The organism is Kitasatospora sp. NPDC091276, assembly GCF_040684355.1.
Taxonomy (GTDB): domain Bacteria; phylum Actinomycetota; class Actinomycetes; order Streptomycetales; family Streptomycetaceae; genus Kitasatospora.
On sequence record NZ_JBFBFU010000003.1, the window covers coordinates 246,915 to 358,244 of the forward strand.

The following is a 111,330-nucleotide window of genomic DNA, read 5'->3' on the forward strand; positions in this document are numbered from 1 at the left end:
CTTCTGGGGGCGGTAGACGCAGAGCGCGCAGATGATGAAGACGTCCAGCGCGATCACCACGAGCGACCAGAGCGGGAAGTACGGCAGGACCAGGAAGCTGTCGAGGGCACTCAGCGAGGTGAAGAGGATGCCGGCGTAGCGGGCCCAGGCGGCGCCCTTGAGCAGGAACGCGCCGGTCACCGCGACCAGCACGCCGACGACGATGTGGACCCAGCCCCAGCCGGTGAGGTCGAACCGGAAGACGTAGCGGGGGGTGTGGACGAAGAGGTCGTCGTTGGAGACCGCCATGATGCCCCGGAGGGCCTCCATGATGCCGTTGATCAGCATCAGCACACCGGCGAACATCACCAGGCCGGGCGCCCAGTCGCGGAACTCGTTGCCCGGCGTCGGCTGCGGCGTGCCGGGGGTGGTGCGCCAGGTCCGCCCGGGCTGCTCGGGGTCGGTGCGCCGGGGCTGCCCGGGCTGCTCGGGGCCGGTGCGCGGGGGCTGCTCCGGCTGCTCGGGGTCGGGCGACGGGCTGCTCATGGACTCCTCCAGGGGCCGAACAGGCCTACGGGCGGACCGTACGGACTTCGACCGTCCGTCGGGCCGGGGCGCCGGGCAACCGGGCCGGGGCCGTTCGGGCGACGCGTCGTGCGGGCCCCGCGGTACGCCCGGAGCCGGCCCGGCGAGCGTGACGGGGGTTCGGGGGCCGGGGTCCGGGAGCGGGGGCCGAGGGCGGTGGGGACGGGAAGCCCGGCGCGAACCGGTTCGCGCCGGGCCCGCGCTCGTTAGGATGAGCGGGTGCCCCGCCGGCTCCGGGGCGCGGCATCCGGAGGGAGTGGGCCGTCATGGCAGACGAGAGGCACGCTCCGGCGGCCGCGGAAGCGCCCGTCCGAAGGCGCGGCCAGGGCGAGTTGGAGGCACAGGTACTCGCGGTGCTCCAACGGGCGCCCGGCCCGGCCACCGCGGGGTGGGTCCAGGAACGCCTGGAGGGCGACCTGGCGTACACCACCGTGATGACCATCCTGTCCCGGCTGCACGCCAAGAGCGCCGTCTCGCGGTCCCGTTCGGGCCGCTCCTACCTGTGGCAGGCCTCCTCCGACGCGGCCGGGCTGGCGGCCCTGCGGATGCGCCGGATGCTCGACGGAGAAGCGGACCGGGACGCCGTCCTGGCCAGCTTCGTGAGCGCGCTGCTCCCGCACGACGAGGACCTGCTGCGGGCGCTGCTGGACGCCGCGTCCGTCGATCCGGCAGCGGCCGACCGTGAGAGCTGACCCGTGGGCTTCTTCGTCTTCCTCCCGCTCATCCTGCCGCTGACCGCGGTGCCGATCGCGCGTCTCACCGAGCAGCACCTGCACCCGCGCGGTGCGGCCCGGCTGATGACCGTGATCAGCGCGGTGATGGCGGTGTGCAGTGTGCTCTGCCTCGGCCTGATCGGCGTGGTGGGCACCGCGCAGATCCCCGGCAACCCGCTGCCGGACAGCTGGTCCGATCCGGAGGTGCGGGCCGCGCTGCCGTACCACGAGACGTTCGGGACGGCCGCGATGTGGCTGCTGGTCCTGGTGGCCGCGGCCTGTGCCCGGACGGTCGGCCGGCACCTGCGGGTGCGCTCCCGGGCCCGGCGGGCGCTGACCGGGCTGCCGGCGGGGCCGGAGTCGGCCGGCGATCTCGCGGTGCTGCCGGACCGCAGCCCGTACGCGTACGCGCTGCCCGGTTCGCCGGGGCGGGTGGTGGTCTCCACCGGGATGCTGGCCGGGCTGCCCGAGGACGAGCGGGAGGCGCTGCTCGCGCACGAGCGGGCACACCTGCGCCACCGCCACCACCGGTACCTGCTGACCACCCAACTGGCCGCCTGCGTCAACCCGTTCCTGCGGCCGCTGCAGTACGCGGTGGCGTTCAGCGCGGAGCGCTGGGCGGACGAGGAGTCGGCGCAGGAGGTGGGGGACCGCCGGATCACCGCGCGGGCGGTGGCCCGGGCGGCCCTGGTGTCGCACGCGGCGCCGGCGCCCGGCTTCGCGGCCTTCGCCGCCCCGGCGCCCGCGCCCGGCCCGGTGCCGCGCCGGGTCGCCGCACTGCTCGGCCCGGTGCCGACGTCCCGCAACTGGCCCCCGGCGAAGACCCGGGCGGGCCTGGCCGCGATGGTCGCCGCGGCCGGTACGGCGGCGTCGGCGCTGTGCGCGCTCAACGCCGCCGTGGCCCTGCTGGTGGTGCTGAAGGCCGTCACCCCGCTGTAGACCGGGTGGATCAGGCAGTGGCGAGCGCGTCCAGGGCGGCCTCGGCGTCGGCCAGGGACTTCGCGGCGATCGGCTGCAGCCCGGCGAGGGCGGGGACGTCGTCGGCGCGGGTGAGTTCGGCCGGGACGATGTGCAGGTGCTCGGCCGGGACGCCGAGCCTGGCGAAGTAGGCCCGCAGGTACGGGGTCTGGAAGTCGAAGGCCTCACGCGGGGTGCCGGGGCCGTAGCCGCCGCCGCGGGCGGCCGCGACGACGACCCGGGTGCGGCGCAGCAGGCTCTCGCCGGTGGCCGGGTCGGTGTAGACGCCGGGGAAGCTGATCCGGTCGATCCAGGCCTTGAACACGGCCGGGACGGTGAGGTTGTACATCGGCACGCCGAGCAGCACGGTGTCGGCGGCGAGCAGCCGGTCGACCAGCGGGTGGGTGAGGGACCACTCGTGTTCCTCGTCCGGGCCTTCGGCGAGGGCGGCGATGTCGGAGGCCGGGATGGTCCCCTTGCGTTCGACGCGGCGGCCGAGCATGGCGTACCCGGCGCCGATCGCGGCGACCGGCTCGGCGGCGAGGTCCCGGTAGACGTACCGGCCGGCGGAGCCGTGCCGGGCGCGCCAGGCGGCGGCGAACCGGGCGGTCAGCGCGCGGCTGACCGAGTCGCCGAGGCTGATGCTGGAGTCCAGGTGCAGCAGGGTGGTGGTGGTCACAGCGTTCTCCCGTCACTTCGGTGGTGGGTGGATCGTCATCGGTGTGACGGGCGGGGCCGAGGAAAGGTGACCGATGGACGGGGACGAGGTGCTGGCGGCGCGGTTCGAGGCCGAGCGGGGGAGGCTGCGGGCGGTCGCCCAGCGGATGCTCGGGTCGACGGGCGAGGCGGAGGAGGCCGTCCAGGAGGCGTGGCTGCGGCTGGACCGGGCCGGCCCGGACGAGGTGGACAACCTGCCGGGCTGGCTGACCACGGTGGTGTCGCGGATCTGCCTGGACGTGCTGCGGGCCCGCGCGGTGCGCCGCGAGGAGCCGACCGGTGCCGGGCTGCCGTCCGGTCTGCCGGACCCGGCGGCCGGGGCGGGGGCCGAGGGCGCGGACCCGGAGCGGGAGGCGCTGCTGGTCGACTCGGTGGGTCGGGCGCTGCTGGTGGTGCTGGACCGGCTGGGGCCGGCCGAGCGGGTCGCCTTCGTGCTGCACGACGGTTTCGCGGTGCCGTTCGAGCAGATCGCGCCGATCGTCGGCCGGACCCCGGTGGCCGCCAAGAAGCTGGCCAGCCGGGCCCGGCAGCGGGTGCGCGGGGCGGCCGCGCTGCCGCCGGAGCGGCTGGCCGGGCACCGGCGGGTGGTGGAGGCGTTCCTGTCCGCCGCCCGGGGCGGGGACCTGGCCGCGCTGCTGGCGGTCCTGGCTCCGGACGTGGTGCGCCGGGCCGATCCGGCCGCGCTGCCGGCCGGGCGTTCCCCGGTGGCCCGGGGCGCGGAGACGGTGGCCCGGGAGACGACGGTGTTCGGCCGGCGGGCCCGGTTCGGCGCGGTGGCACTGGTGGACGGGGTGCCGGGGATCGTGATCGCCCCGGGCGGGCGGTTGCGGCTGGTGCTGCGGGTGGCGGTGGCGGACGGCCTGGTGGCCGGCTACGAGGTGGTCGCCGACCCGGCGCGGCTGGCCGCCCTGGAGCTGGCCGTGCTGCCGGAGTGACCGGGTCGTACCACTGGATCCCGGACGCGTTTCGGTGGATGCCGTCGGGCCCGGCGGCATCCACCGGGCGCGGCCTACTCGGCGAGCCGGACGATCATCTTGCCGGTGTTGGTGCCGCGCAGCATGCCGAGGAAGGCGTCCACCACGTGCTCGAAGCCGTCCACGATCGTCTCGTCCGGGACCACCGCGCCGGAGCGCAGGTGCGGGACGAGGAACTCGTACAGCTCGGGGTGGGCGTCGCGGTGGTCGCGGACCAGGAAGCCCTCCAGCCGCAGGCTCCTGCCGACCACGTCGAAGAGGTTGCGCGGGGCGGCGGGCGGGTTCCCGAGGTGGTTGTACTGGGCGACGGCGCCGCACCAGGCGATCCGGCCGTGGTCGCGCATGGCGCTGATGGCGCCCTCCAGGTGGTCGCCGCCGACGTTGTCCAGGTAGACGTGCAGCCCTTCGGGGGCGGCCTCGCGGAGCCGGTCGGCGATCGGCCCGTCGTGGTAGTCGAAGGCGGCGTCGAAGCCGAGGTGCCCGGTGAGGTGGGCGGCCTTGGCGGCGGAGCCGGTGCTGCCGATGATCCGACCGGCGCCGAGCAGTCGGGCGAACTGGCCGGCGGCGGTGCCGACCCCGCCGGCCGCCGCCGAGATGAAGACCGTCTCGCCGGGTTGCAGCCGGGCGATCCGGGTGAGGCCGACCCAGGCAGACAGGCCGGTGCCGCCGAGCACCGACAGGTGGGCGCTGAGCGGGACGCCGTCCAGGTCGGGCAGCGGGCTCGCGCTCCCGGCGGTGACCACCGAGTGGGTGCGCCAGGCCTGGCGGTGGAAGACCAGCGCGCCGACCGGCAGGGTGCCGGCGCGGGACTCGACCACCCGGCCGAGGGTGCGGCCCTCCAGCGGGGCGTGCAGCTCCCAGCCACCCTCCTCCATCTCCTCGCGCATGTACGGGTCGACGGACTGGTGGGTGTTCTCGACCAGGGCCTCGCCGGCGGCGAGCGCCGGGACGCGTTCCTCGACGAAGGCGAAGTTCCCGGCGGTCGGGGCGCCGTCGGGACGGGACACCAGGTGGACGGCGTGCGCGGTGGGGCGGGGCATCGGGTTGCTCCGAACGGGAGGCGACGGGCGGACGCGCCCACCGTAGGAAGCGGGTGAGCGGCCGGGGAGGGGTCCGCGTCGATGGAACGGCGGCTTCCATGAGCGGGATCGATGGATGCCGGTAGATTCGGACGCATGACCGATCTCGCCCCGCACGAGCTGCGGATCCTGGTCGCGGTCGAGGAGGAGGGCAGCTTCACGGCCGCCGCCGCGCGCCTGGACACCACCCAGTCCGCCGTATCGCACGCCGTGCGCGCCTGCGAGCGGAAGCTCGGCGCGGTGCTCTTCGACCGTGGGCGCCACGGCGCACGCCTCACCGACGCCGGCGCGCGTGCGGTGGCGTACGCCCGCCGGATCCTGCGGCTGCTGGCCGCGATGGGCGCCGAGGTGCGGGGCGCGGGTACGGCGGGGCCGCTGACCGGCACGCTGCGGATCGCCGCCTTCCGCAGCGCAGCCGCCCACCTGCTGCCGCCCGTGCTGGCCGGGCTGGCCGCCCGCCACCCGGGGCTGACGGCGCAGGTCCGGATCGTCCGGGAACTCGGCCGCGGCACCGCCGGAGAGGTCGCCGACGGCCGGGCCGACCTCGGGCTGGCAACCCTGGACGCCGACGGCCCGCCGCCCGTCCCGGGCCTGGTCGCGGTGCGCCTGTACGAGGAGTCGTACGCGCTCGCGCACCAGCGGGGCCATCCGGCGCCGCGCGGGCTGCCGCTGGTCGACTGGGACGAGAACTGCGATTCGCACACCCGGGACTGGTGGCGGAGGCAGGACTGGATCCCGCCCGCGACCATCGACGTCGAGGACGACACGGTGGCCGTCTCGCTCGTCTCGCAGGGCCTCGGCATGGCGATCATGCCCCGGACCGCGCTGCTCGGTGCCCCGGCCGGCCTCGCCGTCGCCGACCTCGGGCCGCACCCGCCCAGCCGGTTCGTCGGGTACGTCACCACGCCCGAGCTGGCCGGGACGGCCGCCGTCCGGGCGCTGATCCGCGAGCTGCGCCGGCTCCCGCTGCCGGCGGGGCTGACGGCGGCCTGACGAGTCGTCTGGCGGGCCGCCCCTGGCGGGCCGCCTGTCCGGCTCCGGCGGCCGTCAGCCGTCCAGCGCGTCCCGGAGCCGGCGGAACTCGGCGGCCAGCCCGTCCAGCGTGTAGTGCGCGTTGAGCCCGCTCGGGTTGGGCAGCACCCACACCTCGGTGTCGCCGATGCCCTCCGGCTGGCGGCCGATCGCGGCCCGCCGCTGCCCGAAGGCCGTCCGGTAGGCACCGATGCCGAGCACGGCCAGGACGCGCGGGCGCAGCCGCAGCACGCGTTCGGTGAGCGCGGCGCCGCCCTCGCGCAGTTCCTCGGCGGTCAGCTCGTCGGCCTTGGCGGTGGTGCGCGGGGCGACGTTGGTGATGCCCAGGCCGAGCGCGGGCAGTTCGCCCTGCTCGTCCGGGCGGAACTGGCGCGGGGTGAAGCCGGAGCGGTGCAGGGCGGGCCAGAAGCGGTTTCCGGGGCGGGCGAAGTGGTGCCCGGTGGCGCCGGACCACAGGCCCGGGTTGATGCCGCAGAACAGCACCCGCAGTCCGGGCCCGGTGACGTCCGGGATGGTGGTGTCCTTGGCCGCCTGGAGCTGTTCGGCGGTGGGCTTCACGGGAGGGAGGGGCTGGTTCGGCACCCGGCCAAGTCTGCCCGTTCCCTGATGAGCCGGGTACGCCGGTTCCGTAGCCAGCGGAGGCCGAACACCACCAGCGCCGCGTACGCCCAGCCCGCGAAGATGTCCACGATGAAGTGCTCGGCGCCGTACACGAGGGTGAACGCCATCGCGAGCGGATAGGCGACCAGCAGCGCCCGCAGCCAGGGGCGGGCCGTCGGCCAGAAGAAGAACAGCAGCATCGCCGGGTAGGCGGAGTGCAGCGAGGGCATCGCGGCGACGTCGTTGGCGAACTGGCTGCCGTTCTCGACCAGCGAGTTGGCCTGCGGCAGCCCGCTCGTGGAGATCACGTCCCATACGACCCGGGTGAGCCCCGGCAGGTGGCCCTCCTGGGCGACCAGCCACGGCGGGTCGGCCGGGTAGAGCAGGTACGTGGCGAAGCCGGCGAAGGTGAGCAGCAGGTAGCAGGCGAGCAGTTGCCGGAACCGCTCGTGCCGGCGCCGCCAGAGCACCGCGAGCAGGACGAAGACCAGGAAGAAGTGCGAGAGGTAGACGACGGTCGCCGCGTAGTCGTACCAGTGCGGCGAGCCGGGCGTCCACAGCGCGTGCTGGAGCCGGACGGTCCAGGTCTCGCCGAAGCCGAGCACCTCGTCGGCGCGCAGTTGCGGCAGCCAGTGCGGGGCCCACGGGGTGTGCGCGCCGTAGCCGCGCAGCAGCGAGTACGTCCAGACCGCGGCCATCACCGGCACCCAGTCGCGCAGCACCAGCAGGAAGCCGCGTCGGCCGTGCCCGCTGTGCACGGCCGCCGTCAGCAGGGCGCCGATCAGCCACAGGAACACCACGTCGTTGGCGAAGGCCATGCCCTGGGTGCGCAGGTACCAGACGAGCGCGGTCAGGTAGACCGGCCAGGCCAGCAGCCGGAGTCTCGACAGACCGGTACGGCGGGGGCGGGCGGTCACGGGTCGCAGTCGCCCGGCCCGCGCCGGGGTGGGCGGGGCCGGGCTGAGCAGCTTCGTCATGCTCACCGAAACTACCAACGCAAACTTGGAGGACTCTGGGTGAACCATGACCGCCTCGTAAGAAAGTCGCACAGTCGGACCGCCGTTCTGACGGCGGAGCAGCGGGGTGACGGACCCGTCATGAGACGGAGCCCAGCTCGTGCGGGGTGTTGTTGAGCCGGCGGCCGCCGGTGGGGGTGACGGTGACGATGTCCTCGATCCGCACCCCGAAGCGGCCGGGCAGGTAGACGCCGGGCTCGATGGAGAAGCACATGCCGGACACCAGCGGCCGCTCCTCGCCCTCGACCAGGTACGGCGGTTCGTGCGTGGTGATGCCGATGCCGTGCCCGGTGCGGTGGATGAAGTACTCGCCGAAGCCGGCCTCGGTGATCACCCGGCGGGCGGTCCGGTCGATCTCCTGGCAGCTGACCCCGGGTCGGACCGCCTCGAACGCGGTCTGCTGGGCGAGCCGGACCACGTCGTGCACCTTCTGGACCTCCGCCGGCACCTCGGTGCCGACGTGCACGGTGCGGGTGGTGTCGGAGCCGTAGCCGTCCTTGAGCCCGCCGAAGTCCAGCACCACGGTGTCGCCGGGCCGGATCACCCGGTCGCCGGCCTCGTGGTGCGGGTCGGCGCCGTTCGGGCCGGAGCCGACCACGGTGAAGTCGACCTGACTGTGCCCGTACTTGATGAGCAGTGCGCCGAGGTCGGCGGCGACGTCGGTCTCCCGGCGGCCGGCGAACTCGACCTCCAGGATGCCCCGGTAGGCGGCGTCCGCGGCGCCGCCGGCCGCGGCCAGCCGCTCCAGTTCCTCGGTGCCCTTGACCGCGCGCAGCATCGGCAGGGTCTCGGTGAGCGAGGTGAAGCCGGTGCCGGGCAGCGCGGCCTGGAGGCCGAGCAGGTGCATCGCCCAGGCGTTGTCGGAGATGCCGTACCGCCCGGCCGGGTCGAGCAGCGGGCGGACGGTGGCGTACGGGTCCTCGCCGTCGGTCCAGTCGAGCAGCCGCAGGGCCGGGGCGCCGGCCGCCCTCTCGGCGTCCGGGCGCTCCAACCTGGGGACGATCAGCGCGGGTTCGCGTCCGGCGGTGATCACCAGGGCGGTGAGCCGCTCGGTGATCGCGGTGGGCTGGTAGCCGCACAGGTAGACCAGGTCGGGGCCGGGGGCGACGACCAGGCCGGACAGTCCGGCGGCGGTCGCTTCGGCGGCGGCCCGGGCCGTCCGGGCGGTGTAGTCCTCGGTGGTGAAGGGGCGAGGCACGGTCGGGTCCTCCTCGAAGGCGGGGCGGGCTACTTGCGGACGGTGTCCTGCAAGTTGAGGTCGTCGATCTTGTCCTGGATCTCGGCGAGCCTGCCCGGGCAGTACACCGAGAGCACGATCGCCTCGGCCCGCACCGCGTCGCGGTCGGACAGCACCGGTCGTTGGCCCGGCCCGTCGGCGCCGTTGGACATGCCGGACGTCCACTGCGCCTGGGTCAGCGCGTTCGACGGGTTCGCGCAGACGGCGCCGCCGTCCTCGCCCAGGGTGTGCACGATCTGGTCCCGCGCGGGCACCGGATAGCCGGCCGAACCCAGCGCCCGGGCGAGCTGCCCGGCCTTGCGGTCGGCCTGGTCGGTGGCGTGCAGCCGGGTGAACGAGAGCAGGCCGGTGATCAGCATCGCGACCAGCAGCCCGATCGCCCCGAGGTAGATCCAGCGGTGCCGGGAGGCCATCAGGCTGGTGGTCATGCCGCACCGCCCGCGGCGCCGCGCAGCTCGGCCGACTCCTGCGCGGCCAGCTCCGCCGCCGCCTCCGGGGAGCGCCAGCCGGGCTTGCGCAGCCTGAGGAACAGGTACGGGACCAGCAGGCCGAGGACCAGCAGGCCGCCGCCGACGATCCCGATGTACGTCCAGACGCTGCCGCTGCCGAACTGGGACGACGGTACGAAGCCGATCGCCATCGCGCACGCCGAGGCGAGCAGCCCGACCACGCAGATCGGCACCAGCGCCGGGGCCCGGTATCCGCGCGGGTGGTCCGGCCGGGTGCGGCGCAGCCGGATCGCGGCGGTGAACATCAGCAGGTAGACGATCAGGTACACCTGCGTGGTGATCACCGAGAAGATCCAGTACGCGCTGGAGACGTTCGGGATCAGCGCGTACAGCAGGGCGATCGCCGTGGTGACCACGCCCTGGGCGACCAGCAGGTTCTGCTGGACGCCCTCCCGGTTCAGCCTCTGCAGGAACGGCGGCAGGTAGCCCTCCTGCCGGGAGATCATCAACAGGCCCTTGGACGGCCCGGCCAGCCAGGTCAGCATGCCGCCGAGCGAGGCCGCGACCAGCGCCACCGCGATCACCGGGGTGAGCCAGCCGATGTCGAAGTACTGGAAGAAGGCGTCGAAGGCCTGCATCACGCCGGCCGTCAGGCTCAGCTCGCTGGACGGCACCACCCAACTGATCGCCAGCGCTGGCAGGATGAAGATCAGCAGCACCATCGCCGACGCGGTGAACATCGAGCGCGGGAACTCCCGCGCCGGATTGCGCAGCGAGGAGACGTGCACCGCGTTCATCTCCATGCCTGAGTAGCTGAGGAAGTTGTTGACGATCAGCACCAGGCTGGCCAGGCCGGTCCACTGCGGCAGCAGGTGCGCGGAGTCCATCGGAGCGGCGGAGCCGTTGCCCTGGCCGAGGAAGACGAAGCCGAGCACCACCAGCAGCGTGCCGGGGATCAGCGTGCCGATCACCAGGCCCATCGAGGACAGGCCGGCCACGGCCTTCGTCCCGCGCGAGGAGACCCAGACGCCGGTCCAGTACAGCACCATGATCACCACGGCGGTGTACGGGCCGTTGCTGGCCAGCCTCGGGTTCACCACGTACGCGATCGTCGATGCCACGTACGCCAGCAGCGACGGGTAGTAGAAGATCGTCATCGCGAACTGGCACCAGACGGCGAGGAAGCCCAGCGGCTTCGACAGGCCCTCCGAGACCCAGCGGTAGACGCCGCCCTCCCAGCCGGACGCCAGCTCGGCGGAGACCAGCGCGGTCGGCAGCAGGAACACCAGCGCCGGGACGAGGTAGAGGAAGACGCAGGCCAGGCCGTAGACGGCCATGGTCGGGGCGGAGCGCAGGCTGGCCACCGAACTCGTGGTCATCAGGGCGAGCGTCAGCCAGGACATCCGGGGTGCGGTGACCACCCGGGTGGCCACCGCGCCGGTCCGCTCACGGGTGATCGGGCCGCCGGGGCTCCTCCGGTCACCGGGGCCTCCCCGGCCGCCGGGGTCGCCCTGGTCACCGGGGCTGTTCGGGTCACCGGACCTGCTGGGACCGTCGGGGGCGGCGGGGGCGGCGGCCTCGCCGGGGCCGCCCCGGCCGGGCGAGGGCGCGTCCGTGGAACCCATCTGTCCTCCTCCGGTACGGCCCCGGCCGGCTGCGCGGCGTCCGGGCGCGCGGCGCCGCGGGCGCGGACGCCGCCCGGGAAGGGCCCCGGGGCGGGCCGTACCCGGCCAGTTCACCCGGTTGCCGAGGCCGCCGCATGCGGCGTGCACCCGCGCGGGTGAGCGACTGTCAGGGGCGGGCCGCCGGATCCTGCGGCGCCGGCCAGGCGGCGCGGCGCAGCGTACGGCTCGCGGTCGCGGGCAGCAGGGCGGCCGCGAGCAGGACGCTGATCGCGGCCAGCGCGACGGCGGGGGAGAGGTGGTCCAGCAGCAGGCCGCTGCCGAGCGTTCCGGCCGGCATGCCCGCGGTCAGCAGCGTCATGGTCGCCGCGATCACCCGGCCGCGGAGCTCGTCCGGCACCTGCCGGAACACCAGCAGGTCCAGCATCACCCGCAGGGCCGGAACGCCGATCCCCACCACGAACAGCGCGGCGAACACGGTGGCCACCCCGCCCGGCAGCAGCGGCGCCAGCGTCACCGGCACGGCGGTCCAGGCCACCACCAGCAGCAGGACGCCCGGCCCGGCCAACCGGTGCAGCCGGGACACCAGGACCGCTCCGGCCAGCGCCCCCACCGCCTCGCCGGCCAGCGCCAGGCCGATCCCGGCGCTGCCCGTGCCCCCGTCCCGCAGCAGCACCATCACCGGCAGCATCAGGGCCGTCCCGGCGAGGTTGACCACCAGCAGGACGGCCAGGGCGGAGCGCAGCAGGGGGGAGGCGGCGAGCAGGCGGAACCCGGCCAGGGCGCCGCCGGACTCGGGGGCCGGTTCCGTGCCGCCCGGTTCGCGGTTCGGCTGTGCGGCGGTTTCGCGGTTCGGCTGTGTGGCGGTTTCGCCGCTCGGCTGTGCGTCGGCGGGGCGGCCGGGGAAGCGCACCACGAGCGCGGCCACCAGCGCGAGCAGGGAGGCGAGCGCGGTGCCGAGGAACGGCACCGCGCTGCCGAGCCCGTACAGGAAGCCGGCCAGCGGCGGACCGGCCAGCGAGGCCCCGGTCATCCGGGCCTCGTCCTGGGCGAGTGCCTGCGGCAGCTGCTCCGGCGCCACCACCGAGCGCAGAGCCAGCAGCCGGATCGGGCCGCTGTACGCGATGGTCGCCCCGACGGCGGCGGCGACGAGCAGCAGGTGGGTCAGGGTCAGCCGGTCGAAGGCCATGGCCACCGGGACGGTCGCCGTGACGAGCAGCCGGGCGGCGTCGGAGGCGATCAGCACCCGGCGGCGGTCGAGGCGGTCGGCGACCACGCCGCCGTGGACGCCCAGCAGCAGGGTCGTGACCATCTGTACGGCCCCGAAGGCCCCGGCGGCGGTGGAGGAACCGGTGAGCGCGAGGACCAGCAGCGGGAAGGCGGTGTCGCCGACCCGCATGCCGAGCGTCGCGGCGGCCTGGCCGGCCCAGAGCGCCTGGAAGCGGAAGTTCCGTCGCAGCGGGACGGGCGGCGTGGCCGTCGCGGCCTTCGCCGCCGCCTCTCCTGCCCCCGCTGCCGTCTCTCCTGCCCCCGCCGCCGTCCTCGACTCGTCAGCCGCCGTTCTGTTCCCCGCCATGGTCCACCCCACCGTTCGCGCTTCCGACATCATTCACGTTGTGGTGAATGATGTCGGAAGCATGATTGGTTGCGCAAGGGTGAGCGCTCACCAGAGCGTGATTGCGTGCGGCGCGGCCGATCTGCCAAGGTGGTGCCCGTGGCCGAGCACGATCTGGAACCCGCCGACGGCGGCGAGCAACCCACCACCTGGGTCAAGGAACGCCAGGTGGCCGACGTCGCCGTGCTCAAGGCGCTGGCCGACCCGCTGCGGCTGGCCATCCTCGGCGCCCTGAAGTCCGGCGAGGAGCGCCCGCTCACCGCCAAGGAGATCGCCGCCGCGCTCGGCGAACCGCAGACCAAGCTCTACCGCCACATCAAGCAGTTGGAGAAGGCAGGGCTGGTCATCGTGGCCGGCACCCGGCTGGTCTCCGGGATCGTCGAGAGCCGCTACGCCGCCGCCCAGGAGTCGATCCGGCTCGCCCCGGAGATGTTCACCGCGGACTCCCCGGGCCGCTCCGAGGCGTACGACGCCATCCTGGCCGCCATGGACCGGGTCCGCGGCGACTTCCGGGCCCAGGTCCTCGGCGGGCGGCTGGACTTCAGCTCGCCCCGGGACGGATCGGTCGGGCCGCCCGGACTGTTCGTGCACTCGACGCTGCGGCTCAGCCCGGACCGGCTGATCCGGCTGCGGACCCAACTCGCCGCAGTCATCGACGAGCTGAACGAGGAAGCGCCCAGCACGGCCGAGGACGCGGTGGACGTGACGGTCTTCACCCTGCTCTACGGACTCCAGCCGGGCACGGAATCATAAACTCCGCGCCGACTGTCGGTGTGGTGGGACACGATGACCGGCATGTCCTATGAACTCCAGGCCCTGATAGGAACATTCGAGCTGTTGGCGGTGGCCGCGGCGGAAACCTCGACGGCCCGGGTGGTGCCACTGGCACAGGGTCTGGCCCTGATACCGGTCACCCCCGCGGTGCTCTCCGCCCTCCAGACCGACGACGGCTCGACGAAGCCCGCCGAGGGGGCCGGCTTCGGCTGGCACCCGGGCGGCTTCGAACTCCGGCTGGCCGCCTGGTCCAAGGCCGGCCCGATCGCCTGCGTGGAGGCCGAGTACTTCGGCGGCAGCGGCACTCAGCGTGCCGCCGTCTGGGAGGACGGCCGGATCGTCCTCGGACCGCTCACCAAGGGAGAGTTCGAACCCTTCCCGCCCGAGGGCTCCCCGATCTCCCGCGCCCTGCGGCGGATCGGCGCCCGCACCGAGGCCGGCCGGGTGGACGAGTTCGAGTCCGTCGGCCTGTCCGCCCACCGCGGCACCAGCGGCTGGGCGGCCGCCGACTGACCCGCCGCCGACTGAGGGGTCGTCGGATGAGATGCCGTCGGATGACTCGCCGTCGGGCGGCCCATCGCCGGATGGCTCATCGTCGGCCGGCCGTCGCTCGTCGTTCGGCGTAGCTGCGGTGGCTGCGTCAGGAGTGCTGCCCCACCGTGTGAAGCAGGCGATCCCGCCTGACTCGCACTTGAGAGGGAGCAGCACCCATGCGTGCCACCCGGATGGTCGCCGCGCTGATCGCGGCCCTCGCGCTGACCGTGGTCACCACGGCGTTCGCCACCGCCGCCGACCGCCAAACCGAGACCCCGCGCACCACCCTCGCCTCCGCCCCGAACCCCGCCGCCATCCCGGCGCCCGCCGACGTGGTGGTTGCCGCCCCGCTCCTGCCCCCGGACCTGGCCCTGCCGACCGTTCCGGTGCCCGCCGCCCCGGCCCTGCCCGCCGTCCCGGCCCTGCCCGCGACCCCGGACCCGAGCGCGGCCCTCGGGACTCTCGGCGACGTCATCAACCAGATCGCCGGCCTGCTCTCGGAGGCCACGTCCACCACCCCCGACCCCGCGGCCGTCCAACAGCTCGTCGCCACCCTGCAGACCACCCTGCAGACCCTGATCGCCCAGCTCCCGGCCGCCCCGGCGGCGACCGCCCCGACCCTGCCCAAGACCTCCGGCCCGGCCACCCTGCTGGACCAGCTCGCCACCCTGCGCGCCCAGGCCCAAGCCCTCGCCACGGCCACCCACCCCCGCCCCGCCGCCGGCTGACCCCACCCACGCGAAAGGCCCCGCCCCCGGAGCTCAAGCTCCCGGGAGCGGGGCCCTGCCGCACAACCCTCCAGGGGTCAGCGGTAGTTCACGTACTGGATCGCGAAGTCCAGGTCCTTGCCCTTGAGCAGTGCCTGTACGGTCTGCAGGTCGTCGCGGCTCTTCGAGCTGACCCGCAGCTCGTCGCCCTGGACCTGCGCCTTGACGCCCTTCGGGCCCTCGTCGCGGATGATCTTCGCGACCTTCTTGGCATCCTCCGTGGAGATGCCCTCCTTGATGTCCGCGAAGATCTTGTACTCCTTGCCGGACAGCTGCGGCTCGCCGGCGTCCAGGGCCTTGAGCGACAGTCCGCGCTTGATGAACTTGCCCTGTAGGACGTCCAGGATGGCCTTCACGCGCTCCTCGCCGTTGGCCTTCATCTCGATCTTCTCGCCGGAGCGGCTGATCTCGCCGCCGACGCCCTTGAAGTCGAAACGGGTGGCGATCTCGCGGGAGGTCTGGTTGATCGCGTTGTCGACCTCCTGCCACTCGACCTTCGAGACGATGTCGAAACTGGAGTCGGCCATGGGTGTTGGTCTCCTTGGTGTTCTGGCTTCACTGGCACGGCCTGCCCCACCGGGCGTCCGCCTCCCCAGCCTATCCAGCGGTACCCCGCCCCCGCCCCCGACAGCCACGCCGTGGCCCTTGATCGTCACGTGACCTATCGAGTGGCGGAGCACCCCCTGGCATCAGGTATTGTTTACGACGTCGAACGGGGCGGACGCCCCGGGGGACAAGATCCTGGCTGGTTGCCCGAGCGGCCAAAGGGAGCAGACTGTAAATCTGCCGCGTAAGCTACGCAGGTTCGAACCCTGCACCAGCCACAGGATAGAAAAGCGGTCCCTGACCTGCGGAAACGTAGGTGAGGGGCCGCTTTTTCGTTTACTTGAAGTGAGGGGCGCTCGGCGCCCGGTTCGAGTGGCTTGTCTCACTTTGCGCCACCCGAATCTCAGCGCTGACCAGCGCATACGGACCAGCTACGGACCAGGATCCGGGGCCGGCGGCGCCGAGCGGTTCCGGTTGAGTCGCTTCGAGATCAGCTCGTTGGCGTACTCGACGGTGCCGTGCAGGCACTTCGCGTAGACCCGGAGCATGACGGCGACGCTGTGCCCCGCCCGCCGGGCGACCTCGGTCGGGTCGACTCCGGAGTTCAGCCCGAGCGAGATCCCGGCGTGCCGCAGGTCGTACGGCCGCTTGCCGAGCTTGGTCGCGCAGTCGGACGGCGACAGCACCTCGGCGCGGGCCCGCTGCCAGACGACCCCGTACCCGCTCTCCTGCACCATCCCGCCCCGGGACGTCCGGAACAGCCGCCCGTCGGGCGCGGCGCCGAAGGCTGCGACGTGCTCCCGCAGGATCGCCACCAGCTCGGGCGGGATCGGGACGCGGCGGGTCGCCTTCTCGGCCCGGTGCTTGAGCCCGCGCTTGTCGTGCGAGGTCCCGTCGTCCGTCCAGGACGATCCGACCCGCGGCCGGGTCTCGTCCAGGACCAGGTAGCCCCAGCCCTCGACCGGGAGGTGGCAACGCGCGAGCGTGAGGAACACGGCCTCGGCCGGCCGCAGCCAGCCGAAGTAGAGGCAGGCGAAGAATGCCCGGAGGTGGGCCCCGCGCTTCCCCTGGCGTCCGACCGCCTCGATGAGCGCGGCGGCCTGGTCCTCGTTGACCACCAGGCCCGGGTCGACCTCCTCCTCGGCCTCCGGCGGCTGCCACTGGACGGTCGGCAGCGGGTTGGCGGTCAGGTAGCCCTCCTCCACGGCGTAGCCGAAGAGGTGGCCCAGGATGCGGCGCTTCCGCAGGATGACCGAGGGGGCCGCCTTCTTGCCGTCCAGCTTCACCGCGAGGGCGTTCAGCAGGCGGCGCACCATCGGCGGCTCCTCGAAGGCGGAAACCGCCACGGACTGCTTCTGCACCCACGCCAGGGCCTTGGCCCAGTCGGCCGGCGGCTCCTCCCCCCACGCGTTCACGTTGAAGGCCCAGCTGTAGAGCGCCCGCCGGACGATCCGCTTGTCCGGCATGCCGGCCTTCGACTTCACCAGCTCGAATGTCACCGTGGCGAGGGCGTCGGCCCAGGTCGTGCGGGTCTTCGCCGGAGCCCCCTCCCAGCGGGCCTCGACGTATTTCCGGCCGAGCTCGTACCAGCTGATCTGCTTCTCCTTGCGGAGCTCGGAGAGGGGGAGACCGCGGTCGACGTCGAACGGCTGCCCATCGCGGAGAGCGGAGATCAGCTCGGACTTTCGGCCGTCGGCCGCGGTCTTGGTCAGGAAGGACTCGGAGAACTCCCGCCCGGCGACGGTCCATCGGACCATCCAGGGTGTCCGCCGGTCCGGGCGGTGCCGGTGATCCCAGAACTTGACCTTGTAGGAGGTGGGCATCAGGCGGCCACCTCGCAGGCGGCGAGCCACGCGTTCAGGTCGGCCCGGTCGACCCGGACCTGGCCGTTGGGGAGCTTGATGAGGCGTGGGGCCTTGCCCCGGGCGCGCATGCGGTAGAAGGCGGCGCGGGACATGCCGAGTTCGGCGAGCACGGCGGGGAGCTTGAGCAGTTCGCGCTTGGGCATGGCGAAATCTCCTGCTGGGGTGTGGGTGAAGGTCGCGAAGCCGTGCGGGCCCTCTCGTCGACGGACGCGGAGGGCGGAGAGCGTCAGGGGAGTCAGGGGAACTCACTGACCTGCGGAGATGCCGCCTGCCGAGGCGTCAGGGGTTGTCAGGGCTGTCAGGGGATCTCGGTTATCCCTGACAGCCCTGACGTTCCCTGACGGGGCGTCCGGCGGCGTTGTGGCTGGTCAGGGCTTTGCCCTGACATCCCTGACGGTCACGTGATCGTTTCCGTGTCCGTAGGGCTGCTCGCGGCCGGGTGAACGCGGTACGTGACGGCCTGCGGGCGGCCGCGCTGGCCGGCCGCTGGGGGCTGGTCGGCGCGGAGCCAGCCGTGCTGTTCGAGCAGCTGCAGGGCGGGCTCGACGTCGGCGACCTTCTTGAACCGGCGGCTGCTGGCGACGGCGTCGTGGGCCTTGATGTGGGTCCGGTGGGTGCCGTCCTTCTTCGGCCGCTGGAGCCACTGGAGGAGGGCGTGGGCGTCCTCGGTGGCGGGGTCGGCGGCGATGAGGTCGAAGACGGCGAGGGTGTGCGCGGTGTAGTACTCGGCGATCTCGGCGGCGCGATCGACGGTGGCGGCCTCGACGGGCGCCCGCCAGTCGCCGGCGACGTGGTCGGCGAGGTGGAGGAGCACCGCGATGCGGGCGATGTGGCCGACGAGCTTGCCGGCCCAGTCCTTGATGTGGGCGAGCGGCTCGTCCGGGCGGAGCTGGACCTCGAACTTCTCCTGGAGCTTCTCGACGGCGAGGTCGGCCGCCTCGGTCAGCTTCACGGTGACCGGCTCGTCCAGCGCGGTGAGGGTGCGGAGCAGGGCCGAGAGGCGGACGCCGTAGGTGGTGGCGACCGGCTCCGGGATGGGGGTGGTGCGGATCTTGCGGTAGCCGAGGTTGGAGGGCGGGAGGGAGTACAGGAAGCGGGCGAGCAGACCGCGGTCCCGGGCGCCGGGAGCGGCGCCGAGCTCCTGGAGCACGGCGGGCTGCGGGGTGACGCCGATGGTGAGCGCGGGCTTGTCGACGGTGGGCTGCTCGCGGGTGATCCGGTCGGCCTGGAGCCGCTCGCCCTTGTGGGCCTGGAGGAAGACTCCGAGGTTGGGCTTGCTGCTGTAGCGGCCGACGATGCTGTCGAACAGGTCGCCCTCGGGTGAGAGCGCGGCCAGGCAGCGGTGGACGCCGAGTTGGTGGGTGACGGTCTCGGGGGTGATGTCCCCCGACAGGGTCAGCCGCGGGCTCGGCGGGACGACGATCTCGTCGGCGAGCATCCGGGCGGCCGAGATCTCGGCCACCAGGTGCGCGCGGTCGAGGTCGGGGTTCTTGCGGGCCTTGGCCATGAGCGCCTCGACCTCGGCCAGCGCGGCGTCCTTGGCGGTCTCGGCCTCGATGATCCGGGCCCGGGCCTCGGCCCGCAGCTCGTCCTCGACTCGGTAGACGGGGCCGGTCAGGAACGCGAACACGTCGGACTTCCGGCTGGCCGGGGGCATCGCGCAGACCAGGTAGAGGTTCGACTGCTCGCGCCAGCCGGGCCGGATCTCCACGTTCACCCGCCCGCCAGCGGCGGTGGCCAGCGCGGCCAGGGACATGGTGGCGGCCATGTCGGCCGGGGTCTGGGTGAACTCCGCCACCGCCTCCACGTACGCGCCGACCCACCCGGGCAGGGCGCGGACGGGGAAGGTCGGCAGAGCGCCGTGGGAGCCGAGTGGGACGGGGTCGAGCCAGGTCTCGCCGGAGGCGAGGTCCGCGAGCACGGACAGGGCGGCGGTGCGGACGGCGTCCAGGGCTTCCTGGTCCTCGCCCGCCATGGCCATGTGGGCGAGGCGGCTGGTCGCGGTGCCGATGCGGCGACGCTCGGCGGCGATGCGCACGATCTCGGCGTAGTAGTCGCCGTTCGCGGCGGTGGGCGTGGCCTCGACGCAGGTGTGCAGGTAGCCAGGCCCGCCGATGCGGCCCAGGTCGCCCTGGGAACGGAGGACGCCGGCCAGTAGCACCGGGTCCACCGGCCGCTCGCCGTCGGCCATGCGGGTGATGGCGCGCCAGATCGTCTCGTGCGCGGGGTGGTAGAACGCGCTCGGGTCCCCGAGCTGGGCGGCCAGAGCGGGGATCTGGACGGGGTCGAGCAGGGCGGCGCCGATGACGGCCTGCTCGGCGGCCTTCACCTCGGCGGGCTCGGGCCGGAACGGGATCACGTTCGGGGCGTACTCGTTCACCGCTCGTCCTCCGTGGGGAGCTGGTGGTGGTCGAGCCAGGCAAACGCGGAGGTGGTCTGGGCGCGGTTGTAGACCTCGATGGCGGCCTCGGGGACGCTGCCGGGGTAGACCCGGGGGCCGATGAGGCTGGCGTACAGCCGGGTGCCGTGGTGCACACAGGCCTTGGCGGCGCCGCCGTGGCGGGCGACGACGGTCACAGCGTCACGCGGGCCCTCACACGGGCTGGCGTCGCCGAGGTGGGCGGCCTCGCAACGGGGCTGCGGCGAGGTGGTGTTTCCGGGCATGCTGGAGTCCTCTGGTCTCTGAGAGGGGATCGGATCGCCCCGCACCAGCCGCGTCTCTGCCAAGAATCCGACGGTTGGTGCGGGGCTTCGTGCTGAAGGTGGGCGAAACGGAAGCGGCGGCCGGGCACTGCCAGGCCGCCGCTTCGACGTGGTTGGAGAGATGTTCGGTTAGGGCCCTTGGTGGGCCGGGGTGGTCGCACCGGCGCTGGCGAGCAGGGAATCCAGCGGTTGGGGAGTGGGCAGGGCGGGCCGGGGCGGTGAGTGCGGGGAGGTGGGTGGGGCCAGATGGAGGGACCAGGCGACGAGTACGGCGAGAACGACAGCAACGAGGATCAGCGCCTGGGACGGGCCGAACCGAAGTGGTGGGCTGGCCGGAGCGGGCGTTGGCTGGAGGTCCCGAAGGCGCTCGCGGTCGGGCCGCCGGCCGTGGTGCACGGTGGCGATGTGCGCGCGGCGCTCGGCCGACGCCTCGGCCTCACTGGAATGCTCGCTGACGGTGCGGCAGACCCCGCACCAGTACTCGTACGGCATCTGCCGAGCATGGCAGAGCTCTCATCGGCCACGGGCCGAAATGGGTCTTCCTCGGGACAGCGGGGGGAGAGCCCGGGGGGCTCAGCTCAGGGCGAGGGGGTCGGTGTGCATCCGGCGGTCGGCGCAGTCCTCGGCCCGGCACTGGTGGGTCCAGCAGGTGCTGCGGTCGTCGGGGTGCATCCCCGCATCTTCCAGGCGGTCGTCTTCTTCGATGGCGGCGGCGAGCTCGGCGTCCATGATCGTCTTCCTCTTCTGAAGATGTCGGTCGGAGGGCGGTAGGGCGGTAGGTAGGCGGGCGGTAGGGAGGCTGGTAGGCGCAGGCTGACCTGCGGTTCCTACCGGCCTACCGGCGCCCTGAGAGGGGTGCCGGTCGGGGCGGGGGAGAGGGGTCAGCCGGTCTTCTGGAGGACTGCCGGGACGGTGCCCGGATCGCTCTCGGGGAGGCCCTCCAGAAGCACCGCCTGGCGGTTGCGCTGGCGCCCGTCGAAGGTGAGCTTCTTGCCCTTCACGAGGTGGGCGCCGAGGGCCTCCAAGTGGGCCCACAGGTCGGCCTGTTCCCAGCCCCCGAACCACCCTCGGTGCTGACCCTCCGTGAGGAGGTCCGGGAGGTGTGCGGCGGTGCCCTGGTCGGACTGCGCGGCCACGTGCCGGATGAGGGCGTACAGGTCGGCGTCGGCCGGGGGGTCCTGGGGCTCGTCCTCCTGGTCGTCGGCGTAGTCCGGCTCGGCCTCGGCGGAGGCCTCCGCCGAGGCGCCGGAGCGGGACTTGGCCGTCCTCGCGGCCTTCCCCTCGGCGGCTTCCTCCCGAGCCTTCGTGTCAGCCTCGGCGAGTTCGACGGCGGCCTTGGTGTTGCCGACCACGACGGCCACGACCACCCACAGGACAAGCACGACGGTGATGGTGGTCGGCGCGTACCGGGCGACGGGCCGGGCCAGGACGGGGGAGAAGAACACCGCCAGGCCGAGCGCTCCCCCAACCTGCTGCTTGGTCACCTTGAGCCGGGCGGCGTGCGGCCGGACGGCGCGGATGATCAGCCGGTTGCCGAGGCCGAGGGCGGTGAGGGAGATGCCGCCGAGGTAGGGGTGCCTCGGCTTCTCCCGCCTGAGGGCAGTGAGCGCGGCGGCGCGCTCGCGGGGGTCCTCGATCCGGCGGGCTTCGGCACGGCGCTCGTTCCACGCGGTCACGGCCTCGGAGTGCTCGGCGAGGGCGTCATCGAGGTCGCTGTGCATCAGGCACCCACCAGGCCCTTGATGACGGAGCCGATCACGGTGAGCGGGAGGGCCCAGATCCCGCCGGCGGCGGCGTAGACGGACGGCACAGTCGCGCCGAGCACCGAGTCCTTGATGGGGGCGGGCTTGGTGCCGAACAGGAACAGGGTCAGGATCGCGGCCACCGCGCCAGCGCCGACGTTGCCGAACGCGGCGCTCTGGGAGGTGAAGGCGTGGGTGAGGGCCTCGCCGACCTGGCCTGGCGCGCTGAACGCCTGTCCGGCCCCGGCGGCGAAGATGCCGAAGCAGATCATCAGCCAGGCGGTGTGCTCGTCCTTGTGCTTCTTCGCCAGCTTCCCCTGCTTCTCGGCCTTGCGGCTGCCGAGGATGATCCACACGGCGATGGCCAGGCAGAGACCGCCGGAGCCGAATGAGCCGAGCAACTGGGTGTCCATGGTGTCGATCTCCTGCGGTCAGTGGTGGGAAGAGGAGAGGAGGGTGATCAACGGGGCCAGGCCGAGGGCGCCGACCAGGGCGGAGGCGAGCGGCACCCGCAGGAGGATCAAGATGGTGAGGCCGGGGAAGCCGCGGACCTCGGAGACCCGGACGTGGCCCCAGCCGCGCATGCGCAGGTCGATGAGCCAGGCACCGGCCGCCGCGAGTGCGGCGACCGACAGGGGCACGTGGGCGGCCAACTGGACGGCGCCCATCTGGTAGCCGAGCACGGCGGAGGTGGTGGTGAGGATGCACCAGCGGCGGAACCGGCGGGCACGCTCGGACTGGGGCTGACGCCACAGCACGGAGGCCCGGCGTTCACGGACGAGCTGCTCGGCGCGGTGGCGGTCCTCGCGCTCGTCGGTGGTTTCCCCCTGCTGCCGGTAGGCCTCCTCGCGGTCCCTGCGGGCGCGTTCGGCCTGTTCCTCGGGCGTCTGGCTGATCAGCAGGCGCAGACTCTCGGCCACGGTCCGCAGGTCGTACCGCTCCGGGTCAGCCTCGGCCTCGGCGTCGGGCTGGTCCTGGTCGCCGTCCTCGACGGCCTGGTCCTCGACGTGGTCGGCGGGTTCGGCCGGATCGGTCTTGCGGAGGTCGACAGGCGTGGGCTCGGCTGCGGGGCGCCGGGAGTTCCACGGCCCGCTCTTGCGCCACCACTCGACAGCCGGCTCAGGCTCAGGCGCGGCGTCGGGCATACCGACGGTGGGCGGGGCGGTCGGGGGCGGGGGCGGGGGGATCGTCATCGGTTTTCCTCCCGGCGGAGGAGCCACACGGCGATGCCGGCACCGACCGCGAGGATCGGGTAGAGCAGGCTCAGGAGCCAGTCCATGGTCAGTTCTCCAGGTAGGGGCCCGGCCGGGGCGGCCGGGCCCGGGGGAGTGTCAGGAGGAGCGCCACCAGGCGCGGACCGGGTTGGCCTCCAGTGCCGTGGTGCGGCGGGTCTTGGAGTCCATGGCGGTGTGGCCCGCGCGGTCGGCGGCGCGCACGGCCTTCGCCCGGCGCTGCTGGCCGGACTGCGGGGGCTGGCCGACGGGCTGGGCGGGCTGCTTCTTGCCGAAGCCGAGCATCAGGCGCCCTCCCCGATCCGTCCGACCAGCACGAACGGCTCGCCGTCCAGCTCGCAGATCGCGTGGAACTCGGCGGCGTATCGGCCGTCGACGGAGGCGTCGGTGACCGTCAGGCGGTGGCACCAGTCCTCGCGGGGCAGGCCGGCGACCTCATCGATCGTCAGCGGCTCGGCGAGGCGGTAGGCGATGCCGCCGTGGTCGAGGCGGGCGATGCCCAAGCCGGGCACGGTGCGGGTGGTGTTCACCGGGCACCGCCCGTCCTGCCGACCTGGACGGTCAGCACGCGCTCGGCGCCGGCGGCGGCTCGGGCCTTGTCCTCGGGGGTGATCGGGGGGATGGGCGGCGCGATCATGGTCAGGGCCATGACAGGCATCTCCTTGCTGAGAAGCAGCGGAGCGGAACCAGGAGGGGGAGGATCAGATCTCGTCGCAGCGGATGCCGTAGCAGTCGGAGCAGATCGGGATGATCCACTCCTCGTTGCAGACGTCCTGCGCGAACGGGTCCGCGCAGGTCTCAACGTCCGGCTTGTCCTCGCCGCAGAAGTAGCACTCCATCGAAGACCTCCAGCTCAGAGGGATTCTTGAGGTCAGGGGATGAGGCGTCACGACGCCCGTTCCTCGGGTGCGGTGGCGTCTCCGTTGGTGCCGGGCACGGCGTGCAGCGCGGGGCGTTCGCCGATGCGCAGCTCCTTGTAAAGGGCAGCGACCCATCCGGCGGACCAGCCGGTCAGCTCGACTGCCCGGCGCTGCGGGATGCGGGCCACGACGCAGTCCTGGACCTTCAGGCGCGCCTGGTCTTCGGGCAGGCGCTCGTCCACGGCAGGCGCGGAGAGGAGTTGCTGCCGGAGTCGATCGGCGTCCTGCTCGGCGGCCTGCTCACGCTCGCGCTCACGACGCTCACGGTCACTCACCTCGCGCTCACGGCGCTCACGGTCGGACCGCTCGGCGTCCTGCTGACGCTGGCGTTCGGAGCGCTCGGCTGCCTCGCGGCGGGCCTGCTCGGCCCGCCGGTCGTGGGCCATGCGCTGCTCGTGCTCACGCTGCTTGTCGGCCATGTGGTCCTCGTGCTCACGGCGCTCACGCTCGGCCTGCCGCGCCCGGTCGTATTCGGCCAACCGGTCCTCGCGTTCCTGCTTCCGGCGCTCCTCGGCGACGCGTTCGCGCTCGACCCGCTCATCGCGCTCACGGGCTTCACGGGCGGCCAGTGCGGCGGCGATTGCCCGCCGGTAGGCCAGCGACGTCTCCGCCGTGACGATCAGCAGCAGCGGCGCCACCGAGTGGACCGCCGCCCCGACCTTGTCGTGGTTCAGCGCGCTCTGACCCACGTTGAGCAGCACCGTCATGGCTCCGGTCATCCAGCGCAGCACGACCGGCCACCGGCCGCCGTCGCCGTCCAGGCGGGTGAGCGTGCTGTCCATGCGGACCACGATCACCACCGCCGCGTCCACGACCAGCGGCAGGATCGGGGCCGTCCACTGCCACCCCTTGGGGGTGTGCCCGGACATCAACGGGGTCACCGTGAGCATGCTGTAGAGGACCGCGCCCAACGTGATCGTCCACGTCCCCACGGCCAACACCCGCTCTGCCGAGCGAATCTGATCCAGGCTCGTCGACACCTTCATCGCGACCACCGCCCGGCGCCCCATGAGCGCGTCGTGAGCGAGCGGTGAGCGGCCGTGAGCACCGTGAGCGTGCGGTCGGCCATCACGCGGCCGCCTGCCTGCTACCAGCAGTGCGGCGGCCGATCGCGGAGCGCCGCAGCGGAACCGGCGCCATGCTCAACAGCCGCTTGGCGTAGGCGGCCAGCACCCAGTCCTCCCGGCGCAGGTCCGCCAGGATGTCAGCCGCGGCGTCCATCCGGGCCTCGCACTCGACCTCGCTCTCACCGGGCACCCCGATGAACAGCCGGCTGAACTCGGAGTCCATGACGAGACCGAGCGCCAGCTCGGCGAACTCCTCCTGCGTCAGGGCCGTCTGGCCTGAAACAATCGACCTCACGGGTCTACCTCGCTTCTCGTAGGGGAGGGGCCCAGGGCCGCCGCGCGCCCGGCCAAGGAATGCGCGGCGGCCCGATTCCACGGGCCCAAGGGAGACAGCGGCCGGCGCGGGATGCGCGACGCGCTGCACGTGGACGGGGAGGGAGTCGCACCCTCGCCCCCGCAGGGGCCCACTTCGGGCCGTCCGCCTGGTCTGCCACCGCCTTCGAACCCCAGGCACCTCCCTTCGTGGGGGCTCTTCGGCGGGACCTATGGAGTTGTGAAGGAACGAGCGCTGCCTTCGGGGGGCTGTCACCCCACCCCTCCGGGCGCGTTTGTCCAGCTCAGAGCAGCCCAAAGAAGGCCCCTCTGTGTCGCCCCTGTCTCACTTGGTGCGACACACACAACATAGGCAACCTGCCTAGGCAGGTCAAGAGAGTTGGGTTTCTCGCCCCTCTTGAGCACCTGCCCTAGCATGGGGAGATGGCCCTAGACCCGGACGACTCCCGTCCCCCGTATCAGCAGGTCAGCAGCTCTCTGCGGGCCTCGATCCTCACGAAGAAGCCCGGCTTCGAGACCGGCGACAAGCTGCCCTCCGGCCCCGAGCTGGCCAAGCACTTCGGCGTGGCGCGCGGCACGGTGGACAAGGCACTCGACCTGCTCCGCACCGAGGGACTGATCGTGACCCGGCAGGGGAGCGGCTCATTCGTGCGGGAGCGGACCTCTCGGCCGGTCGGGCTGCGGCCGCACCTGGAGGCGGCCTTCGAGCAGCAGCAGGTGACCCTCGACTTCGCCGGGTTCTCCAGCGAGACGCTGCACAACGCGCTGCAGGAGCCGCTCGACAAGGTCCGCTCCGGCCGGCTGGCACCGGAGTCCATCACGGTCCGCCTGCTGCTGCCGGACACCACGGCGCCGATGGCCGTGCCGGTCCTGGTCGACGGGCTCCAGGACGAAGCCGCCCTCCGGCAGCGCGCCCGCAACATCGCCCTGACGAACGCCGGCGGGATCGCGCACTCGGTGGAGATGCTGGCCGAGCTGGGCCTTGTCCAGAAGGCGAGCGTCCAGGTCAAGGTTCATCGGGCGTCCAGCCTGTTCAAGCTGTACATCCTGAACCGGTCGGAGGCGTTCTTCGGCTTCTACCCGCTCCGCGAGCGCACCGTGTCGATCGACGACACCGCCCACACCTTCTACGACGTCACCGGCAAGGACACCACCCTGTTCCACCACGCCGCCGGCCCGGACGACGCCTCGCTCGGATCGCAGTACGTCCAGCAGGCCCAGATGTGGTTCGACAGCGTGTGGAGCACGATCGCCTATGAGCGGCAGTCATGATCGCCACCCCCCAGCAACTCGCCGATGTGCTGCGGCCGGTGAGGCACGTGCTCCTCGACTTCGACGGGCCGGTGTGCTCGGTCTTCGCCGGCCTTCCAGCCCCGGAGGTGGCGCGCCGACTCCGTGAAGGCCTGCTCGCTACCGGCGAGCAGGCCCCGGCCGGGGCGGAGGAGGAGACCGACCCGCTCGCCTTGCTCCGACTGATCTCGGACGCCCGGCCTGACCGCGCGGTGAGCACAGACGCCGCGTTGGCCGCACTGGAAACTGAAGCCGTTCGGGTAGCCCGTCCGACCCCGGGCGGAGAATCGGTCCTGCTTGCTGCTGCCCGCTCCGGTCGTCTGGTGTCCGTGGTCAGCAACAACGCGGGCGCGGCCATCACGGCCTACCTCGCCGAGCACGGCCTCAGCGACTACGTGGCTGGGGTCTTCGGGCGTGCCCCGGGTGACCCCTCCTCGATGAAGCCGAACCCGCGCCTTCTGCTCGAAGCGATGGAAGCCGCATGCACCGGGCCGGAGCACTGCATCTTCATCGGCGATGCGACCCGCGACGTCGAGGCGGGAAAGGCGGCCGGAGTTCCCACGATCGGCTACGCCAACAAGCCGGGGAAGGACGTCAAGCTGGTCGCCGCAGGCGCTGTGGTGGTAGTGGGCGCTATGCGCCTGATTGCAGACGCGCTGGCTTGACCCGGAACAGCATTGTTGCCGGGCTGAGCCCTTCACAGTGGTCTCACAGGTCAAAACGGCTGCGGAGGAGCACTGTTACTGCGTAGGCTGAGGGGCGGGCAGGCTCCCCTACTTGCAGAAGAAAGTGGACCCATGAACGTTGAGGTTAATCGGATTCGGTCTGCTCTCAATGGCGGCCGCTATCAGAAGATGCTTTCAGCGATCTCGATCCGAAATCTGCGCGGATTCTCGAAGGATGAGGCTACGCGCATCGAGTTCAACTTTCCAGTGACGGCTATCGTTGGGGAGAATGGCACAGGGAAGACCACCCTTATTAAGGCTGCTGCATGCGCATACGAGCAAGCCGGTAAGGGGAAGTCGGCGTATCAGCCCGGAAAGTTCTTCATGAACACCGCCTGGGATACTGTTACCGATGTAGAGATTATTTGCCAGCTGCGCGAGCAGAGCAATCCTGTCACAATTCGTAAGCCCACAGACCGGTGGCGAATTAGTTCCGGTCGACCTGCTCGCCACATTTTCCTGATGGACGTCTCTAGGGTAATGCCGCTGGATGCGCTAATGGGCTATGCGCAGGTTACTAAACGATCCAGTCGTGAAGCCTCGTCTGAAATGTTGACGGAGCGGGCAAAATCCGACCTCGGGTACATTCTGAATCGCGACTTTTCTGCTGCGCGATTCGCCAGCACGACAAATTCGGAACGAGAGGTTGGAATTCTCGCACAGCAGTTCGGCGACTACTCGGCGTTCCACCAAGGAGCCGGTGAGGCGGCCTCGCTGCAGCTGTTCAGGACTCTGGAGAAGATCCCGAACGACTCCCTTCTGCTGATCGATGAACTGGACGCTTCCCTTCACCCTAAGGCTCAGCGGCGCCTGGTGCAGAGGCTGCTGCAGCTATCCCGGGAAAAGGGAATCCAGATTATTCTCACGACTCACAGCGCGCACGTCCTCGAAGAGGTGCCCCCAGAGGCAAGGATTCTGCTCCAGCGGAGCGGGGGGCGCGTGAATGCTATTCACGGCGCTACGCCCGAGTTTTGCATGAGTGCGATTGATGATCGCATGCACCCGGATATCACAATTTTTTGTGAGGATGTGCGTGCTTCGAAGGTCGTTGAGTGTCTCATTGCCGGATCTTCTGAGTCGTTTAACGTAGAGACCTATCCGGTGGGGTCCTACTCGGTGGTCAAGCAGCTGGCTGACCTGAGTCAAAAGGGCTTGCTGCCGTACCCTGCGACGGGTGTCGTTGACGGGTCCAAAAAATTCGAGAGTTGTGTCTCGTTGCCGGGGGGAGAAGAGCCAGAGCTGGCGATCTTCGGAGATCTCAAGGCGGCGAACTGGCCAGATGTTGAGGCAAGGTTCGGCATCCGTTTCTCGGAGATATCATCCATTCTTGAAGAGGCGATGAGGGCTTCTGATATTCACGAATGGCCCAGGATTGTCGGTGACAAAATTCGCCGCTCTAGGGATGTCGTATGGGATACCTTGGTGACTCTCTGGGTGCAGAAATGTGTGAATCGGGAAGTAGTGGATGGGTTTGCGGCCGAGATCCAGGAGAAGGCCCATGTGACCAAGGGGCGGTAACAGGGAGGCCGCTCAGATAGGCGGTGATCAGGCCCGCGGCCGGACTTTCCGCTGGCCCTCCCCGGTTCGCCAGACCTGTTTGTGTTCCCCATCATCCAGCCCACGACTTCGGGTGCAGCACTGCACGGAGGTCGGGGGTAGGTGCGGAGGCTCGCTCGCTTCAGGCTGTGGCGGCCGCATTCCCGGTGATCCGGGAGCTGCTGAGGCTGAGGGCGCGGTGAGGGCTTGGCCGTTCGACGGGCAGCGTGTCGAGGTGTGACGTGAGACGCGAAGGGCCGGGGCGGGCAGCGAAATCGCTGCCCGCCCCGGCCCTTCGGTGCGCTCGCAAGGCGGTCCGATCGAGGGCTGCTCAGAGCAAGATCCGGACCAGGGGCGGACCAGGTGGGGCCCGTGGGCAAGAGTTGCCTGGTCGCAACGTCCCTGGTCAGCGGCCTGTAAATCTGCCGCGTAAGCTACGCAGGTTCGAACCCTGCACCAGCCACAGGACAGAGAACGGCCCCCGATCTGCGGAGACGCGGATCGGGGGCCGTTGTCGTTTTCCCGCCGCGTGATCGTCGCGTGGGCGCCGCGGCGCTGCCGCGCCGGCGGCGGGGACACTTATTGCGCATTGCTTGCAATTACGGTCAGCAGGCAGCAGAGTGGGTGCGGGGGTGGGTGGGGCCGTTCAGCGTGATTGTGGTGGTGTCCCGGGTGTGCGTAGGGCGCGCCGGGGGTTCTTCGCAAGAGCTGGTCGTCTTCCCAACCGGCGCCCGCCGGGACAGCGGCCCACCCATCCCCGCCACCCCCCCCAGCCATGAGCTCTCCCGCGGTGCGTCAAGGGCCCGTCAATGGTTCCTGGGGCGGCGTCAGGAACGCGTAGGGGTCGGGGGAAGGGCGGGGGTGCGGCCCGCAGGATCGGAGGAACGACCGATCGCGGAGGTTCCGTCCGATGCCCAGCGCCATCACCACCCCGGCCGTCACGGCCGAACCCGAACCGCCGGACACCGGCGCGGGCGACGAGCGGCACCGGCTGAGTGCGCTGGGCGGTCTGGCGGCGCTGTCGTTGGACGCCATGGCCTCGGTCGCGTACGGGCCGGAGTCGATCGTGCTGGTGCTGGCCGCGGCCGGGGCGTACGGGCTGGGCTTCACGCTGCCGGTGACGGTGGCGATCGCGGTGCTGCTGGGCGTGCTGGTGGCGTCGTACCGGCAGGTGATCGCGGCGTTCCCGGACGGCGGCGGCTCGTACGCGGTGGCGAAGGAGCACCTGGGCCGGCGGACGGCGCTGACCGCGGCCGCCTCGCTGGTGATCGACTACATCCTGAACGTGGCGGTCTCGGTGACCGCGGGGGTGGCGGCGCTGACCTCGGCGGTGCCGAGCCTGTACGACGACCGGATCTGGCTGTGCCTGGGCGTGCTGGCCCTGGTGACGGCGGTGAACCTGCGCGGGATCGCCGAGTCGGCGCGCTGGTTCATGGCGCCGACGGCCGTCTTCGTGGTGTCGATCCTGGCGATCATCGTGGTCGGCCTGTTCCGGGACGGCCCGGCGAGCACCGCGGCCGCCGCGGGCCACGCCTCGACGCTGGCCGAGAACGCCACGACCGTCGGCGCGCTGCTGCTGCTCAAGGCGTTCGCGGCCGGGTGCTCGGCGCTGACCGGGGTGGAGGCGGTGGCGAACGCCGTCCCGTCGTTCCGGACCCCGCGGGTGAAGCGGGCGCAGCACACCGAGGTGGTGCTCGGCGCCCTGCTCGGCGTGATGCTGATCGGGCTGGCCGTGCTGATCGGCCGTTTCCACCTCCAGCCGGTGGAGGGCGTCACGGTGCTGGCCCAGCTCGCCGACGCCTCGCTCGGCCACGGCGCCGCCTTCTACGTCGTCCAGTTCGCCACCGTGGTGCTGCTCGGGCTGGCCGCGAACACCTCCTTCGGCGGGCTGCCGGTGCTGCTGCACCTGCTCGCCCGGGACAACCACCTGCCGCACGTGTTCGCGCTGCGGGCCGACCGCCAGGTGCACCGGCACGGGGTGCTGTTCCTCGCCCTGGTGTCGGCGGCGCTGCTGGTCGGCTCGGGCGGGGACGTGAACAGCCTGGTGCCGTTGTTCTCGATCGGCGTGTTCGTCGGGTTCACGATCTGTCAGGTCGGCATGGTCCGGCACTGGTCCGTGCACCGGCCGGCCGGCTGGGTGCGGAAGGCCGTGCTGAACGGGTTCGGCGCGCTGCTCACCGGGGTCGCGACGGTGGTGGTGACCGGCACCAAGTTCACCGAGGGCGCCTGGGGCATCGTGGTGGCGCTGCCGCTGCTGGTGGTGCTGTTCGAGGCGGTGCACCGCAGCTACGGGCTGATCGGGGAGCGGCTGGAGCTGGGCCGGGTGCCGGGCGCGGTGACCCGCCAGCGCAGCCTGGTGGTCGTGCCGGTGACGGCCATCACCCGGCTCACCCGGGACGGCCTGTCGGCGGCGCTGTCGCTCGGGGACGAGGTGCTGGCGGTGACGGTGGTGCACGAGCAGGCCGAGGCGGAGGCGCTGCGGCGGGACTGGGAGCTGTGGCAGCCGGGCGTGCCGCTGGTGGAGATCCCGGAGGACCGCCGCCGGCTGGGCCAGCCGATCGCCGCGTTCGTGAACCGGCTCGGCGAGGAGCACGCCTACGACCGGCTGACGGTGCTGATCCCGGAGGTGGAGCCGGCCCGCTGGTGGCAGCGGGCGCTGCAGAACCGGCGCGGCGCCGTGATCGACCGCGCGCTGCGCCGGCACACCGACGCGGTGGTCTGCCGGCTGCGGATGCGGATGTGACCGGGGCCGCCACCGCTGAGGTGCTGGGCGTCCACAGCCTGGACGCCCGATAACAACCCGGCATCTTGACGCGGTCTTAACGGGGCGGCCCTGACGCCCTCGATACGCCCGGCACGTGCCCGCCCGCAGTGGCCCTGACCTGCGGGAAGTCCATGAGGGCGGGACGTGCCGGGCCGGCGCCGCAACGGATTCCGTCGTGTCCGACCGAACTTACGCTCGCCAGCGTGTTCAACGTGCCCCAGGCGCTCAAGCGCCTCGTCATCGGCCGGGCCATGCGCAGCGAGGAGCTCGGCGAGACGCTGCTGCCCAAGCGGCTGGCGCTGCCGATCTTCGCCTCCGACCCGCTCTCCTCGGTCGCCTACGCGACCCAGGAGATCCTGCTGGTGCTCACCGTCGGTGGCGCCGCCTTCCTCTACCTGACCCCGTGGGTCGCGGCCGGCGTGGTCGCGCTGATGGCGGTCGTGGTGATGTCCTACCGCCAGGTGGTGCACGCCTACCCGAGCGGCGGCGGCTCGTACGAGGTGGTGTCCCGCAACCTCGGCGCCAACTCAGGTCTGGTGGTGGCCGCCTCGCTGCTGGTCGACTACGTGATGACGGTCGCGGTGTCGGTGGCCTCCGGGGTGGACAACATCATCTCGGCGCTGCCTTCGCTGGCCGGTCACCGGGTCTGGCTGGCGCTGGGCTTCGTGCTGCTGCTGATGGCGGTGAACCTGCGCGGCGTCCGGGAGTCCGGCAAGGCCTTCGCCGCGCCGACGTACCTGTTCATCGGCGGCATCCTGCTGATGGTGGTCACCGGGCTGGTCCGGGTCGCGCTCGGCGACGCGCCGGTGGCGTCCAGCGCCTCGTACGGGATCCTCCCGGAGGACGGCAAGGACACGGTGGCCGGCCTCGGCCTGCTGATGCTGGGCCTGCGGGCGTTCGCCTCCGGCTGTACGGCGCTGACCGGGGTGGAGGCGATCTCCAACGGAGTCCCGGCCTTCCGGGCGCCGAAGGCGAGGAACGCCGCGCGCACCATGGCCGTGATGGGCACCACGGCCGTGGTGATGTTCGCCGGCATCACCGCCCTCGCGCTGATCGCCAAGGTGCACATCACCGAGGGCGGCGCCTGCCGGCTGACCGGCTTCCCCGGCGACTGCGCGAGCACGCCCCAGCAGACCGTGATCGCCCAGCTCGCGGCGGCGATCTTCGGCGGCGACGACAGCGTGCTGTTCTACGCGATCCAGGCGGTCACCGCGCTGGTGCTGATCCTGGCCGCCAACACCGCCTTCAACGGCTTCCCGCTGCTGGCCTCGATCCTGGCCGAGCACCGCTACCTGCCCCGGCAGATGCACACCCGCGGGGACCGGCTGGCCTTCTCCAACGGCATCATCGCGCTCGCGGTGGTGGCCGGCGGGCTGCTCTGGCTGTACGACGCGAACGTCACCAGCCTGATCCACCTGTACATCCTGGGCGTCTTCACCTCCTTCACGCTGTCCCAGATCGGCATGGTCCGGCACTGGAACCGGGCGCTGGCCACCGAGACCGACCCGGCGGTGCGCCGCTCGGCGCTGCGCTCCCGGGTGATCAACGCCTTCGGCGCGGTCGTCACCGCGCTGGTGCTGGTGATCGTGCTGCTCACCAAGTTCACCCAGGGCGCCTGGCTGGCCGTGGTCGCCGCGCTGGTGCTGTGGCTGATGATGCGCGGCATCCGCCGGCACTACGACGGCGTCGCCGCCGAGCTGGCGGTGGACGACCCGGAGGCCGAGTCGGCGCGGCCCGCCCGGGTGCACGGGATCGTGCTGGTGTCCAAGCTGCACAAGCCGACGCTGCGGGCGCTCGGCTACGCGGAGGCGTTCCGGCCGGACTCGCTGGAGGCGCTGACCGTGGCGGTGGAGCCGGAGGCGACCGGCGAGCTGGAGCGGCAGTGGACGGAGGCCGGCGTCCGGGTGCCGTTGAAGGTGCTGGACTCGCCGTACCGGGAGATCACCAAGCCGGTGCTGGCGTACGTGCGGGAGCACCGCCGGGACAGCCCCCGGGAGGCGGTCGCCGTGTTCATCCCGGAGTACGTGGTCGGCCACTGGTGGGAGCACCTGCTGCACAACCAGTCGGCGCTGTGGCTGAAGAGCCGGCTGCTGTTCACGGCGGGCGTGATGGTGATCAGCGTGCCGTGGCAGCTGACCTCCTCCGGGCGCGCGGGCGGCCCGTCGCGCCGGGCGCCCGGCGCGGTGCGCCGGGGCGAGCCGGCCCCGGGGAGCGGGTACGAGCGGCTCCCGGCGCCGGAGAAGGTCTGACCGGAGCAGCAGCCGGCCCCCCGGGCCTCCGTCGGCCCCGCCCGCACGAAGCCCGTACCAACCCGCACCCCCACCCGTACGGAAGCCCCGGAATCCCGGGGCTTCCGGCGTTCCGGCGCCGGGCCGATCACGGCCTGATGACGACGGTCACGGCCCGGTGAAGCGGGCGTCAAGGTCGCGTCAACGTCCCGCAGTCACCCGTATGGAGGGCGTCAGGGAGCCATAACGCGCCTCTGACGGCTGCTTTGCTGCATCTGCCGGTCGTCCGCCGGCGCCGCGCGAAGCCCCCGGCCCGCCCGCGGCAGTCTCCCGAACCGCTCTGGTGGAGCCCATGTCCGATCTCATCTACGTCGGTGTCACGGTCGCCGTGTTCGCCGTCATCGCCCTGATCGCGCGGGGGGTGGAGAAGCTGTGAGCGCGGAGAACATCGCAGGTCTGATCGTGGCCGTCGCGCTCGTCGGCTATCTCGTCGTGGCGCTGATCTTCCCGGAGAAGTTCTGACATGGGATCCACTCTCGCGGGCTGGCTGCAGGCCCTGGCCCTGGTCGGGGCACTGGCCCTGTGCTACCGCCCCCTTGGCGACTACATCGCCAAGCTCCTCACCACCACCAAGCACCTCAGAGTCGAGCGCGGCATCTACAAGGTGATCGGCGTCGACGGCGACGCCGATCAGCGCTGGCCGGTGTACCTCCGCTCGGTGCTGGCCTTCTCGGCCGTCTCCGTCCTCTTCCTCTACGGTCTGATCCGCCTCCAGGGCTACCTGCTGCTGAACCTGGGCGTTCCGCAGATGGAGGGCCACCAGGCCTGGAACACCGCGATCTCGTTCGTCGCCAACACCAACTGGCAGTCCTACGCCGGTGAGTCCGCGATGGGCCACCTGGCGCAGATGGCGGGCCTGGCGGTGCAGAACTTCGTCTCCGCGGCCGTCGGCATCGCCGTCGTCGGCGCGCTGATCCGGGGCTTCACCCGCAACCGCACCGACCGGGTCGGCAACTTCTGGGTGGACCTCACCCGGATCAACCTGCGCCTGCTGCTGCCGATCTCGATCGTCTTCGCCCTGGTCCTGGCAGCCTCCGGCGTGATCCAGAACTTCCACGGCTTCCACGAGGTGGCCACGCTCAGCGGCGAGGTGCAGAAGATCCCGGGCGGCCCGGTGGCCTCCCAGGAGGTCATCAAGCTGCTCGGCACCAACGGCGGCGGCTTCTTCAACGCCAACTCCGCGCACCCGTTCGAGAACCCGACCGGCTTCTCCAACCTGGTCGAGATCTTCCTGATCCTGCTGATCCCGTTCGCGCTGCCGCGGGCCTTCGGCCGGATGGTGGGGGACAACCGCCAGGGCTACGCGATCCTCGCCGTGATGGGCCTGTTCTGGGTCGCCTCGGTCGCCCTGCTCACCTTCGCCGAGTCGCAGCACCAGGGCACCGCCCTCCAGGCCGCGGGCGCCGCGATGGAGGGCAAGGAGCAGCGCTTCGGCATCGCCGCCTCCGGCCTGTTCGCCGCCTCGACCACACTGACCTCGACCGGCGCGGTGAACTCCTTCCACGACTCGTTCACGCCGTTCGGCGGCGGGCTGACGGTCTTCAACATGATGCTGGGCGAGATCGCGCCCGGCGGTGTGGGCTCCGGCCTGTACGGCATGCTCGTGCTGGCGATCGTCGCGGTGTTCGTCGCCGGTCTGATGGTCGGCCGCACCCCCGAGTACCTGGGCAAGAAGCTCGGCGGCCGGGAGATGAAGTTCGCCTCGCTGTACATCCTCACCACGCCGACCCTGGTGCTGGTCGGCACGGGCCTGGCGATGGCCCTGCCGGGGGAGCGGGCCGGGATGCTCAACTCGGGCGCCCACGGCTTCTCCGAGGTGCTGTACGCCTTCACCTCGGCCGCCAACAACAACGGCTCGGCCTTCGGCGGCATCACCGTCAACACCGACTGGTACGACACGGCGCTCGGCCTGGCGATGATCTTCGGCCGCCTCCTGCCGATCGTCTTCGTCCTGGCGCTGTCCGGTTCGCTCGCCCAGCAGCAGCCGGTCCCGGCCACCCCGGGCACCCTGCCCACCCACAAGCCGCTGTTCGTGGGCCTGCTGTCGGGCGTCATCCTGATCGTCGTCGGCCTCACCTACTTCCCGGCCCTGGCTCTCGGGCCGATCGCGGAAGGTCTCTCCTGATGTCCACCCCTACGCTCAACCCCGCACCGGCCGACAAGGCTGAGCCCGCCGCGCAGCACAGAGTGGCCAGCGGCCTGCTCGACCCGAAGCTGATCGTCGCGTCCCTGCCGGACGCGGTGAAGAAGCTCGACCCCCGGGTGATGGTCAAGAACCCGGTCATGTTCGTGGTCGAGGTCGGCTCGGTGGTCACCACCGTCTCCGCGATCGCCAGCCCGTCCGTGTTCGCCTGGGCCATCACCGTCTGGCTCTGGCTCACCACGATCTTCGCCAACCTGGCCGAGGCCGTCGCCGAGGGCCGCGGCAAGGCCCAGGCCGACACCCTGCGCAAGACCAAGACCGAGAGCGTCGCCCGCCGGCTCACCGACTGGCCCGCCACGCAGGCCGAGGAGGAGGTACCGGGCACCGCGCTGCGGCTCGGCGACCACGTGGTGGTCGAGGCCGGGCAGATCATCCCCGGCGACGGTGACGTCGTCGAGGGCGTCGCGAGCGTCGACGAGTCGGCGATCACCGGCGAGTCCGCGCCGGTCATCCGCGAGTCCGGCGGTGACCGCTCGGCGGTGACCGGCGGCACCAAGGTGCTGTCCGACCGGATCGTGGTGAAGATCGCCTCGGAGCCCGGCAAGTCGTTCATCGACCGGATGATCGCCCTGGTCGAGGGCGCCGCCCGACAGAAGACGCCGAACGAGATCGCGCTGAACATCCTGCTCGCCTCGCTGACCATCGTCTTCCTGGTCGCCGTGGTGACCCTGCAGCCGATGGCCACCTACGCGGGCGCGCCGCAGTCGATGATCGTCCTGGTCGCCCTGATCGTGGCGCTCATTCCGACCACCATCGGCGCGCTGCTCTCCGCGATCGGCATCGCCGGCATGGACCGGCTGGTGCAGCGCAACGTGCTGGCGATGTCCGGCCGGGCCGTCGAGGCGGCCGGCGACGTCAACACCCTGCTGCTGGACAAGACCGGCACCATCACCCTGGGCAACCGCCAGGCCGCCGAGTTCCTGCCCGCCCCGGGCGTGTCCACCGAGGAACTGGCCAGCGCCGCGCAGCTGTCCTCCCTCGCGGACGAGACCCCGGAGGGCCGCTCGATCGTGGTCCTCGCCAAGACCGAGTACGGCCTGCGGGCCCGCGCCCAGGGCGAGCTGACGCACGCCACCTGGGTCCCGTTCACCGCCCAGACCCGGATGTCCGGCGTCGACCTGGACGAGGCCGAGGCGGTCCACCAGGTCCGCAAGGGCGCGGCCGGCGCGGTCACCAACTGGGTGACCGAGAACGGCGGTTCGGTCGGCAACGAGGTCTCCGCCCTGGTCGACGGGATCTCCGCGGCCGGCGGCACCCCGCTGGTGGTGGCCACCAAGGTCGGCGCCAAGCCGGCCCGCGTCCTCGGGGTGATCCACCTCAAGGACGTGGTCAAGGAGGGCATGCGGGAACGCTTCGACGAGCTCCGCCGGATGGGCATCAAGACCATCATGATCACGGGCGACAACCCGCTGACCGCCAAGGCGATCGCGGAGGAGGCGGGCGTGGACGACTTCCTCGCCGAGGCCACCCCCGAGGACAAGATGGCGCTGATCAAGAAGGAGCAGGAGGGCGGCAAGCTGGTCGCGATGACCGGCGACGGCACCAACGACGCCCCCGCGCTCGCCCAGGCCGACGTCGGCGTGGCCATGAACACCGGGACCATGGCGGCCAAGGAGGCCGGCAACATGGTCGACCTGGACTCCAACCCGACCAAGCTGATCGAGATCGTCGAGATCGGCAAGCAGTTGCTGATCACCCGTGGCGCGCTGACCACCTTCTCGATCGCCAACGACGTGGCCAAGTACTTCGCGATCATCCCCGCGATGTTCGCCGGGGTCTACCCGGGCCTGAGCCACCTCAACATCATGGGCCTGCACAGCCCGCAGTCCGCGATCACCTCGGCGATCATCTTCAACGCCCTGGTCATCATCGGCCTGATCCCGCTCGCCCTGCGCGGCGTGCGCTACCGCCCGTCCGACGCCAGCTCCCTGCTGCGCCGCAACATCGGGGTCTACGGCTTCGGCGGTCTGGTGGTGCCGTTCGTCGGCATCAAGCTGATCGACCTGATCGTCCAGTTCATCCCCGGCCTGAGCTGAGAGAGGAGAATCCGATGTCCAAGCCCCTGCCGACGACCGTCCGCACCCACTTCACCGCACTGCGGGCGCTGCTGGTGCTCACCGCGATCCTCGGGATCGCCTACCCGCTGCTGGTCACCGGGATCAGCCAGGTCGCCTTCACCGAGAAGGCCAACGGCTCGCTCGTGAAGTCCGACGGCAAGGAGGTCGGTTCCAGCCTGATCGGCCAGAACTTCAACCTCCCGAAGAAGAACCCCGACGACCCGAAGGAGGAGGCGCAGCCGGACCCGAAGTGGTTCCAGCCCCGCCCCTCCGCGGCCGGGACCGGCTACGACTCGTCCTCGTCCGGTGCCTCCAACCTCGGCCCGAACAGCGACGACCTGCTGAAGGCCGTCAACGACCGCCGCGCCGCCGCCGCCGAGTTCGACGGCGTCGCCCCGGAGAGCGTCCCGGCCGACGCGCTGACCGCCTCCGGCTCCGGCCTCGACCCGTACATCTCGGTCGCCTACGCCGAGGAGCAGGTGAACCGGGTCGCCAAGACCCGCAACCTGTCGGCGGACGCGGTGCACAAGCTGGTCGAGAAGTACACCGAAGGCCGCTCGCTCGGCTTCCTCGGGCAGGAGGGCGTCAACGTCCTCCTGCTGAACCGGGCACTCGCGGAACAGAAGTGACCGGCGGAACAGGAATGACCGCCGGAGCAGAAGTGACAGGTCAACGGCTGGATCCGTGAAACAGGCCGACCCGGGCCGGGGCACCACCCCCGCGCCCGGGTCGGCCGCCGTACGTCCCGACCCCGGCCCGAGGACGCCCTGGCGGCAGCCTCGCAGGAACGAAAGAGCAGTGCCCATGGCCCGCGACCTCACCCCCGGCACCGGCATCCGCAAGGGCCGGCTGAGGGTGTACCTCGGTTCCGCCCCGGGGGTCGGCAAGACCTACCGGATGCTGGACGAGGCCCGGCGCAGACAGGAGCGCGGGGCCGACGTCGCGGTCGGGTACATCGAGTGCCACGGCCGCCGCCACACCGAGGGCATGCTGGACGGCCTGGAGGTCCTGCCGCGTGTCCAACGCTCCTACCGCGACGCCGAGTTCGACGAGATGGACCTCGACGCGGTGCTCACCCGCCGTCCGTCCGTCGTGCTGGTCGACGAACTGGCGCACACCAACATCCCCGGCGGCCGCCACGCCAAGCGCTGGCAGGACGTCGAGGAACTGCTGGCCGCCGGGATCGACGTCATCACCACCGTCAACATCCAGCACCTGGAATCGTTGAACGACGTCGTCCAGAAGATCACCGGCATCCCGCAGCGCGAGACCGTCCCGGACGAGGTGGTCCGCCGGGCCGACCAGATCGAGCTCGTCGACATGGCCCCGCAGGCGCTGCGCCGCCGGATGGCCCACGGCAACGTCTACAGGGCGGAGAAGGTGGACGCCGCGCTCTCCAACTACTTCCGGGTCGGCAACCTCACCGCCCTGCGCGAACTCGCCCTGCTCTGGGTGGCCGGGCGGGTCGACGAGGGCCTGCGCGACTACCGGGCCAGCCACAACATCGACCGCGTCTGGGAGACCCGCGAACGCGTCGTGGTCGCCCTCACCGGTGGCCCCGAGGGCGAGACCCTGATCCGCCGCGCCGCCCGGATCGCCGACCGCACCGCCGGCGGCGACCTGCTGGCCGTCCACGTCACCCGCAGCGACGGCCTGGCCGGCGCCTCCTCCGGCGCGCTCGCCCAGCAGCGCCAGCTGGTCGAGACCCTCGGCGGCAGCTACCACGTGGTGGTCGGCGACGACATCCCCACCGCGCTGCTCACCTTCGCCCGCGCCCACGACGCCACCCAACTGGTGCTCGGCACCAGCCGCCGTGGCCGGATCAACCGCTTCCTCACCGGCCCGGGCATCGGCGAGACCACCGTGGACGACTCCGAGGACATCGACGTCCACATGGTCACCCACGAGTTCACCGGCCGCGGCCGGCTGCCCTCGCTCGGCCGCCGCCACTCCAAGCGCCGCACCATCGCCGGCTACGCGGCCGGCCTCGTGGTGCCCTGGCTGCTGACCGCCGTCCTGTCCCAGGCGCACGGGAGCATCAACCTCACCACCGACGCGCTGATCTTCCAGCTCGGCGTGGTCATCGTCGCCCTGCTCGGCGGCGCCACCTCCGCCCTGCTGGCCTCGGTCACCGCCTCGCTGCTGCTCAACTACTACTTCATCCCGCCGATACACGCCCTGACCATCGGCGAGACCAACAACATCGTCGCCCTGGTCGTCTTCGCCTCCGTCGCGCTCGCCGTCGCCACCATCGTCGACCACGCCAGCCGGCTCACCAGTCGCGCCGCCCGTGCCACCGCCGAGGCCGAGACCCTCTCCACCCTGGCCGGCAGCGTGCTGCGCGGCGCCGACGCCCTGTCCGCCCTGATGGAGAAGTCCCGGACGGCCTTCGGCATGCAGGCCGTCGCCCTGCTCTCCCGGATCGACGACCAGGTGCTCGCCCACTCCGAGGCCGAGCACCAGGACGACCCCGACGGGCAGAGCGAGACCACCGAGGTGCCGGTCGGCGCGGACGCCGTCCTGGTCCTCACCGGCCGCCGGCTGCCGGCCGCCGACCAGCGCGTCCTCACCGCCTTCGCCGCGCACGTCGCCGTCGCGCTGGAACGCGACCGGCTCGCCGTGGTCGCCGCCGAGGTCGAGCCGATCAAGGCCGCCGACCGGATGCGCACCGCCCTGCTCGCCGCCGTCAGCCACGACCTGCGCACCCCGCTCGCCGCCGCGCTCGCCTCGGTCGGCTCGCTGCGCAGCCCCGACGTCGAGTTCTCGCCCGAGGACCAGGCCGAACTGCTCGCCACCGCCGACGAGTCGCTGGTCAAGCTCACCCGCCTGGTCGACAACCTGCTCGACATGAGCCGCCTCCAGGCCGGCGCGCTCACCCTGCACCTCGCCGAGACCCACCTCGACGAGATCCTGCCCCGGGCGCTCGACAGCCTCCCCGACCCGTACGCCCCGATCCAGCCGCTCGACCTGGACACCGCGCCGCCGGTGCTCGCCGACCCGCCGCTGCTGGAGCGGGTGCTCGCCAACGTGATCACCAACGCGCTGCGCTACAACGCGCCCGGCGCGCCCGTCCTGGTCACCGCCAGCCACCACGCCGACCAGGTCGAGATCCGGGTGATCGACCGCGGCCCCGGCATCGCCCCCGAGGAGCGCGACCGGGTCTTCCTGCCCTTCCAGCGCCTCGGCGACACCGACAACACCACCGGTGTCGGCCTCGGCCTCGCGCTCTCCCGCGGTCTGGCCGAGGCCATGGGCGGAAGCCTGGAGGTCGAGGACACCCCCGGGGGCGGCACCACCATGCTGCTCACCCTGCCCGCCGCCACTCGGGAGGAGCCCGTTCATGAGTGGACGAACTGAACGAACCGCGGAAAGGTGCGTGTCCCGCGAAGTGACCGCCGGGCGGAGCGAGGTGGCCGCATGAGCGAGATCCTGATCGTCGACGACGAACCGGCCCTGCTGCGCACGCTGCGGATCAACCTCAGTGCCCGGCAGTACGCCGTGCGGACGGCCGCCAGCGGCGGCGAGGCGCTGGACCGCGCCGCGCACTCCGCCCCGGACGCCGTGCTGCTCGACCTCGGCCTGCCGGACCTGGACGGCATGGACGTGCTGCGCGGCCTGCGCACCCACAGCGCGATGCCGATCATCGTGCTCTCCGGCCGGTCCGGTGCCGCCGACAAGGTGGGCGCCCTCGACGCGGGCGCCGACGACTACCTCACCAAGCCGTTCCTGATGGAGGAACTGCTGGCCCGGCTGCGCGCCGTGCTGCGCCGGCCGCTGGGCGGTGCCCCGCTGGGGCGGCCGGTGATAGGCGACCACACCGTCGACCTGACGGCCACCACGGTGACCGGCCCGCGGGGCCCGGTGCGGCTCACCCCGACCGAGTGGCGGATCCTCGCCCTGCTGGTGGCCAACCCGGGCCGGCTGGTGCCCGGGCGGCAGATCCTGCGCGAGGTGTGGGGGCCGGCCCAGGAGGCGCGCGGCAACTACCTGCGGGTCTACCTGGCCGGGCTGCGCCGCAAGTTGGAGCGCGACCCGGGCCGCCCGCGGCACCTGATCACCGAACCGGGGATCGGGTACCGGTACGAGCCCTGAACGCCGCCCCGGCAGCCGCCGCGTCAACGACCCGTCAAGAGCGGGCCGGAGACCGACAGGGGAGCGTCAAGGCAGGCCCGGAGCGGTGTTCCGTGGGCGTAGCGTCAGTGCTGACCGAGCGGGCCCGGCTCCAATGTGGGGGAGGCCCGGGACCGCTCCAGCCGCCGTCGAACGGCGGCCAGCAGGTGGGGGAGGGGCGCGCGACATCCGTCGCGCGCCCCTTGAACTTTCTGGGGGGGGAGGCTGTTCAGCCCCCGCCGGTGCTCCCGGACTGCCGGGGCAGCGCCAGCGCCACGGTGTCCGCGAACTCCCGCACCGCGCTCGTCCGGCTGACCACCCGGCCGCTGTGCACCACCAGCCGGCTGTGGCCGCCCGCGAGCGCCCCGGCCAGGCTGTCCCCGCGCACCGCCAGCAGCTCCGCCGGGAACCCGGCGTCCACCCGGACCGGTGGCAGCCCGAGCACCGCCCGGGCCTGGTTCGCCACCGCGTCGTACGCCGCCTCCAGGCCCAGCTCCCCGCCCGCCGCCAGCAGGTACGCCGACTCCAGCGGATCCGCCCGGCCGACCGGGTTGGACTGGTCCCGCAGCGCGCCGCTGCCGGCCGCCAACGGCACCCGGGCCTCCGTCAACTCCCGCAGCAGCCCCGGCCGCAGCCCCGGCGACCGGCCCTCCAGCCCGGTGCAGCCGCCGTTCTGCGGCAGGCAGACCACCCGCACCCCGCCGGTCGCCAGCACCGTGGACGCGCCCCGGGCCAGCGCCCCGCACGGCCCGAGCGCCACCCGCGGCCGCAGCGGGGCCAACGCGCCGACCAGCCGGGCGAGTTGGGCCGGATCGCCGGCCGTGGTGTGCAGGTCCACCGAGCAGTCCGCCTCCCGGGCGGCCTCCAGCAGCACCTGGACGTACCCGGCCGGATCCGGGTCCAGCTCCGGGCAGCCGCCGGCCGCGGTGGCGCCCAGCTTGAGCGCCTCGCGCAGTTGCGCCCGGCCGTCGGCGCCGGCCCGGCCGGTGAGCAGCCGGGGCATCGCCACCGCCTGGAGTTCGGCCAGGCCGCGCAGCGCCTGCCGGGCGGTGAGCACCGCCTCCAGCCGGCGCAGCCCGTGCACGTCGCCGATCCGGACGTGGGTGCGCTGGGCGGTGGCGCCGTAGCCGAGCGAGGCGAGCGCGGCCTCGGTGACCCGCCGGGTGAGGTCGGAGGGGCTCTCCGGCGGCGGGGCGGACAGGGCGGCGGAGAAGGCGGTGTCGTAGTGGGCGTGCGCCTCCGCGGGGGCCGGCAGCAGCAGGTAGCCCTTGAGGTCGATCCTGGCGCCGGTGGTGATGGTGGGCGCGCCGGGCAGGGCGGGCAGCGGGCCGAGGCTGCCGACGGTGCCGACGGCCTGGATCCGGTCGCCGCTGATCCGGACGTCCACCACCCGCCCGTCGGCCAGCCTGGCGCCGGTGAGCAGGAGGACCGGTCCGTGCCCGAGCGGGTTGGCTGTCGGGCCGGAGCCGGAGTGCGGTCCGTCGGCGGCTGCGCTGTCCATCGCAGGCTCCTTCCCGCGCTGGCCCGTCCGGTCGGCCGGACCGTCCTGATCCCGGGTCGTCCTGACGCCCCGGGCCGTCCCCGTCAATGAGGGTCGAGCCTATGGCGCGTGGGGGCGGGGCGCTCGGAGGCGGGCAATAGTCGTATCGGGTCGGGCCGTGCGGCTGGTGGGCCGATCGAACGCGGGGCCTTGGATCGTCCGTCCGTTCACCTCGCCGACCTGCGGTCTTCGCGGCGGGATACGGATTTCACCTCTGGGCGCGGAACGTGTAATCTCTTCCTCGTTCGCCCCTATAGCTCAGTCGGTAGAGCGTCTCCATGGTAAGGAGAAGGTCTGCGGTTCGATTCCGCATGGGGGCTCTGGTGAAAAGCAGTCGGCTTCGGTTGTGCTGCGGATCACTGTGGCGGTGTAGCTCAGTTGGTAGAGCAAGCGGCTCATAATCGCTGTGTCACCGGTTCAAGTCCGGTCACCGCTACCCCGCGTAGTCGGTCGGGAGATCGCACTCCCGGTCGGCTACTCTTGTTGTGTTCTTATTCGTTGTCCCAGGAAGGCACTCCCGTGGCTGCCACCGACGTCCGCCCGAAGATCACGCTGGCCTGCGTGGAGTGCAAGGAGCGGAACTACATCACCAAGAAGAACCGGCGTAACGACCCGGACCGTCTTGAGATGAAGAAGCACTGCCCCCGCTGCAACTCGCACACCGCGCACCGCGAGACCCGCTGACCCTCTCGCAGGGCATCGGGCCTGTGTGACACAGGTCTTGAGCTCCGGGCCGCATCCCTCAGGGGGTGCGGCCCGGAGTTTTTCGCGTATGCACCCATGCGCGCCCCGCCGGCGGCAACGGCCGCCGGATCCACCGTGCTTCCGAGGAGTTGCCCCATGGCACTCGACCCCTCCTTCATCGGGCGGACCTACCCGCCCACCGAGCCGTACGAGGTCGGCCGGGAGAAGATCCGCGAGTTCGCGATCGCGATCGGGGACACCAATCCGGCGTTCACCGATCCGGCGGTGGCGAAGGCGCTGGGCCACCCCGATGTGATCGCCCCGACGACCTTCCCGTTCGTGATCACCTACCAGGCGGCCTCCCAGGTGGTCGAGGACCCGGAGCTGGGCCTGGACTACAGCCGGGTGGTGCACGGGGACCAGAAGTTCTCCTACTCCCGCCCGGTGCTGGCCGGTGACCGGCTGACGGTCGCGGTCACCATCGACAACATCAAGTCGCTGGCGGGCAACGACGTGCTCACCGTGCGTGGCGAGGTGTCGGACGCGATCGGCGAGCACGTGGTGACGTCGGTCATGACGCTGGTGGCCCGGGCCGCCGACGAGACGGGGAAGTGAACACGATGGCGATCAGCTACGACGAGGTCGAGGTCGGCACCCAGCTGCCGGCGCAGTCCTTCCCGGTGACCCGCGACACCCTGGTGCGGTACGCGGGCGCCTCCGGCGACTTCAACCCGATCCACTGGAACGAGAAGTTCGCCGTGGAGGTCGGCCTGCCGGACGTCATCGCGCACGGAATGTTCACCATGGCCGCGGCCATTCGGGTGGTCACCGACTGGGTCGGCGACCCGGCCGCGGTGGTCGAGTACGGCGTCCGCTTCACCCGCCCCGTCCCGGTGCCGAACGACGGCGTCGGCGCGGTGGTCGAGGTGTCGGCCAAGGTCGCCAAGCTGCTGGACGACCGCAAGGTGCAGGTCGACCTGCTGGCCACCACCGGCGGGCAGAAGGTGCTCGGGATGTCCAGGGCGGTCGTCCGGCTCGCCTGAAGGCCCCTCGGCCCCAGGTGTGTCCGGCCGCGGCGGGGCCCGTCCGACGGGATTCCCGCCGTGCCCGTCGGCCTTGCGAAGATAGTGATTGGCCACTAACTTGACTCCCATGGCGAGGACGAGCATGCGGATGAGCGCCGAGGAGCGGCGCGAGAGCGTCGTTCGTGCCGCGGTGATCGAATTCGCCAGGAGCGGCTACCGGGGGACATCCACCGAGGCGATCGCCCGCCGGGTGGGGGTCTCGCAGCCGTACCTGTTCCGGCTGTTCCCCGGCAAGCAGGCGATCTTCACGGCCGCCGCCGAGCGCTGCATCGAGGAGACCTGGAAGGTCTTCGACGAGGCCTCGGTCGGGCTGACCGGGCCGGCGGCCGCCGAAGCGATGTCCGAGGCGTACCTGGGCCTGGTCGCGGACAGCGAGCAGCTCATGATGCAGATGCAGCTCTACGTCTCGGTGTTCGCGGCCCGGACGACCGGCGAGGACGAGATCGGGGAGACCGCCCGGAGGCTCTGGGAGGAGCTGTTCGAGCGGGTCAGGGGCCGGATCGGCGGTGACGTGCAGGGCGCCGCGGAGTTCTTCGCGTACGGGATGCTGATCAACACGCTGGTGGCACTGGGGTACCCCCGGGACCACCGGATCTGGAGCGGCCTGGGCTTCGGAGAGCACGAAGAGCGCGGAGAGCACGGCGAGGGCGGGGAGTAGCGGGCCGCACGGTGGAGTCCGTGCGGCCTCTTTTCGGGCCTCGAAAGTTAGTGATCAATAACTATCTAAGACCCCTGGGGGGAAGTCATGGCGGAGAGAACGGAAGAACAGGGCCTGGGACGGCTCGGTGTCTGGACCCTGGTGATCACCAGCGTCGCGGGCTTCATGGCCAGCCTGGACAACCTGGTCGTCACCACCGCGCTGCCGTCCATCCGCGAGGACCTCGGCGGCGGGCTGTCCGACCTGGAGTGGACGGTCAGCGCCTACACCCTGTCCTTCGCCGTCCTGCTGATGTTCGGCGCCGCGCTCGGCGACCGGTTCGGCCGCCGCCGGATCTTCCTGGTCGGGCTCACGCTCTTCACCGTCGGCTCCGCCGCCGCCGCCCTCTCGCCGGGCATCGGCGCGCTGATCGCCGCCCGCGCCGTCCAGGGCGCCGGCGCCGCGGTCTCCATGCCGCTCACCCTCACCCTGCTCACCGCCGCGGTGCCGGCGGCCAGGCGGGGTCTGGCCTTCGGCATCTGGGCGGGCGTCAACGGCCTGGCCGTCGCCACCGGACCGCTGGTCGGCGGGACGCTCACCGAGCACTTCTCCTGGCAGTGGATCTTCTGGGTGAACGTCCCGGTCGGCCTCGTCCTGATCCCGCTCGCCGCCCTCAAGCTCCGCGAGAGCCGGGGCGCCAACCCGGCGCTGGACGTGGTCGGCACGATCCTGGTCAGCCTGGGCCTGTTCGGCGTCGTCCTCGGCCTGATCCGCGGCAACCCGAACGGCTGGACCAGCCCGCTGGTGCTCGGCTCCCTGATCGGCGGCGTCGCGCTGCTCACCGCCTTCGTGCTGTACGAGCAGCGCTGGGCCGAGCACCCGATGCTCCCGATGCGGCTGTTCCGCAGCCGGGCCTTCTCCGCCGTCAACGCCTCCGGCCTGCTGATGTTCCTCGGGATGTTCGGCTCGATCTTCCTGATCAGCCAGCACCTGCAGAGCGTGGGCGGCTACAGCCCGCAGGAGGCCGGCATCCGGATGCTCCCGTGGACGGGCATGCCGCTGATCGTCGCCCCGATCGCGGGCATCCTGGCCGACCGCCTCGGCGGCCGCCCCATCGTGGTCACCGGGCTGCTGCTGCAGGGAGCCGGCCTGGCGATGTACGCGGCGATCACCGGCGGCAGCACCGGCTACGACTACGCCGCCGAGATCCCCGCCGTGGTGATCTGCGGCATCGGCATGTCGCTGTACTTCGCCCCGACCGCCGCCCTGGTGATGGACAGCGTCCGGCCGGAGGAGCAGGGCATCGCCTCCGGCGCCAACAACGCGCTGCGCGAGGTCGGCGGCGCGCTCGGCGTGGCCGTCCTCTCGGCGGTGTTCTCGGCGCAGGGCGGGTACACGTCGGAGCAGTCCTTCATCGACGGGCTGGTGCCCGCGCTGTACGTCGGCGCCGGGGTGGTGGCGGTCGCGGCGGTCTGCGCGTTCTTCCTCCCGCGCCGGGTGAAGCCCGTGGTCGTCGCCGACGAGCCGGCGGCCGTGGAGCCGGAGCAGGCCGGTGCCGAGCGGGCCGAGGACGCGGCGCCCGTCCACGCCGAGGCCTCGAAGGCCTGACCGGCCGATCCGGGTGCGGGGGCGGCCGGGCGGCCGCCCCCGCACCCGTACGCTGGTGGGCGTGCTGGTAGAAAACGACGCCCCCCTCGCCCCGCTGACCACGCTCCGGCTCGGCGGCCCGGCCCGCCGCCTGGTGACCGCCCACACCGACGACGAGGTGATCGCCGCCGTCCGCGCGGCCGACGAGGCCGGCGAGCCGCTGCTGGTCCTCGGCGGCGGCTCCAACCTGGTGATCGGCGACGCCGGCTTCCCCGGCACCGTGCTGCGGATCGCGACCACCGGCTTCGCCCTGGACGGCACCGTGCTGGAGCTGGCGGCCGGCGAGGTCTGGTCGGAGGCGGTCGCCCGCGCGGTGCGCGAGCACGGCCTGGCGGGCGTCGAGTTCCTGGCCGGCATCCCCGGCTCGGCCGGTGCCACCCCGGTGCAGAACGTCGGCGCGTACGGCCAGGAGGTCGCCCAGTCGATCACCGAGGTGGTCGCCTACGACCGCACGGCCGGCGAGGTGGTCACGCTCCCCAACGCCGAGTGCGCGTTCTCCTACCGGCACAGCCGCTTCAAGGCCGAGCCGGACCGCTACGTGGTGCTGCGGGTGCGGTTCGCCCTGGCCGACCACGAGGGGCTCTCCACTCCGGTCAAGTACGCCGAGGTGGCCAGGCACTTCGGCGTCGAGCAGGGCGAGCGGGTGCCGCTGGAGCGGGCGCACGACGCGGTGCTGGGGCTGCGCTCCGGCAAGGGCATGGTGCTGGACCCGGCGGACCACGACACCTGGTCGGCCGGCTCCTTCTTCACCAACCCGGTGCTCACCGCCGCCCAGTACGAGTCCTTCCGGACCCGCCCGGGCACCGAGAACGCCCCCGCCTACCCGGCGCCGGAGGGCTGCACCAAGACCTCGGCCGCCTGGCTGATCGACCGGGCCGGTTTCGGCAAGGGCTACGGCAGCGGCCCGGCGACGCTCTCCACCAAGCACACCCTGGCGCTCACCAACCGCGGCGCGGCCACCGCCGAGGACCTGCTGGCGCTGGCCCGGGAGATCCGGGACGGCGTCCGCGAGGCCTTCGGGGTCGAGCTGGTGAACGAGCCGGTGATGATCGGCGTCAAGCTCTAGGCCCGGTCCCAGGGCACGCCTCAGGTGCCGCTGACCAGCCAGGTGTCGATGTCCGCCAGCAGTTCCTTGCGGACGGCCTCCGGCGCGCGCGAGCCACGGACGGACTGCCGCGCCAGCTCGGCGAGTTCGGCGTCGCCGAAGCCGAGGACGTCGCGGGCCAGGTCGTACTGGGCGGCCAGCCGGCTGCCGAACAGCAGCGGGTCGTCCGCGCCCAGGGCCAGCGGCACGCCGGCGTCGAACAGCCGCCGCAGCGGGACGTCCTCGGGTCGCTCGTAGACGCCGAGCGAGACGTTCGAGGACGGGCAGACCTCGCAGGTGATCTGGCGGTCCGCCAGCCGTTCCATCAGCCGGGGGTCCTCGGCGGCGCGGACGCCGTGGCCGATCCGGCCGGCGCCCAGGTCGTCCAGGCAGTCCCGGACGGATTCGGGCCCGGCCAGTTCGCCGCCGTGCGGGGCGGCCAGCAGCCCGCCCTTGCGGGCGATCTCGAAGGCCCGGTCGAAGTCCCGGGCGAGGCCGCGCCGCTCGTCGTTGGAGAGGCCGAAGCCGACCACGCCCTGGTCGGCGTACCGGACGGCGAGCCGGGCCAGCGTCCGGGCGTCCATCGGGGACTTCATCCGGTTCGCCGCGACCAGCACCCGGATGCCCACCCCGGTGGCCGTGGCGGCGTGCTCCACGGCGTCCAGGATCAGTTCCAGCGCGGGGATCAGCCCGCCCAGCCGGGGAGCGTACGAGGTCGGGTCGACCTGGATCTCCAGCCAGCGGGAGCCGTCCCGCCGCTCGTCCTGGGCGGTCTCCAGGACCAGCCGGCGGATGTCCTCCTCGTCCCGCAGCACCGAGCGGGCGGTGTCGTACAGGCGCTGGAAGCGGAACCAGCCGCGTTCGTCGGTGGCCCGCAGTCGCGGCGGCTCGCCGGAGCTGAGCGCCTCCGGCAGTCGGACGCCGTGCTTGTCGGCCAGCTCCAGCAGGGTGGCGGGCCGCATCGAGCCGGTGAAGTGCAGGTGCAGGTGGGCCTTCGGGAGGTCCCTGACGTCTCGCGGATTCAACAGGCGTTCCATTCGCCGATACTGCCGCATCGGACCCCCAAACGGGAACCGCCCTCCTTCCGTCCCCCGAAGGGGTGAAAGAGGGCGGTACCCGACGTGAAGCGCGGGTGTCAGCGGGCGCCGACGGGTGTCAGTCGCGGGCCTCGCCGAGCAGCTTCTGCAGCCGGCCGATGCCCTCGGCCAGGTCGGCGTCGCCGAGCGCGTAGGAGAACCGCAGGTAGCCGGGGGTGCCGAAGGCCTCGCCCGGGACGGCCGCGACCTCGGCCTCGTCCAGGATCAGCGAGGCCAGCTCGCCGGAGCTCTCCGGGCGCCGGCCGCGGATCTCCTTGCCCAGCAGGCCCTTGACGGACGGGTACACGTAGAACGCGCCCTCCGGCTCGGGGCAGTACACGCCCTCGATCTCGTTGAGCATCCGCACGATGGTCTTGCGGCGGCGGTCGAAGGCGGTGCGCATCTCGTGCACCGCGGCCAGGTCGCCGCTGACGGCGGCGATCGCGGCGCGCTGGGCGACGTTGGAGACGTTCGAGGTGGCGTGCGACTGCAGGTTGGTCGCGGCCTTGATGACGTCCTTGGGGCCGATCACCCAGCCCACCCGCCAGCCGGTCATCGCGTAGGTCTTGGCGACGCCGTTGACCACGACGCACTTGTCGGCCAGCTCGGGCAGCAGGGCCGGCAGCGAGGTGAAGGAGGCGTCGCCGTACACCAGGTGCTCGTAGATCTCGTCGGTGAGCACCCAGAGGCCGTGCTCCAGCGCCCAGCGGCCGATCGCCTCGGCCTCGGCCTCGGTGTACACCGCGCCGGTCGGGTTGGACGGCGAGACGAAGAGCACCACCTTGGTGTTCTCGGTGCGGGCGGCCTCCAGCTGCTCGACCGAGACCTTGTAACCGGTGGTCTCGTCGGTCACGACCTCCACCGGGACGCCGCCGGCGAGCTGGACCGACTCCGGGTAGGTGGTCCAGTACGGGGCCGGGACGATGACCTCGTCGCCCGGGTCCAGGATCGCGGCGAACGCCTCGTAGATCGCCTGCTTGCCGCCGTTGGTGACCAGCACCTGGGAGGCGTCCACCTCGTAGCCGGAGTCGCGCAGCGTCTTGGCGGCGATCGCGGACTTCAGCTCGGGCAGGCCACCCGCCGGGGTGTAGCGGTGGTTCTTCGGGTCGCGGCAGGCCTCGACGGCCGCCTCGACGATGTAGTCCGGGGTGGGGAAGTCGGGCTCGCCGGCTCCGAAGCCGATCACCGGACGGCCGGCCGCCTTGAGGGCCTTGGCCTTGGCGTCCACGGCGAGGGTCGCGGACTCGGCGATCGCGCCGACCCGGGCGGAGACCCGGCGGTCGGCGGGGCGGATGGAACGGTCGGGCTGCGGGGTGGAAGCGCTCATGCCTGCATCGTCGCAGAACCGGGACGGACCGGGCATCGCGGTTTCACCATCCGTACCGGACCGTCCACATGGCGGCGCCCGTCGATCCGCCGGTGATCATGCGGGCATGCCGGACATATGCCGGACAACCGGTGCTCCCGGAAGAAGAGGTTCGACCAAACACCCCTCGACCACGTATGCTCACTGCTCGACGGCCCGCCGAAAAAGAACCGGAGCTTCACCAGCTGTGCAGACAGCCGGGGGAGATGCGGTAGGTTGGTCGCTACGGAGTCGCGAGACCCCGTAGGGCAATAGCTCAATTGGTAGAGCACCGGTCTCCAAAACCGGCGGTTGGGGGTTCAAGTCCCTCTTGCCCTGCTGCTTGATCCGTTTTCAGCCCGTTCGCTCCACAGAGCGAGCGGGCTTGATGCGGAGAGGGCGCCGAATCAGCACCGCTTGTAGCCGGCCGTTCGTGCCCCATCGGGCGCGAGCCGCTCGGCCGGACCCGGATTCAGGTGAGGACGAGTGACGGAGACCACGGGCTCCACCGCAACGCCTGAGAGCGGCAACCCCGAGGGGGCCGACGGCGCTGCCGACACCACGCCCGCCGAGGGCGAGGAGAAGTCGCTCTCGCGCCGCGAGCGCAAGCGCGCCGCCCGCGCCGGCGACAAGAAGTCCGGCAAGCGCGGCAAGATGGGCCCGTTCGCCCGAATCGGCCTGTTCTACCGCCAGATCATCGCCGAACTGCGCAAGGTCGTCTGGCCCACCCGCAGCGAGCTCACCCAGTACACGACCGTCGTCGTCGTGTTCGTGGTGGTCGTGATGGGCTTCGTGGCCGGCCTCGACTACGGCCTCTCCAAGCTGAGCCTCCTGGTCTTCGGCTGACCTGGCCGTCCCACTCCGTAGCAGTCTCCCGACCCGGGCCGAATCATCGGCCCGGGTCGTGCTGTCTGCGCCGGACGTACGCGGCCGCTACCGTGGACTCGGTACTGTTGAAGTCTCCGAGTCCTCTCCTGGCGCCCGCGCGAGCGGCAGCCCGCCGGAGCCGGCCCCGGAGCGCGCCACCTTCACCATCTCCAGGAAAGAAGCAGCCACCGTGTCTGAGTCCCCCCTGTACGACGCCGACGAGACCGTCCGCGAGGCGGATGTCGCCGCCGAGCTGGACGCGGCCGAGCTGGCTGACGAAGCCGAGTCCGCCGAGCAGATCGTTGACGCCGTGGACGGCGACGAGGACGAGGTCGACGCGCACGACGAGGCCGAGGCCGGCGAGCCCGCCGAGGAGGCGGCGCTGCACGTGGAGGACGACGTGGAGCCCGCCGCCGAGGAGACCGAGGCCGACGCCGACGCCGAGGAGGCCGAGGCTGAGGAGGCCGTAGAGGTCGACCCGGTCGCCAAGTTCCGCGAGGACCTGCGCTTCATGCCGGGCGAGTGGTACGTGATCCACACCTACGCCGGCTACGAGAACCGGGTGAAGCAGAACCTGGAGCAGCGCGCCGTCTCGCTGAACGTCGAGGAGTACATCTTCCAGGCCGAGGTGCCGCAGGAGGAGGTCGTCCAGATCAAGAACGGCGACCGCAAGACCATCCGCCAGAACAAGCTCCCCGGCTACGTCCTGGTGCGCATGGACCTCACCCCCGAGTCCTGGGGCGTCGTGCGCAACACCCCCGGTGTCACCGGCTTCGTCGGCAACGCCTACGACCCGTACCCGCTGACCCTGGACGAGGTCGTCAAGATGCTCGCCCCGGACGTCGAGCGCCAGGCGGCCAAGGAGGCCGGCAAGCCCTCGCCGATCAAGCCGAGCGAGATCCAGGTGCTGGACTTCGAGGTCGGCGACTCGGTCACCGTCACCGACGGTCCGTTCGCGACGCTGCAGGCGACCATCAACGAGATCAACCCCGACTCGAAGAAGGTCAAGGGCCTGGTCGAGATCTTCGGCCGGGAGACCCCGGTCGAGCTCTCCTTCGACCAGATCCAGAAGAACTAGTCCCACGGTCTTCGGATCCGGGGCGGGGCCGAGGGCCCTGCCCCGGATCCGTTTTGGTCCAGCGGCGCTAAGGCGTTAGCCTGGTTCGATGTGTGTGTTGGCGGCCGGGTGTCGCCCCGGTTCCGCACACACCAGCACTCACCTCTCGGAAGGACCCGGAGAGACATGCCTCCCAAGAAGAAGAAGGTCACGGGGCTTATCAAGCTCCAGATCAACGCCGGTGCGGCCAACCCGGCGCCGCCGGTCGGCCCCGCGCTGGGCCAGCACGGCGTCAACATCATGGAGTTCTGCAAGGCCTACAACGCTGCGACCGAGTCGCAGCGCGGCATGATCGTGCCGGTGGAGATCACGGTCTACGACGACCGTTCCTTCACCTTCATCACGAAGACGCCGCCGGCCGCGCGCCTCATCCTGAAGGCCGCCGGTGTGGACAAGGGCTCCAGCGAGCCGCACAAGACCAAGGTCGCCAAGCTCACCAGCGCCCAGGTCCGCGACATCGCGACCACCAAGATGCCCGACCTGAACGCCAACGACCTGGACGCGGCGGAGAAGATCATCGCCGGCACCGCCCGGTCGATGGGCATCACCGTCGAGGGCTGACCAGCTCTTTTCGTCCCTGTGGTAGGGCCTGCGCAGGCCCGTGATACCACGACTCCCATCACCATTCAGGAGCAGCAGTGAAGCGCAGCAAGGCTCTGAAGGCCGCGGACGCTCAGGTCGACCGCGACCGCCTCTACGCCCCCCTCGAGGCCATCCGCCTCGCCAAGGCCACCAGCACCACCAAGTTCGACGGCACCGTCGAGGTCGCCATGCGTCTGGGCGTCGACCCGCGCAAGGCCGACCAGATGGTCCGCAGCACCGTGATCCTCCCGCACGGCACCGGTAAGACCGCTCGGGTCCTGGTCTTCGCGACCGGTGACCGTGCCGAGGCCGCGCGTGCTGCGGGCGCCGACATCGTCGGCTCCGACGAGCTGATCGACGAGGTCGCCAAGGGCCGTCTGGACTTCGACGCCGTCGTCGCCACCCCGGACCTCATGGGCAAGGTCGGCCGCCTCGGCCGCGTGCTCGGTCCCCGTGGTCTGATGCCGAACCCGAAGACCGGCACCGTGACCCCGGACGTCGCCAAGGCTGTCAACGACATCAAGGGCGGCAAGATCGAGTTCCGCGTCGACAAGCACTCGAACCTGCACTTCATCATCGGTAAGGCCTCCTTCACCGACGAGCAGCTGGTCGAGAACTACGCCGCCGCGCTGGACGAGGTGCTCCGCGCCAAGCCGTCCGCCGCCAAGGGCCGCTACATCAAGAAGACCGCCATCAGCACCACGATCGGCCCCGGCATCCCCGTGGACCCGAACCGCACCCGCAACCTCTTCGTCGAAGAGGACCCGGCCGCGGTCTGAGCCGATCGGCTCTGAAGCAGTCCGTACAGCGGGCCCGTACCCCCTTCACCGGGGGTGCGGGCCCGCAGTCGTTTCCGGATCGGGACAGGGGTGGATGGGAACGGTTGCCCGAAGCGTCGTACGCTCTGCCGGTCAGATCATGTGCAGAACGTGTGACCGTCGGAGCGTGCCGTGCCGCCCACCCTTCGCCCCGCCGTCGCGGTGGCCACCCTGCTGCTGATCGGTGCCACCACCGGGTGCAGCCTGCTGGCCGCCCCGGGAACCCGCACCCCCGACGGCGACCCCGCGCCCGTACCGCCCCGCCAGGTGGTGCTCGCCGCCGCCCAGGCGCTGGACGACGCCGGCGGCGCCCGGATCGACGTGGTCGAGGAGGGCCCGGCCGGCCGCCGCACCGCGAGCGGCACCCTGACCTGGGGCACCCGGGACGAGGGCGCCCTGACCGTCACCGACGAGCAGGGCACCGGGCAGCTGACCCTGAGGGACGGTGCACTCGACCTCAGCTACCAGGGCGCCCCGCCCAAGCACGCGGACCGGGACGGCGCCGAGTCGCTCGATCCGCGGGCGACCACCGGCCCGGGCGGCTACGCGGGTGGCTGGATGACCGCCCTGGTCACCAACCCGGGCAGCCGCGCGTACGAGATCGCGCAGACCGGGAAGCTCGGCTCGCTCGGCGGCGAACAGCTGGCCGGGATGACCGTGGCGCACTACCAGGGCACCACGCCGGTGGCCGAATACTTCGGAGCGGACCAGGAGTTGACCCCCGCGCGACTCGCCGCGGTGGTCGACTGGTACCGCCGGCGGGGCGTGACGGCGATCGGTTACGACGTCTGGGTCGGGCCCGGCGAGAGGCTGCTGAGACTGCGTGAGACGGCCCGGGGGAGCGACGGCACCACGGTGACCACGACGGATGTCTCGACCCCCGGAGAAGGCGACGCGCCCCCTGCCGAAGCCGGGTGACGGGAGGGGGCTGTCCGGCGCGTGGGACATCTGGCGATCCGTTAGAGTCCGCGTGAGAAGAAGCCGAAAATCGGTTCTTCATCGGATCGTTCGGATCTCACGGGGGACTCCATGCGCGCTGCGCGCCTCGCCTCGACCGTCGTCACCGCGGCCGTGCTGCTCGGTGCCGCCACCGCCTGCGGCAGCAAGGGCGGCGACGCGGCGCCGGCCGGAGACCCCAAGGCCGCGCTGGCCGCCTCCGCCCTGGTGATGCAGAAGGCCGGCAACGGCAAGGTCACCATGGTCTCCCCGGACGGCTCGACCCACACCGCGGGCAGCGGCGACGCCGACTGGAAGGACCCGAACCGGACGGCCGTCGACCTGACGGGCGAGGTGGAGACCAAGAAGATCCGGTTCCGGGTGATCGGGACCGACGGCTACCTCGGCGGCGGCGACACCGAGGCCGCCGCCATGGGCGGCAAGCACTGGATCAAGCTGCCCGCCTCGAACGAACTCGGCGACGGCGTCCTGCTGATGAGCCAGCTGCTCGACCCGGTCGCCCAGCTCGGGCTCGCCGCGCAGAGCGGCAAGCCCGCCAAGGTCGGCCAGGAGAGCCTCGACGGCGTCCAGGTCACCCACCTGCGGGTGGTCGAGGAGGCCTCCGCCATGGTGGCCGGCATGCCGGCGCTCACGGCCGACCAGCGCACGGCCGTCCAGAAGTCCCTGGAACAGGACGGCAGGACCCTCACCATCGACTTCTGGCTCAACGGCCGGCAGGAACTCGTCCAGTACCAGGAGTACGGCGACAAGAACGGCGAGCACGACGCCGTCACCGTCAAGTACGCGGACCTCGGCAAGGCCGCGAAGATCGACGCCCCCGCCGCCACCGACCTCGGCAGCGAGACCGACCTCCTCAAACTGCTCGGCTGATCCGCCGAGCCCGCGCACCGGAGCCGACACGGCTCCCTCCGTACCGAACGGTTGCCCCCGGGGCGCAGCACGGCAAGTCCACCGTCCTCTACTCGGACTACGGCACGCCGGTCACCACTGCGGTGCGGAGGCGGCCGACACGGTGGAACTGGCCGAGCTGGCGAAGCTGGGCAAGGGGGGCGCCACCGGCTGATCCGGGGCAGGGTGGCAAGGTGGCCGGAACGAAAGCCGCCGACGCGGCGCCCGGGCGAGAGGGGACCAGACGATGGCGGGACGACGGCGGTTGGCGGCGCTGGCCGCGGTCGTCCTGCTGGCGAGCGGGCTGGCCGGATGCGGCGGGGGTGGCGGCACGCCGGTCGTGCCCTCCGGCAGCCCGACCCCGACCAGTTCCTCGTCGACCGAGGCGGCCAAGCCCAGCGACCGCTCGCCGCACGGCGTCCTGGTCTCCGCCCAGCTGGCCATGCAGACCGCCCGCCGGGCCAAGGTCAGCTACCGGCTGGGAGCGGACGCCGGGGCCGGGCCGCTGTTCTGGCAGCCCAAGACGGCGCTCCAGATCAAGCGCTCCACCCCGGCCGACGCCGAGCAGCTGATCGTCGTGGACACCGTCGCCTACCAGGGCGGTGACGCCGCCACCGCGGCCCGCCAGGGCGGCCGGCACTGGGAGCGCTTCTCCGTCCCGCCGGACCCGGACGGCCACCGGGAGGTCCCGTACGCGGGGCTGATCGACCTGCTGAACCCGGTCGAGGCGCTGGCCGCCGCCACCGCCGACGGGGTGGACCCGCGGTTCGTGGGTGAGGAGAAGTTCGACGACTCGACGGTCGAGCACTACCGGATCACCACCACCGCCGAGCGCTACGCCGCCGCCCAGACCCAGCTGACCCAGGCCCGCCGGGACGGCCTGCGGGCCGCGCTGGCCCCCGGCGGCTCGATCTCGCTCACCGTGGACCTCTGGCTCAACGACAAGGACCAGCTGGTCCGGCTCCAGCGCACCGGCAGCGGTGACAGCGGCCGGGCGGACGACTCGATCCTCTACTCCGACTTCGCCGGCGCCCTGCTCTCGGTGCAGGCCCCGGCCGAGGCGGACACCGTGGACACCGGGCCCCGGACGGTCTCCCCACTGGCCCGCTGAGCCCCGTCCGGCGCGGCCGGCCCGGCGGGGATCGGCCGTTCAGGGGCGATTTGCCCCGGACGGCCGAGTCCGGTTACTGTTACCGAAGCCAAAGACCGCTGGTTGTCACCGTTCTCGCGAGGGATTCGGTGGCCGAAGGATCTGCGCTTCGTCGCAGGCAGCCCGCGCAGGTGTGTCTGGAGCTTCGACTTCCGGGTCCGCGTTCGCGCGAACATCCGTTGAGGTCGTTTCGAGCCCCGTGCGCCCTGCGCACCGGGGCTCATCTGCTTTTCCGCAGGCTTTCCTTCCGTCCGGTTGGTTCGAGGCGTGAATGGTCGACTTTCGCGGTCGGCCGGATTTCGACATCACGGAAGGAGGCGTAAGCCTATGGCAAGGCCCGACAAGGCTGCTGCCGTCGCCGAGATCACGGACAAGTTCCGTGGCTCCTCCGCGGCGCTGCTGACCGAGTACCGCGGTCTCTCGGTGAAGCAGGTCAAGACCCTGCGTCGCTCGCTCGGCGAGAACGCCGAGTACGCCGTGGTGAAGAACACGCTGACCAAGATCGCGGCCAACGAGGCCGGGATTTCGGAGCTCGACGACCTGTTCAACGGTCCGACGGCTGTCGCCTTCGTCACCGGTGACCCGGTGGAGTCGGCGAAGGCTCTGCGTGACTTCGCCAAGGAGAACCCCGCTCTCATCATCAAGGGCGGTGTCCTTGACGGTAAGGCGCTGTCCGCCGATGAGATCAAGAAGCTCGCGGACCTCGAGTCCCGCGAGGTGCTGCTCGCCAAGCTGGCGGGTGCCCTGAAGGCCAAGCAGTCCCAGGCTGCCGCGCTCTTCCAGGCCCTGCCGTCGAAGCTCGTCCGCACTGTGGACGCGCTGCGCGACAAGGTCGAGCAGGGCGGTGCCGGTACGCCGGCTCCCGCCGCCGAGGACGCCGCCGCCGAGTAATCGGCAGGCTCACGCCTCGCTGCGGGCCCGTGCCCGCCCCACCCGTACATACGGCATCACCTGCCGATTTAGTGGAAGGACGCCATCATGGCGAAGCTGTCCCAGGACGAGCTGCTCGCGCAGTTCGAGGACCTCACCCTCATCGAGCTCGCTGGCTTCGTGAAGGCCTTCGAGGAGAAGTTCGACGTCACCGCCGCCGCCCCGGTCGCCGTTGCCGCCGCCGGTGGCCCGGCCGCCGTTGAGGCCGTCGAGGAGCAGGACGAGTTCGACGTCATCCTCGATGGTGCCGGCGACAAGAAGATCCAGGTCATCAAGGAGGTGCGCACCCTGACCTCCCTCGGCCTGAAGGAGGCCAAGGACCTCGTTGACACCGCTGGTGCCAAGGTCCTGGAGAAGGTTGCCAAGGACGTTGCCGAGAAGGCCAAGGCCGCCCTCGAGGGTGCCGGCGCCAAGGTCACCGTCAAGTGACTTCTCGCCCCCTCTGAGGGGGCCTGAAGCCGGGCCGATCACCCTTGTGGGTGGTCGGCCCGGCTTTTTCGCGTTTCCGGCCCTGAGCGGCCCTGGGGCGGCCCCCGGGCCGGTCCGCGGCCGGGATGCGCCGGTGTGGCCGAGAGCCCACTCGGCAGCGTCGGTGCGGACGGGTATGGTGATCACCGTCATCGACTGTGGCCCCCACCACGGCTTCTGTAACGCCGGGGGGCGTCCGGCCGATGGACGGGTCGAGGTCCGCACCGCCTGCGGGCCCTTGACGAACCCGGCGAGGCGCGCGATTCTCAAGGCGCGAGTCCGCCCGGTTGGTTTGCCCCTGGATGCATAACCAGTGGCTCAGGCGGGAAATGACTCCACGTGAGTTATGGGGCCCGGGCAGTGCCCGGGCCGGTGCAGTACCCGGTGGGCGTTCGCGTCCGCCGGCTACCGGGAGGAGTCTCCGATTCGGTTTCCGAATCAGAGCTGGACAGCAGTGTGCCCTTTGGCTACACTGTCCCTTTGCGCTGCCTGTTAGCTGCTCCGTGACTCGTCGCCCGGAGTCTGCGTTGCCCTGAAGGGGTCTGGCATCGCCTCCGCAAAGCGGCTCTGACCTGGGATCTCGATCCCGGCGGAGGCCAGTGGCGAGGGAGGCGGGACCAAGCCCGTGAAGGCCCGGCTGGTACGCGCGTAGTGAGCTCCGAGCCCTCGGAAGGACCCCCCTCTTGGCCGCGCCGCGCAACGCCTCGAACAATTCCGCCGCATCCACCGCCCCGCTCCGCGTCTCCTTCGCGAAGATCAAGGAGCCCCTCGAGGTCCCCAACCTCCTGGCCCTGCAGACCGAGAGCTTTGACTGGCTGCTCGGCAATGCGGCCTGGAAGTCCCGGGTCGAGGCGGCGTTGGAGAACGGTCAGGACGTCCCCACCAAGTCCGGTCTGGAGGAGATCTTCGAGGAGATCTCCCCGATCGAGGACTTCAGTGGGTCGATGTCGCTGACCTTCCGCGACCACCGTTTCGAGCCGCCGAAGAACTCGATTGACGAGTGCAAGGACCGCGACTTCACGTTCGCGGCTCCGCTCTTCGTCACGGCCGAGTTCACCAACAACGAGACCGGTGAGATCAAGTCTCAGACGGTCTTCATGGGCGACTTCCCGCTCATGACCCACAAGGGCACGTTCGTGATCAACGGCACCGAGCGTGTCGTCGTGTCGCAGCTGGTCCGCTCCCCGGGCGTGTACTTCGACTCCACCCTGGACAAGGTGTCCGACAAGGACATCTACTCCTGCAAGGTCATCCCCTCGCGTGGTGCCTGGCTGGAGATGGAGATCGACAAGCGCGACATGGTCGGCGTCCGCATCGACCGTAAGCGCAAGCAGTCCGTCACCGTGCTGCTCAAGGCGCTCGGCTGGACCAACGAGATGATTCTCGAGGAGTTCGGCGAGTACGAGTCCATGCGCAACACCCTGGAGAAGGACCACACCCAGGGCCAGGACGACGCGCTGCTGGACATCTACCGCAAGCTGCGTCCTGGCGAGCCGCCGACGCGCGAGGCCGCGCAGACGCTTCTGGAGAACCTGTACTTCAACCCGAAGCGCTACGACCTCGCCAAGGTGGGCCGCTACAAGGTCAACCGGAAGCTGGGCAACGCCGAGTCGCTGGACTCCGGCGTGCTCACCGAGCCCGACATCATCGGTGCGATCAAGTACCTGGTGAAGCTGCACGCCGGTGAGACCGAGTGGAACGACCAGACCGGTCGCGACATCGTGGTCGAGGTCGACGACATCGACCACTTCGGCAACCGTCGCCTGCGCAACGTCGGTGAGCTCATCCAGAACCAGGTCCGTACGGGTCTCGCCCGTATGGAGCGCGTCGTGCGCGAGCGCATGACCACCCAGGACGTCGAGGCGATCACGCCGCAGACCCTGATCAACATCCGGCCGGTCGTCGCCTCCATCAAGGAGTTCTTCGGCACCAGCCAGCTGTCGCAGTTCATGGACCAGACGAACCCGCTGTCGGGCCTGACCCACAAGCGCCGTCTGTCCGCCCTCGGCCCCGGTGGTCTCTCCCGTGAGCGCGCCGGCTTCGAGGTCCGTGACGTGCACCCCTCGCACTACGGGCGCATGTGTCCGATCGAGACCCCCGAAGGCCCGAACATCGGTCTGATCGGGTCGCTGGCCTCGTACGGCCGGGTCAACGCCTTCGGCTTCATCGAGACCCCGTACCGCAAGGTCATCGAGGGTGTCGTCACGGAGCAGGTCGACTACCTCACGGCCGACGAGGAGGACCGCTACGTCATCGCGCAGGCCAACGCCCCGCTGACGACGGAGCTGACCTTCGCCGAGCCGCGTGTCCTGGTCCGCCGCCGTGGCGGCGAGATCGACTACATCCCGGGCACCGAGATCGACTACATGGACGTCTCGCCGCGCCAGATGGTGTCGGTCGCGACCGCCATGATCCCGTTCCTCGAGCACGACGACGCCAACCGCGCGCTCATGGGCTCGAACATGATGCGCCAGGCGGTGCCGCTGCTGAAGAGCGAGGCTCCGCTGGTCGGTACCGGCATGGAGTACCGCTGCGCCGTCGACGCCGCGGACGTCATCACCGCCGAGAAGGCCGGTGTCGTCCAGGAGGTCTCGGCCGACTACGTCACCGTCGCCAACGACGACGGCACGTACACCACGTACCGCGCCGCCAAGTTCACCCGCTCCAACCAGGGCACCGCCTTCAACCAGAAGGTGCTCGTGGACGAGGGCGCCCGGGTCGAGTCCGGCCAGGTGCTGGCCGACGGCCCGTGCACCGACGAGGGCGAGATGGCCCTCGGCAAGAACCTGCTCGTGGCGTTCATGTCGTGGGAGGGTCACAACTACGAGGACGCGATCATCCTGTCGCAGCGCCTCGTGCAGGACGACGTCCTCTCCTCGATCCACATCGAGGAGCACGAGGTCGACGCCCGTGACACCAAGCTCGGCCCCGAGGAGATCACCCGGGACATCCCGAACGTCTCCGAGGAGGTCCTCGCCGACCTCGACGAGCGCGGCATCATCCGCATCGGCGCCGACGTCGTCACCGGCGACATCCTGGTCGGCAAGGTCACGCCCAAGGGCGAGACCGAGCTGACCCCGGAGGAGCGCCTGCTCCGCGCGATCTTCGGTGAGAAGGCCCGTGAGGTCCGCGACACCTCGCTGAAGGTGCCGCACGGTGAGTCCGGCAAGGTCATCGGCGTCCGCGTCTTCGACCGCGAAGAGGGCGACGAGCTGCCCCCGGGCGTGAACCAGCTGGTCCGCGTCTACGTGGCCCAGAAGCGCAAGATCACCAACGGTGACAAGCTCGCCGGCCGTCACGGCAACAAGGGCGTCATCTCGAAGATCCTGCCGGTCGAGGACATGCCGTTCCTGGAGGACGGCACCCCGGTCGACATCATCCTCAACCCGCTGGGCGTCCCGTCCCGAATGAACCCGGGACAGGTCCTGGAGATCCACCTCGGGTGGCTCGCCAAGCAGGGCTGGGACGTCTCCGGCCTCGCCGACGAGTGGGCCCAGCGCCTCCAGGCGATCGGCGCCGACACCGTCCAGGGCGGCACCAACCTCGCCACCCCGGTCTTCGACGGCGCCCGCGAGGACGAGATCACCGGCCTGCTGGACAACACCACCCTCACCCGTGACGGTGAGCGCCTGGTGAACTCCACCGGCAAGGCCCGGCTGTTCGACGGCCGCTCCGGCGAGCCGTTCCCGATGCCGGTCTCGGTCGGCTACATGTACATCCTCAAGCTGCACCACCTGGTCGACGACAAGCTGCACGCCCGTTCGACCGGTCCGTACTCGATGATCACCCAGCAGCCGCTCGGTGGTAAGGCGCAGTTCGGTGGTCAGCGCTTCGGTGAGATGGAGGTGTGGGCCCTTGAGGCGTACGGCGCTGCTTACGCGCTGCAGGAGCTGCTCACCATCAAGTCCGACGACGTCCTCGGCCGCGTGAAGGTCTACGAGGCCATCGTCAAGGGCGAGAACATCCCCGAGCCCGGCATTCCCGAGTCCTTCAAGGTCCTCATCAAGGAAATGCAGTCGCTCTGCCTCAACGTGGAGGTGCTGTCCTCGGACGGCCAGTCCATCGAGATGCGGGACTCCGACGAGGACGTGTTCCGCGCCGCCGAGGAGCTCGGCATTGACCTGTCCCGGCGCGAGCCGAGCAGCGTCGAAGAGGTCTGACGGAGGTTGGGCCGGCTGCCCGAGCAGCCGGCCCGCCCCCAGGCCCCCCTCAGACCACATGAACGACTCTCGACTTACGAAAGAGGGCTTGACGACCAGTGCTTGACGTCAACTTCTTCGACGAGCTCCGCATCGGCCTGGCCACCGCCGACGACATCCGCCAGTGGTCGCACGGCGAGGTCAAGAAGCCGGAGACCATCAACTACCGCACCCTGAAGCCCGAAAAGGACGGACTCTTCTGCGAGAAGATCTTCGGCCCCACCCGGGACTGGGAGTGCTACTGCGGTAAGTACAAGCGCGTCCGCTTCAAGGGCATCATCTGTGAGCGCTGCGGCGTCGAGGTGACCCGCGCCAAGGTGCGCCGTGAGCGGATGGGCCACATCGAGCTGGCCGCCCCGGTCACCCACATCTGGTACTTCAAGGGCGTGCCGTCCCGCCTGGGCTACCTGCTCGACCTGGCGCCGAAGGACCTCGAGAAGGTCATCTACTTCGCCGCCTACATGATCACCTGGGTCGACGACGAGCGCCGCCAGCGCGACCTGCCGTCCCTGGAGGCGCACGTCTCGGTCGAGCGCCAGCAGATCGAGAACCGCCGCGACTCCGACCTCGAGGCCCGTGCCAAGAAGGCCGAGACCGACCTGGCCGAGCTGGAGGCCGAGGGCGCCAAGGCCGACGTGCGCCGCAAGGTGCGCGAGGGCGCCGAGCGCGAGATGAAGCAGCTGCGCGACCGCGCGCAGCGCGAGCTCGACCGCCTCGACGAGGTGTGGGCGCGCTTCAAGAACCTCAAGGTCCAGGACCTCGAGGGCGACGAGCTGCTCTACCGCGAGCTGCGCGACCGCTTCGGCACCTACTTCTCCGGCTCGATGGGCGCGGCGGCCCTCAAGGACCGCCTCGAGACCTTCGACCTGGCGGAGGAATCCGAGCGCCTGCGCGAGATCATCCGCACCGGCAAGGGCCAGAAGAAGACCCGTGCGCTGAAGCGCCTCAAGGTCGTCTCCGCGTTCCTGCAGACCACCAACAAGCCCAACGGCATGGTGCTGGACTGCGTCCCGGTCATCCCGCCGGACCTGCGTCCGATGGTGCAGCTGGACGGTGGCCGCTTCGCGACCTCCGACCTGAACGACCTGTACCGCCGCGTGATCAACCGCAACAACCGCCTGAAGCGGCTTCTCGACCTCGGCGCGCCCGAGATCATCGTGAACAACGAGAAGCGCATGCTCCAGGAGGCCGTCGACGCCCTGTTCGACAACGGCCGTCGCGGCCGTCCGGTCACCGGCCCGGGCAACCGCCCGCTGAAGTCCCTCAGCGACATGCTGAAGGGCAAGCAGGGTCGTTTCCGCCAGAACCTGCTCGGCAAGCGCGTCGACTACTCGGCCCGTTCGGTCATCGTCGTCGGCCCGCAGCTCAAGCTGCACCAGTGCGGTCTGCCCAAGGCCATGGCGCTGGAGCTCTTCAAGCCGTTCGTGATGAAGCGCCTGGTCGACCTGAACCACGCGCAGAACATCAAGTCGGCCAAGCGCATGGTCGAGCGTGCCCGCCCGGTCGTGTGGGACGTGCTCGAAGAGGTCATCGCCGAGCACCCCGTCCTGCTGAACCGTGCGCCCACCCTGCACCGCCTCGGCATCCAGGCCTTCGAGCCCCAGCTGGTCGAGGGCAAGGCCATCCAGATCCACCCGCTCGTCTGCACCGCGTTCAACGCGGACTTCGACGGTGACCAGATGGCCGTCCACCTGCCGCTCTCCGCGGAGGCGCAGGCCGAGGCCCGCATCCTGATGCTGTCCTCGAACAACATCCTGAAGCCGGCCGACGGTCGCCCCGTCACCATGCCGACCCAGGACATGGTGCTCGGCCTGTTCTTCCTGACCTCGGACCGGGAGACGGTGAAGGGCGGTGGCCGTTCCTTCTCCTCGACCGCCGAGGCCGTCATGGCCTTCGACGCCCGCGAGCTGGACGTCCAGGCCCCGATCGAGCTGCGCCTGCCGGCCGGCACCGTCCCGCCGCGCGGCTGGACCCCGCCGGTGGACGAGGAGGGCCAGACGGCCTGGTTCGACGGCGAGCCGTTCCGCCTGACCACCACCCTGGGCCGCGCGCTCTTCAACGAGCTGCTGCCCGAGGACTACCCGTTCGTCGACTACGAGGTGGGCAAGAAGCAGCTCTCCGCGATCGTCAACGACCTGGCGGAGCGCTACCCCAAGGTCGTCGTCGCGGCGACCCTGGACAACCTGAAGGCGGCCGGTTTCCACTGGTCGACCCGCTCGGGTGTCACCGTCTCGATCTCCGACGTCGTCGTCCCGCCGAACAAGCCCCAGATCCTCGAGGGCTACGAGGCGAAGGCGGAGAAGGTCCAGCGTCAGTACGAGCGCGGCCTGATCACCAACGACGAGCGCAAGCAGGAGCTCATCGGCATCTGGACCCAGGCGACCAACGAGGTCGCCGAGGCCATGAACGAGAACTTCCCGAAGACGAACCCCATCTTCATGATGGTCGACTCGGGTGCTCGTGGAAACATGATGCAGATGCGCCAGATCGCCGGTATGCGTGGTCTGGTGTCGAACGCCAAGAACGAGACCATCCCGCGACCCATCAAGGCGTCGTTCCGTGAGGGTCTCACCGTGCTGGAGTACTTCATCTCCACCCACGGTGCCCGTAAGGGTCTGGCGGACACCGCCCTCCGTACCGCCGACTCCGGCTACCTCACCCGTCGTCTGGTCGACGTCTCCCAGGACGTCATCATTCGCGAGGAGGACTGCGGCACCGAGCGCGGCCTGAAGCTGGCGATCGGCACCGTCGGTGCGGACGGCGTGCTGCGCAAGGCCGACGACGTCGAGACCAGCGTGTACGCCCGCATGCTCGCCGAGGACATCACGGTGGACGGCAAGCTCCTTGCCACCGCCAACACCGACCTCGGTGACGTGCTGATCGACGAGCTGATCCGCCACGGCATCGGCGAGGTCAAGACCCGCTCGATCCTGACCTGCGAGTCGGCCGTCGGCACCTGCGCCTTCTGCTACGGGCGTTCGCTGGCCACCGGCAAGCTGGTCGACATCGGTGAGGCGGTCGGCATCATCGCCGCCCAGTCCATCGGTGAGCCCGGTACCCAGCTGACGATGCGTACCTTCCACACCGGTGGTGTGGCCGGTGACGACATCACCCAGGGTCTGCCGCGTGTCGTCGAGCTCTTCGAGGCCCGTACCCCCAAGGGTGTGGCCCCGATCTCGGAGGCCACCGGCCGGGCGCGGATCGAGGACACCGAGAAGACCCGCAAGCTCGTCATCACCCCGGACGACGGCAGCGACGAGATCGCCTACCCCGTCTCCAAGCGTGTGAAGCTGCTGGTCAGCGAGGGCGAGGCGGTCGAGGTCGGCCAGAAGCTGACCATGGGTGCCACCAACCCGCACGACGTCCTGCGCATCATGGGCCAGCGTGCCGTCCAGATCCACCTGGTCGCCGAGGTCCAGAAGGTCTACAACTCGCAGGGTGTGTCGATCCACGACAAGCACATCGAGATCATCATCCGGCAGATGCTCCGCCGCGTGACGATCATCGAGTCGGGCGACGCCGAGCTGCTCCCGGGCGAGCTCGTCGAGCGCGGCCGCTTCGAGACCGAGAACCGTCGCGTGGTCGCCGAGGGCGGTCACCCCGCCTCCGGCCGTCCGCAGCTGATGGGTATCACCAAGGCCTCGCTGGCCACCGAGTCCTGGCTGTCGGCCGCCTCCTTCCAGGAGACGACCCGGGTCCTCACCGACGCGGCGATCCACGCCAAGTCGGACCCGCTGCTGGGCCTCAAGGAGAACGTCATCCTCGGTAAGCTCATCCCGGCCGGTACGGGTCTGCCCCGCTACCGCAACATCCGGGTCGAGCCGACCGAGGAGGCCAAGGCCGCGATGTACTCGGCCGTCGGCTACGACGACTACGACCTGTCGCCCTTCGGCGCCGGCTCCGGCCAGGCGGTCCCGCTGGACGACTACGACTACGGCCCGTACACCGGCTGAGTCCGACGTTCGACTGTCAGGGCGGTCACCCCTCGCGGGGTGGCCGCCCTGCGGCGTTCCCGCTGCGGGGGCGAGGGGGCCGGGGGGCCGGGGTCCGGGGGGCCGGGGTCCGGGGGCCCTGCGGGGCACGGATTAGGTTCCCCGGCAGAAGTCGCGTAGAGTCGTGTTTACCGACGCGGGGTGGAGCAGCTCGGTAGCTCGCTGGGCTCATAACCCAGAGGTCGCAGGTTCAAATCCTGTCCCCGCTACTCAGTAGCAACGAAGGGCCCGGAGGCATCAAGCCTCCGGGCCCTTCGTCGTTCCCGGGAGCGGCCCCTCCCTCGTGCGGGGGAGGGGCCGGAACCGCTCTGGTGAGGGAGGCGGGGGAGGGGACGGCCGGGGGAGGCTTCGCGTGTCGGGACGGCGGGGCTTTCGAAGGGGGCCGGGCATGAAGCGGGTACTGGGCGCGGTGGCGATCACGGGGGCGGTGCTGGTCGGGATGTCCGCCTGCCTGCCCTTCGGGGACGACCAGGAGCACCGGACCGTGGACTACGGGGTGTCGGAGCCGGTCGGGGAGCTGGTGGTCGAGGCGCACACCGGCGGGATCGTGGTGACCGGCGGCGGCGACGCGGTGCACGTGACCGAGGAGCAGAACTACCGGGGCGAGGCGCCGCGGACCACGCACGAGGTGAAGGACGGCGTGCTGCGGCTGACGTACGACTGCCGGGGCTGCGGCGTCGGGTACACCGTGCAGGTGCCGGCCGGGACGAAGGTGCGGGTGACCCAGGAGACCGGCGGGGTACGGCTGGTCGGGCTGGCCGCCGAGGTGGAGGCCTCGGTGGACACCGGCGGGGTCGAGGCCACCCGGCTGACCTCGCAGACCGTCCGGTTGAGCACCCGGACCGGCGGGGTGCGGGCCGACTTCGCGGCGGCACCCGTGAAGGTGGAGGCGAAGGCGGAGACCGGCGGGGTGCGGGTCAGGGTGCCGGCCGGGGAGGCGTACGCGGTGGACGCGCACGCCGGGGCCGGCGGAGTGGAACTCGGGATCCCCTCGCAGCCGGGGGCGGCGCGCAGCATCACGGCGCGTACGGGCGCCGGCGGAGTGTCGGTCGACGGTGTCTGACCGGGCCGTTCCGGAGGTCCTGCCGGTAGGGCATGATCTTCTCCGCGGGGGCGGTGCCCCCGGACCCGGGGGAGGGGCGGCGGTGGTGCGAGCGGCGCGCTGGCAGAGCTGGTCGGCCGGGCTGAGTCCGTACGTGCTGGACTCGCTGCTGGCCGTGGCATCGGCCGGGATCTCGGTCTGGGCGGTCGGCAACGACGACACGGCCTGGCCGTGGTGGGTCTACCTGGTGGCGGTGTCCACCTCGCTGTCGCTGCCCTGGCGGCGCCGGGCGCCGCTGGCCGCGCTGGCGGCGGGCAGCGTGGCCCTCATGACGCTGTCCGTGGTGGCGCACTCGGCGAGTCCGCAGGTGCCGCTGGCCGGGGTGATCGGCATCTACACGGTGGCGGAGCGCTCCCCGGACCGGCAGCGCTGGACGGTGCTGGCGGTGGTGGTGGTCGCCAACGTGATCGGCACCCACTCGCCCAACGGCATGCTGTTCAGCCTGCTCACCTCGGTCGGCTCGTTCGTCTTCGGCTCGCTGGTGCGCGCCCAGCGGCGGCTGGCCCGGCTGGAGGCCGAGCGGGCCCGCGAGGCGGGGGAACGGGCGGCGAGTGAGGCGGGCCGCGCGGTGGTGGAGGAGCGGGCCCGGATCGCCCGGGAGATGCACGACATCCTGGCGCACGCCGTGTCACTGATGATCATCCAGGCCGAGGCCGGGCCGCTGGTGGTGCACGCCAACCCGGACCGGGCGATCCGCGCCTTCGACACCATCGCTGACGCGGGCCGCGACGCGATGGTCCAACTGCGTCGCGTCCTCGGAGTGCTGAAGGAGGAGGGGGCCGGCCCTGAGCTGGCCCCGCAGCCCCGGTTGGCCGAACTCGCCGACGTGGCAGAGCGGGTGCGCCGGGCCGGACCGGCGGTGGAGCTCGAACTGGCCGACGGGCTGGGCGCGGTGCCCGCCGACCTCCAGGCGGCGGCGTACCGGATCGTGCAGGAGGCGCTGACCAACACGGTCAAGCACTCCGGCGCCGATCGGGTGGCGGTCCGGGTGCGGCGGTCCGGGGACACCCTGGAGGTCGTGGTGTCCGACAACGGGCGCGGGCTGCCGGTGACCGTCGGCGGCGCGGTGAACGGCTGGTCCGGCGGCCGCGGGCTGGTCGGCATCCGGGAGCGGGCGGCGGCCTGCGGCGGGCGTGCCGAGGCCGGACCCGGACCGGAGGGCAAGGGCTTCCTGGTGAGTGCCCGGCTGCCGTTGGGGGTGGCGGGCGTGGTGGAGAAGGCGGGCGGATGAATCCGATTCGGGTGGTCGTCGCGGACGACCAGGAGCTGGTGCGGGCAGGGTTCGGGATGATCCTGGACGCGCAGCCCGACATCGAGGTGGTGGCCGAGGCGCGCGACGGCGCCGAGGCGGTCGAGGCGGTCCGCGCCCACGGCCCGGACGTCCTGCTGCTGGACGTCCGGATGCCGGTCATGGACGGGCTGGAGGCGGCCCGCCGGGTCTGCGCCGAGTTCCCGTCCACCAAGGTGATCATGCTGACCACCTTCGACGCCGACGACTACGTCTTCGACGCGCTGTACGCGGGCGCCAGCGGCTTCCTGCTCAAGGACGTCCGGCGGGACGACCTGGCGCACGGGGTGCGGATGGTGGCCTCCGGGGAGGCGCTGCTCGCGCCCTCGGTGACCAGGCGGCTGATCGGCGAGTTCGCCGCCCGCCGCCCGGGCTCGCCCGAGCGGGCGGTCCGGCCGCCGTCCAAGCTGCTGGAGCAGCTCACCCTGCGCGAGCAGGAGACCCTGCGGCTGCTGGCGCGCGGGCTCTCCAACGCGGAGATCGCGGCCGAGCTGGTGGTCAGCGAGCACACGGTGAAGACGCACGTCAGCAATGTGCTGAGCAAGCTGGGGCTGCGGGACCGGGTGCACGCGGTGGTGTTCGCGTACGAGGCCGGCGCGGTGGTGGCGGGGGAGGCGTAGGGCGCTCCTCCGGATCACGCCGGGCGCGCGGGGCGCCTGGGCGGGGCTCCCCCGTGCGGGGGAGGCGGCGGGTTCGCCGGTGCGGGCGATCCGCGACGAGGGGTGCGGCGGACAGCATCTGTGGTGTCGGAACGGACCACGGGCCACCAGCTACCTGCCGGGGCCGCGGATCACCACAGGAGATCGTCGGATGAACACCCCGCAGCAGAACCGCCGCACCGCCTACGCCGTCGTCGGCGCCCCCGCCCTGATGGCCCTCTACGGGGGGATCCGGCTGGTCCCGGGCTCCCGGGAGCCCGGCCTCGGCTGGACGGTCGGCCACACCGCGATGTTCGCCGGGCTGCTGCTGTTCGCCCCGGTCCTGCTCGCCCTGCGCGGGCTGCTCGCCCCGCGCGGGACCACGGCCGGGCGGCTCGCGGCCGGTGCCGCGCTCGGGACGGCGTTCGCCGGCCTGGCGGCCTCGCTGGTGCAGATCGGGATCGATCTGTACGTCGGCCTGGCGGCGGCGGACAAGGCCGGGCAGTCGCGGCTGTTCGACCGCGTCCAGGGCGTCCCCGGGGTGCTGCCGGCCGTCTACCGGATCGGCCCGCTGCTGTTCTACGTCGGCCTGCTGGCCCTGCTGGTCGCCGCCGCGGTGGGCGCGGCCCGGACGCTGCCCTGGTGGAGCCCGGTGCTGATGCTGGCCGGCACCGCCGCCTCGGGGGTCGACCTGGCGCTGATCCCGGTGGCCGCGGTCTGCTACCTGGCGGCGCTGGCCCCGCTGGCCCGCCGCTCCGCCGCTCCCCGCCCGGCACTGGTCTGACCGGCACTGGTCTGACCGGCGTCGGCCTGACCGGTGTTGGTCCGACCGGGCGGTACGGACGGGCGGCCGCTCCCGCAGGGGAGGGGCGGGCGCCCGTCAGCTCATCCGGAACACCGGTCCGCGCGGGGTGAACGGCAGCCCGGCGCCCCGGGGGACGAGGAAGGCGTGCTCGCGGCGCACCCGCAGCACGTCGCACGCGCCGTCGGTGATGACCAGCAGGGGCGCCCCGCGCGGGAAGTCCTCGGCCCGCTCCAGCAGGTCGACGCCCGGCTGCAGCTCGGTGCCGCCGCGCCCGCGCACCCGGACCCGGCCGGCGATCTCGCCGACCGGGACGTACCCGGCGTCGTGCGGTGCGGCGTCGCAGTGCACCACCCGGGCCGCGGGCACGTCCCGGGCGGCCGCGTACGAGGCGATCGCGCCGAGCGCCTTGCCGAGCAGTACCCGGTTCATCGAGCCGGAGGTGTCCAGGACGACGCCGAAGGTGCAGCGCGGCACCTCCTCGGGCGGGTGGTAGCGGCCGGCCCGGGGGATGTCCGGGGTGGCGGACTGCCGGCGGGCCGGCCGGGAGTAGCTGCGGACCGGCTCCGGGCGGGGCACGAACTCGTCGAACCAGCGGGCCAGCCGGGCGTCCCAGGGCAGCGGGGGGTGGGCGAGGGCGCGGATCTCCTCGACCAGCCCGGCGGGCAGCAGCCCGCGTTCGCGCTGGTGCAGCTCGAAGCCCTGCTGGAGGCCGCGGCGGTAGAAGTCGTCGAGGTCCACGTAGTCGCGCGGGCCGCGGTCCAGCGGTGCGCCGAGGATGTCCGGGCGGTTCTTGCCGGCCAGGGTGGCGAGCCGGCGGATCCGGCGCTCGTCGCGGACGATCCGGTCGTACACCTCCTCGGCCGACAGCCCCTTCAGCTGCGGGTCGTGCAGCAGGCCTTCCGGCATGTCGCCGACGCCCATCTCCAGCAGCCAGCCGTTGATGACGTAGTCGGCGGCGACGTTGAAGAGGAACGGGTCCCGGCCGCCGCGGCGCTCGCCGTGCCGCAGGGCGGCGTGCAGCATCTCGTGGCCGAGGATGAACCGCCACTCCTCGTCGGTCTGCCGGCGCAGCGGGTTGATGTAGACCTCGCCGGCCTCGGCGTTGACGGCGGCGATGGTGATGCCGTGGGCGCGGGCCAGTTCGGCGTCGGCGACGACGGTGAGGCCGGCCGCGATGCCGCCGAGCAGCGGGTAGGAGGAGACGAACCAGCCGAGCGCCCTGGTCCACGGCCGTACGGGCAGGCGCTCGCCGGTCTCCTGGTCGAAACGGCCGCCGGCCCGGTCCATCGCGGCGGACATGGTGCGGGTGAGGGCGGCGGCGAAGGCCGTCGACCAGTCCTTCGGGGTGTGGCCGTAGTTCTGCCACTCGACCAGCAGCTGGTCGTGGTCGGCGGTGCCGGCCGTCCCGGCGGTGACGGCGGGCGGCAGGCCGTCGCGGCGCCAGCGGGCGGCCAGCTCCTCCTCGTCGCCGCCCGGGTACTCCTGCGGGAGGGCGACCGGGGGGCGGCCGACCGGGAAGGTCGCGAGGAAACGGTTCACCACCGCGCAGCGGGCCGCCTCCTCGTAGACGTCGGGCTGGACCCGGACACCCCGGGCGGCCGGGACGTGGCCGAAGCCCAGGTGCAGCAGGCAGTGCGCCAGCACCCAGGCCCACTCCTCCGGCTCGGCCCGGCGGCGCGGGTTGACGTGCACGGTGCCGTCGGAGTCGACCACCGCCCAGCCGCCGGGCGGGGCCAGCCCGCAGTCGTCCCGGCGGCAGAAATCGGCGGGCACGGCGTCGAAGGCCGGATTCCGGCGCAGCAGCCGGACTCCCTCGGCGAAGACCTCCGCGCCCGGGTCCGGCTTCTTCGCACCCTTCTGGACGGAAGGACTCACCGGCGGGCCTCGACCAGCCGGGGCATGTCCCGGGCCGCCTCGATCAGGAACCAGGAGGGCAGCACCGGATTGCCGTCCGCGCCGTCGGCGATCACCGTCTGGGCGACCTCCACCGAGATCTCGGCCAGCTGCACCAGCAGCGACTTGGCCCGGAAGGCGGTCTGCCGCTGCGCCCCCGAGGCGTGCTCCTTGCTGGCCGGCAGCTCCTTGACCAGGCGGCCGCGGAAGGCGTCGGCCAGGTAGTAGAGCAGGTCGCGGTCCTCCAGCCGGTGCGGCCAGCGGGCGTCGCCCTTGAGGATCGCCTCCAGGCCGTACGCGTTGCGGACGATCTTGGCGTAGCCGCAGAAGGCGATCGCGTGCTGCGGGGTGAGCAGCCCGTACGCGAGCACCTTGAGGGTCTCCTCGTCCAGGGTGGGGCCGAAGGAGTGCAGCGCGTCGGAGAGCATGTGCCAGGCGCGCGGGGTGGAGAACGGCTCCTCGGTCTTCGGCGGGGCGGACCACAGGTGGTCGGGCCGGTCGGTGACGTAGTCGATGACCCAGGGGTGGATGCCGGCGCCGGCCGCCCAGCGCAGCCAGTCCGCGGCGCTGGCCCGCAGGTGCACGTGGACCATGCGGTTGACCAGCGCGGACGCCATCGGCCGGGCGAGCGCACCGTCGGTGGCGCGGTTCCCGGCGCCGATCACGATCGAGCCGGGCGGCAGCTCGTACGAGCCGATCCGGCGGTCCAGGATCAGCGAGTAGAACGCCTTCTGGACGTCCGGGGTCGCCGCGTTGAGCTCGTCCAGGAACAGGCAGTACGGCTCGTCGCGGGCGATCTGCTCGGGCGGGCAGAACCGGGAACGGCCCTCCGGGGTCAGCTGAGGGACACCGATCAGGTCCTCCGGGGCGAGCTGGGTGCCGACCAGGCTCACGCACTCCAGGCCGAGCGACTCGGCGAACTCCCGTACCAGCGAGGACTTCCCGATCCCGGGCGCGCCCCAGAGGAACACCGGCCGGACGGTGGCCAGCCCGAGCAGCAACTCGGGAATCTGGACGGGCGAGACGCTGACTGCTCCCTGCACGGGGCTCCTTGGCAAGTGGTGGGGTGACCGGCCCAGTGTGCGGCGGTAGTTGGCGCGGCGCACCCGGATTTCCGCTGGCGCCCCGAACCGGGCCGCCCGTACCGTCCGGGGCATGAACGCGAAACGCCCCCTGATCGCCGTCCTCACCGGCGCGGGCATCTCGACCGACTCGGGCATCCCCGACTACCGCGGCCCGCAGGGGCTCTGGCAGCGGGACCCGTCGGCCCAGGACCTGGTCACCATCGGCCCGTACCGTGCCGATCCCGAGGTGCGGCGGCGGGCGTGGCGGCTGAGGCTGGAGACGGGCGTGCTGGGGGCCGAGCCGAACGCCGGGCACCGGGCGCTGGTCGATCTGGAGCGCTCGGGGCTGCCGCTGCGGGTGCTCACCCAGAACGTGGACGGGCTGCACCAGCGGGCCGGGCTGGCCCCGCGCAAGGTGCTCGAACTGCACGGCACCGCACTGGAGGTGCAGTGTCTGGGCTGCGCGGCGACGGGGCCGATGGCGGAGGCGCTGCGGCGGGTCGAGGCGGGCGAGCCGGACCCGGCCTGCCGGGCGTGCGGGGGGATCCTGAAGCCGCGCACGGTGATGTTCGGCGAGAACCTGGACCAGGAGGTGCTCGGGCAGGCCGACTCGATCGCCCGCGCCTGCGACGTGTTCATCGCGGTCGGTACCAGCCTTCAGGTGTTCCCGGTGGCGGCGCTGCCGTACAACGCGGTGCGGACCGGGTCGAAGCTGATCATCCTGAACGCCGAGCCGACGCCGTACGACGAGGCCGCCGACGAGGTGATCCGCGAGCCGATCTCCCAGGCGCTGCCGGCCCTGGTGCGCAGGCTGGTGGGGGAGGGGCTCTGAAGAAGGGGCTTAAAAACGGGTGAACCGCATGCGTACGATGATCCTTCCGGCTCCCCCCTCATGGCCTGGAGTGATCGAGCGATGACGACGACGGCGAAGTTCGACCCCTGGTCGGCGGCGTTCGTGGCCCACCCGTACGACGCGTACGCCGAGTTGCGTGAGCACGCGCCGGTGACGTACTTCGAGCCGACCGGGCAGTGGCTCGTCTCGCGGCACGAGGACGTCAGCGCGCTCCTGCGCGACCGGCGGCTCGGGCGCACCTACACCCACCGCTTCAGCCACCAGGAGTTCGGGCGGCCCGAACCCGACCCGGCGCACGAGCCCTTCCACACCCTCAACGACTTCGGGCTGCTCGACCTGGAGGCCCCCGACCACACCCGGATCCGCCGGCTGGTCTCCAAGGCCTTCACCCCGCGCATGGTCGAGGGCCTGCGGCCGACCGTCCAGCGGCTCGCCGCGGAACTCGTCGACGGCCTGCTCGCGGCCGGCGGCGGCGACCTGATCGCCGCCGTCGCCGAGCCGCTGCCGGTCGCCGTGATCGCCGAGATGCTCGGCGTGCCGGAGGGCGACCGGCACCTGCTGCGGCCCTGGTCCGCCGACATCACCGGCATGTACGAGCTCAACCCGAGCGAGGAGGCCGCCCGCAAGGCCGTCACCGCGAGCACCGAGTTCTCCGACTACCTGCGCGCCCTCATCCGCGAACGCCGCACCGCCCCCGGCACCGACCTGATCAGCGCGCTGATCCAGGCCCAGGAGGGCTCCGACGCGCTCAGCGAGCAGGAGATGATCTCCACCTGCGTGCTGCTGCTCAACGCCGGCCACGAGGCGACCGTCAACACCACCGGCAACGGCTGGTGGGCGCTGTTCCGCAACCCCGGCGAACTCGCCCGGCTGCGCGGCGCGACCGACGCGCTCCTGCCCACCGCCATCGAGGAGCTGATGCGCTGGGACACCCCGCTGCAGCTGTTCGAACGGTGGGTCCTGGAGGACATCGAGCTGCGCGGCGTCACCATCCCGCGCGGCTCCGAGGTCGCCCTCCTCTTCGGCTCCGCCAACCGCGACCCCGAGCGCTTCACCGACCCCGACCGCCTCGACCTCGGCCGCACCGACAACCCCCACATCACCTTCGGCGCCGGCATCCACTTCTGCCTCGGCGCCCCGCTCGCCAGACTGGAACTCGCCGAGTCCTACGGCGCCCTCCTGCGCCGCGCCCCCGGCCTGCGCCTGGCCCGCGAACCCGAGTGGAACCCGGGCTACGTGATCCGGGGCCTCAGGGAACTGGTGGTCGAGGTCTAGATCGAGGTCTGGGACAGGTCGGGGTCGGTTCGAGGAACGGGGGAGAGCTGTGGGCAAGGCGACGGGGTCACTGCTGGGGCTGGCGATCGGGGATGCGATCGGCCGGGTGACCGAGTTCAAGACGGTAGAGATGATTGCCGACGACCACCCGGACTGGCGGCAACTTCCGCTGCCCCAAAGGGCGCTGGTCACCGACGACACCCAGATGACCCTCGCCCTCGGCCGAGGTCTGCGCATTGCCCTGGAGCGCGGGCCGCTGACCCCGCTACGGCTGGAGCGGCCCGTTCGCGAGGAGTTCGTCGACTGGTGGCGCTCCCCGCAGAACAACCGTGCTCCCGGCATGACCTGCCTGCGCGCCTGTGAGCGGCTGAGCCGCCCCGCGTACCGCTGGCAGCAGGCGAGCGACGTCGGTTCCAAGGGCTGCGGCGCCAACATGCGGGTCGCTCCGGTCGGGCTGATCCGCGAACTCGACGCCCGCCAGTTCGCGGGCGCCGCGCAGTTGCAGTCCGCGCTCACCCACGGGCACCCGACCGCACTCGCCGCCAGTGACCTCACCGCGTACGCCATCCGCAAGCTCGCCGAGGACGTTCCGCCGGCCGGCCTGCCCGCGGTGCTGCGGGCGTACGCGCTGGCGAGCCGCGAGCGGTACGACGAGTTCTGGCTCGGCGACCTCGCTGCGCGCTGGCACGGCCACTCGCCGCAGGACGTCATCGCCCGCGGCTGGGACGACTGCCTGGCCGTGCTCGACCGGCTGGACGCCGCGCTCGCCGCGCCCGACGTCGAAGCGGACCCGTGTCTGGCCACCGGTGAGGGCTGGGTCGCCGAGGAGGCCTTCGCCACCGGCCTGCTCTGCTTTCTGCTGCTGCCGGACGACCCGGTGGCCGCCGTCCGCCGGGCCGCCTACTCCAGCGGCGACTCGGACTCCCTGGCCTGTCTGACCGGCGCCTTCGCCGGGGCCCGTCACGGGGAGTCGGTCTGGCCGCAGGAGTGGGTGGAGCGGATCGAGTACCGGGACGAGCTGCTCGAGCTCGGGGCGCTCTGGGACTGAGCTCGACGACCTGCGCTCTGGGCCCGGGCGGAACCGGGTTCGGGGGTGGTGCGTCGAAGGGCCATGACGAAGCGCAGCACCGCAGGGCATGGCCGTTCCCGCCGTCGGGTGGGGCTGCTTCTCGCCGTCGGGTTGGCCGTCGGCCCGGCGCTGGCCGGGTGCGGGAGTGCGGCGGGCGGGGGGCCCGTGGTGGTGCGGGCCTCGACGTCGGGGAGCCGGGCGGCGGTGGATCCGGGGCAGGTGGCGGCGGTGGCGGCCGGGACCAGCGCCTTCGGGCTGGACCTGCTGCACGCGCTGACCGCGACGCCGGACGGGGCGGGGCGCAACGTCGTGGTCTCGCCGGCCGGGCTGGCGAGCGTGCTCGGGATGCTGCTGCCGGGGGCGCGCGGCGCCACCGCCGAGGAGCTGGCCAAGGCCCTGCACACCGGGCTCGACCCGCGACAGTACGCCCTCGCCGTCGGCGCGCCGGACGGCGGGAGCCGGGCCGGCGGCGACCAGGTCGTCCTGCGCCGGTCCGACGACCTGTGGACGCAGCAGGGCCTGGCCGTCGCCCCGGAGTACCTGGACACGCTCGCCGCCGCCTTCGACACCGGCGTGCGCCCCGTCGACTTCGCCAAGGACCCGGCCGGTGCCCGCAGGAGCATCAACGCGGCGGTGGAGAAGGCCACCGAGGGGCGGATCAAGGAGCTCTTCGGCCCGCGGCAGATCACCGCCGACACCCGGCTGGCACTCACCGACGCGCTCTACCTGAAGGCGGCGTGGGCCTCCGGGTTCAAGCCCGCGAACACCTCCGAGCGCCCCTTCCACCGGCTGGACGGCTCCACCCCGTCGGTGAGCACGATGAGCCGCACCGGCGCCCTCCGGTACGCCGAGGGCTCCGGCGGCATCGTCGGCGAACCCTGGCAGGCCGTCGAACTCCCTTATGCGGGAGGCGGGTTGGCGATGGACCTGATCGTCCCCGCGCAGGGCGGGTACACGGCCTTCAGCAAGGGCCTGGACCAGGCCCAGCTCGACCGGATCCTCGGCGGGCTCGACGAGCGGTCCGTCGACCTGACCCTGCCGCGGTTCCACTTCGACACGGCCAACGACCTCGTCCCCGCCCTGCGCTCACTCGGCGTCAAGGCGGCCTTCGACGCGCCCGACTTCACCGGCATCACCGGCATCACCGCCAAGGAGCCGCTCGGTCTGGGCGCGGTGGTGCAGAAGGCCACCGTCGAGGTGAACGAGGACGGTACGGTCGCGGCGGCCGGCAGCGGCGCCGGGGTGGCGGCGATGGCGGCGCCGGCCGCGCCGGAGTCCGTCCAACTGCACATCGACCGGCCGTTCCTGTTCCTGATCCGCGACACCGCTGACGGGCGGCCGCTGTTCCTCGGCCAGGTCACCGACCCGCAGGCGTCCTGAGCCGACCCGCGGGCGTCCTGAGCCGACCCGCAGGCGTCCTGAACCGACCCGCGGGCGTCCTGAGCCGACCCGCGGGCGAGGTGGGCGAAGTGGGCGAAGCAGCCGGAGGAGGACCGGGCGTCACCAGGCCGGGTAGCGCCCGCCGAGCGCCGGGTGGGCCGGGTCGCGGCTGCCGAACAGCACCAGCAGGTCGTCCGCGACCCGCAGCAGTTCGGCCCGGCCCTCGACCGCCCCCGCCCACTCGGCGGGCAGCGCCGAGGCGCCGTACGCGGCGCCGACCAGGTTGCCGCAGACCGCGCCGGTGGAGTCGCTGTCCCCGGAGTGGTTCACCGACAGCAGCAGCGCGCTGCGCACCGGGTCGGGTTCGAGGGTGGTCGCCAGCAGCGAGTACACCGCGATGGCCAGGCACTCCTCGGCGATCCAGCCGAGCCCGACCCGCTCCACGGACTCCGCCGTCGGCTGCGACTCCTGGGCCACCCGGACGGCCCGGGCCAGCGCCTGCACCGTCTCCTTGGACCCCGGCAGCTCGCGGATCTGCTCCACGGTCTCGCCGACCGCCGCCCACGGCTCGGTCCCGTTGGCGAGCCGCTCGACCAGCGCCGCGAAGGCGCCCGCCGAGAGGTAGCCGGTCGGGTGCCCGTGGGTGATCTGGGCGCACTGCACGGCCAGCCCGAAGGACAGCTCGACGCCGAGCCGTGCCAGCCCGAACGGCGCCGAGCGCATCACCGTGCCGCAGCCCTTGGAGCCCGGGTTGATCGGCCCCGGCTGCCCGATCACGGACGGCGACTCGAACTCCGGGTGCTCGGACACCCCGCTCATGCAGGCGTTGCCGGGCGCCCGCGACGCGTACAGGAAGGGCCTGGTCAGCAGCCAGCCGTCGTACGGGCGGGGCTGCGGCGCGGTGTCCGGCGAGCCCTGGCGCTGGGTCAGCAGCCAGCGCCGGTACGCGGCGTGGACGGCCTCCGGCACCGAGCCGCCGCCGCCCGTCCAGCCGCGGACGAACGCGCGGATCAGGCCCTCGGCGGTGAACAGGGTCATCTGGGTGTCGTCGGTGACTTCGACCGGCCCGGCGCCGGCCGGCAGCCCGGTCACGCCGTCCGGCCCGTACCGCTGCTGGATCTGGTGGAGCTGCTGGAACTCCACCGGCCAGCCCAGCGCGTCGCCGACGGCCCCGCCGAGCAGCGCCCCGCGCACCCGGTCGCGGTATCCCGATTCGGCCGCCGACTCCGTCACGTCGATCCCCCTTGGTTCATGGCGGGATCCGTTCTATCAGGTCTACCGGCGGATCTGCCCGGCGCGCCCGTGCAGCGCGGCGCGGTCGGCGGCGGCGCGCCCGGCCGCCCAGCCCACGCCGTCGCTCACCCGGACCCGCTGCGAGACCAGCTTGGGGAACAGCCGGCCGACCTCGTCGTCCACCGCCTCGGAGCGGGCCGCGAGCGCGGGCAGCAGCCGCTCGTCGGGCAGCAGTTGCTCCTCGGTGCCGTCCTCGCGCAGGTGCCGGCCGGCCGCGGCGGCGCTGGTCGCGCGCTCGGTGGCGGCGGTCAGCCGCTCGCGGATCCGCGCCGCGTACGCGACCAGGAAGGAGTGCCGGAACGCCTTGCTGCGCGAGTCCCGGCGGGAGCCGGCCTTGTTGAGCGCATGGGTGGCCTGCACCAGCAGCGAGGTGTAGAGCAGCTCGACGCCGTCCAGGTCGCCGTCGAAGCCGACGACGGTGCAGAAGCCGAACTCCTTGGCCCACACCGCCCGGCACCGGTTGGCCGCCGCGACGGCGTCCAGCAGCATCGTCTTGGGGCTCTCGTACGGGTTGTCCACGCCGATCCGCAGCGCCGCCGGGGTGTTCCGGTCGTCGCGGGTGGCGGCCAGCAGCGCGTCGTCGATGCTGTGCTGGGCCATCAGCTGCTGGGCCTTGGCGGTGAGCGCCTCGGCCTCCTCCGGGTACTCGGTGGACTCGGCCTTGGCCAGCAGCGCCCGGATCCGGGCCAGCATCCGCGGTTCGCCGGCCTGCGGGCCGGCGGCGCGTTCGGCCTGCGGCCGCCGGCCGGGCGCGGGGCCGACCGGGGAGATCGGCGGCAGCCGGCCCCAGGTCCGCAGCAGCTCCAGGGCGGTGGTGGCGAGCGCGAAGCGGTCCAGCCGGTGCCGGTCGGCGAAGGCGCCGAGGTACTGCTCGTCACCCGGCCACCACACCTCGGCCTCCAGCTCGCGCAGCTGTTCGTGCCAGCGCCGGTCGAGGGCGGCCGCGGGGTGCCGACGGCCCTCGGCGGCGATCAGGTCCACCGCGAGGGCCAGGTGGACGGGCTTCAGCCCGCGCCGGACCACCCGGGCCAGGTCGGCCGGACGCCACCCGGCGGACCAGCAGCGGCCGACGGCGGTGTCCGCGTACCCCAGCAGGGCCCGGCTGACCGCCGGCCACTGCCCGGCCGAGGCGGCGAGCAGCGACGCCCCGGTGTCCAGGGCGAGGTCCAGCGTCTCGTCCGGGGCCGTCAGCACCGATCGCACCGCCTGCTCCAGCAGTGGGCCGGCGCCCCCGTCCCCGTCCTGCTGCGCGCGCTTGCCCACGGTGTGTCCCTGCTCTCCTCGACGGTCCGGCCCTCCCGCCCATGATGCCGGAGCGCCCGGCCCCTTCGACGGGACCGGGCGCTCCGGGTGACGCAGGCGACTCAGCGCTCGACGGCCTTGGCCAGGATCTCCGGGGCGCGCTCCAGCAGCCGCCCGGCCGCGAAGCGGATGCCGAGGGCGGCGATCAGGGCGCCGTAGAGCGGGCCGACCAGCAGGACCGGCCAGGTCGGGCCGGCGGAGAGCAGCGCCCAGCCGAGGTAGCCGCTCACCGGCAGGGAGAGCAACGCCACACCGAACAGCGAGCCGAACTGGTTGACCAGCACCAGGCCGCCCTGCCCGGGGGCGGCGTTGCGCATCGGGTTGCTGTCGGCCGGCATGGTGTACGGCGCGAGCACGCTGAGCGTCGCGCCGAGCGCGACGCCGCAGCCGAGCAGGGCGAGCGCGAGGCCGAGTGCGGACGGCAGGCCGGCCCAGTCGCCGGTGGCGGCGGCCAGCACGGGCCCGAGCACCAGCGTCACCGGAACGGCGTACGACAGCACCGCGTAGGCCCGGCCGCGCAACTCGTCCCGGGCGTCGGCCGGGGTGAGCAGGGTGGCGGCGACCATCCAGAACGCCGAGCCGTCCATGCCGAACAGGTTGAGCATCTGCAGCCCGAGGAACATCCCGGTCATCGCCAGCAGGTAGACGCTCGACCAGCCCTGGACCATCGACAGCACGCAGATCACCAGCGTCATGCCGATGCTGGTGAACACCGCGGCCTTGGCCCGCGGCTCCCGCCAGGCGTACCGGAGGTGGCGCTGCATCACCGCGCCGACCCGGCCCTCGGGCAGGAAGCTCCAGCCGCGCGAGCTCTGCACGCCGCGGGCCACCTCCAGGGTGGAGGAGTCGGCGGTGACCATCAGCTCCTGGAGGCTGCCGCGCCACCAGCGCAGCAGCAGGGCGAGCAGCGCCGCGGCCGCGGCGAGCTGGAACAGCGCCAGCCCGTACCGCCCCTCGCCGGCGGTGCGGGCCGCGTCCGCCGCGCCGACCGGCGGCAGCCAGCGCAGCACGGAGGCGATCGGCGCCAGCGGGCTGAGGTCGAGGTGGTCCCCGGGCCGGCCGAAGACGCTCTGCGAGCCGACGTTGGCGGCCTGCACGAGCAGGGCGAACAGCAGTCCGCCGAAGATCGCGAAGTCCTTGCCGCGCCGGCTGGAGAGCATCCGGGCGTTGCCGGCGGCGACCGCCCGGGAGAGCGTGACCAGGCAGAGCACGGCCAGCGGGACGCCGACCAGCGCGGCCGCGGCCGAGGCACCGCCGTTGGCGCCGGACAGCGCCGCGCCGGTCACCAGCACCAGGCTGACCAGCGGGCCGGGCCCGATCAGCGCGGCCAGCAGCGAGCCGCGCAGCAGCGGGCCGGGCCGCAGCGGGAGCATGGTGAGCCGGGTCGGGTCGGCGCTCTCGTCGCTGGAGAAGAGGAACAGCGGCAGCGCCGCCCAGCCGAGGGTGAGCACGCCGAGCAGCATCACCCCGGCGTCCCCGGAGCCGTCGAAGCGCCCGTTCATCATGGCGAGGGCGAAGGCGACGCCGGCCGCGAAGGCCAGGCCGAGGACGCCGCCGATGACGTACACGGCGGTCCGGCCGGGGCTGCGCCGCAGGCCGTTGCGCAGCAGCCGCAGCTTGAGCGCCACCAGGGCGCGGACCACCGTCCGCCCGTCGGGCACCGGGGTACGGGCGGTCGCGGGAGCGGTGCTCACTGCCCGCCCCCGAGCTGCCCGCCCCCGAGCTGCGCGCCGGCCTGTCCGCCGGCCTGCCCGCCGAGCCAGCCGAGCGCCTGGCCGTCGTCCTCGCGGACGCCGATCAGGCCGAGGAAGGCCTCGTGGAGGCTGCGCCCGCCGCGGACGGTGTCCAGCGGGCCGTGGGCGATCACCCGGCCGGCGTTGACCACGGCGACCCAGTCGCAGAGCTGTTCGACCAGTTCCATCACGTGGCTGGAGAAGACCACCGTGGATCCGGCCGCCGCGTACCGCTTGAGCACGCCGCGGATGGTCTGCGCGGAGACCGGGTCGACGCCCTCGAAGGGCTCGTCGAGGAACAGCACGTCGGGGTTGTGCAGCAGCGCGGCGGCCAGACCGATCTTCTTGCGCATGCCGGTGGAGTAGTCGGCGACCAGCTTGTCGGCGTCGTGGGCGAGGTCCAGGACGGCCAGCAGTTCCTCCGCGCGGCGGTCCACCTCGGCGCCGGGCAGGCCGCGCAGCCGCCCGTTGTACTGCAGCAGTTCGCGGCCGCTGAGCCGCTCGAACATCCGCAGCCCCTCGGGCAGGATGCCGATCCGGGCCTTGACCGCGACCGGGTCGGCCCAGACGTCGCCGCCGTGGATGAGGACGGTGCCCTGGTCGGGCCGGAGCAGGCCGGTGGCCATGGACAGCGTGGTGGTCTTGCCGGCGCCGTTCGGGCCGACCAGGCCGATGAAGGAGCCGGCCGGCAGCTCCAGGCTGAGTCCGGCGACGGCGGCCTGGCCGCCGAAGTGCTTCCACAGCCCCTGGATGCTGACGGCGGAGGGGGGAACGGGTACGGGGCGGTCGGACGGCGGCGGCGCTGACGCCTGCATGGCGGCCTTCTCTGTTCGCTGGCGGATGGGTGTCTCGGACTCAGCCTGTCACTGCGGAAACGGACTGTCTCCCGAGTTGAGGATCCCCTGAGAGAGTGGGCCGAACGGGTGAGGCGCGCCGCCCGGACGGCGCGTTACGGCGGGTACCGGGCTGGAATTGGCAACTACTCAGCTGCGCCGTTCGTCCTGCACTATGAGGGGCAGTGAGGGACAGCGAGGGGCGCGGGGCCGCGCCGGGTGCCGGGAGGTGCGGATGGCCGTTCAACCGTGGGGAGCCTCGGGCCCCGGCGAGCCGGATCGCCGCGGGGACCGGCAGCCCCAGCCCGTCCCGCAGTCCGTCCCGCAGCCCGGGTTCCACACGGGGATGCGCGCCGGGCACGCGGACCGGGACCGGACGATCGACGTGCTGAAGGCCGCGTTCGCCGAGGGCCGGCTCTCCGCCGAGGAGTACGAGCAGCGCCACGAGCAGGCCTCCGTCGCGCAGACCTACGGCCAGCTGGCCGGGCTGGTGTCCGACCTGCCCTCCGGCCCGATGCCGGCGCCGATGGCCTTCGCCGCCCCGCCCGTCCCGGCGACCTTCCTCCCGCCGCCTCCGCCGCCGGTTCGCTCCACCAACGGGCTGGCGGTCACCTCACTGGTCTTCGGCCTGACCGGCCTCTCGCTGCCCGCGGTGGTCGTCGGGCACATCGCGAAGGCCCAGCAGAGCAGCCACGACCGGGCCGGCGACTGGGTTTCCACCCTCGGCCTGCTCTTCGGCTACGCGGGCTGCGCGCTCTGGACGCTGCTGCTCCTGGTGATGCTGCAGGTGCCGGTCTGAGCGTCCCGCCCCGGGCGCGTCCCGCCCCGGTGGCGGCGGTCGGCGGGCTGTGGTAGAGCGGGTGGAGGGTGGCCCGACACCGGGTGGTCGCGTCCGGGACACTCCCGGGACATCCGGCCGAAGGTCGCGACCTGCGGCGTTGCATTTGTTTTGACCGCGCCCGATGCGCTAGGTACGCTCTGACCTTGTGCCTGGGGTGTCCCCGGGTCCTTGTGCGTGCATGCACACCGGTCGCCGCGCCGAGCCGGAGCGCCTTCCAGCGCCCCGCGCGTTGAGCGCCGTCGCTGTACATCAGCTCATGGGATTCCGTGTCGGAATAAGCCCAACACACCCGACCGCGTGGGTCGACCACGGGGCCGTGTGCGGGGGATCACCGCAGGTTAGTTTTACCAAGCCTTGGCACACAGAAAACGGAGAAACGGTGCCTACGATCCAGCAGCTGGTCCGAAAGGGCCGGCAGGACAAGGTCGAGAAGAACAAGACTCCCGCGCTGAAGGGTTCCCCGCAGCGTCGTGGGGTCTGCACGCGTGTGTACACGACCACCCCGAAGAAGCCGAACTCGGCTCTCCGCAAGGTCGCCCGTGTGCGCCTCACCAGCGGGATCGAGGTCACCGCTTACATCCCGGGCGAGGGCCACAATCTGCAGGAGCACTCCATCGTGCTGGTGCGCGGTGGTCGTGTGAAGGACCTTCCTGGTGTCCGCTACAAGATCATCCGCGGTTCGCTTGACACCCAGGGTGTCAAGAACCGCAAGCAGGCTCGCAGCCGCTACGGCGCCAAGAAGGAGAAGTAAGAATGCCTCGTAAGGGCCCCGCCCCGAAGCGCCCGGTCATCATCGACCCGGTTTACGGCTCCCCGGTCGTCACCCAGCTGGTCAACAAGATCCTGCTGCACGGCAAGCGCTCCACCGCCGAGCGGATCGTCTACGGCGCCCTCGAGGGCGTCCGTGAGAAGACCGGCTCGGACCCGGTCGTGACGCTGAAGCGCGCGCTGGAGAACGTCAAGCCGGCCCTCGAGGTCAAGTCCCGCCGTGTCGGTGGCGCGACCTACCAGGTTCCGGTCGAGGTCCGTCCGGGCCGCGCCAGCACCCTGGCGCTGCGCTGGATGGTCGGTTACTCCCGCGCCCGTCGCGAGAAGACCATGACCGAGCGCCTGATGAACGAGATCCTCGACGCCAGCAACGGTCTGGGCGCTTCCGTGAAGCGTCGCGAGGACACCCACAAGATGGCCGAGTCCAACAAGGCCTTCGCGCACTACCGCTGGTAGTCCCTACCCCGTCACTAGACAGAGAGAGAACGAGCCACCATGGCTGCAACCTCCCTTGACCTCGCCAGGGTCCGCAACATCGGGATCATGGCGCACATCGACGCGGGCAAGACCACCACCACCGAGCGGATCCTGTTCTACACCGGCGTCTCGTACAAGATCGGTGAGGTCCACGATGGCGCTGCCACCATGGACTGGATGGAGCAGGAGCAGGAGCGCGGCATCACGATCACGTCGGCCGCGACGACCTGTCACTGGACGGTCGACGACGTCGACAACACCATCAACATCATCGACACCCCGGGTCACGTCGACTTCACCGTCGAGGTGGAGCGCTCGCTGCGCGTCCTCGACGGTGCCGTGACGGTGTTCGACGGTGTTGCCGGTGTCGAGCCCCAGTCCGAGACCGTGTGGCGGCAGGCTGACCGCTACGGCGTCCCGCGCATCTGCTTCATCAACAAGCTGGACCGCACGGGCGCGAACTTCTTCTTCTGCGTCAAGACCATCGTGGACCGCCTCGGCGCGACCCCGCTGGTCATGCAGCTCCCGATCGGTGCCGAGGCGGACTTCAAGGGCGTTGTCGACCTTGTCCGCATGAAGGCGCTGGTCTGGTCCGCCGAGGCCGCCAAGGGCGAGATGTACGACATCGTCGACATCCCGGCCGAGCTGCAGGAGCAGGCGAACGAGTACCGCGAGATGCTCCTGGACGAGGTGTCGAACGTCAGCGATGACGTGATGATGCTCGCCATGGAGGGCGAGGACGTCCCCGAGGAGCTGCTGTACGAGGCGATCCGCAAGGGCACCCTGGAGTCGGCCTTCACGCCGATCTTCTGCGGTACCGCGTTCAAGAACAAGGGCGTTCAGCCCCTGCTCGACGCGGTCGTCAAGTACCTCCCGTCGCCGCTGGACATCGAGTCGGTTGAGGGCACCAAGCCCAACGACCCGGAGACCAAGATCACCCGCAAGGCCTCGGACGACGAGCCCCTGGCCGCGCTGGCGTTCAAGATCATGTCCGACCCGCACCTGGGCAAGCTCACCTTCGTCCGGATCTACTCCGGCCGCCTGGAGTCCGGCACCTCGGTGCTGAACGCCGTGAAGGGCAAGAAGGAGCGCATCGGCAAGATCTACCGCATGCACGCGAACAAGCGTGAGGAGATCGAGTCGGTGGGCGCCGGCGACATCGTCGCCGTCATGGGCCTGAAGCAGACCACCACCGGTGAGACGCTGTCCGACGAGAAGGCCCCGGTCATCCTGGAGTCCATGGACTTCCCGGCCCCGGTCATCCGCGTCGCGATCGAGCCCAAGTCCAAGGGTGACCAGGAGAAGCTGGGTGTCGCCATCCAGCGCCTCGCCGAGGAGGACCCGTCCTTCCAGGTCAACACGGACGAGGAGACCGGCCAGACCATCATCGCGGGTATGGGCGAGCTGCACCTCGAGGTGCTGGTCGACCGTATGAAGCGTGAGTTCAAGGTCGAGGCCAACGTCGGCAAGCCGCAGGTCGCGTACCGCGAGACGATCCGTCAGGCCGTCGAGCGCATCGACTACACCCACAAGAAGCAGACCGGTGGTTCCGGTCAGTTCGCCAAGGTGCAGATCGCGATCGAGCCGCTCGAGCAGGCCGAGGGCTACGAGTTCGTCAACCAGGTCACCGGTGGCCGCGTGCCGCGGGAGTACATCCCGTCGGTCGACGCCGGTTGCCAGGAGGCCATGGAGTTCGGCATCCTCGCCGGCTACCCGCTTCAGGGTGTCCGCGTGAAGCTGCTCGACGGCCAGGCGCACGACGTCGACTCGTCCGAGCTCGCGTTCAAGATCGCCGGTTCGATGGCGTTCAAGGAAGGCGCGCGGAAGGCCAAGCCGGTCCTCCTCGAGCCGATGATGGCCGTCGAGGTCACCACGCCCGAGGACTACATGGGCGACGTGATCGGCGACATCAACTCTCGCCGTGGCCAGATCCGGTCCATGGACGAGCGTCACGGTGCCCGCGTCGTCACGGCGCTGGTGCCGCTCTCCGAGATGTTCGGCTACGTCGGTGATCTGCGCAGCAAGACCTCTGGTCGCGCGAGCTACTCGATGCAGTTCGACTCGTACGCCGAGGTTCCGAAGGCCGTGGCGGAGGAGATCATCGCCAAGGCCAAGGGCGAGTAAGGACCGGCGCCAGCCGGCTCCCTACGAGGCCGCGGCCGTCCCGATATTCGGGACGATTGCGAACCCTTAGGCTATTAGGGGGCGTCCCGGGAGGATCCGGTCGGATCCTCCCGGGGGGCCTCCGGCCCCCACCCCGCGGGACGGTGCGAGGTGCTTCCGGCACCTCGGGCCAAACCCGATCAAAGACCAACTGACGTCAGCACGGCGTACAGAACTGTCCTCAGGAGGACTGCAGTGGCGAAGGCGAAGTTCGAGCGGACGAAGCCCCACGTCAACATCGGCACCATTGGTCACATTGACCACGGTAAGACGACCCTTACCGCGGCCATCACCAAGGTGCTGCACGACGCGTACCCGGAGATCAACCCCTTCACGCCGTTCGACCAGATCGACAAGGCGCCGGAGGAGCGGCAGCGCGGTATCACCATCTCGATCGCGCACGTCGAGTACCAGACCGAGGCGCGTCACTACGCCCACGTCGACTGCCCGGGTCACGCGGACTACATCAAGAACATGATCACCGGTGCGGCCCAGATGGACGGTGCGATCCTCGTCGTCGCCGCCACCGACGGCCCGATGCCGCAGACCAAGGAGCACGTCCTCCTGGCCCGCCAGGTCGGCGTCCCCTACATCGTCGTCGCCCTGAACAAGGCCGACATGGTGGACGACGAGGAGATCCTGGAGCTCGTCGAGCTCGAGGTCCGCGAGCTCCTCTCGGAGTACGAGTTCCCGGGCGATGACCTGCCGGTCGTCCGCGTCTCCGCGCTGAAGGCGCTGGAGGGCGACAAGGAGTGGGGCGAGAAGCTCCTCGGCCTGATGCACGCCGTCGACGAGAGCATCCCGACCCCGGCCCGCGCCGTGGACCAGCCGTTCCTGATGCCGATCGAGGACGTCTTCACGATCACCGGTCGTGGCACCGTCGTCACCGGTCGTATCGAGCGTGGCATCCTCAAGGTCAACGAGACTGTCGACATCATCGGCATCAAGGAGACCAAGACCACCACCACGGTCACCGGCATCGAGATGTTCCGCAAGCTGCTCGACGAGGGCCAGGCCGGTGAGAACGTCGGTCTGCTGCTCCGCGGCATCAAGCGCGAGGACGTCGAGCGCGGCCAGGTCATCATCAAGCCGGGTTCGGTCACGCCGCACACCGACTTCGAGGCCCAGTCCTACATCCTGTCGAAGGACGAGGGTGGCCGCCACACCCCGTTCTTCAACAACTACCGCCCGCAGTTCTACTTCCGTACCACGGACGTGACCGGCGTCGTGACCCTCCCCGAGGGCACCGAGATGGTCATGCCGGGCGACAACACCGCCATGACGGTCGCGCTGATCCAGCCGATCGCCATGGAGGAGGGCCTGAAGTTCGCCATCCGTGAGGGTGGCCGCACCGTGGGCGCCGGCCAGGTCACCAAGATCATCAAGTAATTGGTGTTCTGACCTGTCTGTCCCGCACAGGCGAACCGAAGGGCTCCGCACACCCAGGTGTGCGGAGCCCTTCGGCCTTCATCAGGCCTTCACCGGCTCTCACGGGCTGCTCATGGCCGGCTGTTATTGTCGGGCGACCGTCCAGCCCGCCGTCGCGGAAAGTGGGATCCAACGCATGCCAACGGCACCACTGTTGTCGGTCGTGATGCCGATCTACAACGAGCAGGAGGCGCTCCCGCTGACCGTCGAGCGGCTGCGGCCGATCCTGGACGGGCTCGGGGTCGACTACGAGGTCGTGGGCGTCGACGACGGCAGCACGGACGCCACCCCCGTCGTCCTGCAGAAGGTCCGGCAGGACTGGCCGGAGTTCCGTATCGTCCGCTTCGCCCGCAACTCGGGGCACCAGGCCGCGCTCACCGCCGGCATCCACCGGGCGCGCGGCGACTACGTGGTGAGCATCGACGCCGACCTCCAGGACCCGCCGGAGAAGATCCCGGAGATGCTCGACCTGGCCCGCGAGCAGGGCTTCGACGTCGTCTACGGCGTGCGCGGGGACCGCGCCACCGACACCGCCTTCAAGCGCCGGACGGCCGGCGCCTACTACTGGCTGATGCGCAAGCTGGTCGGCAAGCGGATGCCCAACCAGGCCGGCGACTTCCGCCTGCTCAGCCGCGCGGCCGTGGAGGCCCTCAAGCAGTTGCCCGAGCACCAGCCCGTCTACCGGCTGCTGGTGCCGTGGCTGGGCTTCCCCAGCGGCGAGGTGGTGTACGTCCGGGAGGAGCGGGTGGCCGGCGGCACCCACTACCCGCTGTCCAAGATGGTCCGGCTCGCGCTGGACAGCGTGACCAACTTCTCCGCCGCCCCGCTGCGGCTGGCCACCTGGCTGGGCCTGGTGAGCTTCGTGGTCTGCCTGGCCCTCGCGGTCTACACCACCCTCTCGTACGCGCTCGGTGCGACCGTGCCCGGCTGGTCCTCGCTGTTCATCGGCATGCTCTTCATCGGCGCCGTACAGCTGATCTGCGTCGGACTGCTGGGGGAGTACGTCGGCCGGATCTACTCGGCGGTGCAGGCACGCCCGACCTACTTCGTCGGCTACGACTCGGCGGACGACGAACTGGCGCAGGACGCCGCGGCGCAGGACGACGCGCGGGGCCCGGGCCGGTGACCGTCACCGAGGAACCGGCGGAGCCCGTCGAGCCGGCCCCGTCGACCCGCCGCCAGCTGCCGTCCTTCCTGGTCATCGGCGTGCTCAGCACCGTCTTCTACCTGGCGCTGTTCGTCGCCGCGCGGTGGTTCACCGACCCGCAGGCGGCGAACCTGATCGCGCTGGCCGTCAGCGCGGTGGCCAACACCGCGGCCAACCGCCGCTTCACCTTCGGGGTCACCGGCTCGCAGGGCATGGTCCGGCACCAGCTCCAGGGCGCGGTGGCCTTCCTGATCGGGCTCGGCCTGAGCGCGGGCGTGCTCGCCCTGCTGGACCAGGTGGCACCGAACGCCTCCCGGCCGGTGGAGGTCGCCGGACTGGTCGCCGCCAACGGCCTGGCCACGGTGGCCCGGTTCGTGCTGCTGAAGATCTGGGTCTTCCGGGGCTGAACCGGGGCTGAACGGCGGCCGTTCCCACTGGTTCGCGGACCGCCCACCCGGGCCCCTCAGCCCGTCGTGCCGACGGGCCCCTCGGTATGCTGTGGCTCGTAGCCTGCCCGCTGACGGTAGTGGAAGTCCGCACCCGGCCGGGGAGACGGGCGGCAGGGACTTGACCGAAGGGGCACGGCACCGTGTCGACCGTACATTCCTCGCCTGAGCGCGAGCTTCAACGTCCGACCGCACCGCCGGGGCCGCCGCCCGAGCCGGCCACCGGTGGACGGTCCAGGCGCAACCCGCTCGTCCTGGCCGGGGGGCTGGCCCTGTCCTGGCTGGTGCCGACCGGGCTGGTCGCGCTGGACCTGGGCGTCCTGCTGCTGCCGCTGCTGCTGTTCTCCATAGCCGCCGTGCTCCGGGTCGGCGGCGTGCTGCTCGACCGGCTGTTCGTCGCCGGGCTGGTGCTCGCCGGTTCGGTGCTGACGTTCGGCCTGCTCTTCTCGCTCTGGCCGTGGGGCCTCTCGCCGGTCGCCACCAGCGGCCTGATGTTCAGCGTGGTGACGGTCGCCGCCTGGGCCGCCCGCCGCGGCCCGCGCCTGCCGCTGCGCTTCCGCTGGTCCGACCTGCTGGTCCTGGGCACCGGTTACGGCGTCTGGCACTACCTGTTCCACCCGATCGCGGGAACGTCGGCGGCCGAGCGGGTCGCGTACTTCGCCACCTCGGAGGACCGGCTCGCGCACTTCTCCTTCTTCTCCGGCATCCAGAACGTCGGCGGCTTCAACTTCCTCCACCAGGACGCGGCCCGGTCCTTCCTGATACCGCCGTCCGAGGTGACGTACCCGCAGGGCTCCCACTTCCTGCTGGCCTGGACGGACACCCTCGTCCACTCCGCCGCCGACTCCGGCGACATGCTCTACACCATGAACCGGTACTTCCTGTACCTGCTGGTGGGCTACGCGCTGTTCTGCGCCGCGCTGGTCTGGGCGGCCCGGTGGATCGGCGGGCCGCGGCTGCGCGGCTGGCGCTGCGCGGCGGTGTGCGCGACCGTCGGCGCGATCATGTTCGCGAGCAACTACATGGACCTGATGGTCCACGGCTTCGACTCGACCTTCATCGGGCTGCTGCTGATAGCACTCGCGCTGGCCGTGCTGATCCGGCCGGCGATGGGCACCACCGAGTTCGTGCTGGCCGCGTCGGCCGGGCTGATCACCGTCACCTACGCGTACAACATCTACGGCGCCTTCGTCGGCGTGGCACTGCTGGGCGCACTGGTGGCGCACCGGCGCAAGTTCGCCGGGCGCTGGTGGTGGACCGCCGGCGCGCTGGCGTGCGCGCTGGGCGTGGCCGCGCTGCCGAGCGTCCTGTCCGTGCTGGGCAACCTCGACGTGGCCAGTGCCTCGAACATGAACGGCCCGAGCGTCGGGGCCGACCGCTCCATACTCATCGGCGGCGGGCTGCTCGGCCTGCTGGCCGCGGTCATGCCGCGCAACCGCCGGACCGCCGTCGGCCAGGCGCACCTCGCGGTCCTGCTCGGCACCGGCGGGCTGCTCAGCGCCTTCGCCGCCTACCAGCTGCACACCATCGGCAAGTACTCGTACTACTTCCACAAGATGACGGCCGTGGGCGTCGTGGTCAGCCTGATATCCCTCGGCGCCGTCGGGGTCATGCTGCAGAGCCCGTACCGGGGGACGGGCCGCACGCTGCCGAACCGCCTCGGCGAGCTGGCGATGTCCGGCCTCGCCGTCGCCGCCGCGCTCAGCCTCTTCGCCAACGTGCAGTGGGGCTTCCTGACCACCAAGGACAACCCGTCCGCCTGGTCCGCCAACCCGCTGGTGGCCTGGGGACGCGGCGAGTTCAAGGGGGACATGGGCCCCAAGGGCGCGCAGGCGCTCGACATCTCCAGCAAGGGCCCGGTGATCGCGCTCTTCGCCAACGACGACTACAAGAACCTCAAGGCCACCTGGCTCGCCTCGCTGCTGAACCGGCGCGGGGGCGACATGACGGCGCTGTACGACATCCACTGGGTGTCCATCGGCGGCCCCCAGGTGAAGGAGGAGGACTACCAGAAGTCCCTGGGCCGCCTCAAGGGAGCCATCGACAAGCTCCCGGCCGCGCCCGTCCCGCCGACCGTCCTGACCGCCGACCCCTCCGTGGGCGACCGGATCAAGCGGGACCTGGCGGCGCAGGGTGTCACGGTGACGGTGCTGAGCGATCCTCAGAACCTTTGGACGGAGCCGTGGTCCCGTACCTTCCCGGGGGTCTGAGGGTGGGGGCCACCGTCATCGGACGTTCACGGCTACCCGCTACTATTCACAGCAATCGCACGGCCGGGCCGGCCTCGTGCGGAGACGTGTGGCAAGGTCGGCCGGTTAATTCGGTGATCATGTGATGAAGAACCCGATCGCCAAGCTGCTCGGGGTGCTACCCCCGGGGGCCCGGCTCGTGGTCGGTGGGACGGTCGTGCTCGGCGCCTCGGCGTACGTCTACATGGCGCTCGTGGGCTACAGCCTGGGCACGGCCGGTGCGGCCAGGGTGACGATGCTCTGGACGATCGTGATGTCCGTCGGGTGGGGCCTGTTCCAGCCCGTCGAACTGGAGCTGACGCGGGTGGTCGCCGCCCGCAAGGTGTCCGGGGCGGGGGCACTGCCCGCGGTACGGCGGATGCTGCTGCTCGCCCTGGCGATCCTGGCCGCGGCCTGCGCGGTGCTGGCCGCCGCCGCCGGCCCGATCGCCGACCAGCTGTTCGGCGGTGACCGGACCCTCGTGGTGGCCCTCGCCGGCGGCATGGCGGGCCTCGCGGTGAGCTCGGTCTCCCGCGGTGCGCTGGCCGGCCTCGGGCTGTTCGGCCCCTACGGCACCCAGCTGGCCGTCGACGGTGCCCTGCGCATCGGGCTGGCCGCGCTGACCGCCGTCCTCGGGCTGCACTCGGCGCTGGCCTTCGGCCTGATCCTGGTGGTCGCCCCGGTCGCCGCCTCGCTGATCGGCCTGCGCGGCATCCTCGCCGACCGCGCCCCCGGGCCGGAGGTGTCCTGGCGCCAGCTCACCAGCGGGCTCGGCCTGCTGATCGGCTCCGTGATGCTCAGCCAGCTGGTGGTGAACGCGACCGTCGTCTGCGTGCGCCTGCTCGCTCCGAAGCACTCCGAGGCGTCCGACGCCCTGGTCTTCGCCCTCGGCCAGGCCGTGGTGATGGCCCGCGTGCCGCTCTTCGCCTACAGCGCCCTCCAGGCCTCCATGGTCTCCGCGCTCTCGGGTGCCACCGCGGCCGGCGACCACGCCGAGTTCCGCAAGGTGCTGACCCGCACCACGGCGATCGTCGCCGCCATGTGCATCGGCGGCGGGCTGCCGGTCATCGCGCTCGGCGCCTGGCTCAACCCGCTGCTCTTCAACGCCAAGGACCTGCTCAACCCGCTGGACTTCACCTGGCTCGTCCTCGGCACGCTCTGCTACGTCCTCGCGACGGTATTCGGCCAGGCGCTGATGTCGAGCGCCCAGCACCGCCGACAGCTGGTGGGCTGGACGGCCGGTTCCGTAGCATTGGTTGCGGTCGCCCTCTCCCCGGGTGACGTCGGTCTCCGTGCCGAGCTCGCGTACCTGGCCGGCGCGCTGGTCAGCGCCGTCCTGATGCTGTGGGCGCTGTACCGCGCGTTCCCCTCCCGCCCCGCCGCCTCCGGGCACTCCGGGCTGGACAGCAGGAGTGCGGCCGAGCCGCTGCGGACCTCGTGACGGTGGGGGACCGGACTGTGATTGGCCGACGACGCCCGTGATCACCACCGACAGACAGACCGAGGCACGCGACGCCGTGCCGTTCGCCAAGCATGGAGCCCCTGTGTCCGACTATGACAACGTCTGGCTGGTGATCCCGGCCTACAACGAAGGCCAGGTGATCGCCGAGGTCGTGGAGGGGGCACGCAAGACCTTCCCCAACATCGTGGTGATCGACGACGGCTGCACCGACGACACGGCGAAGCACGTCATGACGACCGGCGCCCACCTGGTGCGGCACCCGGTCAACCTGGGCCAGGGCGCAGCGCTGCAGACCGGCCTGAAGTACGCGCTGGAGCAGGAGGGCGCCGAGTACTTCGCCACCTTCGACGCGGACGGCCAGCACCAGACCGCCGACGTGGAGAAGATGGTGGCGCTGCTGCGCCAGGACGAGGCCGACATCGTCCTCGGCTCCCGCTTCATCGAGCAGACCGGCCAGGTGCCGTGGATCAAGCGGGTTGTGCTCCGCACCGCCGCCGCGGTCAGCCCGACCGCCCGCAAGCTCAAGCTCACCGACGCGCACAACGGTCTGCGCGTGATGAACCGGGAGGCGGCCAGCCGCATCCGGATCACCATGAACGGCATGGCCCACGCCTCGGAGATCGTCTCCTTCCTCGCCGGCTCGGACCTCCGGGTTGCAGAGGTGCCGGTGGACATCCTCTACACCGACTACTCGCGCGCCAAGGGCCAGTCCCTGATCAACGGCGTGAACATCCTCTTCGACATCTCGCTGCGGGAGCGTAACCGCCGATGAATCACCTCTGGATCCAGCTGATCCTCGTCCTGGCCGCCGTGGGCATGGCCCTCCTGTTCGTCCGGCGCTGGGACGCCGCGAACACCCGGGCGTGGAAGCGCATCGCCTTCTCGCTCTTCGTCGTCGCCAACGTCATCGCGATCCTGTGGCCGGCCGGCGTGACCAAGCTGGCCACCGCGCTGGGCGTCGGCCGTGGCACGGACCTGGTGCTCTACCTGATGGTCATCGCCATGGGCTTCCTGACGCTCAACACCTACCTGCGCTTCCGGTCGCTGGAGAAGAAGCTCACCGACCTGGCCCGTACGGTCGCCATCACCGAGGGCGTCCGTCACAACAACGACCGCCTCGACGCTCCGGTCGGCTCCGACCACTGATCGCGCTCCACGCGACAGGGCACAGGGTTTGAGGGCCGGTACCCCCGACGGGGTGCCGGCCCTCAGCCGTGCGTGCGGGTGAGCGCGCCGCCGGAGAGGCCGGCGAACGGTCCCCTCGACCGTCGGCCACCGGGTCGAACGGTGACGCCCGTTCGTCCGTTGTCAAAGAGGGGGCGCCAATGCGTGCCGCCTTTTGGGCTCCGGAAAATCCGGACATTACCGAGTTCATTCATCCCCCGGCCGCCCGGCGGACGTATTTCTGTGTGCCAGAATTTCCGATCGGCGGCCTCTGCGCACCCGCTTTCCGCCCCCCGGCGCCGGTGTGGGCCGACCGGCTGACGCACGGGCCCGGCAAAGCTGGTTGACTTGGGGCGCCCCGCTGGCCGCGGCCGGGCGGCACCGAAGCGTGATCCAGGACCAGGAGGTGCGGCGCCGTCATGAGCGTCGATTTCGTCATCCCGTACTACGGCGATCCGGAGTACCTGTTCGCCACCATCGACAGCATCCGGGCCCAGCACCAGCAGGACTGGCGGCTGACCGTCGTGGACGACCAGTACCCGGGCTTCCGGGCGCCCCAGTACATCGAGAGCCTGAACGACGAGCGGATCCGGTACATCCGCAACGCGGAGCGGCTGGGCCCCAACGGCAACACCTACAAGGCCTCCACCCTGGCCGAGCGCGAGTTCGTCTCGATGATGGGCGCCGACGACCTGCTGGAGCCCGACTACCTGGACGTCGTCCTGGAGCGCCTGCGGGCCGACCCGAACGCGATCGCGGTCCAGCCGGGCGTGCGGGTGATGGACAGCGACGGGACCCTGGTGCCCTCGCTCGGCATCGGCGACAAGGTCAAGCGCCGGATCAGCGCGCCGGCCCGCAAGGCCGGGGTGATCAGCGGCGAGGCCGCGGTGAAGAGCCTGCTGTCCGGCAACTGGCTGTACACGCCGTCGCTCACCTACCGCCAGTCCGCGCTGTCGAAGATCCCGTACCGCCCGGACATCGACGCCATCCACGACCTGGCGTTCATGGTCGACATGCTGATGGAGGGCGGCAACCTGCTGGTCGACGAGCGCGAGGTGTTCCGCTACCGGCGCCACCAGGCCAGCGACTCCTCGAACCGGGTCAAGGACGGCAAGCGCTTCGACGAGGAGCTGCGGTACTACTCGCTGATCTCCAAGGAGCTGCGCGCCAAGGGCTGGACCAACGCCGCGCGCTCGGCCGACCTGCACCTCTCGTCCCGCCTGCACGCCCTGATGGTCGCCGCCGGCCGGCTCGGCGCGGGTGACTTCTCCCACGCCGGTGCCATGGTCGGCCGCGCGGTCCGCAGCAGCTGACCGGAGCGTGTCCGAGGGCGGTGCCGGCAGCCGGCCGGAGGCCCCCGGGTCACGGCGCCCCGAGGCGCCCGGCCGAATTCGACGGGGCGGGAGTAAGCGCTTCGGCCGGCCGCTGGGCTCTAGGTGGGTGAGGGGGTGCTCATGGGGAGCACCGACGACCGACCGGGCGGATCCTGCTGAACCACCACGCCCAAGCCCCGATACGGCCGGAACGGGGTCCTTGCCCGAGGCTTCGGCTTCTGGTAGGCGCCCTATGATGGCCGCTGATCGCCGGTCCACTGAGCCATCCTTCGCCACTCATCGGACGTGGCCACTGCACGGAAGTGACTGACATGACTGATCTGGCCACCAGCCCGGTCGGCGGCTCCAGCAAGGAGTCGCTCGAACCGGAGGGCGCGATCGCGCCCCGCCCCGGACGGCTCGACGGCCTGCTGGAGCGCCCCTGGGCGGTCCGCTCGGCCGAGGCCCTGGTCTCGATCGTGGCGGCGTTCGGCTTCGCGCTGCTCTGCACCCGCATCGACGTCAACCCGCTGAACCGGGTGGGCCAGGTCAGCGGTCTGGCCATGCTCCAGAAGTACGCCGCCATCGTGGGCCTGCCCATCCTGGCGGTGCTGCTGTACGCCGCCTACCGGGGCAGCCTGGCCCGGTACCAGCTGGCCCAGCGGCTGGTCTGCGCGGCCGTCGCCGGACTGGCCACCGGCGCGGTCGCGGGCGGGATCGCGGTGGCGCTGAACGGCACCCAGTGGGGCCTCGGCGGTCAGGAGGGCGACCCGGGCAACCTCATGGGCATGGCCAACGACATGCTGCGCGGCAAGGGCCTGCCCGGCGTCTACCCGCCCGGCTTCCCGGCGCTGCTGGCGGTCTGGTCGAAGCTGTTCTACGGCGGCGTCGGCGGCGTCGGCTACGCCATGAAGGACGTCCAGCTGATCTGCAGCGCGCTGGTCGGCCCGATGGCGTACCTCTCCTGGCGGCTGATGCTGCGGCCGGTCTGGGCGCTGCTGATCGCCGTCCCGTCGGCGATCCTCTTCCTCGACCCGATCCGGCCGTACAGCCACGTCACGATGCTGGTCATGGTGCCGATGCTGGCCGCCGCCCTGCGGGAGCTCCGCCGGTCGCACGAGCTGTCCACCCGGTCCACGGTGCTGCGCGGCCTCGGCTTCGGCGTCTCGTTCGGCCTGATGTTCCTCTGGTACTCGGGCTGGTTCATCTGGGCCGCGCCCGGCGTCCTCGTCCTGACGCTGTTCGTCGTCCCGTGGCGCCAGGGCGCCGCCCGGATCAAGCGGGCGCTGCTGTTCCTCGGCGTGACGCTGGTGAGCGCCGGCGTGGTCGGCTCGCCGCTGCTGTACGAGCTGGTGCGGTTGGGCGCCCAGGCCAAGGACCGGTACGCGTACCTCTCGGTGTACATCGACCCGGCGTACATCATGGGCTGGGCCTCGGACCGCAACGGCGACCTGAACTACCACGACTTCCCGTTGCGCGGTGAGCTCGCCGGGCAGAGCGCCTACACCCTGCTGCTGCTCGCCGGGGTCGCGCTGGCGCTGGGCCTCGGGCTGCGCAGCATCACCGTCCGGACCGTGACGGCCACCCTGATCAGCGCCTGGCTGCTGCGCTTCTGGTTCGCCTCCCAGATGGCCCAGACGAAGTCCATCCAGCTGTACCCGCGGACGACCTGGATCATCCTCTACGCGTTGATGATCCTCGCGGTGCTCGGCCTGATGTTCCTGGTCCAGCGGGGCACCGGCTGGCTGCGCACGGTGCAGCGGGTCGGCACCGACGGGCGGCCGGCGCCGCTGACCCTGCGGCCCGCGGTCACCGGCCGGCTGGTCGCCGGCGCGGTCTGCGCGGTGGCGCTGTTCGCCACCATGGCGGCCTCCTGGTCGGCGGACCGCTACATGCCGACCACCAGGCCCGAGTTCGTGCCGGTCGCCGGGGCCAAGGGCATCGACATGGGCGCGGACGCCTGGCGCGCGCACATCCTGGTGAACCGCGACGGCAAGTGCCCGAAGTACGACCCGGCCGGGCCGACCGACTGCGCGCCGGTGAACAAGGAGCTCAAGGAGTACAACAACGAGCCCGACAAGGGTCAGCTGTGGTGCGCCAACGTGACCGGTGACGAGTGGGCGCTGACCTGCGGGAGCAAGCGACCCTGGTGACGCGGGTCCGCGGCGGTGGGCGCCGCGGTTGAGGACGGTCACCCGATCGGGGCCGGTGAGGGCGACCTCACCGGCCCCGATTGGCATCCGGGCTGCTCCATGTGGCAGTATGTCCAAGTTGCTCGGTTGAGTTGCCGATGCTGCGCGCCTCCCGCCGGGAGGACTGGAAGCGAGTCCCAGGTACTCGTCGTTCCCGTGATGGCCGTTAAGCGTGAAGTCGACGCCACGGCAGCTGCGGGGCGAAAGTACGGGAATCTTCCGGGAAGCGTATGCGGGGCCTCGACCCGGCCCCCCACCCCGAAATCTTGAAACCGACGAGTTGTTCGCCGGTTTTTTACAAGCGCGAGAGCGACACGCCCGAGCGCGGGGGTCGGAGGGTGGTCGTGCAGTGACTAAGGACAAAGGACTACTGAGTAGCCATGGCGGGACAGAAGATCCGCATCCGGCTCAAGGCCTACGACCACGAGGTCATCGATTCCTCGGCGAAGAAGATCGTCGAGACGGTGATCCGTACTGGTGCGCAGGTCGCGGGCCCGGTGCCGCTGCCCACTGAGAAGAACGTGTACTGCGTCATCCGCTCGCCGCACAAGTACAAGGACTCGCGCGAGCACTTCGAGATGCGTACTCACAAGCGTCTGATCGACATCCTCGACCCCACGCCGAAGACGGTTGACTCGCTCATGCGTCTCGACCTGCCGGCTGGCGTCGACATCGAGATCAAGCTCTGAGAGGCGCACCGAAGATGGCTAAGCAGATTAAGGGCATCCTGGGCGAGAAGCTCGGCATGACCCAGGTCTGGGACGAGAACAACCGGATCGTTCCGGTGACCGTCGTCAAGGCTGGGCCCAATGTCGTGACCCAGGTCCACACCGCTGACAGTCCGGCCGGCTACGACGCCGTCCAGATCGGCTTCGGCGAGATCGACCCCCGCAAGGTGAACAAGCCCCTCGCGGGCCACTTCGCCAAGGCCGGTGTCACCCCGCGCCGCCACCTGGTCGAGCTCCGTACCACGGACGCGTCCGAGTACACCCTCGGCCAGGAGATCACCGCGGAGCTGTTCGAGGCGGGTGTCAAGGTCGACGTGACCGGCACCTCCAAGGGCAAGGGCTTCGCCGGTGTCATGAAGCGCCACAACTTCCGGGGCCTCGGCGCCGGTCACGGTGTGCAGCGCAAGCACCGCTCGCCCGGCTCGATCGGTGGCTGCGCCACCCCGGGTCGCGTGTTCAAGGGCGTGAGGATGGCCGGCCGGATGGGCCACGAGCGTGTGACCACCCAGAACCTGACCATCCATGCCGTTGACGCGGAGAAGGGGCTGCTCCTGATCAAGGGCGCAATCCCGGGCCCGAACGGCGGCCTCGTCCTCGTCCGCACTGCGGCGAAGGGGCTGTGAGGATATGAGCACCATTGACATCCTGTCGCCCGCGGGCGACAAGACCGGCAGCCTCGAGCTGCCGGCCGAGATCTTCGACGCGAAGGTCAGCGTTCCGCTGATGCACCAGGTCGTCGTGGCGCAGCTCGCTGCGGCCCGTCAGGGCACCCACAAGACCAAGACTCGCGCCGAGGTCCGCGGTGGCGGCAAGAAGCCGTACCGCCAGAAGGGCACCGGCCGCGCCCGTCAGGGCTCGACCCGCGCCCCGCAGTTCGCCGGCGGTGGCGTCGTGCACGGTCCCGTGCCGCGCGACTACTCGCAGCGGACCCCGAAGAAGATGATCGCCGCCGCCCTGCGCGGTGCGCTCACCGACCGGGCCCGCCACAACCGCATCCACGTCGTCACCGACGTGATCGCGGCCGAGGCGCCGTCGACCAAGGCCGCCAAGGGTCTGTTCGGCAAGATCACCGAGCGCAAGAACATCCTCCTCGTCGTCGAGCGTGCCGACGAGCTGGGTCTGAAGAGCGCCCGCAACCTGCCGCACGTGCACATCCTGGACGCCGGTCAGCTGAACACCTACGACGTGCTCGTCTCCGACGATGTGGTCTTCACCCAGGCCGCCTTCGAGCGTTTCGTGGCGGGTCCCGCCGCGTCCGCCAAGGCCGTGGCTGCTGAGGGCGAGCTCGAAGGGAGCGCCGCCTGATGGCTGCAGAGATCACGAGCAAGACGTTCACGGACCCCCGTGACGTCCTGGTGAAGCCGGTTATCTCGGAGAAGAGCTACTCGCTCCTCGACGAGAACAAGTACACGTTCGTCGTGTCGCCCGGTGCCAACAAGACCCAGATCAAGCAGGCCGTCGAGGCGGTCTTCTCGGTCAAGGTCGAGTCCGTCAACACGCTCAACCGTCAGGGCAAGCGCAAGCGCTCCAAGACGGGCTTTGGCAAGCGCAAGGACACCAAGCGCGCCATCGTGACGCTGGCTGAGGGCAACCGCATCGACATCTTCGGTGGTCCGGTCTCCTAACGGAGATCGTGATCGTCGATAAGGACGAGGACGAGAGAGCCAAATGGGCATCCGCAAGTACAAGCCGACTACGCCGGGCCGTCGTGGCTCCAGCGTGGCCGACTTCGTAGAGATCACGCGGTCCACGCCGGAGAAGTCGCTGGTTCGCCCCCTGCACAGCAAGGGCGGCCGTAACAACGCCGGTCGGATCACCGTTCGCCACCAGGGTGGCGGTCACAAGCGCGCCTACCGCGTGATCGACTTCCGTCGTCACGACAAGGACGGCGTGCCGGCCAAGGTCGCGCACATCGAGTACGACCCGAACCGCACCGCGCGCATCGCGCTCCTGCACTACGCGGACGGCGAGAAGCGCTACATCATCGCGCCGCGCGGTATCGCGCAGGGTGACCGGATCGAGAACGGCGCTGGCGCCGACATCAAGCCGGGCAACAACCTGCCGCTTCGCAACATCCCGGTCGGTACCACCATCCACGCGGTGGAGCTGCGTCCCGGTGGCGGTGCCAAGATGGCCCGCTCCGCCGGTGCCGGCATCCAGCTGCTGGCGCGTGAGGGCAAGATGGCGCACCTGCGCATGCCCTCCGGTGAGATCCGCCTGGTGGACGCGCGCTGCCGCGCCACCGTCGGTGAGGTCGGCAACGCCGAGCAGTCGAACATCAACTGGGGCAAGGCCGGCCGCATGCGCTGGAAGGGCGTCCGCCCGACCGTGCGTGGTGTCGCCATGAACCCGATCGACCACCCGCACGGTGGTGGTGAGGGTAAGACCTCTGGTGGCCGCCACCCGGTCTCGCCGTGGGGCCAGAAGGAGGGTCGCACTCGTAGCCCGAAGAAGGCTTCGAACGCCCTCATCGTGCGCCGCCGCAAGACCAACAAGAAGCGCTAGGAGCAGGTCAGATGCCGCGCAGTCTCAAGAAGGGCCCCTTCATCGACGGCCACCTTCTCAAGAAGGTGGACGCGCAGAACGAGGCGGGTACCCAGAACGTCATCAAGACCTGGTCCCGTCGCTCCGTGATCTTCCCGGCCATGCTCGGCCACACGATCGCGGTGCACGATGGCCGTAAGCACGTCCCGGTGTTCGTCACCGAGTCGATGGTCGGCCACAAGCTCGGCGAGTTCGCGCCGACGCGTACCTTCCGCGGTCACGTCAAGGACGACCGCAAGTCGAAGCGTCGCTAGTCGCCAGCGAGATTACCGACTCAATGACTTACACCAGCAAGGGGACAACCATGGAAGCCAGGGCCCAGGCGCGGTACATCCGCGTCACGCCCATGAAGGCCCGCCGCGTGGTGGACCTCATCCGTGGCCTGCCGGCCACGGAGGCCCAGGCCGTCCTGCGTTTCGCTCCGCAGGCCGCCACCGTGCCCGTCGGCAAGGTGCTCGACAGCGCCATTGCCAACGCCGCGCACAACTACAACCACTCCAACGTGGACGACCTCGTCATCAGCGAGGCGTACGTTGACGAGGGCCCGACCCTGAAGCGGTTCCGTCCGCGTGCGCAGGGTCGTGCCTACCGGATCCGCAAGCGGACCAGCCACATCACCGTGGTCGTCAGCAGCAAGGAAGGGACCCGGTAATGGGCCAGAAGGTTAACCCGCACGGGTTCCGCCTCGGCATCAGCACGGACTTCAAGTCCCGCTGGTACGCCGACAAGCTGTACAAGGACTACGTCAAGGAAGACGTCGCCATTCGTCGCATGATGACGAAGGGCATGGAGCGCGCCGGCATCTCCAAGGTCGAGATCGAGCGCACCCGCGACCGCGTCCGCGTTGACATCCACACCGCTCGCCCCGGCATCGTCATCGGCCGCCGTGGCACCGAGGCCGACCGCATCCGCGGCGACCTCGAGAAGCTGACCGGCAAGCAGGTCCAGCTGAACATCCTCGAGGTCAAGAACCCCGAGCTGGACGCCCAGCTCGTGGCTCAGGGCGTCGCGGAGCAGCTGTCCTCCCGCGTCTCCTTCCGCCGCGCCATGCGCAAGTCGATGCAGGGCACCATGAAGTCCGGCGCCAAGGGCATCAAGGTCCAGTGCTCCGGTCGTCTCGGTGGCGCCGAGATGAGCCGTTCGGAGTTCTACCGCGAGGGCCGTGTGCCGCTGCACACCCTGCGCGCGAACGTCGACTACGGCTTCTTCGAGGCCAAGACGACCTTCGGCCGTATCGGCGTGAAGGTCTGGATCTACAAGGGCGACGTCAAGAACATCGCCGAGGTCCGCGCTGAGAACGCCGCTGCCCGCTCGGGCAACCGCCCGGCCCGTCCCGAGGGTGGTCGTCCCGCCCGCGGTGGCGAGCGCCGTGGTGGCGAGCGCGGTGGCCGCGGCCGTCGCCCCGCCGCGTCCGAGGCCCCCGCGGCCCCGGCCGCCGAGGCTCCGGCTGCCGAGAACACCGGAACGGAGGCCTGACTCCAATGCTGATCCCCCGTCGGGTCAAGCACCGCAAGCAGCACCACCCCAAGCGCCGTGGCGCTGCCAAGGGTGGCACCGAGCTCGCCTTCGGCGAGTACGGCATCCAGGCCGTCACCCCGGCCTACGTGACGAACCGGCAGATCGAGTCCGCTCGTATCGCCGTCACCCGTCACATCAAGCGTGGCGGCAAGGTCTGGATCAACATCTACCCGGACCGTCCGCTCACCAAGAAGCCGGCCGAGACCCGCATGGGTTCCGGTAAGGGTTCGCCCGAGTGGTGGATCGCGAACGTGCACCCGGGTCGGGTCATGTTCGAGCTGTCGTACCCCAACGAGAAGGTGGCTCGTGAGGCGCTGACCCGCGCTGCTCACAAGCTCCCGATGAAGTGCCGGATCATCCGGCGCGAGGCAGGTGAGAGCTGATGTCGGCCGGCACCAAGGCTGCTGACCTCCGCGAGCTGGACAACGAGGGTCTCGTTGCCAAGCTCCGTGAGGCCAAGGAGGAGCTGTTCAACCTCCGCTTCCAGGCGGCGACCGGGCAGCTCGACAACCACGGACGGCTCAAGCTCGTCCGTAAGGACATCGCGCGGATCTACACCCTGATGCGCGAGCGCGAGCTGGGCATCGAGACGGTGGAGAACGCCTGATGACTGAGAACACCAACGAGACGCGCGGTTTCCGCAAGACCCGTGAGGGTCTCGTCGTCAGCGACAAGATGGACAAGACCGTCGTCGTCGCCGTCGAGGACCGCGTCAAGCACGCTCTGTACGGCAAGGTCATCCGCCGTACGAACAAGCTGAAGGCGCACGACGAGGCGAACGCCTGCGGCATCGGCGACCGGGTCCTCCTGGCGGAGACCCGCCCGCTGTCCGCGACGAAGCGCTGGCGCGTCGTCGAGATCCTCGAGAAGGCCAAGTAACGAAGTTGATGCGGTACGGCCGTATGTGCACCAGGCCCCTCGTGGGCGCTGGTGTGAGCAGCGGCCGGCCCGTCAGCTCTCGTTGACGATCAGGAGAAAGCTGTGATCCAGCAGGAGTCGCGACTGCGTGTCGCCGACAACACGGGCGCGAAGGAAATCCTTTGCATCCGCGTTCTCGGTGGCTCCGGTCGTCGCTACGCCGGCATCGGGGACGTCATCGTCGCGACCGTCAAGGACGCGATCCCCGGCGGTTCGGTGAAGAAGGGTGACGTCGTCAAGTGCGTCGTCGTCCGTACCGTGAAGTCGCGTCGTCGTCCGGATGGCTCGTACATCCGCTTCGACGAGAACGCCGCGGTCGTTCTGAAGAACACCGATGGTGACCCCCGTGGTACCCGCATCTTCGGCCCGGTGGGCCGCGAGCTGCGTGACAAGAAGTTCATGAAGATCATCTCGCTTGCGCCGGAGGTGCTCTAACTCATGGCGAACAGCATGAAGATCAAGAAGGGTGACCTGGTTCAGGTCATCACCGGCAAGGACCGCGGCAAGCAGGGCAAGGTCATCCAGGCCATGCCCGCCGAGAACAAGGTCCTGGTCGAGGGTGTGAACCGGGTCAAGAAGCACACCAAGCCGGGCCCGGGCACTCAGGGTGGCATCGTCACCGTCGAGGCCCCGGTGCACGTCTCCAACGTCCAGCTGGTCGTGGAGAAGGACGGCAAGAAGGTCGTCACCCGCGTTGGCTACCGCTTCGATGACGAGGGCAACAAGATCCGCGTTGCCAAGCGAACCGGTGAGGACATCTGATGTCTGAGACGACTGTTGAGAAGGTGACCCCCCGTCTCAAGGAGCGTTACAACTCCGAGATCAAGGGTCAGCTGCAGGAGCAGTTCTCGTACGAGAACGTCATGCTGACGCCCGGCCTGGTCAAGGTCGTCGTCAACATGGGTGTCGGCGAGGCCGCCCGTGACAGCAAGCTGATCGAGGGCGCGATCCGCGACCTCACCGCCATCACCGGTCAGAAGCCGGCGGTGACGAAGGCTCGTAAGTCCATCGCGCAGTTCAAGCTGCGTGAGGGCCAGCCGATCGGCACCCACGTCACCCTCCGTGGTGACCGCATGTGGGAGTTCCTGGACCGTCTGGTGTCGCTGGCCCTGCCGCGTATCCGTGACTTCCGTGGCCTCTCCCCGAAGCAGTTCGACGGCCGTGGCAACTACACCTTCGGTCTGACCGAGCAGGTCATGTTCCACGAGATCGACCAGGACAAGGTCGACCGTCAGCGCGGTATGGACATCACCGTCGTGACCACCGCCCAGACCGACGACGAGGGCCGGGCGCTCCTGCGCGCTCTGGGCTTCCCGTTCAAGGAGGCGTAACCACATGGCGAAGAAGTCCCTCATCGCGAAGTCCGAGCGCAAGCCGAAGTTCGGCGTCCGGGCCTACACCCGGTGCCAGCGCTGCGGCCGTCCGCACTCGGTGTACCGCAAGTTCGGCCTCTGCCGTGTCTGCCTTCGTGAGATGGCGCACCGCGGCGAGCTGCCGGGCGTGACCAAGAGCTCCTGGTAACCAGGACCTCGCGGTAACGCCATAGCGAAGCAGGTGTGCCCGACCCCACAGAGCCCCTTTTTTGGGGCTGCGTACGGAATCCCGTAGGGTAGTGAGGTCGGGCCCCCTGTCGCGGCAGCTCCGTAGCTGCCGTCGACCCTCTTCGGAGGGCTCGCACCCAGTCTTACGACGCCGCAGGTCCCCTGCGTCTGTGCCCCTGCCGCACTCCTCGGAGTGCGGCGGGGGGACCTGGCGCGGAGAAACCACGGCGAGAGAGGCCTGAGGCCATCATGACCATGACCGACCCCATCGCAGACATGCTCACGCGTCTGCGTAACGCTAACTCGGCGTACCACGACTCCGTGGCGATGCCGGCCAGCAAGATCAAGGCGCACGTCGCCGAGATCCTGCAGCAGGAGGGGTACATCTCCTCCTACAAGGTTGAGGAGCCCGTTGAGGGCGAGGTCGGCAAGAAGCTGACCATCGAGCTCAAGTTCGGTCCCAACCGTGAGCGCTCGATCGCTGGCATCAAGCGGATCAGCAAGCCGGGCCTGCGGGTCTACGCAAAGTCCACCAACCTGCCGAAGGTGCTCGGCGGCCTGGGCGTGGCGATCATCTCCACGTCCTCGGGTCTCCTCACCGACAAGCAGGCCGCCAAGAAGGGCGTAGGCGGAGAAGTTCTCGCCTACGTCTGGTAATTCGGGAAACGGAGGTACAGCAATGTCGCGCATTGGACGGCTGCCCATCCAGGTCCCCGCTGGCGTGGACGTCACCATCGATGGCCAGGCGGTCTCGGTGAAGGGCCCCAAGGGCTCCCTCACCCACGTTGTCGCCGCGCCGATCGAGATCGGTAAGGGCGAGGACGGCACGCTGCTCGTCACCCGCCCCAACGACGAGCGTCTGTCGAAGGCCCTGCACGGCCTTTCCCGCACGCTGGTGGCGAACATGATCACCGGCGTGACCGCGGGCTACCGCAAGTCGCTGGAGATCAGCGGTGTCGGCTACCGAGTTCTGGCGAAGGGCTCCGACATGGAGTTCCAGCTGGGCTACAGCCACCCGATCCTGGTCGAGGCCCCCGAGGGCATTTCCTTCGTCGTCGAGTCGGCCACCAAGTTCCACGTGGACGGCATCGACAAGCAGAAGGTCGGCGAGGTCGCCGCGAAGATCCGCAAGCTGCGCAAGCCCGACCCGTACAAGGCCAAGGGCGTCAAGTACGCGGGCGAGGTCATCCGCCGCAAGGTCGGAAAGAGTGGTAAGTAAGCGATGAGCGTCTCTGTCAAGATCGGCAAGGGCAACGCCTACAAGAGCGCCGCTCGCAAGCGCCGCGCGATCCGCGTTCGCAAGCGCGTCGTCGGCACCGAGGTGCGTCCGCGCCTCGTCGTGACGCGCTCGAACCGTCACATGGTCGCCCAGGTCATCGACGACGCCAAGGGTCACACCCTGGCGTCGGCGTCCACCCTCGACGTGTCCATCAAGGGCGCCGAGGGCGACAAGACCGAGCTGGCCAAGAAGGTCGGGAGCCTGGTCGCCGAGCGCGCCAAGGCTGCCGGCATCGAGTCGGTCGTCTTCGACCGCGCGGGCAACCGGTACGCCGGCCGCATCGCCGCCCTGGCGGACGCGGCTCGCGAGGCCGGGCTCGACTTCTAAGCCGCTCGTCGACTCAGTCGACGGACGTAATCGAGAGAGGTAATTCCAATGGCTGGACCCCAGCGCCGCGGTAGCGGCGCCGGCGGTGGCACCGGCGGTGGCGAGCGGCGCGACCGTAAGCGTGACGACCGGGGCAACGCCCCCGCCGTCGAGAAGACCGCTTACGTCGAGCGCGTTGTCGCGATCAACCGTGTCGCCAAGGTTGTCAAGGGTGGTCGTCGTTTCAGCTTCACCGCGCTGGTCGTGGTGGGCGACGGTGACGGCACCGTGGGTGTCGGTTACGGGAAGGCGAAGGAGGTTCCGGCCGCCATCGCCAAGGGTGTTGAGGAGGCCAAGAAGAACTTCTTCAAGGTCCCCCGTATCCAGGGCACCATCCCGCACCCGATCCAGGGTGAGAAGGCCGCCGGCGTCGTGCTCCTGAAGCCCGCCGCCCCCGGTACCGGTGTTATCGCCGGTGGTCCGGTGCGCGCCGTCCTGGAGTGCGCCGGCATTCACGACATCCTGTCGAAGTCGCTCGGCTCGGACAACGCGATCAACATCGTGCACGCCACCGTGGCTGCTCTGAAGGGCCTCGTGCGCCCCGAGGAGATCGCCGCTCGTCGTGGCCTGCCGCTGGAGGACGTGGCCCCCGCCGCTCTGCTGCGGGCGCGTGCTGCAGGGGTGAGCGCCTGATGGCTCGCCTGAAGATCACGCAGACCAAGTCGTACATCGGCAGCAAGCAGAATCACCGTGACACCCTGCGTTCGCTTGGTCTCAAGCGCATGCACGACGTCGTGGTGAAGGAGGACCGTCCCGAGATCCGCGGGATGGCCCACACGGTCCGTCACCTGGTGACGGTTGAGGAGGTGGACTGATCATGGGCGACAACCCGATCAAGATCCACAACCTGCGTCCCGCCCCGGGTGCCAAGACCGACAAGATCCGCGTGGGTCGTGGTGAGGGCTCCAAGGGTAAGACCGCCGGTCGTGGTACCAAGGGCACCAAGGCCCGCTACCAGGTTCCGCAGCGCTTCGAGGGTGGCCAGATGCCGCTCCACATGCGCCTGCCGAAGCTGAAGGGCTTCAAGAACCCGTTCAAGATCACGTTCCAGGTCGTCAACCTCGACAAGCTGGCCGAGCTCTACCCGCAGGGTGGAGAGGTCACCGTCGAGGACCTGGTCGCCAAGGGCGCGGTTCGCAAGAACTCCCTCGTCAAGGTGCTCGGCACCGGCGAGATCTCGGTTGCGCTGCAGGTGACGGTCGACGCCGTCTCCGGCTCCGCCGCCGAGAAGATCACCGCCGCCGGCGGTACCGTCACCGAGCTCGTCTGAGCCCGCTGACTTCCGTGCGAGCCCCGCACCTCCTTCGGGAGGCGCGGGGCTCGCGCGTTTTCCGGGCATCGCGTTTTCCGGGCATTCCGTTGACGTGCCCTCGTTCTTTTGTGTGGCAAACCCGGGCATCCCGTACCCCGTGAGTGGGGGAGGGGCGGTACGCGCTTCTTCCGAGTGGCTGCGCACTGTTAGAGTCCGTGGAGTTCCCTTGTAGGCTGCGCGTAGGCTCGCCTGTGCCGTCTGTACGGGAGCCCGTACCGCCAAAACTCCCATTCAGGACCGACCCTCCCGCCGACGACGCGCGGGAGGCGCAGGAGGCACCGTGCTCAGTGCGTTCGCGCGGGCGTTCCAGACGCCCGACCTGCGCAAGAAGCTGCTGTTCACGCTGGGCATCATGGTGCTGTTCCGCCTGGGCTCGCACATTCCGATCCCCGGCGTGAGCTTCACGGCCGTGAACGAGTGTGTGAAGGACACCAAGAACAACGGCCTCTTCGGGCTCGTCAACCTGTTCAGCGGTGGCGCGCTCCTCCAGCTGACGATCTTCGCGCTCGGCATCATGCCGTACATCACCGCGAGCATCATCCTCCAACTCCTCACGGTCGTGATCCCGCGACTGGAAGCGCTGAAGAAGGAGGGCCAGGCCGGCCAGACGAAGATCACCCAGTACACCCGCTACCTGACCATCGCGCTCGCCGTGCTCCAGGGCACCGGCATCGTGGCGACGGCCTCCAGCGGCGCGCTGTTCTCCGGCTGCCCGGTGGGCAACCAGATCGTCCCGGACACGAGCGTGTTCCGGATCGCCGTCATGGTGATCACGATGACCGCCGGCACCACGGTGATCATGTGGCTGGGCGAGCTGATCACGGACCGCGGCATCGGCAACGGCATGTCGCTGCTGATCTTCACCTCGATCGCCGCGCAGTTCCCGTCCTCGATGTGGGCGATCAAGGGCTCCGGCACCATCGGTGGCGGCTGGGTCGAGTTCCTGTCCGTGGTCGCGGTCGGCATCATCGTTGTGATGCTGGTCATCTTCGTCGAGCAGGCCCAGCGCCGGATCCCGGTGCAGTACGCGAAGCGGATGATCGGCCGGCGGGCGTTCGGCGGCACGTCGACCTACATCCCGCTCAAGGTGAACCAGGCCGGTGTCATCCCGGTCATCTTCGCCTCGTCGCTGCTGTACATCCCGGCCCTGGTGGTCCAGCTGACCGGTAGCCAGTCGGGCTGGGCGGTGTGGATCACCCAGCACTTCGTCAAGGGCGACCACCCGATCTACATGGCGACCTACTTCCTGCTGATCGTCTTCTTCGCCTTCTTCTACGTCGCGATCTCCTTCAACCCCGAAGAAGTTGCCGACAATATGAAGAAGTATGGTGGCTTCATCCCGGGCATCCGGGCCGGCCGACCGACGGCCGAGTACCTGAACTACGTGCTGACCCGAATCACGTGGCCGGGTTCGCTCTACCTGGGCCTGATCGCGTTGATCCCGATGATCGCCCTGGTCGCCTTCGGACAGCAGACCAACTTCCCGTTCGGCGGCACCAGCGTGCTCATCGTCGTCGGCGTCGGACTCGAAACTGTGAAGCAGATCGAGAGCCAGCTCCAGCAGCGCAATTACGAAGGGTTCCTCCGCTGATGCGTATCGTCCTCGTTGGTCCTCCCGGGGCCGGGAAGGGTACTCAGGCGCACCTGCTCGCCAAGACCCTGTCCATTCCCCACATCTCCACCGGCGACCTGTTCCGCGCCAACATCGGTCAGGGCACCCCGCTGGGGCTCGAGGCCAAGAGCTACATGGACGCGGGTCGCCTGGTGCCGGATGAGGTCACCATCGGGATGGCCAAGGACCGCATGCTCCAGGAGGACGCCGCGGGCGGCTTCCTGCTCGACGGCTTCCCCCGCAACCTCGGCCAGGCCA

The 111,330-nt window shown here is 71.0% G+C and carries 113 protein-coding genes and 5 tRNA genes (2 of these 118 running past the window's edge); 84 read left to right on the plus strand and 34 right to left on the minus strand.

Annotation, left to right across the window (positions count from 1 at the left end):
- A protein-coding gene (locus tag AB0O19_RS05090) for a hypothetical protein (RefSeq protein WP_363617881.1) crosses the window boundary here: on the minus strand, positions 1–525 show its 5' portion. The gene continues 15 nt to the left of window position 1, outside the view; the window shows 525 of its 540 coding nt (coding positions 1–525); it begins with the start codon at positions 523–525; its stop codon lies off the left edge, out of view.
- A 305-nt stretch (positions 526–830) separates the two neighbouring features.
- Here AB0O19_RS05090 and AB0O19_RS05095 point away from each other — a divergent pair, with 305 nt between their 5' ends.
- Complete coding sequence (locus tag AB0O19_RS05095; RefSeq protein WP_350876992.1) at positions 831–1,256, plus strand: BlaI/MecI/CopY family transcriptional regulator; 426 nt, start codon at positions 831–833, stop codon at positions 1,254–1,256.
- A gap of 3 nt (positions 1,257–1,259) precedes the next feature.
- Positions 1,260–2,216, plus strand: coding sequence for a M48 family metalloprotease (locus AB0O19_RS05100; protein WP_350876994.1), 957 nt, complete (start codon positions 1,260–1,262; stop codon positions 2,214–2,216).
- A 10-nt stretch (positions 2,217–2,226) separates the two neighbouring features.
- Here AB0O19_RS05100 and AB0O19_RS05105 read toward each other — a convergent pair whose 3' ends face one another.
- Positions 2,227–2,913: an NAD(P)H-dependent oxidoreductase gene (locus tag AB0O19_RS05105; RefSeq protein WP_363617884.1), complete on the minus strand. Its 687-nt coding sequence runs from the start codon at positions 2,911–2,913 to the stop codon at positions 2,227–2,229.
- A 73-nt stretch (positions 2,914–2,986) separates the two neighbouring features.
- On the opposite strand from AB0O19_RS05105, the gene AB0O19_RS05110 reads away from it, so the two are divergent.
- The gene (locus AB0O19_RS05110; protein WP_363617886.1) at positions 2,987–3,886 is read left to right on the plus strand and encodes a sigma-70 family RNA polymerase sigma factor; all 900 of its coding nucleotides are present in this window, start codon (positions 2,987–2,989) and stop codon (positions 3,884–3,886) included.
- A 74-nt stretch (positions 3,887–3,960) separates the two neighbouring features.
- Here AB0O19_RS05110 and AB0O19_RS05115 read toward each other — a convergent pair whose 3' ends face one another.
- Positions 3,961–4,965 carry an NADP-dependent oxidoreductase gene (locus AB0O19_RS05115; protein WP_350877000.1) on the minus strand — a complete coding sequence of 335 codons (1,005 nt, stop codon included), beginning with the start codon at positions 4,963–4,965 and terminating at the stop codon, positions 3,961–3,963.
- A 135-nt stretch (positions 4,966–5,100) separates the two neighbouring features.
- On the opposite strand from AB0O19_RS05115, the gene AB0O19_RS05120 reads away from it, so the two are divergent.
- Positions 5,101–5,997, plus strand: a complete 897-nt coding sequence (locus AB0O19_RS05120) for a LysR family transcriptional regulator (RefSeq protein ID WP_363617888.1) — start codon at positions 5,101–5,103, stop codon at positions 5,995–5,997.
- Between the two features lie 54 nt (positions 5,998–6,051).
- Here the strand turns inward: AB0O19_RS05120 and mug are convergent, their stop codons facing one another.
- The 6 genes from mug to AB0O19_RS05150 form a co-directional block, all read right to left on the minus strand.
- Positions 6,052–6,594 (minus strand): G/U mismatch-specific DNA glycosylase, encoded by a 543-nt coding sequence (gene mug, locus AB0O19_RS05125; RefSeq protein ID WP_363617890.1) that lies wholly within the window; start codon positions 6,592–6,594, stop codon positions 6,052–6,054.
- Positions 6,591–7,613 (minus strand): phosphatase PAP2 family protein, encoded by a 1,023-nt coding sequence (locus AB0O19_RS05130; RefSeq protein ID WP_363617892.1) that lies wholly within the window; start codon positions 7,611–7,613, stop codon positions 6,591–6,593. Before AB0O19_RS05130 ends, mug begins: the two co-directional genes overlap by 4 nt.
- A gap of 118 nt (positions 7,614–7,731) precedes the next feature.
- Positions 7,732–8,850: an aminopeptidase P family protein gene (locus tag AB0O19_RS05135; RefSeq protein WP_363617894.1), complete on the minus strand. Its 1,119-nt coding sequence runs from the start codon at positions 8,848–8,850 to the stop codon at positions 7,732–7,734.
- Positions 8,851–8,879: 29 nt separating this feature from the next.
- Positions 8,880–9,317 carry a hypothetical protein gene (locus AB0O19_RS05140; protein ID WP_063348912.1) on the minus strand — a complete coding sequence of 146 codons (438 nt, stop codon included), beginning with the start codon at positions 9,315–9,317 and terminating at the stop codon, positions 8,880–8,882.
- Complete coding sequence (locus AB0O19_RS05145; protein ID WP_363618049.1) at positions 9,314–10,741, minus strand: APC family permease; 1,428 nt, start codon at positions 10,739–10,741, stop codon at positions 9,314–9,316. Before AB0O19_RS05145 ends, AB0O19_RS05140 begins: the two co-directional genes overlap by 4 nt.
- 388 nt (positions 10,742–11,129) lie before the next feature.
- Entirely contained in the window at positions 11,130–12,536 is a 1,407-nt protein-coding gene (locus tag AB0O19_RS05150) for an MFS transporter (protein ID WP_363617897.1), read from the minus strand.
- 138 nt (positions 12,537–12,674) lie between these two features.
- Here AB0O19_RS05150 and AB0O19_RS05155 point away from each other — a divergent pair, with 138 nt between their 5' ends.
- The 3 genes from AB0O19_RS05155 to AB0O19_RS05165 all read left to right on the plus strand — a co-directional run bounded on the left by AB0O19_RS05155 (position 12,675) and on the right by AB0O19_RS05165 (position 14,611).
- The gene (locus AB0O19_RS05155; protein WP_363579986.1) at positions 12,675–13,328 is read left to right on the plus strand and encodes a helix-turn-helix domain-containing protein; all 654 of its coding nucleotides are present in this window, start codon (positions 12,675–12,677) and stop codon (positions 13,326–13,328) included.
- Between the two features lie 42 nt (positions 13,329–13,370).
- Entirely contained in the window at positions 13,371–13,862 is a 492-nt protein-coding gene (locus AB0O19_RS05160) for a hypothetical protein (RefSeq protein ID WP_363579988.1), read from the plus strand.
- Positions 13,863–14,059: 197 nt separating this feature from the next.
- On the plus strand, positions 14,060–14,611 hold the full coding sequence (locus AB0O19_RS05165) for a hypothetical protein (RefSeq protein WP_363617899.1): 552 nt from the start codon (positions 14,060–14,062) through the stop codon (positions 14,609–14,611).
- A gap of 77 nt (positions 14,612–14,688) precedes the next feature.
- On the opposite strand, the gene AB0O19_RS05170 is transcribed toward AB0O19_RS05165, so the two are convergent.
- A complete protein-coding gene (locus AB0O19_RS05170) occupies positions 14,689–15,177 on the minus strand; it encodes a YajQ family cyclic di-GMP-binding protein (RefSeq protein ID WP_063348915.1) in 489 nt (162 codons plus the stop codon).
- A 216-nt stretch (positions 15,178–15,393) separates the two neighbouring features.
- Between AB0O19_RS05170 and AB0O19_RS05175 the strand changes: the two genes are divergently transcribed.
- Positions 15,394–15,474: transfer RNA gene (locus AB0O19_RS05175), tRNA-Tyr, on the plus strand.
- A 153-nt stretch (positions 15,475–15,627) separates the two neighbouring features.
- Here the strand turns inward: AB0O19_RS05175 and AB0O19_RS05180 are convergent.
- The 15 genes from AB0O19_RS05180 to AB0O19_RS05250 form a co-directional block, all read right to left on the minus strand.
- A complete protein-coding gene (locus AB0O19_RS05180) occupies positions 15,628–17,019 on the minus strand; it encodes a site-specific integrase (RefSeq protein ID WP_363617901.1) in 1,392 nt (463 codons plus the stop codon).
- On the minus strand, positions 17,019–17,204 hold the full coding sequence (locus tag AB0O19_RS05185; RefSeq protein ID WP_363617903.1) for a helix-turn-helix domain-containing protein: 186 nt from the start codon (positions 17,202–17,204) through the stop codon (positions 17,019–17,021). The genes AB0O19_RS05180 and AB0O19_RS05185 overlap by 1 nt, the downstream gene beginning before the upstream one ends.
- Before the next feature lie 254 nt (positions 17,205–17,458).
- Positions 17,459–19,441 (minus strand): DUF3987 domain-containing protein, encoded by a 1,983-nt coding sequence (locus AB0O19_RS05190; protein WP_363617905.1) that lies wholly within the window; start codon positions 19,439–19,441, stop codon positions 17,459–17,461.
- Positions 19,438–19,725, minus strand: coding sequence for a hypothetical protein (locus tag AB0O19_RS05195; RefSeq protein ID WP_363617907.1), 288 nt, complete (start codon positions 19,723–19,725; stop codon positions 19,438–19,440). Before AB0O19_RS05195 ends, AB0O19_RS05190 begins: the two co-directional genes overlap by 4 nt.
- A 168-nt stretch (positions 19,726–19,893) precedes the next feature.
- The gene (locus AB0O19_RS05200; RefSeq protein WP_363617909.1) at positions 19,894–20,256 is read right to left on the minus strand and encodes a hypothetical protein; all 363 of its coding nucleotides are present in this window, start codon (positions 20,254–20,256) and stop codon (positions 19,894–19,896) included.
- An 81-nt stretch (positions 20,257–20,337) separates the two neighbouring features.
- A complete protein-coding gene (locus tag AB0O19_RS05205; RefSeq protein ID WP_363617911.1) occupies positions 20,338–20,493 on the minus strand; it encodes a hypothetical protein in 156 nt (51 codons plus the stop codon).
- A gap of 152 nt (positions 20,494–20,645) precedes the next feature.
- Positions 20,646–21,485, minus strand: a complete 840-nt coding sequence (locus AB0O19_RS05210; RefSeq protein ID WP_363617913.1) for a hypothetical protein — start codon at positions 21,483–21,485, stop codon at positions 20,646–20,648.
- Positions 21,485–21,919: a hypothetical protein gene (locus AB0O19_RS05215; protein WP_350511383.1), complete on the minus strand. Its 435-nt coding sequence runs from the start codon at positions 21,917–21,919 to the stop codon at positions 21,485–21,487. Before AB0O19_RS05215 ends, AB0O19_RS05210 begins: the two co-directional genes overlap by 1 nt.
- 18 nt (positions 21,920–21,937) lie before the next feature.
- Positions 21,938–22,699: a hypothetical protein gene (locus AB0O19_RS05220; RefSeq protein ID WP_363617915.1), complete on the minus strand. Its 762-nt coding sequence runs from the start codon at positions 22,697–22,699 to the stop codon at positions 21,938–21,940.
- A gap of 138 nt (positions 22,700–22,837) precedes the next feature.
- Positions 22,838–23,023, minus strand: a complete 186-nt coding sequence (locus AB0O19_RS05225) for a hypothetical protein (protein WP_363617917.1) — start codon at positions 23,021–23,023, stop codon at positions 22,838–22,840.
- Positions 23,023–23,268: a hypothetical protein gene (locus AB0O19_RS05230; RefSeq protein ID WP_363617919.1), complete on the minus strand. Its 246-nt coding sequence runs from the start codon at positions 23,266–23,268 to the stop codon at positions 23,023–23,025. Before AB0O19_RS05230 ends, AB0O19_RS05225 begins: the two co-directional genes overlap by 1 nt.
- A complete protein-coding gene (locus tag AB0O19_RS05235) occupies positions 23,265–23,387 on the minus strand; it encodes a hypothetical protein (protein WP_363617921.1) in 123 nt (40 codons plus the stop codon). Before AB0O19_RS05235 ends, AB0O19_RS05230 begins: the two co-directional genes overlap by 4 nt.
- 52 nt (positions 23,388–23,439) lie before the next feature.
- The gene (locus tag AB0O19_RS05240; protein ID WP_363617923.1) at positions 23,440–23,577 is read right to left on the minus strand and encodes a hypothetical protein; all 138 of its coding nucleotides are present in this window, start codon (positions 23,575–23,577) and stop codon (positions 23,440–23,442) included.
- A gap of 47 nt (positions 23,578–23,624) precedes the next feature.
- The gene (locus AB0O19_RS05245) at positions 23,625–24,644 is read right to left on the minus strand and encodes a DUF2637 domain-containing protein (RefSeq protein WP_363618051.1); all 1,020 of its coding nucleotides are present in this window, start codon (positions 24,642–24,644) and stop codon (positions 23,625–23,627) included.
- Between the two features lie 82 nt (positions 24,645–24,726).
- Positions 24,727–25,020, minus strand: coding sequence for a hypothetical protein (locus AB0O19_RS05250; RefSeq protein ID WP_363617925.1), 294 nt, complete (start codon positions 25,018–25,020; stop codon positions 24,727–24,729).
- 461 nt (positions 25,021–25,481) lie between these two features.
- Here AB0O19_RS05250 and AB0O19_RS05255 point away from each other — a divergent pair, with 461 nt between their 5' ends.
- The 11 genes from AB0O19_RS05255 (at position 25,482) to AB0O19_RS05305 (ending at position 42,013) form a co-directional block, all read left to right on the plus strand.
- A complete protein-coding gene (locus AB0O19_RS05255; RefSeq protein WP_363617927.1) occupies positions 25,482–26,330 on the plus strand; it encodes a GntR family transcriptional regulator in 849 nt (282 codons plus the stop codon).
- Positions 26,327–27,013 carry an HAD-IA family hydrolase gene (locus tag AB0O19_RS05260; RefSeq protein WP_363617929.1) on the plus strand — a complete coding sequence of 229 codons (687 nt, stop codon included), beginning with the start codon at positions 26,327–26,329 and terminating at the stop codon, positions 27,011–27,013. The genes AB0O19_RS05255 and AB0O19_RS05260 overlap by 4 nt, the downstream gene beginning before the upstream one ends.
- Before the next feature lie 132 nt (positions 27,014–27,145).
- Entirely contained in the window at positions 27,146–28,591 is a 1,446-nt protein-coding gene (locus tag AB0O19_RS05265) for an AAA family ATPase (protein ID WP_363617931.1), read from the plus strand.
- A 928-nt stretch (positions 28,592–29,519) separates the two neighbouring features.
- Positions 29,520–31,352: an APC family permease gene (locus AB0O19_RS05270; protein ID WP_363617933.1), complete on the plus strand. Its 1,833-nt coding sequence runs from the start codon at positions 29,520–29,522 to the stop codon at positions 31,350–31,352.
- A gap of 272 nt (positions 31,353–31,624) precedes the next feature.
- Complete coding sequence (locus AB0O19_RS05275) at positions 31,625–33,622, plus strand: APC family permease (RefSeq protein ID WP_363618053.1); 1,998 nt, start codon at positions 31,625–31,627, stop codon at positions 33,620–33,622.
- A gap of 411 nt (positions 33,623–34,033) precedes the next feature.
- Positions 34,034–34,123, plus strand: coding sequence for a K(+)-transporting ATPase subunit F (gene kdpF / locus AB0O19_RS05280; RefSeq protein WP_037971201.1), 90 nt, complete (start codon positions 34,034–34,036; stop codon positions 34,121–34,123).
- Position 34,124: 1 nt separating this feature from the next.
- A complete protein-coding gene (gene kdpA / locus AB0O19_RS05285) occupies positions 34,125–35,786 on the plus strand; it encodes a potassium-transporting ATPase subunit KdpA (RefSeq protein ID WP_363617935.1) in 1,662 nt (553 codons plus the stop codon).
- On the plus strand, positions 35,786–37,900 hold the full coding sequence (gene kdpB / locus AB0O19_RS05290; protein WP_363580038.1) for a potassium-transporting ATPase subunit KdpB: 2,115 nt from the start codon (positions 35,786–35,788) through the stop codon (positions 37,898–37,900). The genes kdpA and kdpB overlap by 1 nt, the downstream gene beginning before the upstream one ends.
- 14 nt (positions 37,901–37,914) lie before the next feature.
- Complete coding sequence (gene kdpC / locus AB0O19_RS05295) at positions 37,915–38,550, plus strand: potassium-transporting ATPase subunit KdpC (RefSeq protein ID WP_363580040.1); 636 nt, start codon at positions 37,915–37,917, stop codon at positions 38,548–38,550.
- A 175-nt stretch (positions 38,551–38,725) separates the two neighbouring features.
- Positions 38,726–41,278, plus strand: coding sequence for a sensor histidine kinase KdpD (locus tag AB0O19_RS05300; protein WP_363617937.1), 2,553 nt, complete (start codon positions 38,726–38,728; stop codon positions 41,276–41,278).
- A gap of 60 nt (positions 41,279–41,338) precedes the next feature.
- A complete protein-coding gene (locus AB0O19_RS05305; protein WP_363617939.1) occupies positions 41,339–42,013 on the plus strand; it encodes a response regulator in 675 nt (224 codons plus the stop codon).
- A 247-nt stretch (positions 42,014–42,260) separates the two neighbouring features.
- Here the strand turns inward: AB0O19_RS05305 and AB0O19_RS05310 are convergent, their stop codons facing one another.
- A complete protein-coding gene (locus tag AB0O19_RS05310) occupies positions 42,261–43,532 on the minus strand; it encodes a hydrolase (protein WP_363617941.1) in 1,272 nt (423 codons plus the stop codon).
- Between the two features lie 286 nt (positions 43,533–43,818).
- Here AB0O19_RS05310 and AB0O19_RS05315 point away from each other — a divergent pair.
- From AB0O19_RS05315 to AB0O19_RS05350, 8 genes are all read left to right on the plus strand, one after another.
- Positions 43,819–43,891: transfer RNA gene (locus AB0O19_RS05315), tRNA-Thr, on the plus strand.
- Positions 43,892–43,934: 43 nt separating this feature from the next.
- A tRNA-Met gene (locus AB0O19_RS05320) sits at positions 43,935–44,007 on the plus strand.
- A gap of 83 nt (positions 44,008–44,090) precedes the next feature.
- The gene (rpmG, locus tag AB0O19_RS05325) at positions 44,091–44,255 is read left to right on the plus strand and encodes a 50S ribosomal protein L33 (protein ID WP_006604855.1); all 165 of its coding nucleotides are present in this window, start codon (positions 44,091–44,093) and stop codon (positions 44,253–44,255) included.
- A gap of 156 nt (positions 44,256–44,411) precedes the next feature.
- Positions 44,412–44,870, plus strand: a complete 459-nt coding sequence (locus AB0O19_RS05330) for a MaoC family dehydratase N-terminal domain-containing protein (RefSeq protein ID WP_363369376.1) — start codon at positions 44,412–44,414, stop codon at positions 44,868–44,870.
- A 5-nt stretch (positions 44,871–44,875) separates the two neighbouring features.
- Positions 44,876–45,298, plus strand: coding sequence for a MaoC family dehydratase (locus AB0O19_RS05335; RefSeq protein WP_063351327.1), 423 nt, complete (start codon positions 44,876–44,878; stop codon positions 45,296–45,298).
- A 109-nt stretch (positions 45,299–45,407) separates the two neighbouring features.
- Complete coding sequence (locus AB0O19_RS05340; RefSeq protein ID WP_363617943.1) at positions 45,408–45,998, plus strand: TetR/AcrR family transcriptional regulator; 591 nt, start codon at positions 45,408–45,410, stop codon at positions 45,996–45,998.
- Positions 45,999–46,085: 87 nt separating this feature from the next.
- The gene (locus AB0O19_RS05345; RefSeq protein ID WP_363617945.1) at positions 46,086–47,585 is read left to right on the plus strand and encodes an MFS transporter; all 1,500 of its coding nucleotides are present in this window, start codon (positions 46,086–46,088) and stop codon (positions 47,583–47,585) included.
- A gap of 61 nt (positions 47,586–47,646) precedes the next feature.
- A complete protein-coding gene (locus AB0O19_RS05350; RefSeq protein ID WP_363617947.1) occupies positions 47,647–48,690 on the plus strand; it encodes a UDP-N-acetylmuramate dehydrogenase in 1,044 nt (347 codons plus the stop codon).
- Between the two features lie 20 nt (positions 48,691–48,710).
- Here AB0O19_RS05350 and AB0O19_RS05355 read toward each other — a convergent pair whose 3' ends face one another.
- Complete coding sequence (locus AB0O19_RS05355) at positions 48,711–49,745, minus strand: adenosine deaminase (RefSeq protein ID WP_350877043.1); 1,035 nt, start codon at positions 49,743–49,745, stop codon at positions 48,711–48,713.
- 118 nt (positions 49,746–49,863) lie between these two features.
- Positions 49,864–51,111, minus strand: coding sequence for a pyridoxal phosphate-dependent aminotransferase (locus tag AB0O19_RS05360; RefSeq protein WP_363580053.1), 1,248 nt, complete (start codon positions 51,109–51,111; stop codon positions 49,864–49,866).
- Positions 51,112–51,395: 284 nt separating this feature from the next.
- Here AB0O19_RS05360 and AB0O19_RS05365 point away from each other — a divergent pair.
- The 17 genes from AB0O19_RS05365 (at position 51,396) to AB0O19_RS05445 (ending at position 70,909) form a co-directional block, all read left to right on the plus strand.
- A tRNA-Trp gene (locus AB0O19_RS05365) sits at positions 51,396–51,468 on the plus strand.
- A gap of 147 nt (positions 51,469–51,615) precedes the next feature.
- Positions 51,616–51,975: a preprotein translocase subunit SecE gene (gene secE / locus AB0O19_RS05370; RefSeq protein WP_350877047.1), complete on the plus strand. Its 360-nt coding sequence runs from the start codon at positions 51,616–51,618 to the stop codon at positions 51,973–51,975.
- A 211-nt stretch (positions 51,976–52,186) separates the two neighbouring features.
- Positions 52,187–53,074 (plus strand): transcription termination/antitermination protein NusG, encoded by an 888-nt coding sequence (gene nusG, locus AB0O19_RS05375; RefSeq protein WP_363617949.1) that lies wholly within the window; start codon positions 52,187–52,189, stop codon positions 53,072–53,074.
- Between the two features lie 165 nt (positions 53,075–53,239).
- Positions 53,240–53,674: a 50S ribosomal protein L11 gene (gene rplK / locus AB0O19_RS05380; RefSeq protein WP_063348931.1), complete on the plus strand. Its 435-nt coding sequence runs from the start codon at positions 53,240–53,242 to the stop codon at positions 53,672–53,674.
- Positions 53,675–53,751: 77 nt separating this feature from the next.
- On the plus strand, positions 53,752–54,474 hold the full coding sequence (rplA, locus tag AB0O19_RS05385; protein WP_363580057.1) for a 50S ribosomal protein L1: 723 nt from the start codon (positions 53,752–53,754) through the stop codon (positions 54,472–54,474).
- Positions 54,475–54,645: 171 nt separating this feature from the next.
- Positions 54,646–55,431: a hypothetical protein gene (locus tag AB0O19_RS05390; RefSeq protein ID WP_363617951.1), complete on the plus strand. Its 786-nt coding sequence runs from the start codon at positions 54,646–54,648 to the stop codon at positions 55,429–55,431.
- A gap of 111 nt (positions 55,432–55,542) precedes the next feature.
- Positions 55,543–56,340 (plus strand): hypothetical protein, encoded by a 798-nt coding sequence (locus AB0O19_RS05395; protein ID WP_363617953.1) that lies wholly within the window; start codon positions 55,543–55,545, stop codon positions 56,338–56,340.
- A gap of 265 nt (positions 56,341–56,605) precedes the next feature.
- The gene (locus tag AB0O19_RS05400; RefSeq protein ID WP_363617955.1) at positions 56,606–57,469 is read left to right on the plus strand and encodes a hypothetical protein; all 864 of its coding nucleotides are present in this window, start codon (positions 56,606–56,608) and stop codon (positions 57,467–57,469) included.
- A gap of 366 nt (positions 57,470–57,835) precedes the next feature.
- A complete protein-coding gene (rplJ, locus tag AB0O19_RS05405) occupies positions 57,836–58,399 on the plus strand; it encodes a 50S ribosomal protein L10 (protein WP_063348937.1) in 564 nt (187 codons plus the stop codon).
- Positions 58,400–58,483: 84 nt separating this feature from the next.
- Positions 58,484–58,867 (plus strand): 50S ribosomal protein L7/L12, encoded by a 384-nt coding sequence (gene rplL / locus AB0O19_RS05410; RefSeq protein WP_208869184.1) that lies wholly within the window; start codon positions 58,484–58,486, stop codon positions 58,865–58,867.
- A gap of 722 nt (positions 58,868–59,589) precedes the next feature.
- Positions 59,590–63,066, plus strand: a complete 3,477-nt coding sequence (rpoB, locus tag AB0O19_RS05415) for a DNA-directed RNA polymerase subunit beta (protein ID WP_350877059.1) — start codon at positions 59,590–59,592, stop codon at positions 63,064–63,066.
- 98 nt (positions 63,067–63,164) lie between these two features.
- Positions 63,165–67,058 carry a DNA-directed RNA polymerase subunit beta' gene (locus AB0O19_RS05420; protein ID WP_350877062.1) on the plus strand — a complete coding sequence of 1,298 codons (3,894 nt, stop codon included), beginning with the start codon at positions 63,165–63,167 and terminating at the stop codon, positions 67,056–67,058.
- Positions 67,059–67,232: 174 nt separating this feature from the next.
- A tRNA-Met gene (locus AB0O19_RS05425) sits at positions 67,233–67,306 on the plus strand.
- A 179-nt stretch (positions 67,307–67,485) separates the two neighbouring features.
- Entirely contained in the window at positions 67,486–68,160 is a 675-nt protein-coding gene (locus AB0O19_RS05430) for a hypothetical protein (RefSeq protein ID WP_363617957.1), read from the plus strand.
- An 82-nt stretch (positions 68,161–68,242) separates the two neighbouring features.
- Positions 68,243–69,430, plus strand: a complete 1,188-nt coding sequence (locus tag AB0O19_RS05435; protein WP_363617959.1) for a sensor histidine kinase — start codon at positions 68,243–68,245, stop codon at positions 69,428–69,430.
- Positions 69,427–70,107: a response regulator transcription factor gene (locus tag AB0O19_RS05440; RefSeq protein WP_363580070.1), complete on the plus strand. Its 681-nt coding sequence runs from the start codon at positions 69,427–69,429 to the stop codon at positions 70,105–70,107. Before AB0O19_RS05435 ends, AB0O19_RS05440 begins: the two co-directional genes overlap by 4 nt.
- Positions 70,108–70,297: 190 nt before the next feature.
- A complete protein-coding gene (locus AB0O19_RS05445; protein WP_363617961.1) occupies positions 70,298–70,909 on the plus strand; it encodes a hypothetical protein in 612 nt (203 codons plus the stop codon).
- Between the two features lie 96 nt (positions 70,910–71,005).
- On the opposite strand, the gene AB0O19_RS05450 is transcribed toward AB0O19_RS05445, so the two are convergent.
- Both AB0O19_RS05450 and AB0O19_RS05455 read right to left on the minus strand, forming a co-directional pair.
- Positions 71,006–72,805: a hypothetical protein gene (locus AB0O19_RS05450; protein ID WP_363617963.1), complete on the minus strand. Its 1,800-nt coding sequence runs from the start codon at positions 72,803–72,805 to the stop codon at positions 71,006–71,008.
- Entirely contained in the window at positions 72,802–73,866 is a 1,065-nt protein-coding gene (locus tag AB0O19_RS05455) for a MoxR family ATPase (protein ID WP_363369345.1), read from the minus strand. Before AB0O19_RS05455 ends, AB0O19_RS05450 begins: the two co-directional genes overlap by 4 nt.
- A gap of 112 nt (positions 73,867–73,978) precedes the next feature.
- On the opposite strand from AB0O19_RS05455, the gene AB0O19_RS05460 reads away from it, so the two are divergent.
- The 4 genes from AB0O19_RS05460 (at position 73,979) to AB0O19_RS05475 (ending at position 78,464) form a co-directional block, all read left to right on the plus strand.
- Positions 73,979–74,719, plus strand: a complete 741-nt coding sequence (locus AB0O19_RS05460; RefSeq protein ID WP_363617965.1) for a Sir2 family NAD-dependent protein deacetylase — start codon at positions 73,979–73,981, stop codon at positions 74,717–74,719.
- Positions 74,720–74,800: 81 nt separating this feature from the next.
- Positions 74,801–76,015: a cytochrome P450 gene (locus AB0O19_RS05465; protein ID WP_363617967.1), complete on the plus strand. Its 1,215-nt coding sequence runs from the start codon at positions 74,801–74,803 to the stop codon at positions 76,013–76,015.
- A 49-nt stretch (positions 76,016–76,064) separates the two neighbouring features.
- Positions 76,065–77,063 (plus strand): ADP-ribosylglycohydrolase family protein, encoded by a 999-nt coding sequence (locus tag AB0O19_RS05470; RefSeq protein WP_363617969.1) that lies wholly within the window; start codon positions 76,065–76,067, stop codon positions 77,061–77,063.
- A 225-nt stretch (positions 77,064–77,288) separates the two neighbouring features.
- On the plus strand, positions 77,289–78,464 hold the full coding sequence (locus tag AB0O19_RS05475; protein ID WP_363617971.1) for a serpin family protein: 1,176 nt from the start codon (positions 77,289–77,291) through the stop codon (positions 78,462–78,464).
- A 120-nt stretch (positions 78,465–78,584) separates the two neighbouring features.
- On the opposite strand, the gene AB0O19_RS05480 is transcribed toward AB0O19_RS05475, so the two are convergent.
- The 4 genes from AB0O19_RS05480 to AB0O19_RS05495 all read right to left on the minus strand — a co-directional run bounded on the left by AB0O19_RS05480 (position 78,585) and on the right by AB0O19_RS05495 (position 83,607).
- Positions 78,585–79,697 carry an ADP-ribosylglycohydrolase family protein gene (locus tag AB0O19_RS05480; RefSeq protein WP_363617973.1) on the minus strand — a complete coding sequence of 371 codons (1,113 nt, stop codon included), beginning with the start codon at positions 79,695–79,697 and terminating at the stop codon, positions 78,585–78,587.
- Positions 79,698–79,739: 42 nt separating this feature from the next.
- Positions 79,740–81,020, minus strand: a complete 1,281-nt coding sequence (locus tag AB0O19_RS05485; RefSeq protein ID WP_363617975.1) for a DUF2786 domain-containing protein — start codon at positions 81,018–81,020, stop codon at positions 79,740–79,742.
- A 101-nt stretch (positions 81,021–81,121) separates the two neighbouring features.
- A complete protein-coding gene (locus AB0O19_RS05490) occupies positions 81,122–82,753 on the minus strand; it encodes a transporter (protein WP_363617977.1) in 1,632 nt (543 codons plus the stop codon).
- Positions 82,750–83,607, minus strand: a complete 858-nt coding sequence (locus tag AB0O19_RS05495; RefSeq protein ID WP_363617979.1) for an ABC transporter ATP-binding protein — start codon at positions 83,605–83,607, stop codon at positions 82,750–82,752. Before AB0O19_RS05495 ends, AB0O19_RS05490 begins: the two co-directional genes overlap by 4 nt.
- 253 nt (positions 83,608–83,860) lie before the next feature.
- Between AB0O19_RS05495 and AB0O19_RS05500 the strand changes: the two genes are divergently transcribed.
- The 36 genes from AB0O19_RS05500 to AB0O19_RS05675 form a co-directional block, all read left to right on the plus strand.
- Positions 83,861–84,424 (plus strand): DUF1707 and DUF4190 domain-containing protein, encoded by a 564-nt coding sequence (locus tag AB0O19_RS05500; RefSeq protein WP_363580092.1) that lies wholly within the window; start codon positions 83,861–83,863, stop codon positions 84,422–84,424.
- Between the two features lie 421 nt (positions 84,425–84,845).
- On the plus strand, positions 84,846–85,217 hold the full coding sequence (gene rpsL, locus AB0O19_RS05505) for a 30S ribosomal protein S12 (RefSeq protein WP_014144289.1): 372 nt from the start codon (positions 84,846–84,848) through the stop codon (positions 85,215–85,217).
- 2 nt (positions 85,218–85,219) lie between these two features.
- Positions 85,220–85,690: a 30S ribosomal protein S7 gene (rpsG, locus tag AB0O19_RS05510; protein ID WP_030055803.1), complete on the plus strand. Its 471-nt coding sequence runs from the start codon at positions 85,220–85,222 to the stop codon at positions 85,688–85,690.
- 39 nt (positions 85,691–85,729) lie between these two features.
- Positions 85,730–87,835, plus strand: coding sequence for an elongation factor G (gene fusA, locus AB0O19_RS05515; protein ID WP_063348955.1), 2,106 nt, complete (start codon positions 85,730–85,732; stop codon positions 87,833–87,835).
- 234 nt (positions 87,836–88,069) lie between these two features.
- The gene (tuf, locus tag AB0O19_RS05520) at positions 88,070–89,263 is read left to right on the plus strand and encodes an elongation factor Tu (RefSeq protein ID WP_031063092.1); all 1,194 of its coding nucleotides are present in this window, start codon (positions 88,070–88,072) and stop codon (positions 89,261–89,263) included.
- Between the two features lie 175 nt (positions 89,264–89,438).
- Positions 89,439–90,428: a glycosyltransferase family 2 protein gene (locus AB0O19_RS05525; protein ID WP_363580094.1), complete on the plus strand. Its 990-nt coding sequence runs from the start codon at positions 89,439–89,441 to the stop codon at positions 90,426–90,428.
- On the plus strand, positions 90,425–90,856 hold the full coding sequence (locus tag AB0O19_RS05530) for a GtrA family protein (protein ID WP_363617981.1): 432 nt from the start codon (positions 90,425–90,427) through the stop codon (positions 90,854–90,856). The genes AB0O19_RS05525 and AB0O19_RS05530 overlap by 4 nt, the downstream gene beginning before the upstream one ends.
- A 182-nt stretch (positions 90,857–91,038) precedes the next feature.
- Entirely contained in the window at positions 91,039–93,105 is a 2,067-nt protein-coding gene (locus AB0O19_RS05535; protein WP_363617983.1) for a hypothetical protein, read from the plus strand.
- Positions 93,106–93,229: 124 nt separating this feature from the next.
- Positions 93,230–94,564, plus strand: a complete 1,335-nt coding sequence (locus AB0O19_RS05540) for a hypothetical protein (protein ID WP_363617985.1) — start codon at positions 93,230–93,232, stop codon at positions 94,562–94,564.
- Positions 94,565–94,667: 103 nt separating this feature from the next.
- Positions 94,668–95,357: a glycosyltransferase family 2 protein gene (locus AB0O19_RS05545; protein ID WP_063348961.1), complete on the plus strand. Its 690-nt coding sequence runs from the start codon at positions 94,668–94,670 to the stop codon at positions 95,355–95,357.
- Positions 95,354–95,731 (plus strand): DUF2304 domain-containing protein, encoded by a 378-nt coding sequence (locus AB0O19_RS05550; protein ID WP_063348962.1) that lies wholly within the window; start codon positions 95,354–95,356, stop codon positions 95,729–95,731. The genes AB0O19_RS05545 and AB0O19_RS05550 overlap by 4 nt, the downstream gene beginning before the upstream one ends.
- A 437-nt stretch (positions 95,732–96,168) precedes the next feature.
- Positions 96,169–97,062, plus strand: a complete 894-nt coding sequence (locus AB0O19_RS05555) for a glycosyltransferase (protein ID WP_363580106.1) — start codon at positions 96,169–96,171, stop codon at positions 97,060–97,062.
- Between the two features lie 332 nt (positions 97,063–97,394).
- Positions 97,395–99,215: a hypothetical protein gene (locus AB0O19_RS05560; protein WP_363617987.1), complete on the plus strand. Its 1,821-nt coding sequence runs from the start codon at positions 97,395–97,397 to the stop codon at positions 99,213–99,215.
- 419 nt (positions 99,216–99,634) lie between these two features.
- A complete protein-coding gene (gene rpsJ, locus AB0O19_RS05565; RefSeq protein WP_012785157.1) occupies positions 99,635–99,943 on the plus strand; it encodes a 30S ribosomal protein S10 in 309 nt (102 codons plus the stop codon).
- A 14-nt stretch (positions 99,944–99,957) separates the two neighbouring features.
- Positions 99,958–100,605: a 50S ribosomal protein L3 gene (gene rplC, locus AB0O19_RS05570; protein WP_327677876.1), complete on the plus strand. Its 648-nt coding sequence runs from the start codon at positions 99,958–99,960 to the stop codon at positions 100,603–100,605.
- A gap of 4 nt (positions 100,606–100,609) precedes the next feature.
- A complete protein-coding gene (rplD, locus tag AB0O19_RS05575) occupies positions 100,610–101,287 on the plus strand; it encodes a 50S ribosomal protein L4 (RefSeq protein WP_363617989.1) in 678 nt (225 codons plus the stop codon).
- Positions 101,284–101,607: a 50S ribosomal protein L23 gene (gene rplW, locus AB0O19_RS05580; RefSeq protein WP_104816576.1), complete on the plus strand. Its 324-nt coding sequence runs from the start codon at positions 101,284–101,286 to the stop codon at positions 101,605–101,607. The genes rplD and rplW overlap by 4 nt, the downstream gene beginning before the upstream one ends.
- A 43-nt stretch (positions 101,608–101,650) precedes the next feature.
- A complete protein-coding gene (gene rplB, locus AB0O19_RS05585) occupies positions 101,651–102,487 on the plus strand; it encodes a 50S ribosomal protein L2 (protein ID WP_063348968.1) in 837 nt (278 codons plus the stop codon).
- A gap of 11 nt (positions 102,488–102,498) precedes the next feature.
- Positions 102,499–102,780, plus strand: coding sequence for a 30S ribosomal protein S19 (gene rpsS, locus AB0O19_RS05590; RefSeq protein ID WP_030055821.1), 282 nt, complete (start codon positions 102,499–102,501; stop codon positions 102,778–102,780).
- Between the two features lie 50 nt (positions 102,781–102,830).
- Positions 102,831–103,178: a 50S ribosomal protein L22 gene (gene rplV, locus AB0O19_RS05595; RefSeq protein ID WP_030055822.1), complete on the plus strand. Its 348-nt coding sequence runs from the start codon at positions 102,831–102,833 to the stop codon at positions 103,176–103,178.
- Complete coding sequence (gene rpsC, locus AB0O19_RS05600) at positions 103,178–104,002, plus strand: 30S ribosomal protein S3 (protein ID WP_350877110.1); 825 nt, start codon at positions 103,178–103,180, stop codon at positions 104,000–104,002. The genes rplV and rpsC overlap by 1 nt, the downstream gene beginning before the upstream one ends.
- Before the next feature lie 5 nt (positions 104,003–104,007).
- Positions 104,008–104,427: a 50S ribosomal protein L16 gene (gene rplP / locus AB0O19_RS05605; protein ID WP_030055824.1), complete on the plus strand. Its 420-nt coding sequence runs from the start codon at positions 104,008–104,010 to the stop codon at positions 104,425–104,427.
- Positions 104,427–104,651: a 50S ribosomal protein L29 gene (gene rpmC / locus AB0O19_RS05610; RefSeq protein WP_063348970.1), complete on the plus strand. Its 225-nt coding sequence runs from the start codon at positions 104,427–104,429 to the stop codon at positions 104,649–104,651. The genes rplP and rpmC overlap by 1 nt, the downstream gene beginning before the upstream one ends.
- Complete coding sequence (gene rpsQ / locus AB0O19_RS05615; RefSeq protein ID WP_030055826.1) at positions 104,651–104,923, plus strand: 30S ribosomal protein S17; 273 nt, start codon at positions 104,651–104,653, stop codon at positions 104,921–104,923. Before rpmC ends, rpsQ begins: the two co-directional genes overlap by 1 nt.
- A gap of 102 nt (positions 104,924–105,025) precedes the next feature.
- Positions 105,026–105,397: a 50S ribosomal protein L14 gene (gene rplN, locus AB0O19_RS05620; RefSeq protein ID WP_030393301.1), complete on the plus strand. Its 372-nt coding sequence runs from the start codon at positions 105,026–105,028 to the stop codon at positions 105,395–105,397.
- A 15-nt stretch (positions 105,398–105,412) separates the two neighbouring features.
- On the plus strand, positions 105,413–105,724 hold the full coding sequence (gene rplX / locus AB0O19_RS05625) for a 50S ribosomal protein L24 (RefSeq protein ID WP_030055828.1): 312 nt from the start codon (positions 105,413–105,415) through the stop codon (positions 105,722–105,724).
- Positions 105,724–106,293: a 50S ribosomal protein L5 gene (rplE, locus tag AB0O19_RS05630; RefSeq protein ID WP_030393302.1), complete on the plus strand. Its 570-nt coding sequence runs from the start codon at positions 105,724–105,726 to the stop codon at positions 106,291–106,293. The genes rplX and rplE overlap by 1 nt, the downstream gene beginning before the upstream one ends.
- A gap of 4 nt (positions 106,294–106,297) precedes the next feature.
- Positions 106,298–106,483 carry a type Z 30S ribosomal protein S14 gene (locus tag AB0O19_RS05635; RefSeq protein WP_030055830.1) on the plus strand — a complete coding sequence of 62 codons (186 nt, stop codon included), beginning with the start codon at positions 106,298–106,300 and terminating at the stop codon, positions 106,481–106,483.
- 269 nt (positions 106,484–106,752) lie between these two features.
- Complete coding sequence (gene rpsH / locus AB0O19_RS05640; protein WP_030055831.1) at positions 106,753–107,160, plus strand: 30S ribosomal protein S8; 408 nt, start codon at positions 106,753–106,755, stop codon at positions 107,158–107,160.
- Positions 107,161–107,182: 22 nt separating this feature from the next.
- Entirely contained in the window at positions 107,183–107,722 is a 540-nt protein-coding gene (gene rplF / locus AB0O19_RS05645) for a 50S ribosomal protein L6 (protein ID WP_030055832.1), read from the plus strand.
- A 3-nt stretch (positions 107,723–107,725) separates the two neighbouring features.
- A complete protein-coding gene (gene rplR / locus AB0O19_RS05650) occupies positions 107,726–108,109 on the plus strand; it encodes a 50S ribosomal protein L18 (protein WP_030280785.1) in 384 nt (127 codons plus the stop codon).
- Positions 108,110–108,157: 48 nt separating this feature from the next.
- Positions 108,158–108,781, plus strand: coding sequence for a 30S ribosomal protein S5 (rpsE, locus tag AB0O19_RS05655; protein ID WP_030055834.1), 624 nt, complete (start codon positions 108,158–108,160; stop codon positions 108,779–108,781).
- Complete coding sequence (gene rpmD, locus AB0O19_RS05660; RefSeq protein WP_030055835.1) at positions 108,781–108,963, plus strand: 50S ribosomal protein L30; 183 nt, start codon at positions 108,781–108,783, stop codon at positions 108,961–108,963. Before rpsE ends, rpmD begins: the two co-directional genes overlap by 1 nt.
- Entirely contained in the window at positions 108,963–109,418 is a 456-nt protein-coding gene (gene rplO / locus AB0O19_RS05665; RefSeq protein ID WP_097237491.1) for a 50S ribosomal protein L15, read from the plus strand. Before rpmD ends, rplO begins: the two co-directional genes overlap by 1 nt.
- A 322-nt stretch (positions 109,419–109,740) precedes the next feature.
- Positions 109,741–111,051, plus strand: a complete 1,311-nt coding sequence (gene secY / locus AB0O19_RS05670; RefSeq protein ID WP_350877114.1) for a preprotein translocase subunit SecY — start codon at positions 109,741–109,743, stop codon at positions 111,049–111,051.
- Positions 111,051–111,330: the start of an adenylate kinase gene (locus AB0O19_RS05675; RefSeq protein WP_363617991.1), read on the plus strand. Its footprint extends 374 nt past the window's final position; only the first 280 of its 654 coding nucleotides appear in the window; its start codon is at positions 111,051–111,053; its stop codon lies beyond the right edge, outside the window. The genes secY and AB0O19_RS05675 overlap by 1 nt, the downstream gene beginning before the upstream one ends.

Excerpts from the sequence above, each read along its gene's own strand:
- AB0O19_RS05095 (WP_350876992.1), top strand. The coding sequence starts at position 831 with ATGGCAGACGAGAGGCACGCTCCGGCGGCCGCGGAAGCGCCCGTCCGA.
- AB0O19_RS05110 (WP_363617886.1), top strand. The coding sequence starts at position 2,987 with ATGGACGGGGACGAGGTGCTGGCGGCGCGGTTCGAGGCCGAGCGGGGG.
- AB0O19_RS05115 (WP_350877000.1), bottom strand. The coding sequence starts at position 4,965 with ATGCCCCGCCCCACCGCGCACGCCGTCCACCTGGTGTCCCGTCCCGAC.
- AB0O19_RS05120 (WP_363617888.1), top strand. The coding sequence starts at position 5,101 with ATGACCGATCTCGCCCCGCACGAGCTGCGGATCCTGGTCGCGGTCGAG.
- AB0O19_RS05130 (WP_363617892.1), bottom strand. The coding sequence starts at position 7,613 with ATGACGAAGCTGCTCAGCCCGGCCCCGCCCACCCCGGCGCGGGCCGGG.
- AB0O19_RS05140 (WP_063348912.1), bottom strand. The coding sequence starts at position 9,317 with ATGACCACCAGCCTGATGGCCTCCCGGCACCGCTGGATCTACCTCGGG.
- AB0O19_RS05145 (WP_363618049.1), bottom strand. The coding sequence starts at position 10,741 with ATGTCCTGGCTGACGCTCGCCCTGATGACCACGAGTTCGGTGGCCAGC.
- AB0O19_RS05150 (WP_363617897.1), bottom strand. The coding sequence starts at position 12,536 with ATGGCGGGGAACAGAACGGCGGCTGACGAGTCGAGGACGGCGGCGGGG.
- AB0O19_RS05160 (WP_363579988.1), top strand. The coding sequence starts at position 13,371 with ATGTCCTATGAACTCCAGGCCCTGATAGGAACATTCGAGCTGTTGGCG.
- AB0O19_RS05165 (WP_363617899.1), top strand. The coding sequence starts at position 14,060 with ATGCGTGCCACCCGGATGGTCGCCGCGCTGATCGCGGCCCTCGCGCTG.
- AB0O19_RS05170 (WP_063348915.1), bottom strand. The coding sequence starts at position 15,177 with ATGGCCGACTCCAGTTTCGACATCGTCTCGAAGGTCGAGTGGCAGGAG.
- AB0O19_RS05180 (WP_363617901.1), bottom strand. The coding sequence starts at position 17,019 with ATGCCCACCTCCTACAAGGTCAAGTTCTGGGATCACCGGCACCGCCCG.
- AB0O19_RS05185 (WP_363617903.1), bottom strand. The coding sequence starts at position 17,204 with ATGCCCAAGCGCGAACTGCTCAAGCTCCCCGCCGTGCTCGCCGAACTC.
- AB0O19_RS05195 (WP_363617907.1), bottom strand. The coding sequence starts at position 19,725 with ATGCCCGGAAACACCACCTCGCCGCAGCCCCGTTGCGAGGCCGCCCAC.
- AB0O19_RS05200 (WP_363617909.1), bottom strand. The coding sequence starts at position 20,256 with ATGCCGTACGAGTACTGGTGCGGGGTCTGCCGCACCGTCAGCGAGCAT.
- AB0O19_RS05205 (WP_363617911.1), bottom strand. The coding sequence starts at position 20,493 with ATGGACGCCGAGCTCGCCGCCGCCATCGAAGAAGACGACCGCCTGGAA.
- AB0O19_RS05210 (WP_363617913.1), bottom strand. The coding sequence starts at position 21,485 with ATGCACAGCGACCTCGATGACGCCCTCGCCGAGCACTCCGAGGCCGTG.
- AB0O19_RS05215 (WP_350511383.1), bottom strand. The coding sequence starts at position 21,919 with ATGGACACCCAGTTGCTCGGCTCATTCGGCTCCGGCGGTCTCTGCCTG.
- AB0O19_RS05220 (WP_363617915.1), bottom strand. The coding sequence starts at position 22,699 with ATGACGATCCCCCCGCCCCCGCCCCCGACCGCCCCGCCCACCGTCGGT.
- AB0O19_RS05225 (WP_363617917.1), bottom strand. The coding sequence starts at position 23,023 with ATGCTCGGCTTCGGCAAGAAGCAGCCCGCCCAGCCCGTCGGCCAGCCC.
- AB0O19_RS05235 (WP_363617921.1), bottom strand. The coding sequence starts at position 23,387 with ATGGCCCTGACCATGATCGCGCCGCCCATCCCCCCGATCACCCCCGAG.
- AB0O19_RS05240 (WP_363617923.1), bottom strand. The coding sequence starts at position 23,577 with ATGGAGTGCTACTTCTGCGGCGAGGACAAGCCGGACGTTGAGACCTGC.
- AB0O19_RS05245 (WP_363618051.1), bottom strand. The coding sequence starts at position 24,644 with ATGAAGGTGTCGACGAGCCTGGATCAGATTCGCTCGGCAGAGCGGGTG.
- AB0O19_RS05255 (WP_363617927.1), top strand. The coding sequence starts at position 25,482 with ATGGCCCTAGACCCGGACGACTCCCGTCCCCCGTATCAGCAGGTCAGC.
- AB0O19_RS05260 (WP_363617929.1), top strand. The coding sequence starts at position 26,327 with ATGATCGCCACCCCCCAGCAACTCGCCGATGTGCTGCGGCCGGTGAGG.
- AB0O19_RS05265 (WP_363617931.1), top strand. The coding sequence starts at position 27,146 with ATGAACGTTGAGGTTAATCGGATTCGGTCTGCTCTCAATGGCGGCCGC.
- AB0O19_RS05270 (WP_363617933.1), top strand. The coding sequence starts at position 29,520 with ATGCCCAGCGCCATCACCACCCCGGCCGTCACGGCCGAACCCGAACCG.
- AB0O19_RS05275 (WP_363618053.1), top strand. The coding sequence starts at position 31,625 with ATGCGCAGCGAGGAGCTCGGCGAGACGCTGCTGCCCAAGCGGCTGGCG.
- kdpA (WP_363617935.1), top strand. The coding sequence starts at position 34,125 with ATGGGATCCACTCTCGCGGGCTGGCTGCAGGCCCTGGCCCTGGTCGGG.
- kdpB (WP_363580038.1), top strand. The coding sequence starts at position 35,786 with ATGTCCACCCCTACGCTCAACCCCGCACCGGCCGACAAGGCTGAGCCC.
- kdpC (WP_363580040.1), top strand. The coding sequence starts at position 37,915 with ATGTCCAAGCCCCTGCCGACGACCGTCCGCACCCACTTCACCGCACTG.
- AB0O19_RS05300 (WP_363617937.1), top strand. The coding sequence starts at position 38,726 with ATGGCCCGCGACCTCACCCCCGGCACCGGCATCCGCAAGGGCCGGCTG.
- AB0O19_RS05305 (WP_363617939.1), top strand. The coding sequence starts at position 41,339 with ATGAGCGAGATCCTGATCGTCGACGACGAACCGGCCCTGCTGCGCACG.
- AB0O19_RS05310 (WP_363617941.1), bottom strand. The coding sequence starts at position 43,532 with ATGGACAGCGCAGCCGCCGACGGACCGCACTCCGGCTCCGGCCCGACA.
- AB0O19_RS05330 (WP_363369376.1), top strand. The coding sequence starts at position 44,412 with ATGGCACTCGACCCCTCCTTCATCGGGCGGACCTACCCGCCCACCGAG.
- AB0O19_RS05335 (WP_063351327.1), top strand. The coding sequence starts at position 44,876 with ATGGCGATCAGCTACGACGAGGTCGAGGTCGGCACCCAGCTGCCGGCG.
- AB0O19_RS05340 (WP_363617943.1), top strand. The coding sequence starts at position 45,408 with ATGGCGAGGACGAGCATGCGGATGAGCGCCGAGGAGCGGCGCGAGAGC.
- AB0O19_RS05345 (WP_363617945.1), top strand. The coding sequence starts at position 46,086 with ATGGCGGAGAGAACGGAAGAACAGGGCCTGGGACGGCTCGGTGTCTGG.
- AB0O19_RS05355 (WP_350877043.1), bottom strand. The coding sequence starts at position 49,745 with ATGGAACGCCTGTTGAATCCGCGAGACGTCAGGGACCTCCCGAAGGCC.
- AB0O19_RS05360 (WP_363580053.1), bottom strand. The coding sequence starts at position 51,111 with ATGAGCGCTTCCACCCCGCAGCCCGACCGTTCCATCCGCCCCGCCGAC.
- rplK (WP_063348931.1), top strand. The coding sequence starts at position 53,240 with ATGCCTCCCAAGAAGAAGAAGGTCACGGGGCTTATCAAGCTCCAGATC.
- AB0O19_RS05395 (WP_363617953.1), top strand. The coding sequence starts at position 55,543 with ATGCGCGCTGCGCGCCTCGCCTCGACCGTCGTCACCGCGGCCGTGCTG.
- AB0O19_RS05400 (WP_363617955.1), top strand. The coding sequence starts at position 56,606 with ATGGCGGGACGACGGCGGTTGGCGGCGCTGGCCGCGGTCGTCCTGCTG.
- rplJ (WP_063348937.1), top strand. The coding sequence starts at position 57,836 with ATGGCAAGGCCCGACAAGGCTGCTGCCGTCGCCGAGATCACGGACAAG.
- AB0O19_RS05430 (WP_363617957.1), top strand. The coding sequence starts at position 67,486 with ATGAAGCGGGTACTGGGCGCGGTGGCGATCACGGGGGCGGTGCTGGTC.
- AB0O19_RS05440 (WP_363580070.1), top strand. The coding sequence starts at position 69,427 with ATGAATCCGATTCGGGTGGTCGTCGCGGACGACCAGGAGCTGGTGCGG.
- AB0O19_RS05445 (WP_363617961.1), top strand. The coding sequence starts at position 70,298 with ATGAACACCCCGCAGCAGAACCGCCGCACCGCCTACGCCGTCGTCGGC.
- AB0O19_RS05460 (WP_363617965.1), top strand. The coding sequence starts at position 73,979 with ATGAACGCGAAACGCCCCCTGATCGCCGTCCTCACCGGCGCGGGCATC.
- AB0O19_RS05465 (WP_363617967.1), top strand. The coding sequence starts at position 74,801 with ATGACGACGACGGCGAAGTTCGACCCCTGGTCGGCGGCGTTCGTGGCC.
- AB0O19_RS05495 (WP_363617979.1), bottom strand. The coding sequence starts at position 83,607 with ATGCAGGCGTCAGCGCCGCCGCCGTCCGACCGCCCCGTACCCGTTCCC.
- AB0O19_RS05500 (WP_363580092.1), top strand. The coding sequence starts at position 83,861 with ATGGCCGTTCAACCGTGGGGAGCCTCGGGCCCCGGCGAGCCGGATCGC.
- rpsG (WP_030055803.1), top strand. The coding sequence starts at position 85,220 with ATGCCTCGTAAGGGCCCCGCCCCGAAGCGCCCGGTCATCATCGACCCG.
- fusA (WP_063348955.1), top strand. The coding sequence starts at position 85,730 with ATGGCTGCAACCTCCCTTGACCTCGCCAGGGTCCGCAACATCGGGATC.
- AB0O19_RS05525 (WP_363580094.1), top strand. The coding sequence starts at position 89,439 with ATGCCAACGGCACCACTGTTGTCGGTCGTGATGCCGATCTACAACGAG.
- AB0O19_RS05540 (WP_363617985.1), top strand. The coding sequence starts at position 93,230 with ATGAAGAACCCGATCGCCAAGCTGCTCGGGGTGCTACCCCCGGGGGCC.
- AB0O19_RS05550 (WP_063348962.1), top strand. The coding sequence starts at position 95,354 with ATGAATCACCTCTGGATCCAGCTGATCCTCGTCCTGGCCGCCGTGGGC.
- AB0O19_RS05555 (WP_363580106.1), top strand. The coding sequence starts at position 96,169 with ATGAGCGTCGATTTCGTCATCCCGTACTACGGCGATCCGGAGTACCTG.
- AB0O19_RS05560 (WP_363617987.1), top strand. The coding sequence starts at position 97,395 with ATGACTGATCTGGCCACCAGCCCGGTCGGCGGCTCCAGCAAGGAGTCG.
- rpsJ (WP_012785157.1), top strand. The coding sequence starts at position 99,635 with ATGGCGGGACAGAAGATCCGCATCCGGCTCAAGGCCTACGACCACGAG.
- rplC (WP_327677876.1), top strand. The coding sequence starts at position 99,958 with ATGGCTAAGCAGATTAAGGGCATCCTGGGCGAGAAGCTCGGCATGACC.
- rplD (WP_363617989.1), top strand. The coding sequence starts at position 100,610 with ATGAGCACCATTGACATCCTGTCGCCCGCGGGCGACAAGACCGGCAGC.
- rplB (WP_063348968.1), top strand. The coding sequence starts at position 101,651 with ATGGGCATCCGCAAGTACAAGCCGACTACGCCGGGCCGTCGTGGCTCC.
- rpsS (WP_030055821.1), top strand. The coding sequence starts at position 102,499 with ATGCCGCGCAGTCTCAAGAAGGGCCCCTTCATCGACGGCCACCTTCTC.
- rplV (WP_030055822.1), top strand. The coding sequence starts at position 102,831 with ATGGAAGCCAGGGCCCAGGCGCGGTACATCCGCGTCACGCCCATGAAG.
- rpsC (WP_350877110.1), top strand. The coding sequence starts at position 103,178 with ATGGGCCAGAAGGTTAACCCGCACGGGTTCCGCCTCGGCATCAGCACG.
- rplP (WP_030055824.1), top strand. The coding sequence starts at position 104,008 with ATGCTGATCCCCCGTCGGGTCAAGCACCGCAAGCAGCACCACCCCAAG.
- rpmC (WP_063348970.1), top strand. The coding sequence starts at position 104,427 with ATGTCGGCCGGCACCAAGGCTGCTGACCTCCGCGAGCTGGACAACGAG.
- rpsQ (WP_030055826.1), top strand. The coding sequence starts at position 104,651 with ATGACTGAGAACACCAACGAGACGCGCGGTTTCCGCAAGACCCGTGAG.
- rplX (WP_030055828.1), top strand. The coding sequence starts at position 105,413 with ATGAAGATCAAGAAGGGTGACCTGGTTCAGGTCATCACCGGCAAGGAC.
- rplE (WP_030393302.1), top strand. The coding sequence starts at position 105,724 with ATGTCTGAGACGACTGTTGAGAAGGTGACCCCCCGTCTCAAGGAGCGT.
- AB0O19_RS05635 (WP_030055830.1), top strand. The coding sequence starts at position 106,298 with ATGGCGAAGAAGTCCCTCATCGCGAAGTCCGAGCGCAAGCCGAAGTTC.
- rpsH (WP_030055831.1), top strand. The coding sequence starts at position 106,753 with ATGACCATGACCGACCCCATCGCAGACATGCTCACGCGTCTGCGTAAC.
- rplF (WP_030055832.1), top strand. The coding sequence starts at position 107,183 with ATGTCGCGCATTGGACGGCTGCCCATCCAGGTCCCCGCTGGCGTGGAC.
- rplR (WP_030280785.1), top strand. The coding sequence starts at position 107,726 with ATGAGCGTCTCTGTCAAGATCGGCAAGGGCAACGCCTACAAGAGCGCC.
- rpsE (WP_030055834.1), top strand. The coding sequence starts at position 108,158 with ATGGCTGGACCCCAGCGCCGCGGTAGCGGCGCCGGCGGTGGCACCGGC.
- rpmD (WP_030055835.1), top strand. The coding sequence starts at position 108,781 with ATGGCTCGCCTGAAGATCACGCAGACCAAGTCGTACATCGGCAGCAAG.